At 60.2% G+C, this 112,262-nt stretch carries 99 protein-coding genes, 4 tRNA genes, 1 pseudogene and 1 riboswitch (1 of these 105 running past the window's edge); of the genes and pseudogenes, 61 read left to right on the forward strand and 43 right to left on the reverse strand.

Going from position 1 to position 112,262, the window contains the following annotated elements:
- Positions 1-53, forward strand: the end of a protein-coding gene (locus BLU39_RS12730) for a type II secretion system F family protein (RefSeq protein ID WP_092713461.1). The gene continues 886 nt to the left of window position 1, outside the view; the window shows 53 of its 939 coding nt (coding positions 887-939); the start codon falls outside the window, past its left edge; the stop codon is at positions 51-53.
- 11 nt (positions 54-64) lie between these two features.
- A complete protein-coding gene (locus BLU39_RS12735) occupies positions 65-1,138 on the forward strand; it encodes a LytR C-terminal domain-containing protein (RefSeq protein ID WP_092713463.1) in 1,074 nt (357 codons plus the stop codon).
- 67 nt (positions 1,139-1,205) lie between these two features.
- Here the strand turns inward: BLU39_RS12735 and BLU39_RS12740 are convergent, their stop codons facing one another.
- From BLU39_RS12740 to BLU39_RS12750, 3 genes are all read right to left on the reverse strand, one after another.
- Positions 1,206-2,198: an EDSAP-1 family PEP-CTERM protein gene (locus BLU39_RS12740; RefSeq protein ID WP_092713466.1), complete on the reverse strand. Its 993-nt coding sequence runs from the start codon at positions 2,196-2,198 to the stop codon at positions 1,206-1,208.
- 223 nt (positions 2,199-2,421) lie between these two features.
- Positions 2,422-3,420: an SDR family oxidoreductase gene (locus BLU39_RS12745; RefSeq protein ID WP_092713468.1), complete on the reverse strand. Its 999-nt coding sequence runs from the start codon at positions 3,418-3,420 to the stop codon at positions 2,422-2,424.
- Between the two features lie 35 nt (positions 3,421-3,455).
- Positions 3,456-3,830: a hypothetical protein gene (locus tag BLU39_RS12750; protein WP_092713470.1), complete on the reverse strand. Its 375-nt coding sequence runs from the start codon at positions 3,828-3,830 to the stop codon at positions 3,456-3,458.
- A 160-nt stretch (positions 3,831-3,990) separates the two neighbouring features.
- Here BLU39_RS12750 and BLU39_RS12755 point away from each other — a divergent pair, with 160 nt between their 5' ends.
- A complete protein-coding gene (locus BLU39_RS12755) occupies positions 3,991-4,302 on the forward strand; it encodes a hypothetical protein (protein WP_070304507.1) in 312 nt (103 codons plus the stop codon).
- Positions 4,303-4,329: 27 nt separating this feature from the next.
- Here the strand turns inward: BLU39_RS12755 and BLU39_RS12760 are convergent, their stop codons facing one another.
- Positions 4,330-4,536 (reverse strand): dodecin, encoded by a 207-nt coding sequence (locus tag BLU39_RS12760; protein WP_034753599.1) that lies wholly within the window; start codon positions 4,534-4,536, stop codon positions 4,330-4,332.
- 461 nt (positions 4,537-4,997) lie between these two features.
- Between BLU39_RS12760 and BLU39_RS12765 the strand changes: the two genes are divergently transcribed.
- Positions 4,998-6,335, forward strand: a complete 1,338-nt coding sequence (locus BLU39_RS12765; protein ID WP_092713472.1) for a tyrosine-type recombinase/integrase — start codon at positions 4,998-5,000, stop codon at positions 6,333-6,335.
- Positions 6,336-6,893: 558 nt separating this feature from the next.
- Here the strand turns inward: BLU39_RS12765 and BLU39_RS28165 are convergent.
- Positions 6,894-7,094: a hypothetical protein gene (locus BLU39_RS28165; RefSeq protein WP_139178249.1), complete on the reverse strand. Its 201-nt coding sequence runs from the start codon at positions 7,092-7,094 to the stop codon at positions 6,894-6,896.
- Positions 7,095-7,239: 145 nt separating this feature from the next.
- Here BLU39_RS28165 and BLU39_RS12770 point away from each other — a divergent pair, with 145 nt between their 5' ends.
- From BLU39_RS12770 to BLU39_RS28170, 3 genes are read left to right on the forward strand one after another with little or no spacing between them, the layout of a single operon-like run.
- Positions 7,240-8,523, forward strand: a complete 1,284-nt coding sequence (locus BLU39_RS12770) for a DNA cytosine methyltransferase (protein WP_254788963.1) — start codon at positions 7,240-7,242, stop codon at positions 8,521-8,523.
- Complete coding sequence (locus tag BLU39_RS12775) at positions 8,516-11,491, forward strand: ATP-binding protein (RefSeq protein ID WP_092713476.1); 2,976 nt, start codon at positions 8,516-8,518, stop codon at positions 11,489-11,491. The genes BLU39_RS12770 and BLU39_RS12775 overlap by 8 nt, the downstream gene beginning before the upstream one ends.
- Positions 11,484-13,334, forward strand: a complete 1,851-nt coding sequence (locus BLU39_RS28170; RefSeq protein WP_217635072.1) for a response regulator receiver domain — start codon at positions 11,484-11,486, stop codon at positions 13,332-13,334. The genes BLU39_RS12775 and BLU39_RS28170 overlap by 8 nt, the downstream gene beginning before the upstream one ends.
- Positions 13,335-13,838: 504 nt before the next feature.
- Here the strand turns inward: BLU39_RS28170 and BLU39_RS12785 are convergent.
- Entirely contained in the window at positions 13,839-14,846 is a 1,008-nt protein-coding gene (locus tag BLU39_RS12785; RefSeq protein ID WP_092713480.1) for a ParM/StbA family protein, read from the reverse strand.
- A 919-nt stretch (positions 14,847-15,765) separates the two neighbouring features.
- Between BLU39_RS12785 and BLU39_RS12790 the strand changes: the two genes are divergently transcribed.
- Both BLU39_RS12790 and BLU39_RS12795 read left to right on the forward strand, forming a co-directional pair.
- The gene (locus BLU39_RS12790; protein ID WP_092713482.1) at positions 15,766-17,007 is read left to right on the forward strand and encodes a site-specific integrase; all 1,242 of its coding nucleotides are present in this window, start codon (positions 15,766-15,768) and stop codon (positions 17,005-17,007) included.
- A gap of 13 nt (positions 17,008-17,020) precedes the next feature.
- Positions 17,021-17,701 carry a hypothetical protein gene (locus BLU39_RS12795; protein WP_139178253.1) on the forward strand — a complete coding sequence of 227 codons (681 nt, stop codon included), beginning with the start codon at positions 17,021-17,023 and terminating at the stop codon, positions 17,699-17,701.
- A 122-nt stretch (positions 17,702-17,823) separates the two neighbouring features.
- On the opposite strand, the gene BLU39_RS12800 is transcribed toward BLU39_RS12795, so the two are convergent.
- Both BLU39_RS12800 and BLU39_RS12805 read right to left on the reverse strand, forming a co-directional pair.
- Positions 17,824-19,170 (reverse strand): type II toxin-antitoxin system HipA family toxin, encoded by a 1,347-nt coding sequence (locus BLU39_RS12800; protein ID WP_092713486.1) that lies wholly within the window; start codon positions 19,168-19,170, stop codon positions 17,824-17,826.
- A 2-nt stretch (positions 19,171-19,172) separates the two neighbouring features.
- Positions 19,173-19,436 (reverse strand): helix-turn-helix domain-containing protein, encoded by a 264-nt coding sequence (locus tag BLU39_RS12805; protein WP_010394120.1) that lies wholly within the window; start codon positions 19,434-19,436, stop codon positions 19,173-19,175.
- A gap of 294 nt (positions 19,437-19,730) precedes the next feature.
- On the opposite strand from BLU39_RS12805, the gene BLU39_RS12810 reads away from it, so the two are divergent.
- Together BLU39_RS12810 and BLU39_RS12815 are read left to right on the forward strand one after the other, a co-directional pair.
- On the forward strand, positions 19,731-21,809 hold the full coding sequence (locus BLU39_RS12810) for an AAA family ATPase (protein WP_217635073.1): 2,079 nt from the start codon (positions 19,731-19,733) through the stop codon (positions 21,807-21,809).
- A complete protein-coding gene (locus BLU39_RS12815; RefSeq protein ID WP_092713490.1) occupies positions 21,806-23,107 on the forward strand; it encodes an McrC family protein in 1,302 nt (433 codons plus the stop codon). The genes BLU39_RS12810 and BLU39_RS12815 overlap by 4 nt, the downstream gene beginning before the upstream one ends.
- A gap of 119 nt (positions 23,108-23,226) precedes the next feature.
- Here BLU39_RS12815 and BLU39_RS28935 read toward each other — a convergent pair.
- From BLU39_RS28935 to BLU39_RS12830, 3 genes and pseudogenes are all read right to left on the reverse strand, one after another.
- A pseudogene (locus tag BLU39_RS28935) lies at positions 23,227-23,479 on the reverse strand (transcriptional regulator); the annotation flags it as partial.
- A 477-nt stretch (positions 23,480-23,956) separates the two neighbouring features.
- On the reverse strand, positions 23,957-24,121 hold the full coding sequence (locus BLU39_RS28605) for a hypothetical protein (protein ID WP_175539279.1): 165 nt from the start codon (positions 24,119-24,121) through the stop codon (positions 23,957-23,959).
- 58 nt (positions 24,122-24,179) lie between these two features.
- Positions 24,180-24,557, reverse strand: coding sequence for a hypothetical protein (locus BLU39_RS12830; RefSeq protein ID WP_092713494.1), 378 nt, complete (start codon positions 24,555-24,557; stop codon positions 24,180-24,182).
- 452 nt (positions 24,558-25,009) lie between these two features.
- Between BLU39_RS12830 and BLU39_RS12835 the strand changes: the two genes are divergently transcribed.
- A complete protein-coding gene (locus tag BLU39_RS12835) occupies positions 25,010-25,879 on the forward strand; it encodes an HNH endonuclease (protein ID WP_175539280.1) in 870 nt (289 codons plus the stop codon).
- Positions 25,880-26,104: 225 nt separating this feature from the next.
- On the opposite strand, the gene BLU39_RS12840 is transcribed toward BLU39_RS12835, so the two are convergent.
- The gene (locus BLU39_RS12840) at positions 26,105-28,642 is read right to left on the reverse strand and encodes an ankyrin repeat domain-containing protein (RefSeq protein ID WP_092713498.1); all 2,538 of its coding nucleotides are present in this window, start codon (positions 28,640-28,642) and stop codon (positions 26,105-26,107) included.
- A gap of 146 nt (positions 28,643-28,788) precedes the next feature.
- Between BLU39_RS12840 and BLU39_RS12845 the strand changes: the two genes are divergently transcribed.
- A complete protein-coding gene (locus BLU39_RS12845) occupies positions 28,789-29,727 on the forward strand; it encodes a viperin family antiviral radical SAM protein (protein ID WP_092713500.1) in 939 nt (312 codons plus the stop codon).
- A gap of 38 nt (positions 29,728-29,765) precedes the next feature.
- On the opposite strand, the gene BLU39_RS12850 is transcribed toward BLU39_RS12845, so the two are convergent.
- Positions 29,766-30,776 carry a hypothetical protein gene (locus BLU39_RS12850; RefSeq protein WP_139178255.1) on the reverse strand — a complete coding sequence of 337 codons (1,011 nt, stop codon included), beginning with the start codon at positions 30,774-30,776 and terminating at the stop codon, positions 29,766-29,768.
- Positions 30,773-31,300, reverse strand: coding sequence for a sigma-70 RNA polymerase sigma factor region 4 domain-containing protein (locus tag BLU39_RS12855; protein WP_139178257.1), 528 nt, complete (start codon positions 31,298-31,300; stop codon positions 30,773-30,775). Before BLU39_RS12855 ends, BLU39_RS12850 begins: the two co-directional genes overlap by 4 nt.
- Positions 31,301-31,702: 402 nt before the next feature.
- On the opposite strand from BLU39_RS12855, the gene BLU39_RS28610 reads away from it, so the two are divergent.
- Positions 31,703-31,840: a hypothetical protein gene (locus BLU39_RS28610; RefSeq protein WP_175539281.1), complete on the forward strand. Its 138-nt coding sequence runs from the start codon at positions 31,703-31,705 to the stop codon at positions 31,838-31,840.
- A gap of 1,211 nt (positions 31,841-33,051) precedes the next feature.
- Here the strand turns inward: BLU39_RS28610 and BLU39_RS12865 are convergent.
- The 6 genes from BLU39_RS12865 to petA all read right to left on the reverse strand — a co-directional run bounded on the left by BLU39_RS12865 (position 33,052) and on the right by petA (position 37,355).
- Positions 33,052-33,127 (reverse strand) — tRNA-Thr (locus BLU39_RS12865).
- Positions 33,128-33,153: 26 nt separating this feature from the next.
- Positions 33,154-33,666 carry a ClpXP protease specificity-enhancing factor gene (locus BLU39_RS12870; RefSeq protein ID WP_092713507.1) on the reverse strand — a complete coding sequence of 171 codons (513 nt, stop codon included), beginning with the start codon at positions 33,664-33,666 and terminating at the stop codon, positions 33,154-33,156.
- A gap of 132 nt (positions 33,667-33,798) precedes the next feature.
- Entirely contained in the window at positions 33,799-34,410 is a 612-nt protein-coding gene (locus tag BLU39_RS12875) for a glutathione S-transferase N-terminal domain-containing protein (protein WP_010394154.1), read from the reverse strand.
- Positions 34,411-34,530: 120 nt separating this feature from the next.
- Positions 34,531-35,295, reverse strand: a complete 765-nt coding sequence (locus BLU39_RS12880; protein ID WP_092713509.1) for a cytochrome c1 — start codon at positions 35,293-35,295, stop codon at positions 34,531-34,533.
- Positions 35,296-35,331: 36 nt separating this feature from the next.
- Positions 35,332-36,744 (reverse strand): cytochrome b, encoded by a 1,413-nt coding sequence (locus tag BLU39_RS12885; protein ID WP_092713511.1) that lies wholly within the window; start codon positions 36,742-36,744, stop codon positions 35,332-35,334.
- Positions 36,745-36,746: 2 nt separating this feature from the next.
- Entirely contained in the window at positions 36,747-37,355 is a 609-nt protein-coding gene (gene petA, locus BLU39_RS12890; RefSeq protein WP_086139939.1) for a ubiquinol-cytochrome c reductase iron-sulfur subunit, read from the reverse strand.
- 413 nt (positions 37,356-37,768) lie between these two features.
- On the opposite strand from petA, the gene mscL reads away from it, so the two are divergent.
- From mscL to BLU39_RS12910, 4 genes are read left to right on the forward strand one after another with little or no spacing between them, the layout of a single operon-like run.
- Positions 37,769-38,218 carry a large conductance mechanosensitive channel protein MscL gene (mscL, locus tag BLU39_RS12895; protein WP_092713514.1) on the forward strand — a complete coding sequence of 150 codons (450 nt, stop codon included), beginning with the start codon at positions 37,769-37,771 and terminating at the stop codon, positions 38,216-38,218.
- Positions 38,219-38,259: 41 nt separating this feature from the next.
- Complete coding sequence (locus BLU39_RS12900; protein WP_072455825.1) at positions 38,260-39,420, forward strand: Do family serine endopeptidase; 1,161 nt, start codon at positions 38,260-38,262, stop codon at positions 39,418-39,420.
- Positions 39,421-39,441: 21 nt separating this feature from the next.
- A complete protein-coding gene (locus tag BLU39_RS12905; RefSeq protein WP_092713516.1) occupies positions 39,442-40,134 on the forward strand; it encodes a DUF2461 domain-containing protein in 693 nt (230 codons plus the stop codon).
- Positions 40,135-40,149: 15 nt separating this feature from the next.
- Positions 40,150-40,494, forward strand: a complete 345-nt coding sequence (locus BLU39_RS12910) for a cupin domain-containing protein (RefSeq protein WP_232731273.1) — start codon at positions 40,150-40,152, stop codon at positions 40,492-40,494.
- A 35-nt stretch (positions 40,495-40,529) separates the two neighbouring features.
- On the opposite strand, the gene BLU39_RS12915 is transcribed toward BLU39_RS12910, so the two are convergent.
- The 5 genes from BLU39_RS12915 to BLU39_RS12935 all read right to left on the reverse strand — a co-directional run bounded on the left by BLU39_RS12915 (position 40,530) and on the right by BLU39_RS12935 (position 43,620).
- Positions 40,530-41,570, reverse strand: a complete 1,041-nt coding sequence (locus tag BLU39_RS12915; protein ID WP_092713518.1) for an NAD(P)H-dependent glycerol-3-phosphate dehydrogenase — start codon at positions 41,568-41,570, stop codon at positions 40,530-40,532.
- Between the two features lie 36 nt (positions 41,571-41,606).
- Complete coding sequence (locus BLU39_RS12920) at positions 41,607-42,068, reverse strand: SH3 domain-containing protein (RefSeq protein WP_092713520.1); 462 nt, start codon at positions 42,066-42,068, stop codon at positions 41,607-41,609.
- An 83-nt stretch (positions 42,069-42,151) separates the two neighbouring features.
- A complete protein-coding gene (gene secB, locus BLU39_RS12925) occupies positions 42,152-42,625 on the reverse strand; it encodes a protein-export chaperone SecB (RefSeq protein WP_010394167.1) in 474 nt (157 codons plus the stop codon).
- Positions 42,626-42,786: 161 nt separating this feature from the next.
- Positions 42,787-43,053: a glutaredoxin 3 gene (grxC, locus tag BLU39_RS12930; protein WP_034753025.1), complete on the reverse strand. Its 267-nt coding sequence runs from the start codon at positions 43,051-43,053 to the stop codon at positions 42,787-42,789.
- A 150-nt stretch (positions 43,054-43,203) separates the two neighbouring features.
- On the reverse strand, positions 43,204-43,620 hold the full coding sequence (locus BLU39_RS12935; protein ID WP_092713522.1) for a rhodanese-like domain-containing protein: 417 nt from the start codon (positions 43,618-43,620) through the stop codon (positions 43,204-43,206).
- Between the two features lie 106 nt (positions 43,621-43,726).
- Between BLU39_RS12935 and gpmA the strand changes: the two genes are divergently transcribed.
- The 17 genes from gpmA (at position 43,727) to BLU39_RS13020 (ending at position 61,788) form a co-directional block, all read left to right on the forward strand.
- Positions 43,727-44,473 carry a 2,3-diphosphoglycerate-dependent phosphoglycerate mutase gene (gpmA, locus tag BLU39_RS12940; protein WP_092713524.1) on the forward strand — a complete coding sequence of 249 codons (747 nt, stop codon included), beginning with the start codon at positions 43,727-43,729 and terminating at the stop codon, positions 44,471-44,473.
- A gap of 76 nt (positions 44,474-44,549) precedes the next feature.
- The gene (locus BLU39_RS12945; RefSeq protein ID WP_092713526.1) at positions 44,550-46,001 is read left to right on the forward strand and encodes a murein hydrolase activator EnvC family protein; all 1,452 of its coding nucleotides are present in this window, start codon (positions 44,550-44,552) and stop codon (positions 45,999-46,001) included.
- A gap of 47 nt (positions 46,002-46,048) precedes the next feature.
- On the forward strand, positions 46,049-47,542 hold the full coding sequence (locus BLU39_RS12950) for a S41 family peptidase (protein ID WP_092713528.1): 1,494 nt from the start codon (positions 46,049-46,051) through the stop codon (positions 47,540-47,542).
- Positions 47,543-47,626: 84 nt separating this feature from the next.
- The gene (locus BLU39_RS12955; RefSeq protein WP_092713530.1) at positions 47,627-48,388 is read left to right on the forward strand and encodes a HesA/MoeB/ThiF family protein; all 762 of its coding nucleotides are present in this window, start codon (positions 47,627-47,629) and stop codon (positions 48,386-48,388) included.
- Between the two features lie 94 nt (positions 48,389-48,482).
- Positions 48,483-48,935, forward strand: coding sequence for a type II secretion system major pseudopilin GspG (gene gspG, locus BLU39_RS12960; RefSeq protein ID WP_092713532.1), 453 nt, complete (start codon positions 48,483-48,485; stop codon positions 48,933-48,935).
- A gap of 12 nt (positions 48,936-48,947) precedes the next feature.
- Complete coding sequence (locus tag BLU39_RS12965; RefSeq protein ID WP_092713534.1) at positions 48,948-49,442, forward strand: GspH/FimT family pseudopilin; 495 nt, start codon at positions 48,948-48,950, stop codon at positions 49,440-49,442.
- A complete protein-coding gene (gspI, locus tag BLU39_RS12970) occupies positions 49,439-49,822 on the forward strand; it encodes a type II secretion system minor pseudopilin GspI (RefSeq protein WP_223278962.1) in 384 nt (127 codons plus the stop codon). Before BLU39_RS12965 ends, gspI begins: the two co-directional genes overlap by 4 nt.
- The gene (locus BLU39_RS12975; protein WP_092713536.1) at positions 49,822-50,445 is read left to right on the forward strand and encodes a PulJ/GspJ family protein; all 624 of its coding nucleotides are present in this window, start codon (positions 49,822-49,824) and stop codon (positions 50,443-50,445) included. Before gspI ends, BLU39_RS12975 begins: the two co-directional genes overlap by 1 nt.
- Entirely contained in the window at positions 50,442-51,419 is a 978-nt protein-coding gene (gene gspK / locus BLU39_RS12980) for a type II secretion system minor pseudopilin GspK (protein ID WP_092713538.1), read from the forward strand. The genes BLU39_RS12975 and gspK overlap by 4 nt, the downstream gene beginning before the upstream one ends.
- 19 nt (positions 51,420-51,438) lie before the next feature.
- Positions 51,439-52,668 (forward strand): type II secretion system protein GspL, encoded by a 1,230-nt coding sequence (gene gspL / locus BLU39_RS12985; protein ID WP_232731274.1) that lies wholly within the window; start codon positions 51,439-51,441, stop codon positions 52,666-52,668.
- A complete protein-coding gene (gene gspM / locus BLU39_RS12990; protein WP_092713542.1) occupies positions 52,665-53,198 on the forward strand; it encodes a type II secretion system protein GspM in 534 nt (177 codons plus the stop codon). Before gspL ends, gspM begins: the two co-directional genes overlap by 4 nt.
- Positions 53,195-53,971, forward strand: coding sequence for a type II secretion system protein N (locus BLU39_RS12995; RefSeq protein WP_092713544.1), 777 nt, complete (start codon positions 53,195-53,197; stop codon positions 53,969-53,971). The genes gspM and BLU39_RS12995 overlap by 4 nt, the downstream gene beginning before the upstream one ends.
- Complete coding sequence (gene gspD / locus BLU39_RS13000) at positions 53,968-56,205, forward strand: type II secretion system secretin GspD (protein ID WP_092713546.1); 2,238 nt, start codon at positions 53,968-53,970, stop codon at positions 56,203-56,205. Before BLU39_RS12995 ends, gspD begins: the two co-directional genes overlap by 4 nt.
- A 10-nt stretch (positions 56,206-56,215) precedes the next feature.
- Positions 56,216-57,637 (forward strand): type II secretion system ATPase GspE, encoded by a 1,422-nt coding sequence (gene gspE / locus BLU39_RS13005; RefSeq protein ID WP_092713548.1) that lies wholly within the window; start codon positions 56,216-56,218, stop codon positions 57,635-57,637.
- A 10-nt stretch (positions 57,638-57,647) separates the two neighbouring features.
- On the forward strand, positions 57,648-58,868 hold the full coding sequence (gspF, locus tag BLU39_RS13010; RefSeq protein ID WP_046682006.1) for a type II secretion system inner membrane protein GspF: 1,221 nt from the start codon (positions 57,648-57,650) through the stop codon (positions 58,866-58,868).
- 16 nt (positions 58,869-58,884) lie between these two features.
- The gene (locus tag BLU39_RS13015) at positions 58,885-59,451 is read left to right on the forward strand and encodes a type II secretion system protein N (protein WP_092713550.1); all 567 of its coding nucleotides are present in this window, start codon (positions 58,885-58,887) and stop codon (positions 59,449-59,451) included.
- 78 nt (positions 59,452-59,529) lie between these two features.
- Entirely contained in the window at positions 59,530-61,788 is a 2,259-nt protein-coding gene (locus tag BLU39_RS13020; RefSeq protein ID WP_092713552.1) for a patatin-like phospholipase family protein, read from the forward strand.
- On the opposite strand, the gene BLU39_RS13025 is transcribed toward BLU39_RS13020, so the two are convergent.
- Positions 61,761-62,546, reverse strand: a complete 786-nt coding sequence (locus BLU39_RS13025) for a helix-turn-helix domain-containing protein (protein WP_232731275.1) — start codon at positions 62,544-62,546, stop codon at positions 61,761-61,763. The two genes, BLU39_RS13020 and BLU39_RS13025, sit on opposite strands and share 28 nt — an antisense overlap.
- 168 nt (positions 62,547-62,714) lie before the next feature.
- Between BLU39_RS13025 and BLU39_RS13030 the strand changes: the two genes are divergently transcribed.
- Complete coding sequence (locus BLU39_RS13030; protein ID WP_092713554.1) at positions 62,715-63,329, forward strand: outer membrane protein; 615 nt, start codon at positions 62,715-62,717, stop codon at positions 63,327-63,329.
- 152 nt (positions 63,330-63,481) lie between these two features.
- Here the strand turns inward: BLU39_RS13030 and BLU39_RS13035 are convergent, their stop codons facing one another.
- The 8 genes from BLU39_RS13035 to BLU39_RS13070 form a co-directional block, all read right to left on the reverse strand.
- Positions 63,482-63,676, reverse strand: a complete 195-nt coding sequence (locus BLU39_RS13035; RefSeq protein WP_077398720.1) for a hypothetical protein — start codon at positions 63,674-63,676, stop codon at positions 63,482-63,484.
- 18 nt (positions 63,677-63,694) lie between these two features.
- A complete protein-coding gene (gene hslU / locus BLU39_RS13040) occupies positions 63,695-65,047 on the reverse strand; it encodes an ATP-dependent protease ATPase subunit HslU (RefSeq protein WP_092713663.1) in 1,353 nt (450 codons plus the stop codon).
- A gap of 39 nt (positions 65,048-65,086) precedes the next feature.
- On the reverse strand, positions 65,087-65,623 hold the full coding sequence (gene hslV, locus BLU39_RS13045) for an ATP-dependent protease subunit HslV (RefSeq protein WP_034753065.1): 537 nt from the start codon (positions 65,621-65,623) through the stop codon (positions 65,087-65,089).
- Positions 65,624-65,845: 222 nt separating this feature from the next.
- Positions 65,846-66,298 (reverse strand): RNA polymerase-binding protein DksA, encoded by a 453-nt coding sequence (dksA, locus tag BLU39_RS13050; RefSeq protein WP_076565074.1) that lies wholly within the window; start codon positions 66,296-66,298, stop codon positions 65,846-65,848.
- 481 nt (positions 66,299-66,779) lie between these two features.
- Positions 66,780-67,856 (reverse strand): CobW family GTP-binding protein, encoded by a 1,077-nt coding sequence (locus tag BLU39_RS13055; protein WP_092713665.1) that lies wholly within the window; start codon positions 67,854-67,856, stop codon positions 66,780-66,782.
- Between the two features lie 138 nt (positions 67,857-67,994).
- A complete protein-coding gene (locus BLU39_RS13060; RefSeq protein WP_092713556.1) occupies positions 67,995-68,942 on the reverse strand; it encodes a tyrosine recombinase XerC in 948 nt (315 codons plus the stop codon).
- A gap of 7 nt (positions 68,943-68,949) precedes the next feature.
- Positions 68,950-69,627, reverse strand: a complete 678-nt coding sequence (locus BLU39_RS13065) for a DUF484 family protein (RefSeq protein WP_035823876.1) — start codon at positions 69,625-69,627, stop codon at positions 68,950-68,952.
- A 178-nt stretch (positions 69,628-69,805) separates the two neighbouring features.
- Positions 69,806-70,825: a porin gene (locus tag BLU39_RS13070; RefSeq protein WP_092713558.1), complete on the reverse strand. Its 1,020-nt coding sequence runs from the start codon at positions 70,823-70,825 to the stop codon at positions 69,806-69,808.
- A 416-nt stretch (positions 70,826-71,241) separates the two neighbouring features.
- Between BLU39_RS13070 and BLU39_RS13075 the strand changes: the two genes are divergently transcribed.
- Positions 71,242-72,744 (forward strand): tetratricopeptide repeat protein, encoded by a 1,503-nt coding sequence (locus BLU39_RS13075; protein WP_092713560.1) that lies wholly within the window; start codon positions 71,242-71,244, stop codon positions 72,742-72,744.
- Positions 72,745-72,755: 11 nt separating this feature from the next.
- Here BLU39_RS13075 and dapF read toward each other — a convergent pair whose 3' ends face one another.
- From dapF to BLU39_RS13090, 3 genes are read right to left on the reverse strand one after another with little or no spacing between them, the layout of a single operon-like run.
- The gene (gene dapF / locus BLU39_RS13080; protein WP_092713562.1) at positions 72,756-73,619 is read right to left on the reverse strand and encodes a diaminopimelate epimerase; all 864 of its coding nucleotides are present in this window, start codon (positions 73,617-73,619) and stop codon (positions 72,756-72,758) included.
- Between the two features lie 11 nt (positions 73,620-73,630).
- Complete coding sequence (locus BLU39_RS13085) at positions 73,631-74,506, reverse strand: LpxL/LpxP family acyltransferase (RefSeq protein ID WP_092713564.1); 876 nt, start codon at positions 74,504-74,506, stop codon at positions 73,631-73,633.
- Positions 74,503-75,372 (reverse strand): lysophospholipid acyltransferase family protein, encoded by an 870-nt coding sequence (locus BLU39_RS13090; protein ID WP_092713566.1) that lies wholly within the window; start codon positions 75,370-75,372, stop codon positions 74,503-74,505. The genes BLU39_RS13085 and BLU39_RS13090 overlap by 4 nt, the downstream gene beginning before the upstream one ends.
- A gap of 188 nt (positions 75,373-75,560) precedes the next feature.
- Here BLU39_RS13090 and metK point away from each other — a divergent pair, with 188 nt between their 5' ends.
- From metK to metF, 4 genes are all read left to right on the forward strand, one after another.
- Positions 75,561-76,727 (forward strand): methionine adenosyltransferase, encoded by a 1,167-nt coding sequence (gene metK, locus BLU39_RS13095; protein ID WP_092713568.1) that lies wholly within the window; start codon positions 75,561-75,563, stop codon positions 76,725-76,727.
- Between the two features lie 123 nt (positions 76,728-76,850).
- A riboswitch (S-adenosyl-L-homocysteine riboswitch) is annotated at positions 76,851-76,919 on the forward strand.
- A gap of 24 nt (positions 76,920-76,943) precedes the next feature.
- Entirely contained in the window at positions 76,944-78,368 is a 1,425-nt protein-coding gene (gene ahcY / locus BLU39_RS13100; protein ID WP_092713571.1) for an adenosylhomocysteinase, read from the forward strand.
- Between the two features lie 188 nt (positions 78,369-78,556).
- Complete coding sequence (locus BLU39_RS13105) at positions 78,557-78,913, forward strand: phage holin family protein (RefSeq protein ID WP_092713573.1); 357 nt, start codon at positions 78,557-78,559, stop codon at positions 78,911-78,913.
- The gene (gene metF, locus BLU39_RS13110; RefSeq protein ID WP_092713575.1) at positions 78,900-79,730 is read left to right on the forward strand and encodes a methylenetetrahydrofolate reductase [NAD(P)H]; all 831 of its coding nucleotides are present in this window, start codon (positions 78,900-78,902) and stop codon (positions 79,728-79,730) included. Before BLU39_RS13105 ends, metF begins: the two co-directional genes overlap by 14 nt.
- 14 nt (positions 79,731-79,744) lie before the next feature.
- On the opposite strand, the gene BLU39_RS13115 is transcribed toward metF, so the two are convergent.
- A complete protein-coding gene (locus BLU39_RS13115; protein ID WP_092713577.1) occupies positions 79,745-80,272 on the reverse strand; it encodes a 5-formyltetrahydrofolate cyclo-ligase in 528 nt (175 codons plus the stop codon).
- A gap of 137 nt (positions 80,273-80,409) precedes the next feature.
- Between BLU39_RS13115 and BLU39_RS13120 the strand changes: the two genes are divergently transcribed.
- The 4 genes from BLU39_RS13120 to BLU39_RS13135 are packed head-to-tail and all read left to right on the forward strand — an operon-like array spanning position 80,410 to position 84,926.
- Positions 80,410-82,365, forward strand: coding sequence for a lytic transglycosylase domain-containing protein (locus BLU39_RS13120; RefSeq protein WP_254788965.1), 1,956 nt, complete (start codon positions 80,410-80,412; stop codon positions 82,363-82,365).
- Positions 82,366-82,377: 12 nt separating this feature from the next.
- Positions 82,378-83,094: a glutathione S-transferase family protein gene (locus BLU39_RS13125; RefSeq protein ID WP_092713581.1), complete on the forward strand. Its 717-nt coding sequence runs from the start codon at positions 82,378-82,380 to the stop codon at positions 83,092-83,094.
- 12 nt (positions 83,095-83,106) lie between these two features.
- Positions 83,107-84,219, forward strand: a complete 1,113-nt coding sequence (locus BLU39_RS13130; RefSeq protein WP_092713583.1) for a tRNA nucleotidyltransferase/poly(A) polymerase-related protein — start codon at positions 83,107-83,109, stop codon at positions 84,217-84,219.
- The gene (locus tag BLU39_RS13135) at positions 84,216-84,926 is read left to right on the forward strand and encodes a GNAT family N-acetyltransferase (RefSeq protein WP_092713585.1); all 711 of its coding nucleotides are present in this window, start codon (positions 84,216-84,218) and stop codon (positions 84,924-84,926) included. Before BLU39_RS13130 ends, BLU39_RS13135 begins: the two co-directional genes overlap by 4 nt.
- Here the strand turns inward: BLU39_RS13135 and BLU39_RS13140 are convergent.
- On the reverse strand, positions 84,918-85,448 hold the full coding sequence (locus tag BLU39_RS13140) for an Lrp/AsnC family transcriptional regulator (RefSeq protein WP_092713587.1): 531 nt from the start codon (positions 85,446-85,448) through the stop codon (positions 84,918-84,920). The genes BLU39_RS13135 and BLU39_RS13140 overlap by 9 nt on opposite strands.
- 125 nt (positions 85,449-85,573) lie before the next feature.
- Here BLU39_RS13140 and hppD point away from each other — a divergent pair, with 125 nt between their 5' ends.
- The 8 genes from hppD to kefC all read left to right on the forward strand — a co-directional run bounded on the left by hppD (position 85,574) and on the right by kefC (position 100,742).
- Positions 85,574-86,701: a 4-hydroxyphenylpyruvate dioxygenase gene (gene hppD, locus BLU39_RS13145; RefSeq protein ID WP_070313026.1), complete on the forward strand. Its 1,128-nt coding sequence runs from the start codon at positions 85,574-85,576 to the stop codon at positions 86,699-86,701.
- Positions 86,702-87,001: 300 nt separating this feature from the next.
- Positions 87,002-90,598 carry an indolepyruvate ferredoxin oxidoreductase family protein gene (locus tag BLU39_RS13150; protein WP_092713589.1) on the forward strand — a complete coding sequence of 1,199 codons (3,597 nt, stop codon included), beginning with the start codon at positions 87,002-87,004 and terminating at the stop codon, positions 90,596-90,598.
- A 124-nt stretch (positions 90,599-90,722) separates the two neighbouring features.
- Complete coding sequence (locus BLU39_RS13155; protein ID WP_092713591.1) at positions 90,723-92,231, forward strand: S41 family peptidase; 1,509 nt, start codon at positions 90,723-90,725, stop codon at positions 92,229-92,231.
- A gap of 163 nt (positions 92,232-92,394) precedes the next feature.
- Positions 92,395-95,118, forward strand: coding sequence for a TonB-dependent receptor plug domain-containing protein (locus BLU39_RS13160; RefSeq protein ID WP_092713593.1), 2,724 nt, complete (start codon positions 92,395-92,397; stop codon positions 95,116-95,118).
- A gap of 126 nt (positions 95,119-95,244) precedes the next feature.
- Entirely contained in the window at positions 95,245-97,020 is a 1,776-nt protein-coding gene (locus BLU39_RS13165) for a M14 family metallopeptidase (RefSeq protein ID WP_092713595.1), read from the forward strand.
- 98 nt (positions 97,021-97,118) lie between these two features.
- Positions 97,119-98,276, forward strand: coding sequence for an MGDG synthase family glycosyltransferase (locus BLU39_RS13170; RefSeq protein ID WP_175539284.1), 1,158 nt, complete (start codon positions 97,119-97,121; stop codon positions 98,274-98,276).
- A gap of 10 nt (positions 98,277-98,286) precedes the next feature.
- Complete coding sequence (locus BLU39_RS13175) at positions 98,287-98,865, forward strand: tyrosine-protein phosphatase (protein ID WP_254788964.1); 579 nt, start codon at positions 98,287-98,289, stop codon at positions 98,863-98,865.
- Positions 98,866-98,927: 62 nt separating this feature from the next.
- Positions 98,928-100,742, forward strand: coding sequence for a glutathione-regulated potassium-efflux system protein KefC (kefC, locus tag BLU39_RS13180; protein WP_092713597.1), 1,815 nt, complete (start codon positions 98,928-98,930; stop codon positions 100,740-100,742).
- Positions 100,743-100,835: 93 nt separating this feature from the next.
- On the opposite strand, the gene pepF is transcribed toward kefC, so the two are convergent.
- The 4 genes from pepF to BLU39_RS13200 all read right to left on the reverse strand — a co-directional run bounded on the left by pepF (position 100,836) and on the right by BLU39_RS13200 (position 105,083).
- Positions 100,836-102,704 carry an oligoendopeptidase F gene (pepF, locus tag BLU39_RS13185; RefSeq protein ID WP_092713599.1) on the reverse strand — a complete coding sequence of 623 codons (1,869 nt, stop codon included), beginning with the start codon at positions 102,702-102,704 and terminating at the stop codon, positions 100,836-100,838.
- A gap of 179 nt (positions 102,705-102,883) precedes the next feature.
- Positions 102,884-103,819 (reverse strand): tRNA 2-thiocytidine(32) synthetase TtcA, encoded by a 936-nt coding sequence (ttcA, locus tag BLU39_RS13190; RefSeq protein ID WP_092713671.1) that lies wholly within the window; start codon positions 103,817-103,819, stop codon positions 102,884-102,886.
- A 23-nt stretch (positions 103,820-103,842) separates the two neighbouring features.
- Positions 103,843-104,241: a dihydroneopterin aldolase gene (locus BLU39_RS13195; RefSeq protein ID WP_092713601.1), complete on the reverse strand. Its 399-nt coding sequence runs from the start codon at positions 104,239-104,241 to the stop codon at positions 103,843-103,845.
- A gap of 53 nt (positions 104,242-104,294) precedes the next feature.
- Positions 104,295-105,083: an SDR family oxidoreductase gene (locus BLU39_RS13200; RefSeq protein WP_092713603.1), complete on the reverse strand. Its 789-nt coding sequence runs from the start codon at positions 105,081-105,083 to the stop codon at positions 104,295-104,297.
- A gap of 74 nt (positions 105,084-105,157) precedes the next feature.
- Here BLU39_RS13200 and BLU39_RS13205 point away from each other — a divergent pair, with 74 nt between their 5' ends.
- The 8 genes from BLU39_RS13205 to BLU39_RS13240 form a co-directional block, all read left to right on the forward strand.
- A complete protein-coding gene (locus BLU39_RS13205; RefSeq protein ID WP_092713605.1) occupies positions 105,158-106,309 on the forward strand; it encodes a class I SAM-dependent methyltransferase in 1,152 nt (383 codons plus the stop codon).
- A gap of 149 nt (positions 106,310-106,458) precedes the next feature.
- A complete protein-coding gene (locus tag BLU39_RS13210; RefSeq protein WP_092713609.1) occupies positions 106,459-107,535 on the forward strand; it encodes a J domain-containing protein in 1,077 nt (358 codons plus the stop codon).
- Positions 107,536-107,598: 63 nt separating this feature from the next.
- Positions 107,599-109,194 carry a DUF3369 domain-containing protein gene (locus BLU39_RS13215; RefSeq protein WP_092713611.1) on the forward strand — a complete coding sequence of 532 codons (1,596 nt, stop codon included), beginning with the start codon at positions 107,599-107,601 and terminating at the stop codon, positions 109,192-109,194.
- Between the two features lie 133 nt (positions 109,195-109,327).
- Positions 109,328-110,974, forward strand: a complete 1,647-nt coding sequence (locus tag BLU39_RS13220; protein ID WP_092713613.1) for a tetratricopeptide repeat-containing response regulator — start codon at positions 109,328-109,330, stop codon at positions 110,972-110,974.
- Positions 110,975-111,205: 231 nt separating this feature from the next.
- A tRNA-Tyr gene (locus BLU39_RS13225) sits at positions 111,206-111,290 on the forward strand.
- A gap of 62 nt (positions 111,291-111,352) precedes the next feature.
- Positions 111,353-111,426: transfer RNA gene (locus tag BLU39_RS13230), tRNA-Gly, on the forward strand.
- Between the two features lie 43 nt (positions 111,427-111,469).
- A tRNA-Thr gene (locus BLU39_RS13235) sits at positions 111,470-111,544 on the forward strand.
- 88 nt (positions 111,545-111,632) lie between these two features.
- A partial coding sequence (locus BLU39_RS13240) for a GTP-binding protein (protein WP_139178259.1) occupies positions 111,633-112,262 on the forward strand: 630 nt, incomplete at its 3' end.

Consider the following 112,262-nt stretch of genomic DNA (forward strand, 5'->3'; position numbering starts at 1 on the left):
CGGCCGTGATCGAAGTCTATCGCGTGCTCGTGCCGGCCATGGCCAGCCGCTGAAAGGAGCTACCATGCGCTTGATGATTTCCCGCCTGGCCGCCGCCTGCGCCTGCCTGGGCCTGGCCGCCTGTACCACCCAGCTGGCCCACGCGCTGTTGCCAGCGTGGCCCGACGCCGATGCCGCCTATGCGGCGGGGCGCCAGCATTTCGAGCGGGGCGATTTGCCGGCGGCGCAAGCGGCCTATGAACAAGCCTTGCGCGCCGCACCGCGCCACGTGAACGCGCGCAACGGCCTGGCCGTGCTGCATGCGCAGCGGGGCGACCACGACGCGGCGATCGCCCATTGGCTGGCCTTGACGCAGGAGGCGGGCACGCCGCAGCCACGGCAGGCCTATCTGTTCAGCAATCTCGGTCATGCCTATTATTTAAGCGGGCGCGATGCGCAGGCGTTGACTGCGCTGGAACAGGCCTGTCTGCTCGACCCGCTCAATGCGCTGGCCTGGCGGCATCTGGCGCAGGTGCTGGAACGGCTGGGGCAGCACGAGCGCGCCGCCGTCATGCGGCGCCAGGCGAGCAGCTTGCAGGAACACGATGTGCGGCGCGACATGGCGTTATTGCACGGCGAGCAGTCGCCACAGCCCGTGCCGGCGGAGGCGCAGACACGGGATGTGCCCGCCATGGCGCGCGTGGAGATCACGCAGAGCGATGGTCTGGCCCGCCTGCGGCGCGTGCCGCCGGCCGTCGTGCGCAGCGTGCCCGCTGCCGCGTCGCAGTCTGTGGCGCTTGCACCGGCAGCCAGCGTGCCGCATCCGCGCCTGGAAATCGTGAATGGCAACGGCGTGCCCGGTCTGGCCGCCGCGCTGGCGCGCAGCCTGGCTGGCGCGCCCGTGCAGGTGGTGCGCCTGGCCAATGAAACCCGCTTCCAGGTGGCGCGCACGCGCGTCGAATACCGGCCCGCGCAAGAACAGGCGGCGCGCCAGCTGGCCCGCCAGCTGGGCGCTCAAGTACAGACCCAGGCCGCCGACTGCCCTGCCAGCGAACTGCGCCTGGTATTGGGGCGCGACCTCACCGATCCCGCCATGCTGCACCGCTATTATCTGCAGCAATTGCAGATGGCGCGCCGGGCGCTGGCACGGCTCGGTTAACACGTTTTGAGCGGCACAAAAAAAACGCGGCGCCTTGACGGGCGCCGCGTTTTTTTCATGCTGCTGATTATGTCGGCTGCCGGCGGCGCGTAAAGGCCAGGGCCGCCAATCCCGTGCCCAGCAGGAACAGGGTGCCTGGCTCCGGTACCTGCAGGGGGTCGATGACGACGATATCGGTGCGCGTGGACTTCGAAAAGTTCATGGTGTAGCTGCCGGCGGGCAGGGCGAAATTCGACGTCAGCGAAAACATCGCAAAGCCATTCGTGAAGGCGCGCCCGGTGGCCGGGTCGTTGGTGCCGGCCGTCATGTTCAGGCTGAAGGGATCGAGGCTGCCGACCGTATGGTTGCCGTTGATGTCGCTGCCATTGCTGGCGTCGCCATCGGGCGCGAACTGGAAGATCACGCCATCGGCGTTCGCGCGCGACAGGCAGCCCACGGGACTGGAAGTATTGCACGAGATATTGAAGATATCCATGATCGACACGTTCGACTTGTCGCCCATCGTCGTCACGCTGGTGCGCAGGTCGCGCCGCGCCATGAAGTTGAAGGTGATGAAGCCGGCGCTCGACAGGGTCAGGTTGACGGAGCCGGTGAGCGTGTCACCCGCCGTGGCCGTGGCGGCGCCGACCGTGTCGCGCTGTGCTTCCGCAACGGCGCGCACGGTGGAGCCGGCGGCCGTGAGCATATTGCCAAAGGCATGCGCGTCGCCGCGGGCGAACTCCAGGGTGGAACTGGGGCTGGGTGCGTAGTTATTTTGCGGCAAGCCGCTGCAGCCGCCGCCCGAACATACTTGCAGCACGTCCGCGTTGGCGGCCGGGCCCGTATTGACGGCGCGCGGATTGACGGCCACGCCGCCCTCGAAGAAGGCGCTGTCGCTGGCATTGCGGTTGGCGCCGGCCAGCGACAGCGCGCCGGCGCTGGTGGTGATGCGGAAAGTGTTCAACTCGTTGACGGCCAGGCCGTACGCACCGGCCTGCGCCTGGCCGCTGGCAAGCAAGCTTGCCGCCGCCAGTGCGCCCAGCCAGCCCAGGGTCTTGCTTCGTGTGTGATCGATGTTCATCGCAGCCTCTTATCGTAGTCAGTCTCGGAAAATCCGGGGGATGAAAAATCCAGAATGACCTGCCTGGATTCATCTCGTAGACAGTGATAAGCAGCTTGCGTGCCACACAAAAAAATCACATGGAATCAAGTACTTGTGCAAAGCGAACTGAGCCGGTTGAAGCAAAGTGTAAGAAAGGCCGACGGCGCCTGGCGGGTGGTGCCGGCACCGGCGTCACTGCGTGCTAGGGACCGCCGCGCCCGCCGACGGCGCCATACACCTGGCCAGTGGCGTAACTCGATTCCGGGGATGCCAGCAACACATACACGGCCGCCAGTTCCGCCGGCTGCCCCGGGCGTCCCATGGGCGTGTCCTGGCCGAACGCGGGAATCTTGTCCGGTGATTGCCCGCCCGTCACTTGCAATGCCGTCCAGAAGGGGCCGGGCGCGACGGCATTGACGCGGATGTTCTGTTTCGCCAGCTGCTTGGCCAGCCCTTTGGTAAAGATCATGATCGCGCCCTTGGTGGCGGCGTAATCGATGATGTTCTCGCCGGGATCGTAGGCATTCACGGAGGCGGTATTGATGATGCTGGCGCCGGCTGGCAGCAGGGGCACGGCCGCTTTCGTGATCCAGAACATGGCGTAGACATTGGTCTTGAAGGTGTCGTCAAACTGCGCCGTGCTGATGTCGAGGATGGAGTCGCGCGAGAATTGCCGTCCCGCATTGTTGACCAGAATATCCAGGCCACCCAGCTGGCGGGCCGCTTCGCTGACCAGGCGCTGGCAAAACGCCTCGCTTTTGATGTCGCCAGGGATGGCCACGGCCTTGCGCCCGGCCGCGCGGATCAGCTGCAACACTTCCTGCGCATCGGACTCTTCGGCCGGCAGGTAGTTGATGGCCACGTCGGCGCCTTCGCGCGCAAAGGCGATGGCCGCCGCCCGCCCGATGCCGGAATCGCCGCCCGTGATCAAGGCCTTGCGCCCCAGCAGGCGCCCCGATCCCTTGTAACTGGTTTCGCCATGGTCGGGCCGGGGCTGCATGCGGCTGGCCAGGCCCGGCCACGGCTGCTGCTGGACGGGAAAAGGCGGGCGCGGATAGCCGGGTGCCAGCGGCCTGGGTCCGGCGGGCACCGGCGCCTCCGCCGGCTGTGCCGCCGTGGGCACGGCGAAGGCGGCCAGTGCGCCGCCGGCCATGCCTTCGACAAAGCTGCGGCGTGACTTGCTGAGTTTGGGATCATCCATGGCAGGACCTTTCAAGGGCGCGGCAATTGGCAGGTTCAGGTACCGCGGTGATAGCCGAGGTGGCCACCCGAATTGCGCGCGCAGCCGCAACCGATGCGCGCCACTTCCTCGTCTTCCGTCAATTTCCAGTTGGTAATCGTCGTGTGCTGCCAGTCGATGTCGCTTTTCTTGACAGGCTTTACCGTCAGGGTGCGTGCTTCCGCATCCGTGTACTCCATCAATTCCTCGTCGTCGGCGATGTCGAAATGGCGGTGGATCAGGGAAATGCCAAAGCGGTCGAGCGCGCCATAACGTTGCAGCACGTCGCGCAGTTCGCGAAAGCAGGCGAGATCGTCGGGCAGCAGCGGATTGACGGCGGAAATATCGGCGACGGGCTGCCATTGCATGGCTTGGATGTTCAGGCTGTGCATGATAGGCTCCTGTGCCCCTTGATGACAGGTCCAGGCTGCCAGAGGGGCACTGGCAGCCTGTCGAAACGTCCATCGTGGCCGCAAAGCCGATGCGGCGTTTGCGCCAGATCAAAGGTGCGGCACATCGCCTCTCGCCGATCATTGCCCGGTAAAATAGGCCATGGCAAACAAAACCCCCACCTTCCCCGGCGCACGCACGGGCCGCGGCCAGGTCCTGGCCGTGCTACTGTCGAACCGCGACCAGTCCGGCGCCGAACCGCTGCAAGGCCGCGTCTCGCTGGCCGCCATCGTGAAAGCGCTGAAACGCAAATACCACTGGCCGATCGAGACGCACAGCTTTCCCGCCAACACGCAGGACGGCCGCGCCAGCTGGGCGACCGTCTACAGCTTGCCGGAAAAGGTCATTGAGACCGCGCTGGACAGCGGCGGCCGGGAGTGGCTGGAGAGCCGGGGAGTACCTGGGCGGCGCTGAGCGCGCCGCCTGCCTTGCTCGGTCCCTTTATTCGAGCCGGAAGCCGACCTTGAGCGTGACCTGGAAGTGCGCCACCTTGCCATCGACGATATGGCCGCGCGACTCCGTCACTTCATACCAGTCCATATGCTTGACCGTCAGCGCCGCCTTGGCAATGGCATCGCGTATCGCCTGATCGCTGCTCTCGGTCGAAGTTCCCACCAGTTCGATCAGCTTGTAAGTGTGTGCGGACATGATATTTCCCCAGGTAGGCAAGCCAGACATCGGGAGCCTGCTTTGCGCAAGCACGTGCTCATCTTGCGCCTAAACGTGCAGATAGTCATTGCGCGGTGCAGCAATGCGCTACGTCAGTGGTTTGCTTCGACGGCGATGGGTTGCAATGGTTGCGGTAGTGTCCCGCAGGCAGAGGAAAAGAAAAAAGGGCTACCTGCCGAAGCGGGTAACCCTTTGATTTTCCTGCTGAATTCTGGTGCCGACTGCCGGTTTCGAACTGGCCACCTGATGATTACAAATCATCGCAAGTCGGTATTCAGGGCTGTTGAAGGGTGTTGAGATTTTCAAGGATATCCTTATAAATCAAAAACTTACATGATTTTGATTTTTATTTCATGCAGATGGGTGTTGATCGTTATGCTACCATTTGGGTTACATGGCGGTTACATGGCGCTTACACAGCACGTCTTCTTGAGGTAATAGTGAAAAAAATAAAGTTCGCGGCGGGTAGGGTAGAAGAGTTCGCCTGTGAGGGTGGAAAAAGTCAGTCATTCCTCTGGGACACCGCTTCACCAGGCCTCGGTTTGCGGGTGACTTCGAAGGGCGCAAAGTCCTATATTTTTCAGGGTAAGCTGGACGGCGCCACCATACGGCTGACGATCGGTGATCCTCGTACATGGGACATTGCCAAGGCCCAGGCCGAAGCGCGGCGCCTCAAGGTCCTGCTCGATAACGGGCAGGATCCAAGAAAGGTACGGGAAGATGCACTCGCTGCAGAGCGCGACGCGCGCGCGTTGCAGGAAGCTGCCGTTGTGGCGGAACAGGAAAAGCAGCTGCGGGAGTCCGTGACCCTGGGCCGTGTCTGGCCTGAATACATTGCCGACCGCATTGCCACGCGAGAAGCAGGCTGGTCAGAACATCATATTGCCGCGCATCGCAAGATCATTCAGGATGGTGGCCAGCCTCGTAAACGCAGTCCGGCACTGACGAAAGCCGGTCCACTCTGGTCCTTGTCTTCGCTCCGCCTCATCGACCTGACAAACGAGCGCGTGGAAGCCTGGGCGCGAGAGGAAGCAAAGACCCGTCCATCCAGCGCGCGCCTGGCATGGCGACTGCTCAAGGCCTTCATGAACTGGTGCGCTTCGCACAAGACGTATTCAAGCATGGTCACTAGCAATCCGACAAAGAGCGCGCGAGTGCGCGAGAGCCTCGGTAAAGAGAAGCGGCGCCATGACGTTCTCCAACGCGAGATGCTGCAGTCATGGTTCAGCGCAGTGCGCAAGATCGGAAACCCGGTCATTGCCGCCTACCTGCAAGTTCTGCTGCTCACCGGCGCCAGGCGCGAGGAGCTCGCCGCACTGAAGTGGACGGACGTGAATTTCCAGTGGGGCAGTATCAAGCTGTCCGACAAGGTCGAAGACTTTCGAATGGTCCCGCTGACGCCATTTGTTGCTCAGCTCCTAGGCAACCTGCCGCGCAGGAATGCCTTTGTCTTCTCCAGTCCCGCTTCCGCATCGGGGCATATCGCAGAGCCGAGAATCGCGCATAACGAGGCCGTCGCGGTGGCGAATTTGCCGCAGCTTACGCTGCATGGCCTGCGACGCTCATTTGCCACATTAAGCGAGTGGATCGAAATGCCGAATGGTATCGCCGCGCAGATTCAAGGGCACGCGCCGCAAGGGGTGCGCGAGCAAAATTACATTCGCCGGCCGCTGGACTTGCTTCGTGTCTGGCACGCGAAGATTGAAGTTTGGATTCTTGAGCAGGCGGGTGTGAGGCTTGTATCTTTGCCAGCAATATTGCGCGTTGTGGGTGCTTAGCCGGACAGTGGTTGGCGTTTGGAGCGGTATGCATGCCCATCCAGCCTTCACTGGTGGATGTAGCAGCGAGTTGACTGCGCATCAATGTGACTGTTTGAAATTGCTGCTGAGGGCTTCTTCTCGAATGCCGCACGCCGTCTTGATTGCAGGTTTGATATCAGAGTGTGTGGATATCTATAATTGAAACCACCGTTTAATTTGTCGCTTATGCTACAGCCACTTGAAATCATTATGACTATTGATAAGATACTTAGGTTAGCCGCTTGCAATTTCAATATTTTAGTTAATAAAGTAAAGATCGCCCCGGAGCCTACTTAAATTTTTCACTTCGAAAACTTCAACATATTTTTCATTTGGATACGATTCTCCACCCCGACGAAATTTTCATTTTGGTGACCGTCGTCTCAATTTGCCAGCTGGCGAATGAATTGCGGACTTTAACAAAAATTCTCTTCCCATACTTCCAATATTTCATCTATCTCAGATAGCACCTGACAAGCGTTAGTTCTGGATGATATCGCCTCGGTTATCATCGGCGCCCCACGAATCGCAGGCTATTCAGTCAGGCAAAATATCGGTTAAATCCGGAGTATGCAAATCTTTCACTTTCCACAGTAGCTGCGCCTCGACCTGGCTCACGGTTTTCACCGCGGACAATTCAGGCAGCACGGGCGCAACCACTTGTAAGGCTCGACCTCGTTCGCCTTTGCCGTTTCCAACACCGAGTAGAAGATGATGCTGGTCGTCGAGCGCGACCACTAGTATGCCGATTACACCTCGCGCCTGCTTGCACAGCAAACCCGTAGCGCGTCGCGCTGGCGGCGCTGTGCACCTGGCTCGACCAAACGCAGCCAGGCTTAATGCTTAAGAGCTCGCTAGACATGTCTCAGGTTGGAGCACCGAAATGGGCGGCAATATAACAATAAATCGGCGTTTCCTTGGGCCATATTTCAGCGTAGAATGGAGTATTTTCCCAACTGTGGAAAGCGTCTTTCCGCGCTTAAAAAACCTTGTCTCTATGCGTGATGTAAAAAGGAATTCTAATATTATTGAAACTAAACTCGCTTTCTGCGATGAAGATTCTTCGTTACCAAGTACGAAGAATTTGCATCGTCAGTTAACTGCTATCGACCTTTTTGCAGGGGCTGGGGGATTTTCACAAGCGGCAAAAAATGTCGGAATTAAGATTCTTGCCGCGGTAGAAATGAATAAAAAGGCGTGCGAAACCTATGAGGCAAACCTTGTTGAAAATAGTTCTCCTCGTATCTATAATGAAGATATAAACAAGTTAGATCCGATTGAAATAAAAAATAACCATTTTCCCGATGAATTAGAATGCGATATTTTGCTTGGTGGACCGCCGTGTCAAGGATTCTCGGTTCATCGCATCAATAATTCTGGGGTGGATGATCCGCGCAATCAACTAGTTTTGAGATACTTTCAATATGTTAAACATTTGAAGCCCAAGATTTTTTTGATGGAAAATGTACCTGGCATACTCTGGGCAAGACACCGTCCGTTTCTTGATGCGCTGTATGAGGAAGGGCAAAAATCTGGCTATCGACTTCTAGATCCAGTTGTCATAGATGCGAGAGATTTTGGAGTTCCACAACGCCGCAAACGAGTATTCGTACTTGGCATAAGGGAAGATACGGAGTTATCGATAGTATGGCCAGCAATTCCAACTCATGGCAACGAAGATGCACGATCTGAAAATCCACAATTATTGCCTTGGCTCTCAGCTGCAACAATATTTTCGGACCCCATTCCTGTGGGCGATGTGAATAACATTCACATGAATCATACTCCAGAAATAATCCGTGCATTTCAGCAAACGCCATTGAACGGCGGTAGCCGAAGGCAATCTGGCCGTGTTTTACCTTGCCATACAGAGCATAATGGTCATAGCGACGTGTACGGCCGTATCGATCCGTCTCAGCCCGGGCCAACAATGACCACCGCGTGTATCAATCCTTCTAAAGGTCGCTTTGTGCATCCTACGGAACATCACGGCATAACGCTCCGACAAGCCGCCCGCTTCCAAACATTTCCGGATAGTTTCGTTTTTAAAGGGGGTTTAATGGCAGGGGGGGCGCAAGTAGGTAATGCAGTACCAGTACGTTTGGGACAAGTACTTCTAAAGACAATAGCTGACGGAATAATTGCAGGAGAAAATAGCAATGGTTGACGCAATTGCATTCCAAACACGTGCAAGGACAATCGATCATCTTGGTAGAGAACAGATTGCCGATTGCCCAACTGCGGTTTCAGAATTATGGAAGAATTCTTACGACGCATATGCTCGGAACGTATCTTTAAATATATACGGTGGAGATACGCCGATTGCTACTATTGGGGACAATGGTCACGGAATGAATCGTGAAGAATTCACAAATCGGTGGCTTGTTGTTGGTACTGAGTCAAAAGCGACTCAAGCTGAGACGTCTGAAGAAGATCGTGATGGCTTGGAAGTTCGTACTAAGCAAGGCCAGAAAGGAATCGGTAGACTTTCATCAGCAAATCTTGGGTCATTATTATTAATAGTGTCGAAACGTAGAGATGACAGATTTGTCGCAGCTTTAATAGATTGGCGTCTATTTGAAAATCCATATCTATTCCTTATAGATGTTGAAATTCCAGTCGTTGAATTTGACGAGAAATACGAATTGCTACCTTTAATTCCAAAGCTGTTTGATAAGCTTATGGGGAATTTGTGGGGCAATAGTATTTCTGAAAAAAGAAGCGAGCGAGATATTAGAATAGAAAATTCTTGGAAACAATTCGATTTGCAAGAAAAACTGGCCGGAAAATTAATAACAACCAAGGCGGCCATTGAATCTACTTTAATCGACACCATTTTTGATGAGCGCCATTTTTCTGAGTGGCCACTTTGGCGAGGAACCGCAGATAAAGGAACGATACTCGCGATATCGAACATCCAATTTGATTTGCAAGCTCAGCTGACGAAAGAGGATCCTAAGAAAGATAGCGCTGTGACACAGGCTCGTGAACAGCTATTTCAGACATTATCTAATTTTTCTGATCCGTTCCTTAATGAAGAGGAGCGTTTATTAGGCTATGCAGCCGACGACTTTGCCACCCAGACATCTGTATGGGATGGCAATTTAGAGCGAAGAATTATCGAAGAAGGCGCTCCATTCGATTATCAGGAGTTGCAAAACCTAGAACATGTAGTTGATGGATGGGTAGACGAGAATGGGTATTTTCATGGACGGATTAAAGCATTCGGAAATTGGGTTGAAGACGTCCTGACTATTCCGCCAGCGATTGATGTCCCTGTCCGTAAAGATTCACTTGTAGGTCCATTTCGTATAAGAATCGGAACTTTTGAACAAGACTTAAGCAGCACCTCATTAAGCGATGAAGCTTTTCGAAAGGCAGAAGCTCAATCAGAAAAATACTCCGGCTTCTTGATGTATCGAAACGGACTACGAGTTATGCCATATGGGCGCGAAGGGAGTGATTTTTTCCGCATAGAGTATAGAAGGTCTAAACACGCGGGGCGGGAATTTTGGTCCTTACGGCAATTGTTTGGTCGAATAGCTTTACGTATTGAAACCAATCCCAATCTGCGAGATAAAGCTGGACGAGAGGGATTGATTGATAACAGAGCTGCCAAAAGCCTTCGAGATTTGGTGGAAAATATTCTAAAATTCACAGCCAGAAATTATTTTGGAAGTGATGCTAAATTGCGAAAAAGAACAATCCCGGATAAAAAATTAGATTACAAAAAAAAGAAAGCTGAAGAAGCTAGAAATAAACAAAAAGCGTTAAGCAGGAAAAATTTTATCTCTAAATTGGATAAAAGCGAACCTATTTTGTTGAAGTTGCTGGAGGAAATATCGCGTCTTGTGGAAATAATACGGGACTCCGAACTTGATAACGAAAATGAGATTGTTTCGTTGAGATTAAACTTACAGGGCCTTCGCGAACTACAAAGTGAATTGGCCTTAGGTGAGGCTCCAAGAAAACTTGGCATTCTAGAAGATCGTTATTTGACTTATCGTAAATATTACAGAAGTGTCAAGGAAAAAATTGAGTTAGCAGGTAATTCACTAGATTCTGCATTGGAACGGATAAAACCTCGTTCCTTGAGGGATCTAGCCTTGTCTGAATTAAGTTCCAATGCTGCTTATTTGCATCGAAGAATTCGGAATTGGGCTCAGGAGGCAAAAAATATATTGTCGTTGGAGTTGGAACGGATTTCTGAACTTCAAACGGAACGAAATAAAACTTACCATGCAAAGATGCTCCCGTTCCTCGATCATATCGACCACGGCACTATGACGTTGACGAGAATGACTCGACTTTTAGAATCAGAGCGCATAGCACAAGATGAGGAAAATTTCGATTTATTTGAACCCTATATTTCGGCGCTTAATAGTTTGAGAGAAAGTGTAGATTTAGCGGGGTTAGCTAGTTTTAGTCAAGATAAAGCCGATGAACTTCGAGAAGAAGTAGACCGACTTCATAGTTTAGCGCAATTGGGCATAACTGTTGAAATTATTGGTCATGAAATTGAGGGTTTGGAGCAATCTGTAACAACCAATCTCAAGTTATTTCCAAGCGAGGTGAGAAATTCCAATGCTTATATTGCTGTTCGAGATGGGCATGAGGCTTTGGTAGAAAGATTGCGTTTTCTTTCGCCTCTTAAACTTTCCGGCCCTAAAACGCGGGTGAGAATGACCGGTGAAATGATATTTCAATATGTTCAGCGGTTTTTTAAGAGCGAATTTTCTAATGAAAATATAGTATTTAGTGCATCGAAAGATTTTCTAGATTTTTCCTTATTCGAATATCCTGCCAGAATATATCCTGTTTTCATAAATTTAGTAAATAATGCGACATATTGGGCTAGCCATTCGAACAGCTCGCAAAAGGAGGTTTTGCTTGATATTATGGATGAAAAGATTGTTGTGGCTGATTCTGGACCCGGTGTGGATGAAGAGGATCTCAAGCATTTATTCAACCTGTTTTTCACGCGAAAGGTGCGTGGAGGCCGAGGAGTTGGACTCTATCTCTGCAAAACTAATCTTGCCGCAGGTGGTCACTCCATCACATATGCTACTGACAGCCAAAAAAGACTTTCAGGAGCAAATTTCATTCTCGAATTCAAAGGTGCCAAATATGCTTGAAGTCGCTACTATGCCTCCACAGCCAACATATCGTGAATTTATTAAAGAAGCTTTTATAGACCCTATTCGTACAGCAGTAATTATCGATGACGAGTATCCTACTCTTGATGAGTTATTAATAAATGTTGAGCCGGCAGCGAAAAAAAATGCGCAGGATGCGGCTCGCGAAGTAAAGAAAAATGAAAACAAATCACGTGTACAGAAAATAGTTAAGTTTTGCCGCGCTCAGCAACCTACTCCTTGGCTTGTAGACGTTCATGATGGTAGGACTCCTACACCCGAAGGTGAAGTAGCCAGCGTATCTCATTTAGAAAGCTCAGATCTTCTGGTTTTGGATTACCACTTAGATGGGAATGTTGGAAGTGATAAAGCTATTAATATTTTGCGGAGACTGGCCGGTAATGGTCACTTTAATTTGGTTGTTGTTTACACCAAAGATCGTGATGCCACTGGAACTGGCATTGATCGTACAATAAATGAAATAGCTATCAGCTTAGCATCTCCGGCTACTAAATTTAACATACCATCTCCCAGAGAACGCGCTTATGAAAAAAAGATAGAGGCGTGGGAAGAGGTCGAAGAGGACATTTTCGTCAAATTATTAGACAGTTTAGATGAGGTCGCATATTTAAAGGTCTTACATCAGAATGATTGCGTATGGGAAAACGTTAAAAAAATACCTGAACTTGCAAACCTAGGGGAGTATTTGGTTGCTATTCCAGAAGGCATAAAAATAACTCCAGATCAGGTCTTGGAGTTACTTATGCATAAACGTCAATCTCTACTCAAAGAAAAGATGTCTTCCGACTATTTTGGGAAAGTAACTATTGGCAAGCAAAGCGACGACGTCAATTGGATTCGTGCAGATAGTCTATTTGTTACTGTGGTTTCCAAGGAGCATGAACCTGAAACAATTCCTTCAAAGTTATTGGATGCTCTGGAGGCATGGGATCCAGTTCCACATCGTTTAATTATGTCCAAGATGCGAAATTCTTTAGTATCCAGCGGGGGAATGGCCGAATCACATATTTTGATGAATCGGCACCTGCAAGCTAGTTGGCTTGCAGAGCTACTTGAGGAAGATGATGCAAAACGGCGGACTAGTGTACGCCAAAGTGTTGCGCGACACTGGGAAAGTTTGGGGGGTAAAATTGAGCCAGGAGTACTCGATTTCGCCGGTAAGATCGCGAATCATTTATCGAAATCAGCTGATAAAAATACGTTATTCAGTCGATTCGATAAGTATGCTGCATTTGATCAGAAAATCGATCTTCATATGCATATGAACATTCATGCTTGTAGTAAGCCTGTTGATGGGCATCACCTGTCCACAGGGCAAGTGCTTCGTGTAGGTCCAGAGGGCCATCGCCAGTATTGGCTCTGCTTGACGCCTCTTTGCGACCTTGAACCGGCCCAGAGCGAAATGAAGGGTTGGAGTAAACGTCTCGGCGATTGGCTTCCTTTCAAAGCAGTTAGATTGTATCCAGCCGATAAAGAAATTGCCTTGGGTATGGCGAGTAGGGGTTATCATTTATTCCTAAATGAGGACTGTGATCAGAAAGTATTCACTTTTAGTGAAACCAATCAAAATAGTATTAGTCCAACATTGGGCTGGGAGCAATTTTTTGCAAAAAATCAGGGGAGATTTGACTCCGATAATTCCTTTGATATTGCTAGTATTGGAAAAAATGGTGATTTGTCTTTTGAACAAAAAACCGCTGTTGTGGTTGCCCAAATTCGCTATGAATATGCATTAAATCTAATGCAAAAACTTGGCTCTCATTTATCCAGAGTGGGATTGGATTTCGTCTCTTATTCGGTGCGTGAGAAAAGTACCGAATAGAAAACCTCGACGTTGTTGTACAAATATAATGAGGCTAAGGCCGGGTGGAGTTAGGCCATGGGCACCGTTGTCAGGGTAGCTAAGTATGGAGCCATCTCGCTATGGAAGAAGGTGAACTAGGTGCTTCTTTCGAATCTAGTTCACCTGGTGTGAGCACAGTCTTTGCCGTTTCGCGAACTTGGGTTGCGCTCACAGCCGCGACCAGGCTAGCCGCTTCCGGACTGCGTACGGTAGCCACCGTCTGTTCTTCCCGCCCACTTCGGGACCTCAGCCATGTCGAGATGGCATGGATCTGCTGTTCGACGTCACCTGCTGGATGACCTATCTCAGCGATGTATCGCTCCAAGGCCAGCCGCACTAGCTTGCCTCGTTCGCGCACTGGCGTCATCGCCAACAGCGTGTGGACGTCCGGAGCCTCCTGAAAAGTCAGGCTGATTCGAACCGTGATCTCGGTACCGATTTTCGGCGGCTTATCCATTGGTGTCGACATGGCAGATCCCTGTATCAGGACTGGAGCAGTGACAGCAGGCCGAGCCGGCAGAAGCCTTCCGCGACCATCATCCGCGGTTCGTCGCTGGTGACAGCATTGGGATATCGTTGTTTGAGTCCATCAAGAAGCATTTCCGCACCTCCACCGCCAATGATGATGCCGTCCAATACGGCCGCTTTTTGGCCAAATACGCGGTTGGCTTCATCCATGACGATGGCTTCGAAGCCTGCTTTCGCCTGATTGAGCAAGGGAGCGACGTCGATGCGCTGCCCGAAGTGTTTGATGCTTCCGCTGCGTACTGCCGCATCGACCACGTCCAGTGATGTTGGCAGCTTGGCTTGCGCCAGCGCGCTGGACATGCCGTCGTAGACCAGATGCATGCCTGCGCACGATATGGCTGCGTACTCCATCATTGAGCCGCGATCACACAGCGCGAAGTCGGTTGTGTAGTGGCCGATTTCGATGACGCCCCAGGCCTCGCTGTCGAGATCCCGTTGCGGGTGGAGACAACCGTTATTCTGGATCGAGAGCCACTGCAGCGGTGCATCCGCCTGGCTCTGCACCATCACCCTGAGCGTCTGGCCGGGAAGGAGGCGTGGGGTCAGCAAAGCCACGATGCGGTTGCGGAGCGTGTCGCGCTGCGACCCGACGAACTTGGCCGGTAATCCCATCACCAGATGCACCCTGGCCGAGGGATTGCCGAACGCCTGCATGGCCTTTCGCCATGCTCCCAGCACCAGTGCATCGTGCTGGGGACTCTCGATCCAATCCGCGTTTTGTCCTGTGTACACTTCTGAGCGGCCTTGCCGCAACGCGGTATCACCGAAGAAGTACATGCGCCCATCCACCTCGACAGTATCGAGTTCAGCTTTTTGTCGCGTCTGCTCGTTCGTCAGCGTGATCGCGGGGATAACGACAGTGGGGATCTGAAACGAATGACGCTCGTCTGGCGATGCCAGCGAGGCTGCGAGTATTTTGAACATTGAGTGGCCGCCATCGATTGCGATTGAGATGTTTTCCATTTAGAACTCCAAGTGTCGGTGAAAGATTTAATGTAAAGCGCAAGCCGGCGTGCGCAAGTCAGGTTTTGATCGTGACCATGAGCCGCGACAGGGGCCAGGAAGCAGTCCGTGTCGAATATCGAGGTTCGAAAATGCGCCGTCATTAGCTATCACCAGGTGCGGAAATCCAGACAGGCGGCACTGCAAACAATGTTTCTTGACACGCTAGTCATGCTTGGATAAAGTACCCAGCGTCGGCCTCCGGCATTTTTATAAATTAATTTTTAAGTTGTTCTGTCCAATGAGAGAGAACAGCTTTCCGCAACGCCAGGCTTTTGGCATCGTTCGCTTTCATCCGATCGCAAGCACTCATCACCATCAAAAAATCAGCTCTTATCTGGTCTAGTCTTGTCTGCAAGGTTCTACAGGCAGGTACAGAGTGATCCCCAAAACGTGTCGTCATCGGCTTTTCAGCGCAATGGCAGGGAAAACTCGATCACAGATCGGCATTCCTGCTTGAGTCGTTAGGGCGGACGGCCACGCTATAGCTATATCTCCATTCGCTCTTCGCTCCGAAGAGCACCAGCCTCCAATACTTCAACTGCAAACATCGTGATCGGGCTAGTCACCCCTCAGGCCGCATGTGCGTCAAGCACGGCGCTTAAGAACGTCACGCCAGCTCTCACTGGTCTTTCCATAACTGGAGGCGCGCACCCTCAAAGCCCGGACCTGGTCCGGGAGTGCGTAGCGAGAAACTGCTCAATGTTCAGTTCTCTTCCCGGGAAGAGGAACCGAGTACCGGAAGGGCTCGGCGCATCGGTGGTTGGCAGTAAGGCCCGCTGATGCGAAACCGGTTTATTTAAGACGGGAGCCTTACCCCCGCCCCGCTGCGCTTCCGCATCTGGTGATAAGAGGTATCGATGGTTCTTGTGGAGGACATATGTGGCAGCAAAAAGTAAACGACATCATGAAATTGGCAGGTACACGCCGCGTCAATGGCAAGGTGGCGTCCGAACGCACTCAGACACTGACGAAAGACGTTTTATATGCATCAATTCGGCGGCTGCATGAACTCGGCTACAAGATTCAGGACCCGAAGAATCTCGGTGAACGGCACATCGAAGTGCTCGTCAAGCACTGGTGGTATTGCCAGCACAAGAAAGCCAAGACTATCCAGAACGACCTTTCCCGATTACGGGTTTTCTGCGCAATGCTCGGCAAGCCAGGCATGGTTGGCGCTGTCCAGAAATATCTGCCGGATGTAGATCCTGAATTGTTGAAAGTGCGTTCGGCCGCACGAACCACGAAGTCCTGGTCCGGACATGGCATTGATTTGGTCGAGACGTTCCGCAAGGTTGACGAGCACGACCCGTGCCTCGGTCTGATGTTACGTCTCGAGTTGGGCTTTGGACTGCGGCGCGAAGAGGTCTTGAAATGCAATCCACACGTTCAGGATTACGGCCATTACCTACAGGTTTTTCCGGGGATGGGTAAAGGCGGTCGTTGGCGAAATATTCCCATCGTTTCAAACGCGCAGCGCGATTTGCTCGACTACGTCAAAGCACGCGTGTCGAAAAATAAAGCGCTTGGGTGGGAGTATTCCCGTTCGGGCCAGATAGCCAGTCTGGAGCAGAACATCCGCCGCTACGAGAACTTGATGACGTCGTTCGGCTTCACCAAAGCCGATGCCGGCATAACAGGACATGGATTGCGCGCGCAATTTGCCGAGAACCATGCGTTGCTGCTCGGGATGATCCCAGCCACGATGGGGGGAGGTGCAGGGCAGCTGGATGGCGCCGATAGCGGTGTCGTGAAGGCGAAGGTGGCGCAAGCATTGGGACACAACCGGCAGTCCGTGACAAGCGCGTACATCGGTTCCTTCGATCCGTCCTCAGCACTTTTTCCGGACAGCGATCAAGGGATCGTGACGATTCAGAAAGCACTTCGGATTCTTGACGCTGTTGCACTTCCCGAAGTTCCCGCCGCGCGGTTGGAGGACTGTCGGGTTATTCAGGAAATGATGGCTCGCACTGGCCTGGTCGTGACTGTAGACCAGGCACATATGTTGTTTGCGAAGCATGCCCGGCGTCACGGGGTGGAATGGATGTCTCCAGGGCTGGAGACTCCTCTGGCGCTGCGCATCAGCGCTGAAGCAATGTTGAACGATTTTTTGTTCTGTTAATAGGAGAAGTAGAGTGAATACCAATCGAGATATGGTAGTGAACGACGCGGCGATGAACTTGTTGATCAGCGCGTGTCCTGTACAGCTTGGGATGCCAGCAAAGCTCATACGAGAGCTTGTGCACGGCAAATATTCTATTTTTACTGCCAAGCAGGTATGCAGTTTATCCAAAGATGGATGGGGACTCAGCATGCTTGACGAGTACCTTGATAAGCAGGGGTATGTTTTTCCTTGGGGGACGCTGAGCGAGGAGTCGAACCCGAGTGATCCCGATGATGACAAGAGCCCCCCGATGTTGCGTTTTGAGTTCATGCCAACGGAACTCTTGTTGGCGTTCCCGCAAAGCGCGCAACTGGAAGACCTTTTCATGTGGCTGTACCACAACCATCCGTACTATGATGCCAGGTTCCCCTGTGATGAGGGAAATGAGCACTGGTCAGTCATTTCGTTTTACAGTGAAGATGGCTGTGGAGAAGCCCTCAGGTCCTGGCTTGCCAATGTATTCATTCCACTCATCTGGCATGATCTGCTGGGTGAGGCAACACGGATTGTTCAAGAGAAGATCAAGGCAGCTGTCGCACAGTCCCCGGATGGCTCGTTTTATGACCTCCTTGTCGAACACGATCGGTACCAGTTGTGCATTGATCCGGCTGAGCTGCAGTTCGAGGCGTGTGCGATTTTAGAGGAGGAATAACGGAATAGCTGGCCAGAAGATGCTGCTGATTTTCCTCATGTTTAACCGAGGTTAAAATACTGGCCATTTTCGTGTTAGTGCCCGGTGCCCGGTGCGCGGCCGTGCCGTCTGCGAGGCACTGGTCAGGCTGGCGGCATCCGTTGAAGGGCGGCTGCGGCATCAAGCAGGCCGCCCAGAATTTTGTCGGCCACCTTTTCCGAAAACCCTACAGGCAGTTCGCCGCGGACCTTATCTACAATTGCGGGTGTGCGGGCAATGAAATTGAGCAGGAGCGGTTCGGCGTCCGCGCCATAGCCGACCGCTTTTGCAGTGCTGTTGAAGTGTCGCCGCTGTATGCCATGCGCGAGGTAATGCCGGTTGCTTCCGAGTAGCGCCATCGCCATCTTGAGTTTGCGTTCGGACCACTGGTTGGGGCCAGGGCCGATCACAGGATAGCCGGACATCACATCATAGATGGGCGTCAGCTTGAACCGGCCGGCGCCCGCCAGTAGCTGGATACTGAAGTTCTTGGCGTGGCCATCGGGTGCGCGCAGCATCCAGAACAGAAGTTGGGAGGCCATCAGCGTGTGCATGTCGGCAGCGCTCTGCTGCGATTGCTGTAGCAGCGTAAACATCTGTTTTAACCCCGGTCCACCGTCATTTTCGTATTTCAGCAGCGGTGATGTTCCCGTCGCCTGGCAAAAATCCTCCTGAACCAGCCGGAACAGCTGCTTGCCATCGTTTGATCGCACGCGGTCAAAACGCTCGACGACGAGCACCCGTTGCTCGCCGAACGTCGCAATCTCGGCATTTGCCGTAGGCAGCCCGTACTCCTTGAACAGCCGCAGGCATAGCCACTCGTTATCGACCGAGGTGGTGAAATTGGCTTTTTTTCCGCCTACCATCCCGATCGGAAGCTTGAAGATGTGCGTTGTGGGCGTCGCGCCACGCGGCTTCATCCATTTCCCATCCCACCACAAGAAGGCGTCTTTTTCTTGCGCGCCAGCCAGCGAAATGCGGAAATCATCGTCCGCGTCATCTGCGGCGCCGTGCCGCTCCGAGCTGACCACTTCGAGCAAGTGCCGCTCGATGTCTTCCTCGTCAAGGGCGATGCCATCGACCTGGGCCAGCCCTTCCGGTTTGCCGCCTTCGGGCAGCAGCTGCAAGGCGCCGACGCAGTCCCGGCCGATAGCCGCGAGCAGGTCGAACGGTTCGAGAGAGCCTGTCTTGAACCGGGTCGCAACGCGTTTGCGAATGATGTCACTGTCCGGCAGCAAGCCCTCAAAGTAGTTTGCAACACTGGCACCCTTGAGCGGTTCATTGCGCAGATTGAACGGCAGCGACAGCGAGATCGGGCGCCCGAGCCTTGAACTTTGCCAGGACGCATCGTACTGGAGTTCGGAGTCGCCGTTGGCCTTGACCGTCCAGCGTCCTACATAGTCGCCATTTGCCCAAAGATGGAGCGTCTGGCTGTGTGAGCGGCGGCCCATGATTACCACTCGGCCGAATTGCTTGTGGCGGACGTATCGCGCTCGCCCAACTGCAGCTCCAGCTCGAGTGCGGAACACCAGCTGAGTAACTGCTTGACGCTGATTTCGTCAGGATGGCTCTCCAGGTATGAGATGCGGTTCTGGCTCAAGCCGACACGCGTGCCTACAGTCGCCTGGGTGATCTTATGCCGTTTGCGGGTCGATGCGAGTAACTGGCCGAGCTGCGACGCCGTGAGGAGACGGTGGGTGGTAGGCGAGAAGGACATGTGCGGTATCCGTTATTCAGATATCTCAATACTATCTGAATTTCAGATAAAGTAAAGATATCTGAATGGCGGACATATCACAGATGGCTGGAAAGCAGATAAAGCAGATTTGATCAAGATGGGTGACACAGCGCTTGTCCGGGATTCAGAATGCAAAAAGCCCAACCTGAAACCGCATTCTTCTTGTTAATATACCGTGGGATTCAATAACTATAATCGCTTCACATGTTGTGGAGAGTACGGCTGATTGACCGGGAGAGTGCAGTGCAGGCAAGGGACAAATTTCAGAAATTCTTGATTGAATCTGGCAAAAAACCGAAGACGGCGGGCGAATACGCGCGCTTCATCGAGGATTTATCCCAACACTGTGGCAAGGATATTTACGGTATTCAGGACGTTGGAGAGATCGGTGCGCTGGTAAAGCGTTACAGCTCAGATGGCGCCGATTACATCGAAGGCAATCAATACCACGGCGGGCCCCGCGCGGCAATAAAACAATATTTGGCTTTTCACGCCTTGGACCAGGTGCCGGAACCTCCTTCTGTGACCACTAACCAATCATCGCACACCATGACCGATACTACCGACTCGATTCCGCCCTTGAACCAGATCCTGTACGGCCCCCCTGGTACGGGGAAAACACATAGCACGATCGAGGAAACGCTGGCCATTCTTGATCCTGATTTTCTAGAAGCGCATAACGGGGAGAGGGACAAGTTGCGCACAAGATTCGGTGAACTTGAATTATCTAAGCATGTGCGCTTCGTCACTTTCCATCAAAGTTTCAGTTACGAAGACTTTGTGGAAGGCTTGCGCGCGGAAGCTGACGAGGCGAGCGGCCAACTACGGTTCTTACCGACCCCAGGTGTCTTCAAATCGATTTGCGACGACGCTGCCACCAAAGTCGTCGTGGATGAAGTGGTCGATCTGGACCTTAGTGGGAAAACGATCTGGAAGATGTCGCTTGGAAACCGTAGCGACGAGAATTATGTTTATGACGAGTGCATTGACCGAGACCGGATCCTATTGGGCTGGGGTTCGGGCATTGATTTCTCGAAAGTGAAAAATAAGGCTGACATCGTCGCCATTTTTCATGACAATGGAATCGAGTACTCGACGGGCGACTACCCGGTCACGGCGGTCAATGCTTTCGTGCTTGGGATGCAGGTCGGTGACATCGTTGTAGTCTCCGACGGCAACTCGAAGTTTCGTGCTATTGGTGTCCTCACGGGAAACTATGAGCATGTGCCGCGCGAGCAGGAAGATGATGAGTTCACGCAAAGCCGTGCGGTGCAGTGGCTTAAAGTATTCGATCCGTCGACCGCTTGCAGTGCCATTATGAACAAAAAATTCATGATGAAGGCGATCTATCGGCTTGGCTCTGATGTGATCGACCTCGACAAGTTGCGCCAGCTCCTGTCGACCAAGGCGTCCGACGCCCAAGTCCAACAAGGTCCGCATGCACGCGTGTTAATCATTGATGAGATCAACCGCGGTAATATCTCGCGCATCTTTGGTGAGCTCATCACCTTGGTCGAGCCAAGCAAACGCGCGGGCAATCGCGAAGCCTTGTCGGTCATGCTGCCGTATTCGAAAAAAACCTTCAGCATCCCCAATAACTTGTATTTGATCGGCACCATGAACACCTCCGATCGCTCGTTGACCGGTTTGGATATCGCGTTGCGTCGCCGTTTCGTGTTTAAAGAAATGCCGCCACGCCCGGAGCTTCTGGCCGATGTCGTCGTGCAGGGAGTTGCAATTGACAAGCTGCTAGAGCTGATGAATCGACGCATCGAAGCGCTGCTCGATAGGGAGCACTGCCTTGGACATGCTTACTTTTTGCCGTTGAAGGATGATCCTTCCGTCGAACGCCTAGCTCGCATTTTTGAGCAGCAGATATTACCGCTACTGAAGGAATATTTTTTTGAAGACTGGAATCGCATCCGCTGGGTCTTGAATGATCATCGCAAGGCGCCGGTCAACTGTTTCGTACTGCCGTCTGAGAGTAACGTCGCGACACTGTTCGGCGACGAGTTTGAAGGACGGGCACAAGAGCAGACATGGGCGATTAATGAAGATGCTTTCGATCGCATTGAGGCCTACTTGGGCATCCTCGATAGCGCAGCGGTGGCTAAGCATATGGTACCGATTGCTCAGGATGGCAGTGTTGAATATGGTGGCTATCGTTTGCAACGATTGACAGATTTCACCGTGAAAGTGTATGACAAAGATGTCGAGCAAGTTGCACTGCCGATTTTAAAAGAACTGGCAATCAAATTGGGCATTAGCCACTTGAACAGAAAAGGTGGCAAGCACAACACGCGCCAGCTGGGTGCGCAGGTGATCAAAGCGGCTAAACAGGCGACAACTTGAAAGAGCTCGTTGTCGTTCGCGAATACGCGAAATTAACCACGACACAGATAGCACCCACGTTGGACCGGGCAACCGTCTCCAAAAGTGCGTTCGAGTATTTATGCCGTTTGGCCGGACAGTTTCGTGCCAGCGGCGCTCATCTGCTCGAAGTGGAGGGCACGCAGTGGTTGCGACTAGATAATTTCGTTGGCATCCTGGAGACCCCGTGCGGCACCACCCTCGAAATCCTACCCAAGCATCATGATGCCGACTCGACCAAGGAGGCTTCGCGGGCGCTACTCACACGGATGATTCAAGCCGCGTTGGATTTACCGGCCCGCCACGTTGGTCCGGCCGATTTGGCCCTATTTGACGCGCCGCTGTCGGAATGGGTGCGCCGCCAGTTCTTGGTCGCGCTCGAACATCTTGTGAAACGCGGTATGAAATTCGATTACCTGCGCGTCGAAGAAGAGCAGCGTAATTTACGCGGGCAGTTGGACGTGATCCGCCAACTACGCCAAACGCCTGATCGCGCCCACTATTTTCATACGCGTCACGATGTGTTTTCACTAGATTTTCCGGAGAACAGGCTAATTCGATCTGCCCTGGCGCGCGTCGCCAACTCGACCCAGGATCCGATCAACTGGCGCCTGTCGCATGAGCTGCTGCAAGTGCTGGCGGAGGTGAGCGCATCGCGCGACTTCAAGTACGATTTCAAGGCCTGGCGTGGTGGCCGCCTCATGGCCCATTACGCGCCGATTCTCCCGTGGTGCCAGCTAGTACTTGGCCAACATTGTCCGTTAGCGGTGCAAGGGAGCTGGCATGGCATGAGTATGCTGTTTCCGATGGAAAAGCTGTTCGAATGTTTTGTAGAAGCAGCGTTGCGCCGGACTTTGCCGAAGTCGGTGTTGATAAAGCGACAGTCGCGCGAGATGTACCTGTGCCAGCACCAAGGTAAGGGATTTTTTCAGCTGCGTCCCGACCTTTTGCTTGAACACAGCGGCTACCGGACCGTGCTGGATGCGAAATGGAAGCGGCTGAATGAAATGGCTCGTAACAAGAAGTATGGCATCGCACAAAGCGACTTCTATCAACTCTTCGCTTACGGACACAAGTATATCGGCGTGGAGCAGATCTACAAAGAGCTGGTGCTGATTTACCCTAAGACTGCCATGTTCTCCGCTCCATTGCCGCCGTTTGCATTCGCTCCAGGTATGACACTGTGGGTGCTCCCGTTCGAACTGGGCGATAAGGCCGGCGAAGAGCATATCATGTGGCACCCGGAAATGTGGCTAGAGCACGCGCTGGCGATTCCGTGAGCTGAGCTGAGAGAAATACAGCCAATACCAAGCACCCTAATGCCCGCAGCTGCGAGCAAGGCCGGCCACGACACAGCACCAGATGATGAGAGCATCATGCTATGTGATGAATACCACTCGGCCGAGCTGGTTGCAGTGGATGACTCGCGCTTGCCCAACTGTAGCTCCAGCTCGAGTGCGGAGCACCAGCAGAGTAACTGTTTGACGCTGATTTCGTCAGGATGGCTCTCTTTAGGATATGCGAATCTGGCTCAAGCCGACACGCGTGCCTGCAGTCGCCTGGGTGATCTTATTCCGTTTGCGGGTCGATGCGAGCAACTGGCCGAGCTGCGACGCCGTGAGGAGACGATGGGTGGTGGGCGAGAAGGACATGTGTGGTATCCGTTATTCAGATATATTGATATTATCTGAAATGCAGATATAGTCAAAGTATCTGAATAACGGATGTGTCAGAAATGGCTGAGTAACAGATAAAACAGAGAAGAGATAACGAACAGTTGGCCAAAAGATGCTACGGATTCTCCTCGTGTTTCACCGATGTACGGGAGGTACCAAGGCCGACTATCAGGTGACGGTCGGCCTTGCTGTTCAATCAGTCGTAGAAAATATATTCAGTCTCATCAGGTTGGAGTTTCAGCAGAAGCCTGGTGTACCTTGTCTGAAGAATCGAGGCGCTGATCGACACCACAAAGAATAGTGTAGTAATCGCGAGAATGTCCACCCAGGAGTCGTTGAAGAATATCGCGATCAGCATGATGACCGAGAGGAAGCCGAAAACCCGACACACAATTGTGAGGAGCATTTTCACTAACGGATGGAAATAAAGTAACAAATAGAAAGCGCTACTTCTCATTGATCACCTTCCTTCTCGTCCTTTGTTTTCGATCGTCTGAAACGAGAAATCACGGCTGTGGCCAGGCGACGAATCAGGCGTGTCACTATGGTGAACGGTTCGAAAAAAAGGCGGATGTCGTCGATCGCTACTCGTTTAATATGCTCAATAAGTTTGTTCATTTTTTGTCTTCATGATGTTCAGGGTGAAACCACTATGCCCGGCCTTCGCCAACCTCGTTCATGGCTTGGCGTCCTTATGGCAGGAGAGCTGCGAGTACGTGGATCCTTCAGACAAACGCGTCTTACAGGCTGAGGAACTCGCGAATCGAATTCCTGCCACAACTCCCTCGGACTGGATTTTCTTTGCCACCTCTTGGACGTCGGCTCGATATTCCAGGTTGAGCAAGGTGAGCGTTTGGTGGCGCGAGTGGAAGCAAAACATAATCTTCTCGAGCGAAGCTTTGGGCCTGAAATGCTGGTGAAGCCAACGATTGATGTTCCACCACAGGACCCGGCCGTCGCTTTTGCCATTGAGGTAGGCCTTAACGGAACGGCGATCTTCTTTCGCCCAGTCGGTAGTAAAAATGGTCAGGTTTGTGACTTTATCGGTACTCATCAAATAACTCCCTTAATGGGGATGGTTGAGCGGTATATGTGACCGCGACAAGAGTAATCGTAAGTCCCGTTCTTCCTTGTGCAAGTCAAGTTAAGTTCTGAGGAAGGGTGCCGACTCTGACAAATTTTTCCCCTAATTAGGCTATTTTTTGATGATCCACGTCCATAGTCAGTAAAATCGTGTGCAGCAATGTTTCTAGAAGTGTTGAATTAGTTGGAATAGGTGGCCTGAGTAAAAATGACGTGGACATTACCAATTAAGATCAAAGAGAAGTTCGTCGATCCAAAGGCACTGTTGCGGTTAACCGAAATTTTCGCAAACCATTTTCCTCCCCGAATCATCATAGGACGAAGAATTTGAACCTTTTCTCAAGATGAGGACACGAATGCATCGTTTGTGCGTAAAATTTTGAAAAATAACTTGTATGAGACGAAGGAATTTTCAAGATGCGAATGATTCAACAAGCACAAAAGCATGCCGAGCGGCTTGAAATTTGCGCTAGCAAGGCCGGTACAACCGAGCTGTATTACTCTTGCCTTGGCACTGTCATTGATATGGCAGTTGCGCTGGGTTGTGATCAAGCGCGGAATACTTCCGACCCTGGCTATGGCGTTTTGTTCGAGATAAAGGGGCGCAATACCACTGGGCGAAATAGTGGTGGTCAGTTCTCGTTTTTTGCGAGCCGGCCAAATTTCGCAAGGGGGACCGTCGCGCTATCGATCAGTGTCGATGCGGTAGGCGATCGCGCCGCTGCGTTGCGTGCCAAGGTTAGCGAAATCTCCCGCAAGCATGGCGTGGCTGTCCAAGAGGATGGACGTTACCCATGGCCGGCAATTGGCTTCACATCGGTTGCTGCCGGGGAAAAAATTGTGCAGCAGATAACCGAATTCCTCATTGGCAAAGCACCATCCGCGCCTGATCCGGAATCTACTGCAGACGAGATCGTCCTACGCGCTATCAAGGAACGCCGGGGCCAAGACGAGTTCCGCCAGCGGCTGATGTTGGTCTATTGCGGCCGTTGCATTATCTCTAGATGCGGAATAGTCGAAGCGCTGGAGGCTGCACATATCGTTCCGCATTCAGTCGGTGGCGGCTACGAAAGTTCGAATGGCTTGCTGATGCGTTCGGACGTCCATACGCTATTCGACTTGCACATGCTATCGATTTGTCCCGACACCTTAGTCGTTAAGGTCAATCCCCGATTAAAGCCGGAGTACTACCAGTTCGAAAACCAGACTGTTCCTTTGCCCGCGATGTTGACCGACCGGCCTGACAGGGCAGGCCTTGTCCGTCACTATGCAATTTACCAGTCCTTGCTATAGGCAAAGTACCCCTTCGCTGACCGTCCGATAAACAGCAAACCAGCTCCTCCAGACGTTGATTTGGACAGTCTTAGTGCAAGTTTCCTTGCTATTGAACTTTTTGCAGAGTCATTTCTAAGTTGTGCTTTGTTCAGGAGTACTGTCGGTATAACGCAGAACCTGAAGTTTTATATTTCAGCCTTCCGGTGGTGTAATGTGACAGCGGACCATGCATGTGAGCTATCATTAGGCTGCTTGAAATTGCTTGCCCTTGCCCTTGCTCAACGCTTCTACGCAAAGCGCAACGCCCGAGGCCAGCGCGAGATCCATCGCTGATTTTCCCTCCCAATCCCGCCAATCGGCATCGGCTCCACCCTGTAGAAGTAGATCTACCATAGCGGCGTCACCGTGTCGGGCGGCGAGCAACAACGGCGTCTGCTTCTTGAAGTCGGCAAGGTTGATCAACTTCGGCCATTTCCTGATCAAGCGCTGGATGGCTTCTCGTAGGTTGCGCACAAGCGTGTTGGCAATAGGTGCCACTTCCTCGATCGGCCCGATCCTTGCGATTTGTGACTTTTGCGTTCGGAATCGATACAGTCCTCCTAACCAGATCGTGAGGACGGTCTCGCCCTGCACTTGACGCAGTCGCTTGTCGCGTAGTTCTGAATTCTTGCACATCCAGGCATCAAGGCCATCCCAGTCCTCGTGCAAAACGAGCTCCATGGTTTCAGTCCCGATGATCGCTTCAGTGTGTCTGAGCGCGAGCGGCTCTTCAGTGTTCTCGCCAGGGTATGGCGCGTACAGGTTCTCCCAGAAGTACTCTGACACCGCGCACGCCGTGTCCTCGAGCGTGGGTAGCTTCTCATTGTCGTCCAGGGAAAGGGTATCGAAGGCCAGCATGTTGCGCATGTAGCCCTCGTAGTTCTGCAGACAGAAGCCTACAGGGGGGCGCTCGATTACAACCGCAAAGGCGTCCCGCGCAATCTCGCCGCGGATCGGACCAAAATTCCGTGCTTTGCACGCGTCGAGTGCGGCATTGAACAACTTGCGGGCCGCCTCGAAGTCGTTGACTGCCAAGTGGTGCTTTGCCTTGTATTGCAATAGCACCGCATCCCATTCGCCATAGGCAGAGCTGTTCTCGGCCAGTGCTAGCAGTCGTTCGACCTGCTGTCGCATGTTCTTGGGTCGGTCCGCCCGGTCGCGATTAAACAGCGCATACAGTTGCAGGATGATCGCGCCCAGCTCTTCGCTCGGTGTTCGCGCCAGCTCCTGTGCACGAACGCACGCCATCTCCCTGAGGCGTATCGAAAGCTCTGAAGATTGCGCCACTTGGTTCACTACCCAGTAGTCTGTTTGCCTTTGCAGTTTTCGGAAAGGTGCACCCCGTGCCATGGAATCGATGCATGAGCGGATCGCTACCCTTTCCGCGTCGTGCGCGACCAAGCGCCGACATTCGCGTTCGGCGATCGCACTGGCCAGCGCTTCGTCTTGCCCGATCAGGTCATCGAGTGGGCTGTCTGGATGCAGGTTGGCGAATGTACGCGTGAGCAATTCGGACAATTCAATGGCACTGGTGGCGTGCCGGGATGGCGTAATCGCCATGAATATCCCTTCCTTGCCCCAAGGCGAGAGCTGGCTATCGAACCAGGCGTCTTGCTCTCGCGGATCGCGACTTTCCTTAGAGGCCTGGATCGTCAGGTTGTACCCCACCTGAAACAGCGCAAAGAGCTGCAGTATTTTGTTACGTGCCGGATCGGCACACTGTTCATCGAAGTCCTCGCCCAACATGAAGCGGCCGAGTCGTCGATATCCATCTTGAACCATGCGCGCGATCAATAGCCGGCGGCGGACGGTCGCTATCGACGGGGCCGACCAGCGCTCTTCGACCAGCTCGATGAACCTCTGGGCAGCATCGTCTGATGCTTGGTACGCCAGGACGGCTTCCAGGCTGCCAGGTTCCGTCATCGGAATTTCATCACGCAACGAGACGGCATCGAGTCCCTTCGCAGTCACGAAGTCAATGGACTCCCGCAGCCGTTCTGCTAGCGGTAAGTCCGGTGTTTGACGCAGCGCCCCTTTGAAGTCCAGACGCGCGTCGTCCGGAAAGTATTTCTCGATCGTCGATACATGTGGCAACCGTCCTTGGCGCCAGTTGTCGAGCTCGCGCGCCATGGATGCGTAAACATCAGTTTCCATCTTGGCGTCGTCGAGCTGTTGCTGGCGCGCTTGCGCTGCCTGGCCACCGAGTCCTACCCGTGCCTGCTCCATCGGCGCCCCCAAGAGGTCGTGCAACCAATCGACTACCTGAGCGACAGGCATGATAAGTCGGTGCACGCCATTGCGCTCGCGCTCGGTGGGCAGGAACCAGAAACGACCACCAGGCATCCCTGTGTCGAGTCGCTCATGTAATGTCCAGAATGCGAGCCTGCGGCCTGCGGCGTGGGCATACGAGTAGCCAAGTAAGTGCCACAGAATCTGGCGTCGGTCGGCGTTAAAGGTCCAGGTATTGAGCTCGATCGTCTTGTCGAAGTTCGCCCATTCGAGGATGTTGGACATGGCGTCAGTTCGCCCTACGTCGTCCATCCCGAACGCGTCGAATATGTCGCTTAGCAAGCCCTCAACGCGCTTACGATGGTCCACGAGCGGTTTCTCAAGCTTGGTCAGCTTGCCTTTGTCTTTTTGATCGAATTTCAAGCCTAAGCTTTGGTGTATTTCAAGCAATAACTCTTCAAATGTTGGGATCGTGGCCATATAGATAAGCAGAATTTTTGTAAGGACTGCCATGATTGCGCAGTCCCGGTTGCCTGTCACTGAAACTTCGCAGCCCCCCCCCTCACCCCACCTTAAAGGGAGGGGGGGCCACGAACTTTCTTTTTGTTTTGTTTAGAGCGTTGGCAAGATACACCTTCTTTTCGAATAAGGAGTATCCCATGGACTTTGACCTACCATTTGCATCGCGCTCCGCTGATCAGCTTGTCATCAATTGGCATATCACCGAGGCCTGCAATTACAGCTGCCAATACTGCTACGCCAAGTGGGAGACGCCTGATCGTCAACGAGAACTCGTCCACAATCCTGTCCGCACACGGGAACTGCTGAGCCGCCTCTACGAGTTTTTTCATCCCGATAATTATGCCAATCCATTGCGGCGGCATATGAACTGGGGTTCAGTACGATTGAACCTCGCGGGTGGAGAGCCGTTGCTCTATACAAGGCGGGTACTCGAGATGTTGCCAATCGCCCGCGACATCGGGTTCGACATCTCCTTGATCACGAATGGTAGCCGGTTGGATTCCGGCCTCATGGCGTCCCTGGTGCCCTACATCAGCTTGCTGGGCCTGAGCATCGATTCGCAGATCGCACAGAGTAACAAGGAGATTGGCAGGGTCGACCACCGTGGCCAGCAACTCGATATCGCCAAGCTCGTCGATACCGTGAGTGAAGGCCAACGCCGACATCCCTCGCTGAAGGTGAAGGTCAACACCGTTGTTAACAAGGTCAACCAGTTCGACGACATGACCAGCGTGATCCAGTGCCTGCGTCCGGAGAAGTGGAAAGTCTTGCGCATGCTTCCGATAGTAGACGACCGCCTGGCGGTTTCCCAGCAGGGATTCGATGACTTCGTTAGGCGACACGCGCACCTCGCGGCTATTCGCCACGTGGAAGATAACCAGGACATGACGGAGTCCTACCTGATGGTGGACCCGACGGGAAGGTTCTTTCAAAACACCACAGGAGCCTCCGTCAGGGGATACCGCTACAGCCAGCCGATCTTGGAAGCAGGTGCATCGGTTGCGTTCGCCGGTATGCGCTTCGCCGCACCGAAGTTTCTCTTCCGATACATGGCATCGGTCGGAGTGAGCGAGTGATTCGACCGTCGGCGATCCGACCGCATAGTTTGTCGGCATCAAAATTTACCCATAAACTGCGCCTCCAGCCAGCGTTTGCAATGCAATTTTTCATCCAATTTGCGAAACTCACCTTTGATAGGTTCGAATGATGTCGCGTCCCCGCCGATGTTTTCATCAATGAATTTTTTGATGAGCTTGCGGCGTTCGTTTGGCGATAACATGTCCACTGCGTCACGTGCTGCTGTTCGCCTCTTTCGGTCGATTTCGCTGATGTCATAGCTGTCCAGCCGCTGGCGCGTTTCTTCGACCATATTCTTGGCGCTTGAGCGTGACAATATTTTTTCGACGACTGATGGCAATGGCTTTGCGCCCTCGTTTTCAAGTTGTGATACGGCGTCGCAAACCGCCTTCTCGCCATATTTTTTCACTATAGAATTGGCAAGTTTCTGGTCGAGATCGTTCCAGCAATGGACGCCAGCGATCTTGGCCCTTGGTTGTCGCTTCTTGCTACTGTTCTCATGCTTGGCTGATGAACCTGACGGCGCAGTTCTACTTTTTTTAATCTGTATACTCTCTGTACTAGAAAGCGAAATTTCGCTTTCCAGGGCGCCAGATTCGCCGTTGCCGAATGTGATTTCCGACGCTTCTGAACGTTGGAAATTGCGCTCTTCATCGGCCCACTTGGACACGATCTTAGCCAAGAGATCCAGATCGATCCGGTATTCAAGACGGCCTCCATTGCGCGAGCGCCGCTCCTGAAGCACGCCAAGTTTTTTCGCTGCTTTTCGGGCTTTCCCCTGGTGTGACCGAGTCAGGCCCGTTTCATACTCAAAACTTTGGTCGATTTCCCATCGGGGTGAAATCATCTGATTATTATCATCCCTATCTGCGAGAATTTTTTTGAACCACCAGCAACCGTTCCCAGCTTTTCTTTGAGTGTATTCAGCCTGACGCAACCATACGGCCGTCGTTGTCCCCAGTTTTCGCGCGTAGAGAGAGTCAAGCGCGATGATTATGCGAGATGGGCCGCGAGAGTCCGCATGTTTTTGATAATTACCTGACGTCATTGGCACACCTCATCAAAGAAAAGCTCAGACTGGTTCGATGTCGCGTACTGCTCACGAAATTGCTGCAAAATTTGTCGTACTCGCCGCGGGGTGACGCCAAGGGCCCGTGCAAGATCCGCAGTCGACTTTCCGCTCACAAAACTGGCGATTGACAAGGCCTTAGAACTTTTGGATTGATCTGAAGGTGGAGGGAAATCGTCCTCGTACACTGCTGGCGCCTCCAGATTGACGATGATGCTGCGTGTACTGTCACCAAAATGTTCGTCGCTGTCGATGGAAACAGCAAACGTGTGTGCGCCTAGCTGACGGAGCATTCTTTTCTCGAGGTGGCCAAATACGAACTGGCACAGGGTGCCTTTGGCCGGGTCGAATACCTGAGCTTTTTCCAGGATTATTTCGCGTCCTTCCTGGATGATGTCGTCCGGTGCCACGCCGTGTTTTGCGGCCTTGACTTTGACTTGGGCCGTGTGTCCCCAGGGGAACGTAATAGCAAGCTGCGCTATTTCGTTGGTGCTAAAAAACATGCCATCCTCCTTGATCCAATATGCATACAGGTATGAGTAAAACGTACCCACGGTTGTGTGCGAATAGACGAGGAACTGCTCTCATCTGCCCGGTCGCACCCGGGTACTGCATTGCATGCGGATCGACCTGATGGCTCGAGTCGTGAAGCTGATCACGAAAGGTCCAGGCAGACGCAGAAGAGTTGAGGAGGGAATGGGGCGGAATAGGAATTGCCCAAGATGGCGATGCTGGGCGCGCCAGCGTTGGTGGAGCACAGGCGTATAGGTTCCTGCCCTGGTTGGCGTTGGGATTACGTTGCAGATGGTCGACCGAGATGACACATCGTGAAGATCACGAAACGTCAGGCGTATACACGAGAAGATTCAGGGATACGGTAATTACTGATATGCCAAGAGTTGCTGATGTTGAGCGTGTTCAGCCGAGCAATCGCCAAGCGTTTGCTGGAAGAAGCGTCAGAAGCTGACGATTTTGTGAACTGCTTTGTTGCTTACTTTTTACAGAAAATTGCATTTACAATAAGGCCGCATGGCGACACTTAAATCATATCACTCCAATTTCTCTGTGGCAACGTCATTTTGATCGCAGCGTCTGCCGGGGGCAGGGACGGGTATCAGTGCCTCAAGTTCATGATTGGAAACTTGTTGACAGGCAATATATGTTGCTTCATGATGCTGATTCGCTCTGCGGAATGGCCTGGGATTTACTTCCTGAAAACTGAAATATCTACCTCAACACACAATGCCCGCTATGGTGGGAATTGCTCTTCAAGTAACGCCAGTTTGAATGGCGCACCATTTCTATTTCGTCTCTTGACTGACCAACGAACTGCTTTCTACCTCGGTCCAGCAGAACAATGAGCGACGCATAGCGGACGCCATCGACGTGTCACAAGCGGAGCATCGCCTCCAGCACCCGGCAAGCCTGTTTTTCTCATCCTGACGCTTCTCCTCATCAGCTTTAACTGGTTGTGTGTCGATCCAACACATGAGCCAGGCCATTGGCCGGACGACGTTTGCCGTCCCCATCTCTGAATCTGAAAAACCGGTGTAGCGCCACCAATGACCTGTCTCTTTTGCAGGTAGCGCGACGCGGGAGACCGCATGGCAGTTGCGCCCGGTGCCTGAAGCCGGGTGGGGGACAAGCGCCGAAAGGCGCTTGCGTATTGACTGCGCGTCAGGGGCGACGTCGATACGGAACAGTATTCTTGGGCTGGGGCCGTGCCCCGGCGTTGTCGGACATGTGCCGGACGATGTGGCGATGACCATTGAGGTTGGCCTGTTGTTCGGCGCTCAAATTTCGAGGCGATGGATGGATCAGCAACAACCGCAAGCAGTACAACACCTGATGGCAGGTGCTCAATCTTGGCTGGGCTTCATGCCGCTTGACCTGGAACGGCGGACACATGTCGATACCGCATGTGCTGCTTACCACTTGGGGAGAAAACCGCAGACATTGCGGGTATGGGCGTCCGCCGAAAATGGACCTCTGCGACCGGTTCGGGTGAACGGCCGGCTGGCCTGGCCGGTAGAGGCTATCCGGCGCATTCTTGGTGCTTGAGAGAAGGGCGTCGCACCTGTGCATGCGATGTATTCGATAAGAGCCCTTTTGGGCTCTTTGATCGCCTGTGCATGGTGCGACAGGCCGCTGGCCCTTCCGGCTTGATTGATCAAGCCGGGTTACACAGGGGTTACATGGCATCCAGAAAGCAAAAAGCCCAATCCTGAGGATTGGGCTAAGTGCTTGAATTTATTGGTGCCGACTGCCGGTTTCGAACTGGCCACCTGATGATTACAAATCAACTGCTCTACCAAATGAGCTAAGTCGGCAAAAACTGCGCGTTGCGAATTATACGCTATTTAATGCGTGTCAGGGTCGGGCGGCCGCCTTTTTTTGGTGGCTCGTCGTCGCCTGGCGTGGCGTTGTCGCGTTGTTCGGGGGAGCTGGCCGGCACGGACGACAGGGTCGGGGCGCTGGCGGTCGGGGCGAGCACTGGCGGCGGGACGTCGGCGGAGGCGGGGCTGTCCGTTGGTTGCGCGTCGGGGTCATCGTTGCCCAGCACGGGCTCGAAGGCCATGCCCTGGCCGTTTTCGTTGGCGTAGATGGCCATCACATTGTCGACCGGCACGTAGATTTCGCGCGAGACGCCGCCGAAGCGGGCGTGGAAGCGGATGGCGTCGTTGTCCATCTTCAGGCCGCTGGTGGCGCCGAAGCTGATGTTGAGCACGATTTCGCCCTTTTTCACGTATTCCATCGGTACCGTGGTGCGCGAATCGACTTTGACCGCGAGGTAAGGCGTGTAGCCGCTGTCGGTGCACCACTCGTAGATGGCGCGCAGCATATAAGGTTTGGTTGAGATTTCAGACATGGTAGGCACTGTGAGGCGGGAGCGCCCCCGCAAGGCGGGCGCACCGGTATTTCAAAAGACTTGGCTCGCGCAAAAAACGGCTTTAACACGTGGCCCAAGATGTCCCGGCAAGCGTGGCTTGCCGGGAATATCTTAACGACGCATGACCTTCTCCGATGGCGTCAGCGCTTCGATATACGCTGGACGCGAGAAGATGCGTTCGGCGTATTTCATCAGCGGTGCAGCCGTCTTCGACAGTTCGATGCCGTAGTGGTCCAGGCGCCACAGCAGCGGCGCGACAGCCACGTCGAGCATCGAGAATTCGTCGCCCAGCATGTACTTGTTTTTCAGGAACAGCGGCGCCAGGGTCGTCAGGCGGTCGCGGATTTCCGCGCGTGCCTTATCGTGGGCCTTGTCGTTGCTCTTGGCGCGTTCGCTTTCCAGCACGTGCACGTGCACGAACAGTTCTTTTTCGAAATTGAACAGCATCAGGCGCGCGCGGGCACGCATCAGCGGATCGGCCGGCATCAGTTGCGGATGCGGGAAGCGCTCATCGATGTACTCGTTGATGATGTTCGATTCATACAGGATCAGTTCGCGTTCGACCAGGATAGGCACCTGGCCGTACGGGTTCATGGTCGAAATGTCTTCCGGTTTGTTGAACAGGTCGACGTCGCGCACTTCGAAGTCCATGCCTTTTTCAAACAGAACCAGGCGGCAGCGTTGCGAAAATGGGCAGGTTGTACCCGAATAGAGAACCATCATTTTTTATAGTTCCTTAGAAACAAAGGGGGTGAAGCCGCGAACGGCTCACCCCAGGTCGCTTGTCCACTCATGCGGACAACGCAGAAACAGGCATAAACCGGCCTAAGGCCGGCGCCTCACTTATTTGACTTCCTTCCAGAACGACGCGTTAAGGCGCCATGCCAGCAGAGCGAAGACCGACAGGAACAGCAGCACCCAGACGCCCAGGCGCTTGCGTGTCTGCTGTGCCGGTTCGGCCATCCACTCCATGTAGCCGACCAGGTCGGCTACCGCATTGTCATACTCGATCTTGTTCAACGTACCTGGCTTGACCTGCTCGAAGCCGGTAAATTTGTGGATCTTCTTGCCAGCTTCGTGCGGATCATTCTCTTCCACGAACTTGGCAGTCTGGACACCTTGCAATTCCCATAATACATGCGGCATGGCAACATTCGGCACGACCATGTTGTTCCAGCCGGTCGGACGAGTGTCGTCTTTATAGAACGTACGCAGGTAAGTATACAGGTAGTCGCCGCCTGTGCCAGCGGAAGATGATTTCGCGCGCGAAATTACCGACAAATCGGGCGGTACGACGCCAAAGAAGGCCTTGGCGTCCTGCGCTGCCAGGCTAGTCGTCATCAGGTCGCCGACTTTATCACCCGAGAACAACAGATTCTGCTTGATCTGGTCTTCCGTCAAGCCCAGGTCGCGCAGGCGGTTGTAGCGCATCGACACGGCGGCGTGGCAATTCAAGCAATAGTTGACGAACAATTTGGCGCCATGCTGCAGCGCTGCCATGTTGGTCTGACGGTCGGGCGCCTTGTCGAGCGGAAAGCCGCCTTCGCTGGCGAGAGCCATGGCGGGCACGAGTGCCAGGATGGCGAGCAGTTTTTTTGCAATCTTCATATGATGTATGTCCTTTGAGCGTGGCGTGAGAGCGGCTTAGTGCGGGTGGAACGTCACACGCGACGGCACGGTCTTGAACTTGCCCATGGCACTCCACCATGGCATCAGCAGGAAGAAGCTGAAGTAAATCAGGGTGCACACTTGCGACACGATGGTTTTCGTATCCGTTGGTGCCTGGGTGCCGAGGTAGCCCAGCACCAGGAACGACAGGCCGAAGATGGCATAGATGTATTTGTGCCAGGTCGGACGGTAGCGGATCGATTTCACAGGCGAATGGTCGAGCCATGGCAGGAAGGCCAGGATCACGACGGAACCGCCGAAGAACACCACGCCCCAGAATTTCGCGTCCAGCACCTGCGGCAGCATGCCGATGATGGCGACGATGGCGATGCCGGCGATGGCCGACTTGATGGTCGTCGACAGGCGCGACTTGAGCCAGATGAACACGACATAGGCGGCCACGGCACCCATCAGCACGTACATGAAGTCGGCCGTGGTGGCGCGCAGCACCGAGTAGAACGGCGTGAAGTACCAGGTTGGCGCGATGTGCAGCGGGGTCTTCAGCGAATCGCCCGGCAGGAAGTTGTTGTATTCCAGGAAATAACCGCCCATTTCCGGCGCAAAGAACACGACGGCGCTGAAAATGACGAGGAAGATCGATACGCCGAACAGGTCATGCACGGTGTAGTACGGGTGCGAAGGAATCGAATCGACCGGGTGGCCATCGGCGCCCAGGTTTTCCTTCACTTCGATGCCGTCCGGATTGCTCGAGCCGACTTCATGCAGGGCGATCAGGTGCGCTGCAACCAGACCCAGCAGGACCAGCGGGATGGCGATCACGTGGAAGGCGAAGAAGCGGTTCAGGGTCGCGTCGGAGACGACGTAGTCGCCGCGGATCCACAGCGACAGGTCTGGGCCGATGAAGGGAATCGCGCCAAACAGGTTGACGATCACTTGTGCGCCCCAGTACGACATCTGGCCCCATGGCAGCAGGTAGCCGAAGAACGCTTCGGCCATCAGGCACAGGAAGATGGCGAAACCGAACAGCCAGATCAGTTCACGTGGCTTGCGGTACGAGCCGTACAGCAGGCCGCGCGTCATGTGCAGGTAGACGATGATGAAGAAGGCCGAGGCGCCCGTCGAGTGCATGTAGCGCACCAGCCAGCCCCACGGTACTTCGCGCATGATGTACTCGACGGAATTGAAGGCCAGGGCCGCATCCGGTTTGTAGTGCATGGTCAGGAAGATGCCGGTGACGATCTGCAGCACCAGTACCAGCATGGCCAGCGAGCCGAAGATGTACCAGAAATTGAAGTTTTTCGGGGCGTAGTACTTGCCCCATTGGTCGTTCCACAGCTTGGTCAGGGGAAAGCGGTCATCGACCCAGCCCAGCGCTTTTTCGGCGACGGGGGCGTCTGCCGGGAATTTCGTCTCTTTGAAAGCAGCCATGATCAAGCCTCGCCTTTCTCGTCTTTACCTATCAGCAATTTGGTGTCGCTCAGATACATATGACGCGGCACTTGCAGGTTGTCCGGCGCCGGCTTGTTCTTGAACACGCGGCCTGCCATGTCGAAGGTGGAGCCGTGGCAAGGGCACAGGAAGCCGCCTTCCCAGTCATCGGGCAGCGACGGTTGCGGGCCGGGGGCAAATTTCGAGGAAGGGGAGCAGCCCAGGTGGGTGCAGATGCCGACGGCGACGAGAATTTCAGGCTTGATCGAGCGTGCCTCGTTCATGCAGTACGGTGGCGTGAATTCGGCGGGGTTGCGTTGGGAATTGGCATCGGCGACTTTGCCATCGGTCTTTTTCAGGGACGCGATCATTTCCGGCGTGCGCTTCAGGATCCAGACCGGCTTGCCGCGCCATTCGACGGTGCGCATTTCGCCGGGTTGCAAGGTGGTGATGTCTACTTCGACCGGCGCGCCAGCCGCTTTCGCGCGCTCCGACGGCTGGAAGGTGCTTACCAAGGCTCCCGCGGTTGCCAATCCAACTACACTGCCCGCCGCGCACGTGGCGACGAGCAAGCCGCGACGGCCTGAATCGACCTGCTTTTCGTTACTCATGCAAACCCCAATCAGTCAAAATGCGAATCTTTATTATGAGTGGCAGCCGCGAAAAACCCGTCGCCGAAGCTCTATCCCTCTGATTGCCGCGATCCGCATCTTTGTACGGTAACGTGGCAACATCCCTGCGGAACTTCGGCCAATGGCGCAGCCCGTGCCAGTTTCTTGTTGATTATCCGGAAGTGAAAAAGCCACTTCTGGCAACCGCAAATTATAAGTGAAGCAAACAACGAATAAAACAAAAACGTTGCTTGTACCATAATTTATATACTTTTGCAGGAGGTGGCTAGTTCTTTCGAACTAGATGCGCATGGCTGTACCGGAATTGGTCCTGCCAACAACCACAAGTTGGTGTCCTCGGGAATCAATAGTATGATCGGCATGTTTTTTATACATATCCGAAGGAGAAATTCATGGCAATGATGCAAGAATTTAAAGAATTTGCAATGAAGGGTAACGTCGTCGATCTGGCGGTCGGTGTCATTATCGGTGGCGCCTTCGGCAGGATTGTCGATTCCCTGGTGCAAGACGTGATCATGCCGCCCATCGGCCGCATTTTCGGCGGCCTCGATTTCGCCAATTACTACCTGCCCCTGAACGGGCAAGCCACGACGCTGACCCTGGTCGAAGCGAAAAAGGCGGGCGCCGTACTGGCCTACGGTAACTTCCTCACCATTTTGCTCAACTTCATCATTTTGGCTTTCATCATCTTCCAGATGGTACGCCTGATGAACAAGGCACGCCGCAGCGAACCTGTCGCGCCGGCACCGGCACCGGCGACGCCGGAAGACATCGTCCTGCTGCGTGAAATCCGCGACTCCCTGCAGCAGAACGCACGCAACGGCGGCGATCTGGCAAAATAAGCCGTTCCGGCACCGGCCGGCTGACCTGGGCAGAGAACTGTATGCGACGATTCTGGTTGTTGTTTGCGCAAACCGTGACCATCGCGTTGGCGCTGTATTTTGTGTACGGCGCGCTGCGCCCGGCCAGCCGGGTACAGCAACTGGGTTCTCCCGCCAAGCCGGTGCCCGTGGTGGAAACGGCGTCGAGCAGCCTGGCGCCCGGTTCCTACCGCGACGCGGCGGCGCGCGCCATGCCCGCCGTCGTCAACATCCTCACCCTGCAAGTGCCCAAGCGCGGCGCCCATCCGCTGGCGCGCGATCCCTTCTTCAAACGTTTCTTCGGCGACCGCGATCCGGACGACGGGGATGACGACGACTTGAAAAACAGTCTCGGCTCCGGTGTCATCGTCAGCCATGAAGGCTATGTGCTGACCAACAACCACGTGGTCGAAGGCGCCGACGAAATCGAAGTGGTGCTCACCGATGGCCGCAAGGCACCGGCCAAGGTGGTGGGCCTGGACCCGGAAACGGACCTGGCCGTCATCAAGATCGACCTCGACAAGCTGCCCGTCATCGTGCTGGGCCAGTCGGAACTGGCGCGCGTGGGCGACGTGGTGCTGGCCATCGGCAACCCCTTCGGCGTGGGCCAGACGGTGACCATGGGCATCATCTCCGCCCTGGGCCGCAACAACCTGCACATCAACAGCTTTGAAAACTTCATCCAGACGGATGCGGCCATCAACTTCGGCAACTCGGGCGGCGCCCTGGTCGACACGCGCGGCAATCTGATCGGCATCAATACGGCGATCTACTCGCAAAGCGGCGGCTCCGTCGGCATCGGCTTCGCCATTCCCGTCTCGACGGCCAAGACGGTGATGGAAGCCATCATCAAGGATGGCCACGTGGTGCGCGGCTGGATCGGCGTGGAGACGCAGGACATCACGCCCGAGCTGGCGCAAAGCTTCAACTTGCAGCGCACCAGCGGCGCCATCATCGCCGGCGTCGTGCGCAACGGCCCGGCCGACAAGGCGGGCATCGTGCCCGGCGACATCCTGCTGACGGTGCAAGGCAAGCCCGTGGGCGACACGACGGAAATGCTGAACCTGATCGCCCAACTGCCGCCCGGCGAAAAAGCTAAAATGACGGTGCTGCGCAAGAATCGCGAAGCGGCACTCGACGTGATGGTGGGCAAGCGCCCCATCCCGAAAGAGCTTTCCAAATAGTTGCTGATCGGAATTTGACACATGCATGTGCGTGATTTGACCCAATTTTTACGTGAACTGAGCGACAACAACAACCGTCCCTGGTTTGTGATGAACAAGCCCCGCTACGACATCCTGCGCGAGGAATTTCTCGCCCTGGTCACGAGCCTGATCGGTGAACTGGGCAAGTTCGACCCGGCCGTGAAATACTGCAATCCGAAGAAGGCGATGTTCCGCATCAACCGCGACGTGCGCTTTGCCCATGATAAAAGCCCGTATAAGACGCGTTTTTCGGCCGCCATCGCGCCGAACGACATGCGCCGTCCCAGCAAGGCGGGCGGTCCCACGTATTATCTGCAGATCGATGGCCAGGGCAACTTGCTGTTTGGCGCCGGCGAATACATGCCGCCGCCGGGCCGCCTGAAGGCGCTGCGCGAGCACATGGTCAACGATGCGCCAGGTTTTTCCAAAGTGCTGAAAAATAAGCGTTTGAAGGCCCGCTTCGGCACCATCCAGAACGAGGGCAAGCTGCAGCGCCCGCCCAAGGGTTTCGAGGCGGACGCCGAACATATCGAATTCATCAAGCTGAAAAGCTTTTTCGTCTGGACCGAAGTGCCGCTGCCCGTCAACGAGCCCGAGAAACTGTTGCCGACCCTGGCGGAAGGCTTGAAGGATGCGTGGCCGCTGGTCGAGTGGATGCGCGGCGCGAAAGAGCCGGAGGAAGTCGCCGAGTAATTGCCGAAGGAGCAGATGATGGCACTGGAGCACGCAAGTTCAGGACAGGTGATCGAGGTGCTGCGCAGGGACGGCGACGACCTGTCGCAGTTTTCCGCCATCGCGCTGGCCAAGACGGATGAGCTGGAATTGATCCGCATGTGCATGCCCAAGGGCAAGACCATGCCCGAGCATCATGTGCTCGGCGAGATCACCTTGCTGTGCCTGCAAGGCCAGGTGGCGGTGGAGGCGCATGGCGGCGTGCACCTGCTGGGGCCGGGGCAGATGCTGTACCTGCTCGGCGGCCAGGCGCACGCCCTGGAAGCGCGCGAAGACAGTCTGGTGCTGCTGACGATCTTGATGGCCAAGGCGGGGCGCTAGGTTTCCCTGGCGGGTCACACGTCGCCTTGGTCGCCTTAGGCCGCCTCGGCGCGCGGATCGCGCGACAGCAACTGCTGCACCATCACGTGCGGCAAATCCCCATCGAACAGCACGCCGGCCACCGCGTTGGTGATCGGCATGTCGACGCCCATGCGGCGCGCCAGTTCGCGCACGGCCTTGGCGCAGGGCACGCCTTCGGCCACGTGACCGAGTTCGGCCACGATGGTGTCGAGCGCCTTGCCTTGCGCCAGGCCCAGGCCGACCCTGCGGTTGCGCGACAGGTCGCCCGTGCACGTCAAAATCAAGTCGCCCATACCCGTCAGACCCATGAACGTTTCCGTCTGGCCACCCAGTGCCGTGCCCAGGCGCGTGATTTCCGCCAGGCCGCGCGTGATCAGCGCGGCGCGCGCATTCAAGCCCAGGCCCAGGCCGTCGGCCACGCCCGTGGCGATGGCCAGCACGTTCTTGACGGCGCCGCCCACTTCCACGCCCACCAGGTCGTCGCTCGCATACACGCGGATGGTGCCGCCATGCAAGGCCGAGACGACCTTGGCGCGCAAGGCGGGGCAGTGCGAGGCGATGGTCAGCGCGCACGGCAAGCCGCGCGCCACTTCCTGCGCGAACGAAGGGCCGGACAGGGCGCCGCCGGGGATAGTGTCACCCAGCACTTCCTGCACGATCTGGTGCGGCAGCATGCCCGTGCCGCCTTCAAAACCCTTGCAGAGCCAAACGAGGTTGCCGATGGCCTTGTCTTTCAGCTGATGCAGCATGGGCCGCAAGCCCGCCACGGGGCAGGCGGCGATCAGGAGGCCCTGTTCGCCAGCGGCGTGCGCGACGGCGGCGTCGAAATCGGCACCGATGCGCAGTTGCGGCGGCAAAGGGAAGCCCGGCAAATAACTGTTTTCGCCGCTGGCGGCCATGGCGGCCATGGCCTCGCCGTTGCGGCCCCACAGCAGCACATCGTGGCGGCCGGCCAGAGCCATGGCCACGGCCGTGCCCCAAGCGCCGGCGCCCAGGATGGTGATCTTGCGGGCGGCGGGAATGCTATCGGGAGTGACTTCGGGAGAAACTTGCATGCAACCTCAACGGGGCAGGGGGAAGGGACGCGGTGCTTACAGGCCCCACACTTCGCTGGTCTTGACGTAGCCGCTCTGGCCATCCTTGTGGCGCACCTTGACCCAGCCGGAGCTCGGCTGTTCGCTCATTTCCAGCAGCACGCCCTTGTCGACGAGGATGATGGGCGAGGCGGTGTCGTCGGGGCTGGCGCGAACCTTGAGGTTCGCGGCGCGCGCCACGACGTTGCGCTTGGCCGACAGGCCCTTGGCTTCCGTCCAGGCCATTTCGCCGCTGGCGTCGCGTACCTTGACCCATTCGCCGTAGCTGAGCACGACTTCCAGCGGCATGCCGCGTGGCGCCACGTACAGTTTGCCGCCCTTGGCGGACGGCGCGTCGTACAGGATCACGGGGGCGGCGCCCACCGTTTTGAAATCGACGGCGTGGCTGGCGGCGGTCGCCAGCAGCAGCACGGCGCCGGCCATCCAGCGGAACTTGCTCAAGAGCGCACTTTTCAACATGATATTTTTGAACCTTAACGAAACACGGCGGCCAGGCCGCCGTGTCAGGCCAGCCTTGACGGCCAGCGGGGTCTTGCAAAAGCTTAGTGCGTTTCGCTGGCTGCTGGTGCTGCTGCAGCGGCGTCAGCAATAGCTTGCAGACGTTGTTGGTAGAACACTTCGAAGTTGATCTCGGCCAGGTGCACTGGCGGGAAGCCGGCACGGGTGATCACGTCGGCGATGTTGGCGCGCAGGTAAGGGTAGATGATGTTCGGGCAGCCGATTCCCAGCAGCGGATCGAGTTGATCGGCAGGAATGTTGCGTGCTTCGAAGATACCGGCTTGCTTGCCTTCAACCAGGAAAGCAACTTTGTCGCCCACTTTGGCGGTGACGGTGATGGTCACGGTGGCTTCGAAAATGCCATCGGCCAGAGGCGCAGCGCCCACGTCCAGAGCCACTTCGATCGCTGGTGCTTCTTGTTCCAGGAAAATAGCTGGGGAATTTGGTTGTTCCAGCGACATGTCTTTCAGGTAGACGCGTTGGATTTGGAAGACTGGTTGCAGATTTTCGTCAGACATGGAACGCTTTCGTTGTAAGGGACAAGAACGGCACACCGTTCAAATATGGTGCTTGCGGTATTCAAAACCGCGCCGGGTAGGCGCGGCCAGATCAGGTGCGAGGGCAATTGTATCAAAACAATACGACAAAAAACCAAGCAATTTCTCGAACCCGCTTTATATCAGGCTGCCGTGCCGTTTAACAAGGGGTCGAGCTTGCCGGCTTGATCGAGCGCATACAAATCGTCGAATCCGCCCACGTGGGTGTCGCCCACATAGATTTGCGGGACCGTGCGGCGGCCCGTGCGTTCCATCATCTTGATGCGCTCTTCCGGGTCGAGGTCGACGCGGATCTTTTGCACGGCGACGCCCTTCGATTCCAGCAGGCGCTCGGCGCGCACGCAATACGGACACACGGCGGTGCTATAAACAATAACGGGTACGGTCATGATCATTCCTTCAGTTAAAAACACCGAACCAAACCTACTGCGCGTCGTGATTTGCGGTCTGCGATGCTCACTGTGCCTTCGCACAGTTGCGCTTCTCAACCACAACTCCCATCCGCTCGCTACGGTTTTGTCGGGTGTTGCAATACGGACTTATTTGGCCAGCGACAAGGTTTTCAATGGCAAACCTTGCTTTTTCCATTCGTCGAGGCCGCCTTCCAGACTCGTTGCCTCAGCGAAACCGGCGTTTGTCAGCAGGCCGACGGCGGTTGCCGAACGCGAACCTTTCTGGCAAACCACTACAATGGGGCGCGTTTTGAATTTTTCCAGCTCGCCCAGGCGTTTTGCCAGTTCCGGCAGCGGAATATTTTTTGCTTCAGGCAAGTGGCCCGTGGCGAATTCTTCCGCGCTGCGCACGTCGACGATGATGGTTTTGCCACGGTTGATCAGTTGCGTGACTTCCAGCACGGTCGCGCGCTTGCCGCGCATCGACAGCAGTGGCCAGAGGAGGGCGCCGCCGGAAATAATGACGATGGCAAACAGAAAAATGTGGTCGATAATGAATTTCACGTAGGGTCCAATGGTTTAAGTCAATCCGCGCATTATAAAATAGAAGCTGGACGAGGTCTTTTTACGTTTTGCTTTTTTGATTTGAACCCCTTGAGAAGATAGAACTATGTACAAAATCGTTTTCATGCGTCACGGCGAGTCCACCTGGAACCTCGATAACCGCTTCACCGGCTGGACCGACGTCGATCTGACGGAAAAGGGCGTCAACGAAGCCAAGGCCGCCGGCCAGATCCTCAAGCAGGAAGGTTTTACGTTCGACGTGGCCTACACTTCCGTTCTGAAGCGCGCCATCCGCACCCTGTGGCTGGCGCTCGACGAGATGGACATGATGTATTTGCCGATCAAGAACGACTGGCGCCTGAACGAGCGCCACTACGGCGCCCTGCAAGGCCTGGACAAGGGCGAGACGGCCGCCAAGTACGGCGACGAGCAAGTGCTCGTATGGCGCCGCAGCTACGACACGCCGCCGCCACCGCTGGCGGAAGACGACGACCGCGCCTCGTTCAACGATCCGCGCTACGCCGGCTTGCCGAAAGCGGCCATCCCGCTGACCGAATGCCTGAAAGATACCGTGGCGCGCGTGATGCCGGCCTGGGATGAAGAAATCGCCCCGGCCATCCGCGCTGGCAAGAAGATCATCATTTCAGCCCACGGCAACAGCCTGCGCGCGCTGATCAAGATGCTCGACGGCATCAGCGACAGCGACATCGTCGGCCTGAACATCCCGAACGGCCAGCCGCTCGTGTATGAACTGGACGCCGACCTGAAACCGATCCGTCATTACTACCTGGGCGACCCGGCAGCGATTGCGGCAGCCCAGGCTGCCGTGGCGAACCAAGGGAAGGCCAAGTAACTTGTCGTCTTTCTTCCGCGGCACAGCCATCGCCCCCTCTGCTGAACGACCCCTGCCGGCGTGGCGCGCCGGTGCCATGCTGTGCCTGGCGCTGCTGCTTTCCAGCGGTGCCGCGCAGGGCGCCAAGCCCACCGAACGCAGCAAGCAGAAGGCGGCCGCGGAAGCACAACGTGCTGGATTGCAACAAAAACTGACGGCGCTCAAGCGCGACATCAGCCTGACGGAAAGCGCCAAGGATGACGCGGCCGATACCCTGGCCGAGTCGGAAGAAGCCATTTCCAACGCCAACCGCGCCTTGCGCGACCTGGCGCGGGAGCAAAGCGAGACGGGCGTGAAACTCAATGCGCTGGGGCAAGAGCACCAGCAGTTGACGGCTACCGTCGAGAAACAAAAGACGCAGCTGTCGAAGTTGCTGCGTGAACAATATGTCGCCGGCAACGAAGACCGCATCAAGCTGCTCTTGTCGGGAGATAACCCCAACCGCATCAACCGCGACCTGCAATTGATGGCGTATGTGTCGCAGGCGCAGGCACGCCTGCTGGAAGCCTTGCGCGCCAACTTGCTGGCCGTGGAGAAAAACCAGGCGGACGTGCAAAACGCCAAGGATGAACTGGAAGAAATCGCGCAGGAAGAGCGCGACCAGAAAGCCCTGCTGGTGCAGGAGAAGGCGCGCCGCGCCGCCTTGCTGACGAGCTTGTCGCAACGCCTGGTGGCGCAGCGCAAGGAAGTGGGCAATGTCGAGCGCGACGAACAGCGCATGGGCAACCTGGTCGACAAGCTGGCGAAACTGATCGAAGAGCAGGCCGCCGCCGCCGCGGCCGAAAAGAAACGCCAGCAATTGCTGGCCGAGCAACGGGCCGCCGCGAAAGCGGCTGCTGACGCCAAGGCCGCGGCGGAAAAACGCGAACGCTTGCTGGCCGCGCGCGCCAAGGCGCAGGCGGAACGGGAGCGCATTGCCAAAGAGCAGCAGAATAAATCGGGCAAGATCAAGCCGCAAACGCCTGTGCCGCCCGTCAAGCTCGATCCTATCGACGACGACGAGCCGCCGCAAGTGGCCAAGGTGACACCGAAACCGGAACCGAAGCCGGAACCGGAGCCGGAACGCCCGAGCCTGGGCCCGGCCGCGCCGGCCGGCGCCTTTGCCAGCCTGAAAGGGCAGCTGCGCGCGCCCGTGGCCGGCAAGATCGCCGCCCGCTTTGGCAGCAAGCGCGGTGACGGCCCCAGCTGGAAGGGCGTGTTCATCCGCACGGGCGAGGGCAGCGAGATCCACGCCATCGCCGGCGGCCGTGTCGTGTTTTCCGACTGGCTGCGCGGTTTCGGCAATTTGATCATCGTCGACCATGGCGGCCAGTACATGAGTATTTATGGCAATAACCAATCCTTGCTGAAACGGGTGGGCGACGCCGTCAAGGGCGGCGAGACCATCGCCAGCGCGGGCAACAGCGGCGGCAACGAGGAATCAGGGCTATACTTTGAATTGCGTCATCAGGGCCGCGCCTTCGATCCAGCCACCTGGGTGAAGTTTTAAGTTCCCACCATTGCTGCGGCAGCGAATTTGTAGATTGCGAAGAATACATGGGTATCAAAGTCAAAAGTATCGGCCTGATCGGTCTGGGCGTACTGGCCGGCATCGGCATGTCGCTGCAGTTCCCGGCCGTGGCGCAGAAGATCACGAATGCCCCGCTGCCGCTCGACGAGCTGCGCCAGCTGTCCGACGTCTTTGGCCTGATCAAGTCCGATTACGTCGAGAAGGTGGAAGACAAGAAACTCTTGACGGAAGCCATTTCCGGCATGGTGTCGTCGCTGGACCCGCACTCCGTCTACCTCGATAAAAATGCCTTCAAGGAAATGCGCGAAAGCGTGCAGGGCAAGTTCGTCGGCATCGGCATCGAAGTGAGCATGGAAGACGGCTACGTGAAAGTCGTCTCGCCCATCGAGGACAGCCCGGCCGCCAAGGCCGGCATCCTGGCGGGCGACCTGATCACCCGCCTCGACAACATCCCGCTGAAAGGCTTGCAGCTGGAAGAAGTCATCAAGAAGATGCGCGGCCAGCCTGGCAGCAAGCTGGTGCTGACGATGTCGCGCAAGGGCGAAAGCAAGCCGCTGGTCTTCCCCATCGTGCGCGAGGAAATCCGCGTGCAAAGCGTGAAGGCCAAGATGGTCGCGCCCGGCTATGCCTGGCTGCGCATCGCCCAGTTCCAGGAACCGACCGTCGATGACATGGTCAAAAAGATCAACGCGCTGTATGCGCAAGACCCCAAGCTCAAGGGCCTGGTGCTGGATTTGCGCAACGATCCCGGTGGCGTCGTGCCGGGCGCCATCGGCGTGGCGACAGCATTCCTTCCGGGTAACTCCGTGATCGTCTCGACCAAGGGCCAGTTGCCCGAGTCGAAACAGGTGTTTTATGGCCGTCGCGAATTCTATGCGCCGCCGGGCGCCAAGGCCGACCCGCTGGCCAAGCTGCCGGCCGCGCTGAAAACCGTGCCGCTGGTGGTACTGGTCAATGCCGGTTCCGCGTCCGCCTCGGAAATCGTCGCCGGCGCCTTGCAGGATTACCAGCGCGCCACCGTCATCGGCACGCAGACCTTCGGCAAGGGTTCCGTGCAAACCTTGCGCCAGATCACGGCCGACACGGCCGTCAAGCTGACGACGGCCCGCTACTACACGCCGAAAGGCCGGGCCATCCAGGCGCGCGGCATCGTGCCCGACTTGCTGGTCGATGAAACGGCCGAAGGCGATGGCTGGAACAGCCTGCGCATCCGCGAGGCGGACCTGGAAAAGCACTTGAGCAGCAACGACGGCAAGCCGGAAGCGGCCAAGCCGACGATGGAAGGCATGCAGGATCAATTGGAAGAAGAGCAGCGCCTGATCGCCACGGCGAAAAAGCGCAAGCCGCTCGAATACGGGGCCAAGGACGATTTCCAGCTGCAACAAGCCTTGAACCATTTCCAGGGCTTGCCGGTGCAGCTGGCCAAGGTGGACGCCAAGGTCGACAAGATCGGCGCCAAGCCGGAAATCGCTTCCGACATCAAGGCCGATGACAAGAAGATTCCTGTGCGGAAGCCTTGATGCTTAACCCAATGCAAGTGCCGGGGCCGGACCCTGAGGGTCCGACCCCAGGGTGTGATCTGGGTTTGCGGTAGACGTAAAACCATGAACGACAATCAACTGCTGCGCTACTCGCGCCACATCCTGCTTGATCAGATCGGCATCGAAGGCCAGCAAGCCTTGCTCGATGCGCACGTGCTGGTGATCGGCGCGGGCGGGCTCGGCTCGCCGGCCGCCATGTACCTGGCCGCCAGCGGCGTCGGCAAGCTGACCCTCGTCGATGACGACACGGTCGATCTCACCAATCTGCAGCGCCAGATCGCCCACACGACGGCCCGCGTGGGCCAGCCGAAAGTGCTGTCGGCGCGCGAAACCCTGACCGGTATCAATCCCGAGATTGAAATAGTGGCCTTGCAGGAGCGCCTCGACGACGCGCGCCTGGCCGAACTGGTCTTGTCCGCCACGGTGGTGCTCGACTGCACCGACAACTTCGCCACGCGCCACGCCGTCAACCGCGCCTGCGTGGCGCACAGGGTGCCGCTGGTGTCGGGCGCCGTGATTCGTTTCGATGGGCAAGTGAGCGTGTTCGACCCGCGCACGGGCACGCAACCGTGCTATTCCTGCCTGTTTCCGCAGGAGCAGCAGTTCACGGACGAGGCCTGCTCGACCATGGGCGTGTTCGCGCCGCTGGTCGGCGTGGTCGGCGCCATGCAGGCGGCCGAAGCGCTGAAACTGATCATGGGTGCGGGCGAATCGCTGGCCGGGCGGCTGCTGCTGCTCGACGGCTTGCATATGGAATGGAACAGCATGCGCGTCGCGCGCGACCCCGGCTGCGCCGTTTGCGGCAAAGTGGTCTTGCCGGGCTGACAGCCCCCCGTACAAATTTTTCCCTATATGACAGGCTTTGTCATATTTCCGCTTTATACTCTGCTCTCATTACTCACCTTCTTCTCTCTTTCTTATGCAAAACGCAGCAAACCATCCGACACGCCAGCGCCGCGCGCGCGGCTTCACTTTGATCGAAATCATGGTCGTGGTGGTGATCATGGGCATCCTCGCGTCGCTGGTGGTGCCCAAGCTGATCGCCCGCACGGGCGAGTCGAAAGTGGCGGCGGCGAAAGTCGACATCGCCACCGTGATGCAAGCGCTGAAACTGTATCGCCTGGATAACCAGCGCTACCCGACCACCGAGCAGGGCTTGCAGGCGCTGATCGAAAAACCGACCACGGGACCGGCCGCGAATGGCTGGAAAGCGGGCGGCTACCTGGAAAAGATGCCGAAGGACCCATGGGGCAACCCGTACCAGTTCCTGTCGCCGGGCGTGAAGGGTGAAGTCGATATCATCTCGCTGGGCGCCGACGGCCAGCCTGGCGGTAGCGGCGACGACGCCGATATCGGTTCCTGGGAACTGTAAGTTTTCCATTGCATGCCTGTCATGAGCACCGGTCGCGCACTGCCCCGGCCACGCGCCAGCGGCTTCACGCTGATCGAATTGCTGGTGGTGATGGTCATCATCGGCGTCACCCTGGGCCTGGTCTCGCTGAACGCCATGCCGAATGGCCAGCAAGCGCTGCAGAAGGAAGCCGAGCGCATCGCGCTGCTGCTGCAGCTGGCGCGCGATGAAGCCATCGTGCGCAGCCGGCAGGTGGCGTTCGAGGCGGACGAAAATCAATACCGTTTCCTGGTCCTCAATGAAAAGCTGTGGCAACCCGTGACGCAGGACGATTTGCTGCGCGAGCGGGCGTTTGCCAACACGCCCATGCTGCTCAGCGTGCAGCCATCGAACAGCGTGGCCCAGCCGCTGCGCATCGTCTTCGGCCGCGAACCGGTCGACAAGCCTTTCGTGCTGACCCTGGCCAGCGGCGAGCGCAGCGTGGCCATCCGCGCCGACGGCATCGGCCACTTCACGGTCGAGCAATGATGCGGTTCTCATTGCGCCGCCATCAGCGCGGCTTCACTTTGCTGGAAGTCCTGGTCGCCCTCGTCATCGTCGGCACGGCCCTGGGCGCCTCCCTGCGCGCCGTGGGCAGCCTGACGCAAAACAGCGATGGCTTGCGCAGCGCCATGATGGCCACCTGGTCGGCGGAAAACCACCTGGTGCGATTACGCCTGGCCAAGACCTTCCCGCAGACGGGCAAGCGCACGGTCGACTGCCCCCAGGGCGACTTGAAACTGATCTGTGAAGAGGAAGTGGTGGCCACGCCGAATCCCCGCATCCGGCAAGTGCGCGTGAACGTGTATGACGCGCAATATCCGGCCCGGCGCATCGTGCGCCTGGTGTTATTGGCGTTCAACGACTGATGGCGCGCCGCACTGTCCCTGCCGGCGGTTTCACCCTGATCGAGCTGCTCGTGGCGATCGGCATCCTGGCCATGGTCGCCGTGCTGGGCTGGCGCGGCCTGGACAGCATCATGCGTTCGCGCGAAGTGCTGACCAGCCAGCTGGAGCAGGCGCGCGGCATGCAGCTGGCGTTTGCCCAGATGCAGAGCGATTGCGACCACCTGGCCGGCGCCGGCCTGAATACCAGCCTGCTCAATGGCCGCACCAATCTGACGGCCGAGACCGACCGCCTGACCCTGGTGCGCCTGGCCGCGTCGGAACAGGAGCCGCAGCAGTTGCAAGTGGTCACTTACCGCCTGCGCGGCGGCGTGCTGACGCGGCGCGAGTCGAACGGCACGCGCGACCTGGCCGTGCTCGACACGCTGTGGCAGGCGGCGCGCGACGATACCGATACCTCGAGCGCCGACGTGACCCTGATGCGCGGCGTCGACAGCATGGTCATGCGCGGCTGGAGCAATGGCGCCTGGAACGTGCTGACGGCGGGCGCCACCATCTCCACGCAAGTGCCGGGCCTGGAAGTGACCCTGCAGATGCCGGGCCAGGACGCGGGCTTGTCCAAAGTCTTTTTGCTGGGGCCGGGATGAAGCGTTTTTCCTCTCCCGTCCGCCAGCGCGGCGTGGCCGTCATCACGGCCTTGCTGCTGACGGCGTTGGCGATTACCGTCGTTGCCAGCCTGTTCTGGCAGCAGCAGGTGCAGGTGCGCTCGATGGAAAACCAGCGTTTGCGCCTGCAGACGCAGTGGGCCATGCGCGGCATGGTCGACTTCGCCCGCTTCTGGCTGCGCCAGGACAATGTCATGCTGACGGCGCTTGACGGCGTCTGGGCCACGCCCATCGAGGAAGCGCGGCTTGACGATTATGTGGACCGCGAAAAGGTCGACACGGAAAAATTCGACGCCACGGTGTCGGGCCGCGCGCTCGATGCGCAGGCGCGGTTTAACATTACCAACCTGGCCACCGCCACGGGCATCGTCAGCCAGCCCTATGTGCAGGCCTACCAGCGGCTGCTGTCCAACTTGCAGCTCGATAGTTCTTTGGCGCAGGCGACGGCCGATGCCGTGCTGCGCGCGCGGCCGAAACCACGCGCCGCCGACAGCGGCGCCGACGGCAAGACGCCCGCCGCCAAGCCCGCCACGGGCGGCAGCAGCGAACCGGTGGCGTTCACGCAGGTCGAGGATTTGCTGGCCGTCCCCGGCTATACGCCGCAGATGATCGAGAAACTGCGCGACTTCATCATCGTGCTGCCGAAAACGACCGCGGTGAACGTGAATACGGCGCCGGCCGAGGTGCTGTCCGCCGTTACCGACATGTCCGTGTCCGAGGCCAGCGCCCTGACCTTGAGCAACCCGCGTAAAAAGTTTGTCGATAGGCTAAATTTCCAGAATAATATCAACGGCAAGAAACCGATCGACGGCGTGGAGATCGATGTGAAAAGTCAGTACTTCCTCACCGTGATCCGCGTGCGCCTGGACCGCGCCGCGCTCGATGCGCAGGCACTGGTGTGGCGCGAGCCGAATCCGCAGCGCACCACCAGCCTGGTCTGGTTGCGGGAAAATTAACAGCTGAAAGCGAGTCACTTTGACAATATTGTATATCCGTCACCCGGCCAAGGCATCCACCGACAGCGCGCCTGCCTGCTCCTTCGTGCTGGCCGGCGACGGCGGCGCCCTGTTGCAGCAGGGCAGCGCGCCGCTGGGTAGCCTGGGCCAGCTGATCGCCGGCGCGAAGCAGGTGGTGCTGCTGCTGGCGGCGGCCGACGTGACCCTGCTGCGCCTGAAAACCCCGCCGCTGGCCGGCGCCCGCTTGCGTGCGGCCCTGCCGGGCCTGGTGGAAGAGCACATTTTGGGCGACGCCCAGGATTGCCTGCTGGCCGCCGGCGCGCCTGATGCAAACGGCATGCGCACGGTGGCCGTGGCGCAGCGTGCCTGGGCCGAGGTCCTCGTGAAAGCCTTGCTGGCGCAGGGCGCACGCAAGGTGGTCTTGCTGCCATCGCAGCTGTGCCTGCCCTTGCAGCCGGGCAGCGTGACGGCCGCCCTGCAGGCTAGCGGCGATGGCCTGGAACTGGCCTTGCGCCAGGCGCCGCAAGAGGGCCTGGGCCTCGTGCTGCCGCCCCAGCCGCAGCAGGCGCTGCTGACGACGCGCGCGTTTGCCGGCGATGTGCCGCTGACGGTCTACGTGGCGCAGGCCGAGCTGGCGCAATATCAACAGCTGGCTGCCGGCATGGATGGCGTGACGGTGGAGCCCGACCATTGGGCGCACTGGATCGCCGGCGCCAAGGGCGCTGGGCTGGACCTGGCCGGTGCCCTGGGCACGGCGACGGGATCGGCCACCGAATGGCGCCGCTGGCGCTGGCCGCTGCGCCTGGCGCTGCTGGCCGTGGTCGTCAACCTGGCCGGCATGAATATCGAATGGATGCGCCTGAAGCGCGAAGCGGCCACCGTGCGTACCTCGATGCAGCAAACCTTCAAGGCCGCGTATCCGAACGAAGCGCCCGTGTATGGACTGGAAGCGGAACAGATGCGGCGCAATATCACTGCCGCCCGCCTGCAAAGCGGGCAGGCCAGCATGGATGATTTCACGAGCATGAGCGCGGCCTTGGGCGAGGCGCTGGGCGGCCTGGCCGGGCGCGGCGTGGTGGCCTCGCTGGAATACCGCGAGCGCAGCCTGATCGTCAAGCTGAAACCTGACATGGTCGACGCCAGCGCCCAGGCGCAGGTGCGCGACGGCCTGGCCGCGCGCAAGCTGACCTTGAATGAAACGGCGCCGGGCGTGTGGAAGATCACGCCGGCCACGGGAGCAAAAGCATGAGTGCAGCAGTCAACAAGGCACGCGCCGCGCTGGCGGGACAACAGCAAAATGTGCAGGCCTTCTGGGCCGAGCGCACGCCACAGGAACGCAAGCTCTTGACCATCGGCGGCGTCGTGGCGGGGCTGGCCCTCGTCTATGCCGTCTTCTTCGAGCCTGCCTGGACGGGCCGCATCGCCTTGCAAAAGAGCTTGCCCGAGCTGCGCCAGAACGCGGCCCAGCTGCAGGCGCTGGCCCGTGAAGCGGGCGAGCTGGCGCGCCAGGCGCCCGTGCAGGTGGCCCCCATGAGCCGTGACAGCCTCGACGCCTCGCTGAAAGCGCGCGGCCTGACGCCGCAATCGCTGTCGCTGACGGGGGAATATGCGCGCGTGCAGCTGAACGGCGTGCCGTTCGCCAGCGTCATGCTGTGGCTGGACGGCTTGCGCCGCGAAGGCCGCGTGGCCGTACAGGAAGCGAAGATCACGGCGCAGGGCAAGGCGGGGCTGGTCGACGCCAGCCTGACCCTGCACCAGAGCCCTGGCGCGGCACGATGATGCGCCTGCTTGGCTGGCTGCTGGCCATCATCGTCAGCGTGTGCGTCACCCTGCTGGTGTTTTTCCCGGCCGGCTGGGTGGCCAGTATCGTGGAAAAACAGACGGGCGGACGTTTGACCTTGGGCGACGCGCAAGGTACCCTGTGGCGCGGCTCGGCCTTTATCGGCGGAGCATCCAGCGCGAATGGCGCCGTGACGCCGCTGCTGCCGGGGCGTTTCAGCTGGCGCATTTCGCCCTCGGTGCTGTGGGGATCGGCGGACGTGGAACTGCAAAACCCGCAGGCCCTGTCGCAGCCGGTGAACCTGCGCGGCTCGTGGTCGCACTGGCAAGTGAGCCCGGCGGCCCTGCTGCTGCCGGCCGATGGCCTCGGCGGCCTGGGCGCGCCTTTGAATACCGTGGCGCCGACGGGCAGCATGCGCCTGTCGTGGAGCACCCTGGAGCTGGCCCTGGAGAAGCAGCAGTTTTCCGCCGTTGGCCGCACCACCTTGCAGATGACGGACATGGCGTCGCGCCTGTCGTCCCTGCGTCCGCTGGGCAGCTACGAGCTCGATTTCGATTGGCAGGGGCAGCAGGCGACGTTGACACTGCGCTCCATCAAGGGACCGCTGCTGCTCGATGGCAGCGGCAGCCTGCAACAGGGGCGCATGCAGTTTTCCGGCCAGGCCCAGGCCGCAGCAGGATATGAAGAGACCTTGGCGAGTTTGTTGAATTTGCTGGGACAGCGCCGTAGCAATAGCGAAAAAAACATCATCGCCTTAGAGTTCAGACAATGAAAAAACCATCCGTGAGCCCCATTACCTCCTCCTTCTCGCTGCGCCGCCTGTCGGCCGCCGCCTTGCTGTGCTGTTCCGTGGCCGGCATGCCGGCGCCCGTCTGGGCCGCGCCCGGCGATGAAGCGGCGCTCAATTTCGTCGGCGCCGACATCGAATCGGTGATCAAGGCGGTGGGCCATTACACCAACATCAATTTCGTCATCGATCCGCGCGTCAAGGGCACGATCACCCTGGTGTCGGAAAAGTCGATCAGCAAGACGCAGGCCTTCGGGCTGCTTGCTTCCGCGCTGCGCCTGCAGGGCTATGCGGTGGTCTCCGGCGACGGCTATGCGAAAGTGGTGCCGGAGGCGGACGCCAAGCTGCAATCCGTGCCGACCCAGGTGGGCAATGGCAGCAGCCAGGTGAAGGGCGACCAGATCGCCACCCAGGTGTTTTACCTGAACTACGAATCGTCGGCCAACCTGCTGGCCGTGCTGCGGCCCCTGATTTCGCCGAACAACACGATCAACGCCAACCCGGGCAACAACTCGCTGGTGATCACCGATTATGCGGATAACCTCAAGCGTCTGGCGAAGATCATCGCCGCGCTCGACGTGCCCGCGTCGACGGACCTGGACGTGATCCCCGTGCGCTATGCCATCGCTTCCGACCTGGCCTCGATGGTGAACAAGTTGATGGAAGGCGGGAATGCGGGCGGCGCCGCAGGGGCCGATGCGGGCAAGGTGTCCGTGCTGGCCGACCCGCGCACCAATTCGCTGGTGCTGCGCGCGCCATCGGCCGCGCGCGCCAATTTGGCCAAGTCGCTGATCTCGAAGCTGGACCAGCCCACCACGCAACTGGGCAACGTGCACGTGGTGTACCTGAAAAATGCGGACGCCACCAAGCTGGCGCAGACCCTGCGCTCGGTCGTGACGTCGGACGGCACGGCCGCGTCGGCGCAGCAGGGCACGAGCAACCTCGCCACGAACAACCAGATCAGCCAGAACAACAGCGGCATGAACAGCACTGGCCTGGGCGGCAATACGCAAAGCGGCACCACGGGCGGCGCGTCGCTGAACAACGGGCCGCAACAGCTTTCGTCGGGCGGCGCGGCCGGTTTCATCCAGGCCGATGCATCGACGAATACCCTGATCCTGACCTGCAACGAAGCCGTCTACCGCAACCTGCGCGCCGTGATCGACCAGCTCGACGTGCGCCGCGCCCAGGTCTACATCGAGGCGCTGATCGTCGAAGTGACGTCGGCCAAGGCCTCGGAATTCGGCGTGCAGTGGCTGGGCCTTTCCGGCGACAGCACCAGCAACTATCGCGTGGGCGCGCTGCAGTCGTTCGCTTCGGGCACCAGCAACAACATCGCCGCCATCGCCACGGGCGGCGGCAAGGTCTTGCCGACGGGCGGCCTGACGGTGGGCATCTTCAAGCAGATCAACGGCGCGCTGGGCCTGGGCGCCGTGGCGCATGCGCTGGAATCGGACGGCAACGCCAACATCCTGTCGACGCCGAACCTGATCACCCTGGACAACGAACTGGCGACCATCAAGGTGGGCCAGAACGTGCCTATCCTGACGGGCCAGTACACGAGCACGGCCGGTACCAACACGAACCCGTTCCAGACCATCGACCGCAAGGAAGTGGGCCTGACCCTGAAGGTGCGTCCGCAGATTTCCGAAGGCGGCACCATCAAGCTGGGCATCTATCACGAGACGTCGAGCGTGGACAAATCCACGGCGTCGGCCGTCAGCGGCATCACCATCAACAACCGCGTCATCGAAAACAATGTGCTGGCCGACGATGGCCAGATCATCGTGCTCGGCGGCCTGATCGAGGACAGCACGGGCGACAACGCGGAAAAAGTGCGCGGCCTGGGCGACATCCCGCTGATCGGCAACCTGTTCAAGTACCAGACGCGCGAGCGCAAGAAAACCAATCTGATGATCTTCCTGCGCCCCGTCATCGTGCGCAACAAGGAGCAGAGCGGCAGCCTGGCGGCCGACCGCTACGACTACATGCGTTCGGCCGAGACGGCCGCCGTGCCGGCCACGGGCAACCTGATGCTGAAAGATCTGGGCACGCCGGTGCTGCCGGCCCTGCAGGATGGCCAGCCGGTGGGCGGCAGCATGGTGACGCGTCCCGTGCCGCCGGCGCCGACGCCGCCGCCAGGCGCGCCGGCCAACGCGGCCACGCCGCCGCAGTCGATGCTGCAGCAATACCAGCAGCAGCAACAGCCACAGAAGTGATCGGGTCGCCATGAGTAATCTGCTTCCCTACGCCTACGCGCGCGATTTCGGTCTGCTGGCCCGGCCCGGCGCCATCGACGGCGCCCCCGTCGAAGTGCTGGTGGCCGCATCGACGGCGCCGGCGGCGATTGCCGAAGTGTCGCGCCGTTTCGGCCAGATCCAGCTGACGGTCTTGCCGCGCGGCGAACTCGATGCGGCCATCGCCAGCGCCTATGCGGGCGGTGGCGGCGACGCCTCGCAGATGGCCGATGAATTCGACGCCGACCTCGATCTGACCAAGCTGCTGCAGGACGTGCCGGCCATCGAGGACTTGCTCGAATCGTCCGACGACGCGCCCGTCATCCGCATGATCAACGCGCTGCTCACGCAGGCGCTGCGCGAAGGCGCGTCCGATATCCACATCGAGCCGTTCGAGCAGACGTCCGTCGTGCGCTTTCGCATCGACGGCAGCCTGCGCGACGTCGTGCGCCCCCGCAAGGCCATCCACGGTTCGCTGATTTCGCGTATCAAGATCATGGCGCAGCTCGACATCGCCGAGAAACGCTTGCCGCAGGACGGCCGCATCACCCTGCGCGTGGGCGGCAAACCCGTCGACGTGCGCGTCTCGACCCTGCCCACGGGGCATGGCGAACGGGCCGTGTTGCGTTTGCTGGACAAGGAAGCGGGCCGCCTCGACCTGCAGCACCTGGGCATGAGCGCGCCCATGCTGGCGCAGTTCGATGGCCTGATCACGCAGCCGCACGGCATCGTGCTCGTCACGGGCCCCACCGGCTCGGGCAAGACGACCACCTTGTACGCGGCGCTGTCGATGCTCAACGCCACGACCACGAACATCCTGACGGTGGAAGACCCGATCGAGTACGACCTGGCCGGCGTGGGCCAGACGCAAGTCAATCCGCGCATCGACATGACGTTTGCCAAGGCGTTGCGAGCGATTCTGCGGCAGGATCCGGACGTGATCATGATCGGCGAGATCCGCGACCTGGAAACGGCGCAGATCGCCGTGCAGGCGTCGCTGACGGGCCACCTGGTGCTGGCGACCCTGCACACGAACGACGCCTCGGCGGCTGTCACGCGCTTGCTCGACATGGGCATCGAACCGTTCCTGCTGTCGTCGTCCCTGCTCGGCGTGCTGGCGCAGCGCCTGGTGCGCAAATTGTGCGGTTCCTGCAAGACCTTCGATGGCCAGTACTGGCAGGCCGTCGGCTGCGAGCATTGCGGCCAGACGGGCTACCAGGGCCGCGTGGGCGTGTACGAGCTGCTGCGCACGACGGAGCAGATCCGCGCGCAGATCCACAACCGCGCGTCGGAAGCGGAAGTGCGCACGGTGGCCCTGCAGGACGGCATGCTGAGCATGCGCGACGACGGCGAACGCTGGCTGCGCGACGGCACCACCACGCAAGCTGAATTGCTGCGCGTGACCAAAGACTAGGCCCGCCACCATGCCCGCATTCCGCTATGAAGCCGTCGACGCGCAAGGCGCCACCCGCAAGGGCGTGCTCAATGCCGACAGTCCCCGTTCCGCGCGCGCCGAGCTGCGCGTGCAAGGCCTGGTGCCGCTGGCCGTCGAACCGATCGCCGCGCAGGTGGACGCCGCCGGCGTGACCAAACGGCGCGGCTTCGGCGAGCGCCTGTCGAGCACCGAACTGGCCCTGTTTACGCGCCAGCTGGCCAGCTTGCTGGAAGCGGGCCTGCCGCTGGAGCAGGCGTTTTCCGCGCTGCTGGAACAGGCCGAGCGGCCATATCTGCGCGACCTGATCGCCTCGATCCGCTCGGAAGTGATCGGCGGCGCCGCGTTTTCCGACGTGCTGGCGCGCCATCCGCGCGACTTCGCCGAAATTTACCGCGCCTTGGTGGCGTCGGGCGAGCAGATCGGCCATCTGTCGCGCGTGCTCTCGCGCCTGGCCGACTATATCGAACGGCGCAATGCGCTGGTGCAGAAGGTCAAGCTGGCGTTTACCTATCCGGCCATCGTCACGGTGGTGGCGTTTTCCATCGTGATTTTCCTGCTCACCTACGTGGTGCCGCAGATCGTCTCCGTGTTCGCCAACACCAAGCAGAAGCTGCCCATGCTCACCGTGATCATGCTGGCGTTGTCGGACTTCGTGCGCAACTATGGCCTCATCGTGGCCGTGATCCTGGCCGGCGCCTGGTTCGCCTGGCGCCGCGCGCTGCAGCAGCCGGCCCTGAAGCGGCGCTGGCATACCTGGCTGCTGACGGCGCCCTTGTACGGCAAATTCGAACGCAGCCTGAATACGGCGCGCTTTGCCAGCACCCTGGCCATTACCACGGGGTCCGGCGTGCCGATTTTGCGCGCGCTCGACACGAGCCGCGATACGCTCACCAACGTGGCGATGCAGGAACTGGTGACTGACGCCAGCGGCGCCGTGCGCGAAGGCGTCAGCCTGGCGCGCGCGCTGTCGGCGCAAAAGCATTTTCCGCCCATGCTGATCCACATGATACGCGCGGGCGAAATCACGGGCGAGCTGCCGGCCATGCTGGAACGCGCGGCCAGCGCGCAGGAGCAGGACCTGGAACGCCGCACGCTCACCATCGCCGGCCTGCTGGAGCCGGCCCTGATCCTGGCCATGGGCGTGGTGGTGCTGCTGATCGTGCTGGCCGTGCTGATGCCGATTATCGAAATCAATCAGCTCGTCAGATAAGAAACCCAAGGAAGCCATGAAGCGTTTGCCTCAATTTACAAGTTTGCTCGCCGTCGTGGCGCTGTCCGTGTCGCTGGCCTACTGGGCCATGCAGCTGTTCAAGGCGCCGCAGCGCCCCATCAATCCACCCGCCGTACCGGTGGTGCAGGATGCCAGCGTGGAGGCGGGCGCCTCGCTGTTCGGCGGCCAGGTCAGCGTGGCCACGGCCAGCAACTACCAGCTCAAGGGCGTGGTCGCCGCCGGCAATGGCCGCGGCAGCGTGGCCATCATCTCGACCGATGGCAAGCCGTCCGTGGCCTTGCCGGAAGGCGCCGAGGTGGTGCCTGGCGTGACGGTGCTGGAAGTGCATGCGCGCCACGTGCTGCTGCGCGATGGCGGCGTGAGCAAGCGCATCGACCTGGTGGCCGACGACAAGGCGCTGGCCTTGCCGGGACCCGTGTCCGCCACCCCCACGCCGGTGCCGGCCCCGGCGCCGGCAACGAACCTGGTACCGCCGCCGCTGCCGATGGAGCAGCAGCGTCCGGCGACCGTGATGCCGGCGCCGCCGCAGGTGACCACCACCAGCACGCCGCCGTCGAATTAACGCTCATTAACGCTGATTAACGCCGTTCTTATCGTATTTTGCCGATGGCGCCATGCCGTCATCGCGACAGGAGTCTTCATGTTCTCGATCCGTGCCGTCCTGGCGGGCTGCGTGGCGGCGCTGTGCGTCTTGCCGCAAGCCGCCGCAGCCGCCGACGCTCCCGCCGTCACGCCTTCCCCCGTTTCTACCGTTGCCGTCCCCGCGCCCGTGCCGGCGCGCCCGCGCATCGCCCTCGTCCTGTCGGGTGGCGGCGCGCGCGGCCTCGCGCATATCGGCGTATTGAAAGTGCTGCAGGAGTTGCACGTGCCCATCGACATGGTGGTCGGCACCAGCATGGGCGGCGTGGTGGGCGGCGCGTATGCGGCCGGCGCTTCCGTGGCGGACCTGGAAAAGATGGCGCGCGAGACCAACTGGGCGCGCGTGGTGGCCGACCGTCCGCCGCGCGACGAGCTGACGTTCCGCCGCCGCGAGGAAGATTTATTGCTGCCGTCGCGCATCGAGTTCGGCACCAGCCGCAACGGCATTTCCACGCCGCCGGCGGCGGCCAGCAATGCGGCGCTGGAAACGGCCTTGAACCGCCTGCTGCCGGCCGGTATGCGCGACCGTCCCGCCAGCCAGTTGCCCCTGCCTTTCCGTTCGGTGGCGTCGGACCTGGTCAACGGCGAACTGGTGGAGCTGGTCGATACGCCCCTGTTCCTGTCGATGCGCGCCTCGCTGGCCGTGCCCGGCGTGTTCGCCCCCGTGCGCGTGAACAACCGCCTGGTGGTCGACGGGGGGCTGGTGCGCAACCTGCCCGTCGACATGGCACGCGCCATGGGTGCCGACATCATCATCGCCGTCAACGTGGGCACGCCGCTGGCGCCGGAAAAAGAGCTGGGCAGCGCCATCGGCGTGGCGCAGCAGATGCTGCAAATTCTCACGGAGCAGAACGTGCAGCGCTCGCTCAAGGAGCTGCAGCCGCAGGATATCCTGGTGGCGCCGGACCTGACGGGCGTCAGTTTCCTCGACTTTGAAAACTATGCGCGCGCCATGCGCGCCGGCGAACAGGCGGCGCAGGCGCTGGCCGCCCGCCTGGCGCCGCTGGCCCTGCCGCCGGAACAGTATGCGGCGCGCGAGCAGCTGCGCCTGGCGGCGCCGGCCCTGCTGGACGTGGCCCTGCCGCTCACGCGCCTGGCCGTCGAGAGCGAAGGCGCGATCAACCCGCGCATCCTGCAGGCGCAATCGGGCCTGGTGGAAGGGCAGTCGGTCAGCCAGGAGGATGTGCTCAAGGCGGCTGCAAAACTGTATGGCCGCGGCGACGTGGCGCGCGTGGAGACTGAAGTGGTCGATGCGGGCGACCAGCGCACGGTGAACATCAAGGCGGTCGAAGCGCCATGGGCCAGCAACCGCCTGCGCGTGGGCCTGGAACTGGCCAGCGATTTCAGGGACAGCAATAATTTCGCCCTGAAGCTGCTGCATGCGCGCTCGAACCTGAACAGCTGGGGCGGCGAGTTGCGCAGCACGGCGCAGATCGGTAATGCGCGCGGCTATGGCCTGCAGTTCTGGCAGCCGCTGGGGGCCGGCAACCCGTGGTATATCGCGCCGCAGCTGCAATACACATCGTCGGCGATAGATTTGTTCGACAATGGCCGGCGCAGCGCCCGCCTGGCATATAACGGCCAGACAGCCGCACTGGTGCTGGGACGCCAGTTCGGTAACTGGGGCGATCTGCAGTTCGGCGTCGCGCGTACGGAACTCAAGGGCAAGCTGGCGATTCCGGCCGATCCTACGCAGCCGGAGTCGCGCGCGCTGGGCAGCACGCAGTTCGTGCGGTTCCGTGCCGATACGCTCGATTCGCCGGGTTTTCCCACGCGTGGCGTGCTGCTTGAGGCCACCTGGGCGCGCGATACGACCACGGGCTCGGGCGAGGCGGCCTTGGGCCAATCCTCGATCACGGGCTTGAAGGCTTTTAACCACGGCAACTGGGCCGGTCACGTGTATGGCGAATGGGCGCGCTCGCAGCGTGACGAAGCGCCGCTCAACCTCGGTGGTTTCCTGCGCTTGTCCGGCACGGAATTTGAATCGGTGAGAGGACGCAGTATCGCCTTTGCGCGCTTCGTGATGGCGCGCCGCATCGGTTCCCTGCCCAGCACCCTGGGTGGCGTCGTGCGGGCTGGCTTTTCGCTGGAGATGGGCGGCGGCTTCGACCAGAGCGAGCGCTGGAAAAGCAGCAAATTCACTCAGGCGAGCAGCGCCTTTGTCTCCGTCGACACGCGCTTCGGTCCCGTGTATGTGGCGGCGGGCGCGACCAAGGGAGGCGAGAGCACCCTTTATCTGTTCCTGGGACCGGTCTGGTAGGACGCCGCCGGGGCGGTGGACGCCGTGCTGCGGCGCAGGGCCGTGAAGGCGGCAAATTCCCATGAGCGAAAGCCCAGCAGCAGGGTAAAACCATCGCGCTCGGCGGGGGCCAGGCGCCGGTCGTTCTGGTGCAGGCGCGCCAGTTCCTCGGCCAGTTGGCGGATCTTCTGCACCAGCTCTTGCGCGCTCGACAGCGACAGGCGCGCCGGGATGCACATCAGCGTTTCGCCGGCGCCATCGAAATGCCCGCTGAAATAATCGGCCACCACGTGTTCGCGGAAGTATTGCTGCACCGGGCCGTCGGCCAGCCAGTGGAAGGCGTTCGAGACGCGCAGGCTGTAGCGGTTCAGCGGCTTGAGTTCGATCAAGCCCAGGCGGTCCAGTTCGGCCAGGCAGCCGATGCATTCGGCCTGCGTCAGCGCATACGTTTCCACCACCTGCTCCAGGCTCCAGTGACCGAGACAGCAGATGGCCACCAGCAGCAGGCGCGGATGCGCGACCAGCGACTTTTCCTGCACCAGGGTGAGCGTGTCGGCATGCGGCGTGATGTCGGCGGCGCCGCGCAGCACGTCTTCCATGGCGATGCCCGATGCCTTGCAGATCAGGGCCAGGCGCGACAGCGACATGTCGTGCTGGCCAAACATGCGCTTGACGCTCGATTCGCTCATGCCGATGCGTTCGGCCAGCACTTTATAGGTGATGCCGGCGGCGCGCAGTTGCGTGCGCAGCACGCGCAAAACCAGTTCAGGTGAACTCACGAGATATCCTTTTTTACAAGTTTGGTAGCGGGTAACGGTACCGAATGTAGCCGTTAATGGCACTTTGCACAAGGTGATAGTACTTTTCCGCAAAAGCGATGACACTCCCGCTTGTGGCCCGCACAGCGCGCTACAACCAGGCAATCCATTCACTTGTAGAGGTTATCCATGTTCCCATCTTTCCGTTTCTCCGCAGCGTTGCTGGCGCTGGCCGCCATCGCTCCCTTGCACGCCTTCGCAGCCGAGCCTGCACCAGGTCCCTTCTATGCGGGCGCCAGCTATGGCTTTCGCGCCAGCACCGGTCTCGATTGCACCACCGGCCAAAGCAATTGCGACAAAAGCAGCAAGCGCAACGGCAAGGCCTACGTGGGTTACAGTTTCGACGCGCTGCCGTTTCAGGGCGGCGTGGCCGTGCCTTCGATTGAGCTGGTGGGGTACATGGGCGGCGAGGTCAAGTCCGGCTTCGACACGGACGCGGGCAAGCGCGCTGGCCGCGGCAAGTTCACGGGCCTCGGCATGCAAGGCGTGCTCGGCTACAAGCTCGACGCATTTACCCTGAGCGGTCGCGCCGGCGCAGCCTATACGCGGGGCAAGGTCGATTATCTGGATGGCGGTTCGGACAGGAAGGACAAGATCGGCCTGACCTACGGCATCGGCGCGGCGTATGCGCTGAACAATAACTGGTCGCTGCACCTCGACTGGGACCGCGTGCCCGTCAAGTACAACAGCAAGCAAACGACCAAGGTCGACATGTTTTCGCTGGGCGCGTCCTACCATTTCTAAGGGATGATGCCGCGGCACAGAGTGGCCTGATGGCGGACGCCCCAGAACGGGGTGTCCGCGGGCGGCCAAAAATGACCATGGCGGCGTTGCATGTCCTCGCCGTATTATTCATACTGTCTTCGTCCATGCGCCTTGCCATGGACATTTTGAGATCAGTCTTTGACGTCCACTTTCAACAGCAGTTTCGCCAGCAGGCGTTTTTCCTGCTGGCGCTGGCCCGACACGGTTTTCACGTGCGCCCCGGCGGCGCGCTGCAGGGCGGCGGTGGCGACCGGATTGCGCGGTTTTTGCGAGGGCTCGACGCGGAACTGCATTTTCTGCCGCGTCGCCAAGGCCTTGTTTGCCATCAGTTTCCCCCTTCCTTCTTACAGCACGTAGCGCGACAGGTCCTCGTTGACCGACAGCGCTTCCAGGCGTTCATTGACGTAGGCCGCATCGATCACCAGCAGGTTTTCCGTGCTGCTGCTGCCTTCGCTGGCCGTAAACGACACTTCTTCCAGCAGTTTTTCCATCACCGTGTGCAGGCGGCGCGCGCCGATGTTTTCCGTGCGCTCGTTGACCGAATAGGCGATTTCCGCCAGGCGCGTGATGCCTTCCGGCGCGAATTGCAGTTTCAGGTTTTCCGTCGCCAGCAAGGCTTCGTACTGCATCGTCAGGCAGGCGTCGGTGCTCGTCAAGATACGCTCGAAGTCCGCAATCGACAGCGATTCCAGCTCCACGCGGATGGGGAAGCGCCCCTGCAGTTCCGGGATCAGGTCCGACGGCTTCGACAGGTGGAACGCGCCCGAGGCGATGAACAGGATGTGGTCCGTGCGTATCATGCCGTACTTGGTGTTGACGGTCGTGCCTTCGACCAGCGGCAGCAGGTCGCGCTGCACGCCCGCGCGCGAAACGTCGGCGCCGCCCGATTCCGAACGCGAGGCGATCTTGTCGATCTCGTCCAGGAAGACGATGCCGTTCTGCTCGACGTTCTGGATGGCCTTCTGTTTCAGCTCGTCTTCGTTGAGCAGCTTGGCCGCTTCTTCCTCGACCAGCAGTTTCAAGGCTTCGCGGATCTTGACCTTGCGCGCCTTCTTGCGCTGCCCGCCCACGCCCGAGAACATGGACTTGATCTGCTCCGTCATTTCTTCCATGCCCGGCGGCGCCATGATTTCCATCTGCGGGCCAGCCTCGGCCAGCTCGATCTCGATTTCCTTGTCATCGAGCTCGCCCTGGCGCAATCGCTTGCGGAAGGTCTGGCGCGTGCTGTCGCCGCTGCCCGTGTCCACGGCCGCCGCCGTATTCGGCGTGAAGCCGAAGTCGCGCGCCGGCGGCACGAGGATGTCGATGACGCGGTCTTCGGCCGCATCTTCGGCGCGAGCGCGCACTTTCTTCATTTCCAGCGCGCGCGTCTGCTTGATGCCGATGTCGATCAGGTCGCGGATGATGGTGTCGACGTCGCGGCCCACATAACCGACTTCCGTGAATTTGGTTGCTTCGATCTTGATGAATGGCGCCTCGGCCAGCTTGGCCAGGCGGCGCGCGATTTCCGTCTTGCCGACGCCCGTGGGGCCGATCATGAGGATATTTTTTGGCGTGATTTCATGGCGCAGGGGCTCGGCCACCTGCTGGCGGCGCCAGCGGTTGCGCAGGGCGATGGCGACGGCGCGCTTGGCCTTGGCCTGGCCCACCACGTGCTTGTCGAGTTCGGTAACGATTTCCGACGGGGTCATGTTCATGATCATAGTTGGCTTTCTGTATTCTGTGCTCGGGGACGCTTAGTCCAAGGTCTCGATGATGTGCGACATGTTCGTGTAGATGCAGAGTTCCGCGGCGATGGTCAGCGATTTCTTGACCACGTCGGCCGGCGACAAATCCGTGTTTTCCTGCAGCGCCTTGGCGGCGGACTGGGCGTAGGTGCCGCCCGAGCCGATGGCGCCGATGCCGTCTTCCGGTTCCAGCACGTCGCCATTGCCCGTGATGACGAGGGTCGACTCGCTGTCGGCCACCAGCAGCATCGCTTCCAGGCGGCGCAGCACACGGTCGGTGCGCCAGTCCTTGGCCAGTTCGACGGAGGCGCGCAGCAGATTGCCCTGGTGTTTTTCCAGCTTGCCTTCAAAGCGGTCGAGCAAGGTAAAAGCGTCGGCGGTGCCGCCGGCAAAGCCGACCAGGACTTTGCCCTGATACAACTTACGCACTTTGCGGGCCGTGCCCTTCATGACGATGTTGCCGAGCGTTACCTGGCCGTCGCCGCCCAGGGCGACTTGCTTGCCGCGCCGGACGCAGAGGATGGTGGTGCCGTGAAATTGTTCCATAGTGACCTCAAAAGATTCGTGCGTATGCGTGCAAGACCATGCGATTGCGCGCCCATGCTTCAAAAGTGGGGATGGAAAAGGCAATTGCAAGCGGCACTTGCCGCTGCCGTGCCTGCTTCAGTGTAGTCGGCGCGGGACGAAAAAAAAGCACGCAACCGAAGGTTGTGTGCTTTTTTATCGCCATCGCGCAGCCCCCGAAGCGGCCACGCAAGGGGAGGGCGATCAGTCGCCGTACAGCTTTTGCTTCAGTTCGCGCCGTTGCTGGGCTTCCAGCGACAGGGTGGCGGTAGGACGGGCGATCAGGCGCGGGATGCCGATAGGCTCGCCCGTTTCTTCGCACCAGCCATAGTCGCCGGCGTCGATGCTGGCGATCGATTGCTGCACTTTCTTCAGCAATTTGCGCTCGCGGTCGCGCGTGCGCAGTTCCAGCGCATGCTCTTCCTCGATGGTGGCGCGGTCGGCAGGGTCCGGTACGAGCACGGTTTCACGCAAGTGTTCCGTGGTTTCGCCGGCGTTTTTCAGCAGGTCTTTTTCGAGCTGCTGCAGGCGCGCCTTGAAGAATGCCAGTTGTGCCGGATTCATGTAGTCATCTTCGCTCATGGCGCGAATTTGCTCTTCGCTGATGAGAGGGATGTCTTGGTTGGCGGCCGGGGTCGATTTATTAGTTTTGGTCATAACTTCGCTTACCTTCGATACGACAGAGTTTTCAAATTGATCAGTTGATGCGGCGATACCGAGCAACTGTACAGGTTCCGCTTGGCATTGCTGTCCCGCTGTACTGCGTGCGACCTTGGCTTGCCGGCGTAAGTCAGGATTGCCGGCCGGCCATGGTGCCATGTTGATAACCTTTTACCGCTCTATGCCAGTCGCGCTATGCGCGCGTCAACGGGCGTGTTGGGTGGATCGGTTGCATGCCTGGCATGCGGCCAGCGGCAGTTTGCCAGCATTTCATGACAGGCGAACGACATGGGCCGTTTTCGTCGCTGATTTTGGCACGCTTTGCTTTATATTGCCATCCCGATTTGTTGACTAGCCGATCAGAGACGGCGACTTGTTGGTTTATACCAGCAAGATGGGTGTCGGACAGCGGGAAAGCGTGCTTAACTTTCCCTTTTGTTTCTGCTTTGCAACGGGTACTTTGCAAAACCCGGCTAGTTTATACCAAACATTGTTCGAGTCCGCGAATAAAAATGTCTTTTGGTAGATTTTTGCCAATAAAGACCATTTTGCTGCCGCGCACTTCGTTTTCGCCCCATTTGGCGCCCAAGTCGCTGCCCATCAGCTGGTGCACGCCCTGGAATACCACCTTGCGCTCGGCGCCCTGCATCAGCAGCACGCCCTTGTAGCGCAGCATGCGCGGACCATACACTTGCACCAGGCCGCCGAGGAACTCGTCGAGCTTGGCGCTGTCGAACGGTTGCGTGCTCTTGAAAACAAAGGCGGCGATATCGTCGCTGTGCTGCGCATGGTGGTGGTCGGCATGGCCGCAATCGGTGGCGCAGGCTTCAGTGTGCTCGTGCTTGTGCTCATGTGCGTGCTCATGTGCATGGTCATGATCGTGGACGTGCGCCGTTTCCGTGGCCAGGAAATCCGGGTCCAGTTCCAGCTTTTCGTTCAGGTTGAAGCCGCGGATGTCGAGTACTTCAGCCAGCGGGGCGCGGCCGAAATCGACCTTGGTGATCGGTGCGCGGGGATTGATGCGCTTCAGGCGGCGCGTCAGGACGGCCACGTCTTCTTCACTGACGAGGTCGGTTTTCGACAGCAGCAGCTTGTCGGCAAAGCCCACTTGCCGCTGGGCTTCTTCGTATTCATCAAGTTGCTTCATCGCATGGCGGGCGTCGACCACCGTGAGGATGGCGTCGAGCATGTAGTGGCTGCCCACTTCCTCGTCGACAAAGAAGGTTTGCGCCACGGGGCCGGGATTGGCCAGGCCCGTCGTTTCGATGACGACGCGGTCGAACGCCAGCAGGCCGGCGTCGCGCTTGCGCGCCAGTTCCGTCAAGCCCACGATCAGGTCGCCGCGCACGGTACAGCAGATGCAGCCGTTGTTCATTTCGATGATGTGCTCGTTGCTATCTTGCACCAGGATTTCATTGTCGATGTTTTCCTGGCCAAACTCGTTTTCGATCACGGCGATGCGCATGCCATGGTCTTCCTGCAGTATGCGGTTGAGCAAGGTGGTTTTGCCGGCGCCCAGGAAACCGGTGAGGATGGTGGTTGGAATCAGTGCCATGAAGGAGCCTATGCTGTAATCGGTGGTGCCGCCGCGCAAGCGGACGAATCCGGACGATTATGCCGGAATTTTGCAAAAGCTTGCAAATGCGCGCCGATCCGCTTGATATGGATCAGGCTAGCCCAGGGGCGCGGTTGTCTACTTGACCTTGGCGCGCGGGTGGGCCTGGTCGTAGACGTGCGCCAGGTGCTGGAAATCGAGCGCCGTGTAGACCTGGGTCGAGGTGATGCTGGAATGGCCCAGCATTTCCTGCACGGCGCGCAAGTCGCCCGACGACTGCAGCACGTGCGAAGCGAACGAGTGGCGCAGCACGTGCGGGTGCACATTCGCGGGAATCTCGGCGGCCAGACCATGCGCCTTCAGGCGCAGCTGCAGCACGCGGGGCGAGATGCGTGTGCCACGCGTGCTTAAAAACAAGGCAGCGCTGCCATCGGCCGCCGGCGGGCGCACGGCCAGCCAGGCAGTCAGGGCCACGAGGGCCGCCTTGCCGACCGGCACCTTGCGCATCTTGTTGCCCTTGCCCGTGACGATGACTTCGAAGCTGGCCATGTCGAGCCATCCCAGCGAGGCTGGCTGGCCGCCGTCGGCCTTGCAGTAATGGGTGTCCAGGCTGGTCAGTTCGGAGACGCGCAAGCCGCTCGAATACAGCAGCTCGAACATGGCGCGGTTGCACAGTTGCTCGGGCTCGGCGGCGCCTTGCTGGTGTTGCGCGGGCGCCACGAGGCGCACGGCATCGTCCACCGACAGCGCTTTCGGTAAAGTCTTGGCCCGCTTGGGCGCGCGGATGCCGTCGACGGGATTGGCGTCGAGCTGGGTCTCGCCGCTGAGCCAGTTGAAAAAGCCCCGCCACGACGACAGCTTGCGGGCGATCGAGCGCGGGTCGAGTCCACCGGCGTGCAGCTTGGCCGTGTAGCGGCGTACTTCGTTGTGCGCCAGCGCCGTCCATGGCGTGTTGCCGCTCAGTTCCAGCAAGGCGCGCAGGTCGCGCCCGTAGGCGTTCAGCGTATGCGGCGACAGCTTGCGCTGCGTGGCCAGCTGCGCCAGGTAGGCGTCGAGCCACTCGGCCTTGCCGCGCGCGTCACCCACGGCGTTCTCAGGCTGGCGAGCCGGCGCGCAGCGCGGCCAGGGCGGCGCTGGCCGTGGCGCCGATATGCACGAGGAAGTCCGTGCCCATGCTCGACGTAAAGCGTTCGCTGTCGGGCGAGCCGAGCACCAGCAAGCCGAAGGTGCCCGTGGTGTTCGGGGCGCGCAGGGCGATCATGACGGTCGATTCGATTTTATCCGCCTGCAACCAGTGCACGGCTTCGAAATCGCGGTTGCTGCCGCAATACGGCGTTTGCAGACTGTTGGCGAACATGCGCACGTCGGCCGTCACGTCTTCCGTGAACCAGCCGTCGGCGTGTTCCGGCAGCACTTGCCACAGGCGCAGGCTGACGTAGGGCACATCGAAATTGCTTTGCAGCGCGTCGACCAGCACGCGCGGCATGTCTGCATCGTTGCGCACTTGCAGCATGGCCTGGTTCCAGCCGTGGAATTTGCTGGCGATATCGCCATTTTCCTCGGCCACGCGGCTCAGCTTGGACATGCGCAGTTCCAGCGCCTTGTACTTGTCGCGCATCACTTCCATCTGCCGCTCCTGCAGCGAGATGGTGCGTCCCGTCAGCGGGCTGCTCAGCTTGACCTCGCCGAGCAGGGCGGTATGCTCTTCGAAGAAATTCGGATGCTCGCTCAGGTACTGGGCGACGGTGCTGGAATCGAGTGTGGCGGTCATTGAGAATATCTGTCAGTGAAAGTTGAACGCTTCATTCTAACCGAGAGTGCGGCGGCATAGGCGCAAAGGGCGAGGCGCCCGTGCATTTTCCGTTCGCCCATGAAAAAAGCGGCATGGTTGCCCATGCCGCTTTGCCTTCCTTGCTCAGCAATCACCCACGAAGGGTGATTGCGGGGCATTAGAAGTTGTGATGTAAGCCCAGGCCGATGTAGGTCCGCGAAACATCTGCCTTGCGGTTCGAAATGTCCGCGTACAGGTAGGTGCGCTTCGACAGGTTGTAGTCGTAGCCCAGCGATGCCTGCTTGGTTTTGGTCACGCCGTCTGGCGTTTTTTGACCGTAGCCAGCGCGGATTTTGCCCGGGCCGACGTCGTAGTTGGCGCCGACCAGCCATGCTTTGGTATCCGTATTGACGAGCTTGAAGTTGCTGTCATCCTGATGCTGGTACGACGCCATCAGTTTCAGTTCCGTGATCGGATTGAACGATGCGGCAACCGACCACAGCTTGGCTTCCAGCGCATTGCGCTCGTAGGCGGCCATGGCGGCGAATTGTGTGCTGTTGTACGTGGCCGAAACCGAGTACGGGTTCACTTCTGGCACGGCATTGAGCGGTACGGCGCGGTTGGCTGCTGTGGCAGTGATGGCGGCGTTGCCATTGGCTTCCTTGGCGGCGACGGTGGCATTGATCTGGAAGCCGCTAAATACTGGCGAGTTGTAGAACACGGCGTTCGAGAAGCGGTTACGCGAGTTGCCTGGTGCACTCAGCGGATCGCTGGTGTAGGCAGCCACCGTGATGTCGGTCTGGAAGCCGGCGGTCGTCGGCATGCCCGACCATGGTTCGAACGCAGTGCTCGCTTCCTGGAAAGCGGTCAGGCCACGGCCCAGACGCACGGTACCGAAGTCGCCTTGCAGACCGACGCGGCTTTGACCCTGGAACAGCGGACGGGAGTTGCTTTCCAGCGTACCCGTGTCGGATTCATAGCGAATTTCCAGTTGGAAAATGGCTTTCAAGCCATTGCCCAGATCTTCCGTACCCTTGAAACCCAGCTTGTTGTTGTCGCGTTTCGTCACGACAGTGCTCGAACCGGTCGTTTTGCCCAGGCCCGCATCGATCGTGCCGTAGATTTGGACGGACGACTGCGCTTGTGCGGTTGCGGCAAAGGCGCCGAAGAGTGCGAGGGCAACGAGTGATTTTTTCATGTCTTATTCCCTATTAAAAAGTGAGTTCCGTCCGAGATCCGAGCAGATTGAAATGCGCCAACTGCCGCGTTTCGATGAATGAACCTTAATTCGTCGGCGCGCAAGTCGTGTGGGATTGGTCAAATATGCGTGAAAAGATTGGTGAAAAGCGGCATAACTGCATGCCCCTGTTGTATTTTTGTAACGCGCGGTTTCTGTCGCTCCTGCGCCGATGGGCAACGTTCTCCCATCGCCACGCTCGCGGCGCCTTGCCATATTGACGTGTCCAGGCCACGACATTGTTGCGTTGAATCAAGTTCTTAAGCCGGCTTTGGCGGATTTATGACACAAGGACGTTACACTAAGGGACGGCCTGCATCGATGGGCCTGGAGACGACTCACCATTATTAGAATCATTGACTCAATATCGAGAATCGATGGCAAATCGCGAAACATTAGGATTGATCAAGGGCGCACGTGCTGGCGATGTGGCTTGCCAGCTGGCGTTGGGACGGGTGTATCTGTTTGGACAGGGTGTGCCGCAAAGCTTGCCGACCGCCTTGCACTGGCTGGCACGGGCGGCCCAGGAGGATAGCGAGGAAGCGTGCTTGCTGATCGGAACGCACGTGCCGTTCGAAGTGGCGCAACCGGCGGCCAAGGCGCTGATTCCCTATTACGCGCAGGCCTTCGATACCGGCCTCGTGCAGGCAGGGCTGGTGCTGGCGCAACTGGTGCTGGCCAATGCCGCCAGCAGCAGTGAAGCCTTGCGCGCCAAGGCGCGCGTGGCGCTGGACGCCGCCGTGCGCGCCGGCTTGCCCGATGCGCAATGGTTGCTCTCCATGCACGAAGGATCGCTTGCAGCGTCCGGGCCGGACAAGGGCCTTGCTGTCGAGCCCGTTTTCGATGGCGACGCGCCGCTGCACGCCTGGCTGGAGCAGGCCTGGAACCAGGGCAATCATGCGGGCTTTTTGTCGCAAGGCCTGCCGCTGGCGCGTGAGTTGCTTCAGCGCCCGGCGGCGGCTGGCGCGCGCACGATCGCCCTCGACGCGCAGCAGGTGCTGTTGCTGTCGCGTTGCGCCCAGGCATTGGCGCCCGGCGGCGATGCGGAAGGCTGGCAGTGCTGCGAGCTGGCCGCGCATGGCGGCGACCGCACGGCGCAGCTGGAGCTGGGGCTCGGCTATGCGCGCATGGATGCGCACGGCCAGCGCCAGGCCACGCGCAATGGCGCGGCCAATTTCAAGCGTGCCGTGCGCTGGCTGACGCAGGCGGGCGAGCAGGGACTGGCTGAAGCCTGGTTCGTGCTGTCGCGTATCTATACAAAACCGGAATTTTCCCAGCGCAATGTGGTGGAAGCCCATTTCTGCCTGGAGCGTGCCGCCGACCTGGGGCATGGCCCGGCCCAGCTCGAGTGCGGCATGCATGCGTGGCGTAACCGCCGCGACGGCGTCAACAACGATGTGCGGGCCGCGTACTGGCTGCTGCAGGCGCAGGCGCAAGGCAGCCGTGAAGCGGAAGCGGCGCTGGCGAAAATCGCGCCGCGAGGCGAGCCCGGCGACTGGGGCCAGGGTGCCGCCATGCACGCGGATGGGCATTTGCGCCAGCTGAGTCAGAGCCACCCTCTGCTGGCGGCGCGCCTGGAACTGGCGCGCTGCTTTCATCTGTCGCGTGCCGAGGCGCTGCTGCTCGACATCCATGCGGCCGACCAAGGGCATTGTTTGCTGATCGATATCAGCGCCACGCATGGACGCGGCAAGCGGCGCCTCGTGCTGATCCGCACGGCGCTGGAGCGTCAGTTGCTCGACCAGGTGGTGCGCCTGTTCGAGCGCGTCGATTGCGGCATCGATGGTCCGGAAGGCAATTACCGGCAGCGCCTGTACCGCCTGAAGTGCTATCTGGCCGAGCTCGATGCCGCGCAGGAACAGCAGTTCCTGGCGGCATGATGCAGCGTTGATTACAGCTCGATCGTGCCTTCGAACACGGTCACGGCCGGGCCCGTCATCAGGACGGGGTGGCCGGGGCCCTGCCAGGCGATCGACAGCTCGCCGCCGCGCGCGCTGATGTGCACCGGGGAATCGAGCAAGCCGCGACGGATGCCGGCCACGGCGGCCGCGCAGGCGCCCGTGCCGCACGCCAGGGTTTCGCCCGCGCCCCGTTCGAACACGCGCAGTTTCACGTGCTGGCGGTTGACGACCTGCATGTAGCCGGCGTTGACCCGGCGTGGGAAACGCGGATGGTGCTCGATCAGCGGGCCCGATCGTTCCAGGTCTTGCGCGTCGACATCGTCGACCACTTGCACGGCGTGCGGATTGCCCATCGACACGACGGACACCAGCACGGGAGCCGCGTGGCCCGGCAGTGCCAGGTCCAGCGGCCACAACAGATCGGTGCCTTGCTCCACACCGGCGAGGCCCGCCGCATCGAACGGCACCAGCGCCGGCTCGAGCACGGGCGCGCCCATGTCGACCGTGATGCTGCCGTCGAGTTCCAGGCGCGGCGCGATGACGCCGGCCATGGTTTCCACGCGGATGCTCGCCTTGCTTGACAATCCTTTTTCGCTGACGAACTTGACGAAGGCGCGCGCGCCGTTGCCACATTGCTCGACTTCGCCGCCATCGTTGTTATAGATGCGGTAGCGGAAGTCGCAGCCGGGCAGGCGCGGTTTTTCCACCACGAGGATCTGGTCGGCGCCGATGCCGAAACGGCGGTCGGCCAAACGCTGCCACTGGGCCGGCGTGAAATCGATATTCTGGTTGATGGCGTCGATGACGATGAAGTCATTGCCGGCGCCATGCATTTTCGTAAAGTGGAGTTTCATGTTCTGCCGTATCACTGGTGCTGGTTATAGAACGACGCTTCGCCTTCCGGACGCGTCTTGAAGCGTTTATGGGTCCAGAAATACTCGGCCGGCGCTTCGCGCACGCGCTCCTCGATGAACTCGTTCATGCGGCGCGTGGCGGCCGTGATGTCGTCGCCCGGATAATCGTCCCACGCCGGATAGTATGTCACTTGCCAGCCCTGGTAGTTGGGCAGGAAGGTGGCGATGACGGGAATCACCTGCGCCTTGGCGGCCAGCGCCAGGCGCGCCGTGGCCGTCAGGGTGGCGGCGGGCACGCCGAAGAAGGGCACGAATTCCGCATCCTTCTCGCCGAAATCCATGTCCGGCAGCATGAAGTACGGCAAGCCGTCGCGCAGCGCGCGCAAAATCGTCTTGATGCCGTCCTGGCGCGTAAACAGCTTGGGCGGCTTGAAGCGGGAACGGCCGTTGCGCAAGGCCTGGTCGAAGGCGGCATTCTTTTGCTGCACGTACATCGACGAAGCGGAAATTTCCATGGCCGTGGCGGCGCCCGCCACGTCGAGGCAGACGAAATGCGGACACAGCAAAATCGTGGGCTTGGCCGCGATCTGCTGGCCCGGGAAGGCCGGCACTTTTTTGATCAGGCGGTTCAGGCGCGCTTCCGACGACCACCACAGGATGCTGCGCTCCCACACGCTGCGTGAATACGCCTGGAAATGCTGGCGCGCCAGCGCCACGCGCTGGGCTTCCGTCAGTTCCGGCATGCACAGGCGCAGATTCGTCAGGGCGATTCTGCGCCGCGTGGGCATGGCGATGAACAGCACGCTGCCGACGGCCACGCCGAAGCGGCCGAGGATGGGTAAGGGCAGCCAGTGCAGCAGCCACATGAAGGCGATCAGCAGTCTCATGCCGGCTCCTTGGCGGCATCGGCGCCGGCGGATGTCGGCGGCGGTGCGCCGCGCGGCACTTTATAGCGGTTGTAGCTCCACAAATATTGCGCGGGGCTGCGCGCGATCAATTGCTCCATGGCCGCATTGATGGTGCGCGCCTGCTCGGCCGAAGTGCTGTCGAGCGACTCGGTAAACGGCACGAAATGCACGACGTAGCCGCGCCCGCCAGGCAGGCGTTCCGCGTAGGTGATGATGACTTCGGCGCCGCCCATCTGCGCCAGCTTGGCGGGCAGGGTCATGGTGTAGGCGGGACGGCCGAAGAAATCGGCCCACACGCCTTCACCCTCTTGCGGCACCTGGTCGGGCAGCAGGCCGATCGGTTGTCCCTTTTTCAGGCATTTGGCAAAGATGCGCACGCCCGACATGTTCGCTGGCGCCAGCATCAGGTTTTCGCGCGCGCGCGCTCCTTCGATCAGCGGTTTGAGGGCGGCGCGCTTGGGCGGGCGGTACATCACGGTGAGCGGCGTGCGCAGCGCGATCTGCTGGGCGACGATTTCAAAGCAGCCCAGGTGCGGTGTCAGGAAGACAATACCGCGGCCATGCTGCAGCGCTTTTTCCACCAGTTCCCAGTTTTCCACCGTTGCATGGCGCGCTACGCGCTCGGCCGGCGCGCACCAGATGAAGGGCAACTCCAGCACGCTCTTGCCCGCTTCGGCCACGGCCGTGTGCAAGTGTTGCGAAAACCCCGCACCTTGCATGTTCTCGCGCATGCGGCGGCGGTAGGACGGCGAAATGGCGTAAATCACCCAGCCGAGCACAGCGCCCAGGCCATGCAGGACGGGCAGGGGAAAGATCGATAAGAAGCGGAAAATTGGGACTAACATGTATAAGCGGTTTCCAGGAATGGCGTGTTGCCGTGCCAAAATTTTTTAAGAAGCGTAAAATACCACGTATGCAGTAACCGCTGAGTTAATAGACAACTTGCGATGCGGAATATAAATCTCGCTAAAGCGTCGCAGGCAAAATCCTCTTTACTGCGACAGAACATTCACATAGTAAACAGGAGCTTGCAATGTCAAACGACTATCTCTTCACTTCCGAATCCGTTTCGGAAGGCCATCCCGACAAGGTTGCCGATCAAATTTCCGACGCCATCCTTGACGCCATCCTGACCCAGGATCCAGCCGCCCGCGTGGCTGCCGAAACCCTGTGCAACACGGGTCTGGTGGTGCTGGCTGGCGAGATTACCACCCACGCCAATGTGGATTATATTCAAGTTGCGCGCGAAACCATCAAACGCATCGGCTACGACAACACGGAATACGGCATCGACTACAAGGGTTGCGCCGTGCTGGTGGCCTACGACAAGCAGTCGCCGGACATCGCGCAAGGCGTCGATGAAGGTGCGGGTATTGACCTGGATCAAGGCGCTGGCGACCAGGGCCTGATGTTCGGCTACGCTTGCGATGAAACGGCCGAGCTGATGCCTGCCGCCATCCACTACGCGCACCGCCTGGTCGAGCGCCAGTCGCAGCTGCGCAAGGATGGCCGTTTGCCATGGCTGCGTCCGGATGCGAAATCGCAAGTGACCCTGCGCTACGTCGATGGCCGCCCCGTCGGCGTGCACACGGTCGTGCTGTCGACCCAGCATGCGCCGGAAATCTCGCATTCGCAGATCGAAGAAGCCGTCATCGAAGAAATCATCAAGCCCATCCTGCCGCGCGAATGGCTGACCGAGACCAAATTCCTCGTCAACCCGACGGGCCGTTTCGTCATCGGCGGTCCGCAAGGCGATTGCGGCTTGACCGGCCGCAAGATCATCGTCGACACCTACGGCGGCGCAGCCCCGCACGGCGGCGGCGCGTTCTCGGGCAAGGACCCGTCGAAAGTCGACCGTTCGGCAGCCTATGCGGCCCGTTACGTGGCGAAAAACATCGTCGCGGCCGGTCTGGCGCGCCAATGCCAGGTGCAGGTCAGCTACGCCATCGGCGTGGCCAAGCCGATCAACATCACCGTCTACACGGAAGGCACGGGCGTGATTCCGGATACGGAAATCGCCAAGCTGGTGCTGGCGCACTTCGACTTGCGTCCAAAAGGCATCGTGCAAATGCTCGACCTGCTGCGCCCGATCTACCAGAAGAGCGCCGCCTACGGTCATTTCGGCCGCGAAGAGCCGGAATTCACGTGGGAGCGTACGGACAAGGTCGCCCTGCTGCGCGACGCCGCCGGCCTGAAGTAATCTAGTTCGACTTGCAAGAAAAGCGCCCCGGCCTGCTGGCTGCGGGCGCTTTTTTTATGTGTTGTTACATGGCAATGTATGGCGAACAAGCTGGCGCACCGGCCTTGACAATGTTAAAATCCCCCGTCCGAGGAGCGTTGCGACGAAGAAATTCGCCAGGCTCGGAATATCCTGCAACCGCGCTCACGTACCTTTTTCAACTGAAAGGAGGGCGTGATGAACGCCGTACTCAAATCGCAACACGACTACACCATCGCCGATATCACCTTGGCCGCATGGGGCGACAAAGAAATCAAGATTGCTGAAACGGAAATGCCTGGCCTGATGGCCATCCGCGAAGAATTCGCGGCAGCGCAGCCTCTGAAAGGCGCGCGCATCACCGGTTCCATCCACATGACCATCCAGACCGCCGTGCTGATCCAGACCCTGGAAGCACTGGGCGCGCAAGTGCGTTGGGCATCGTGCAACATTTACTCGACGCAAGACCACGCCGCCGCCGCCATCGCTGCGGCCGGTACGCCTGTGTTCGCCGTCAAGGGCGAGTCCTTGGACGACTACTGGGAATACACGCACCGCATCTTCGAATGGCCGAACGTGGACGGCAAGGCTGTCTACTCGAACATGATCCTCGACGATGGCGGCGACGCTACCCTGCTGCTGCACCTGGGCGTGCGCGCGGAAACCGACCTGTCGGTGCTGGCCAATCCGGGTTCGGACGAAGAAATCTGCCTGTTCAATTCGATCAAGAAACACTTGCTGGCCGATCCGACCTGGTATTCGAAGCGTCTGCCGGAAATCCTGGGCGTGACCGAAGAAACGACGACCGGCGTGCACCGTCTGTATCAGATGCACAAGGAAGGCAAGCTGGCTTTCCCTGCGATCAACGTGAACGATTCCGTCACGAAATCGAAGTTCGACAACCTGTATGGCTGCCGCGAATCCTTGGTCGACGGCATCAAGCGCGCCACCGACGTGATGATCGCCGGCAAAGTGGCCGTCATCGCCGGTTACGGTGATGTCGGCAAGGGTTCGGCCCAAGCCATGCGCGCCCTGTCGGCGCAAGTGTGGGTGACGGAAGTCGATCCGATCTGCGCACTGCAGGCGGCGATGGAAGGCTACCGCGTGGTGACCATGGATTACGCCTGCGAACACGGCGACATCTTTGTCACTTGCACGGGCAACTATCACATCCTCACGCACGATCACCTGACGCGCATGAAAGACCAGGCCATCGTCTGCAACATTGGTCACTTCGACAATGAAATCGACGTCGCTTCGCTGAAGCAATACGAGTGGGAAAACATCAAGCCGCAAGTCGACCACATCATCTTCCCGTCGGGCCGCCGCATCATCCTGCTGGCCGAAGGCCGCCTGGTCAACCTCGGTTGCGGCACGGGCCACCCGTCGTACGTGATGAGCTCGTCGTTCGCCAACCAGACGATCGCCCAGATCGAACTGTACGCAAACACGGCCAACTACCCGGTCGGCGTGTACACCCTGCCTAAACACCTGGACGAAAAAGTCGCCCGTTTGCAACTCAAAAAGTTGAATGCGCAGCTGACGGAACTGACGCAAGAGCAAGCCGACTACATCGGCGTGCGCACGGAAGGTCCATACAAGCCAGAGCACTACCGCTATTAAGATGGTTGCCTCATGAACCTACTGCGCGGCGCGGGGCGCAGCCGGCGATGCTCGCTGTACCTTCGTACAGCTGCGCTTCTCGGCCACGCCGCGCATCCGCTCGCTACGGTTCCTGAGGCAACAAGACTGATCGGTATATCTTTTGTGCCGGCTATTGCCGGCCTGACTTTCTTTGACAGGCTAGAGAAATGCGCTTGCTACTGATTTGGTTTATCAATGCGGCAGCCCTGTTTGCCGTCCCCTACCTGATGCATTCGGTGACGATGAGCAGCGGCTGGACCGCGCTGCTGGCCGCTGCCGTGCTGGGGCTGGTCAATGCGCTGATCCGTCCTTTGCTGATCTTGCTGACCCTGCCCGTGACGTTCTTGTCGCTGGGCCTGTTCATTCTGATCATCAACGGCTTCATGTTCTGGCTGGTGGCGCAAATAATCGATGGTTTCCATGTCGCCAGTTTCTGGTCGGCCGTGGGTGGTGCATTGCTGTACAGCGTCATTTCCTGGGCCCTGTCGACCTTACTTTTGAGTAATGACGATGGAAAAGCATAATTTCAGTATTGAGTTTTTCCCGCCGAAAACCCCGGAAGGGGCGGAAAAGCTGCGCGCCACGCGTGTCAAGTTGTCTGAGTTGCATCCAAAGTATTTCTCGGTGACCTTTGGCGCCGGCGGCACCACGCAGCAGGGTACCCTGGACACCGTACGCGAGATCCTGGCGGCCGGCGAACAGGCCGCACCGCATCTGTCTTGCGTCGGCGGTTCGCGCGAATCGATCCGCGCCGTGCTGGCCGACTTCAAGGCGGCCGGCGTGCAGCGTATCGTGGCTTTGCGCGGCGATTTGCCCAGCGGCTATGGCGCTTCGGGCGAGTTCCGTTACGCCAACGAGCTGGTGGAATTCATCCGCGCCGAGACGGGCGACCATTTCCATATCGAAGTGGCCGCCTATCCGGAAGTGCACCCGCAAGCCCGTTCGCCGCAGGACGACCTGAATGCGTTCGCGCGCAAGGTGCAGGCTGGCGCGAATGCCGCCATCACCCAGTACTTCTACAATGCCGACGCGTATTTCCAGTTTGTCGAGCAGACGCAGAAGATGGGCATCAACGTGCCCATCGTGGCCGGCATCATGCCGATCACGAACTACACGCAGCTGATGCGCTTTTCGGACATGTGCGGCGCGGAAATTCCACGCTGGGTGCGTCTGAAACTGGCCAGCTTCGGCGACGACAGCGCATCCATCAAGGCCTTCGGCCTCGACGTGGTGACGGGCTTGTGCGAACGCCTGCTGGAAGGCGGCGCGCCAGGTTTGCATTTCTATAGCATGAACCAGGCGGCCGCCACGACGGCCCTGTGGCAGCGCCTGGTGAAATAAACCGTCCTGACTCGTCAGTACAGATCGCCCTCGGTCACGACGTGATCGAGGGCGATGTCGTATTCGCCATTGGGAAAGCTGGCCGCCAGGCAGGCGTAGGCGATCCCGAGCGTGCGCGGACGCGGCGTGGCAGCCAGGGTACGGTCGTAATACCCGCCGCCATAGCCGAGCCGGAAGCGTTCTTCATTGAATCCCAGGCAGGGCACGAGCAGGGTGGCGGGCGCCGGACGCAGGCGCAAACGGGCCGGCACGGCCACGCCCATGCCATCCTTGACCATGGGCTCGCCGGGCGTCCAGGCGGAAAAGGCCAGCGGCGCATGTTTTTCCAGCACCACGGGCAAGCTTAATTGCACGCCGCGCGCGGCCAGCTGGGCATAGGCATCGTGCAAGTCCGGCTCGCCATGCAGGGGCCAGTACACGCCCAGTTCCTTGACGTTTTCCTGCGCGCACCAGTCCAGCAGGCGCTGCGCGATGGCCGCATCCCACCCCGCGCGCGTGGAGTCGGGCAGGGCGCGCCGGGCCGCCAGCAGGGCTTTGCGCAAGCCGGCTTTTTCCTGTGGCGCAATGGGTGGCCGTGTAGCCGGATCGCATGTTATTCTAGGGTCGCTATTCATATCACCATCAAGTTAAGATTGAGAGTCGTACATTGATTTCCCCACTGAAATGGATTGCCGGCACGATGCTGTGTGTTGCATCGGCCTTGTCTCCTCTGGCCGCCCTGGCCCAGGTTTCCACCACCATATCCCCAGCCGCTCCCGACACGCGCAGCGAGGACGATGCCTTCCTGCTGCTGCGCGACGCCGCGCGCAAGGATGACGTCGAAAAAGCCGACTTTTATGCGGGGCGCCTGACGAATTACCAGATTCCATCATATGTTGACTATTATCGGCTGAAACCGCGTATCAAACTGCTGACCGAGGCGCAATTTCGCGATTACCTGAACCGCTACAAGGGCAGCGCCATCGCCGACCGTTTCCGCAACGACTGGCTGCTGGAACTGGGCCGCAAGCGCGACTGGGTCGTGTTCGATGAGCAATATCCGCAATTCGCCCTCGACGACGATACCCAGCTCAAGTGCTACGCGCTGATGTCGCGCGCGGCCAAGGGCCAGAACGTGGCCGCCGAGGCGCGCAACCTGCTGGTGTCGCCGCCCGGCTATGGCGAAGCGTGTGGCAGCCTGATCGCGGCATTGGCGCAAAACGGCCAGTTCGACACGAACGACCTGTGGGCGCAGATCCGCCTGGCGGGCCAGACCAACGCCACGGGCCCGGCGCGCCGCATCGCGCTGCTGCTGGGCGCCTCCGACGCGAAGATGGCGCAAGCGATCGACTTGCCGGCGCTGGTGCTGGCCAAGGGCGCGGGCGCCAGCCGTGCCGACCACGAGATGTATCTGGTGGCCGTTGGCCGCATGGCGAAAAGCACCTTGAAACTGGGCGTCGTCGCCTTGCAAAAGGCCAGTGCGCAGCTGACGGCGCAGGAACAGGCCATCGGCTGGGCCAGCCTGGCGCTGCAAGCGTCGTATGCGCTGGCGCCGGAAGCGTTCGAATATTGGCAAAAGACTAATGGTGCGCCGCTGACCCTGGAACAGATGCAATGGAAGGCGCGTATCGCCTTGCGCGAAGGTAACTGGCCTGTGGTGAAGTCCAGCATCCAGGCCATGCCGGCCTCCCTGCGCACCGATCCTACCTGGGTGTACTGGCTGGCGCGCGCGCAGCAGGCGGAAACGCCGGGCCGTCCGAACGCGCAGGCGGACGCCCTGTACCGCACGATCAGCGATCAATCGAATTTCTATGGTTTGCTGGCCAATGAAGAACTGGGCAACCACCTGGTGCTGCCGCCGCCGGGCCAGCCCATCACGCCGGCGGAAATCGCCGCCATGGCCGCCAATCCGGGTCTGCAGCGGGCCTTGAAATTTTTTAACATGCGCTTGCGCTTCGAAGGCACGCGCGAATGGAACTGGGAATTGCGTTCGATGACGGACCGCCAGCATCTGGCGGCCGCGGAATTTGCGCGCCAGAACAATGTGCTCGACCGCATGGTCAACACCTCGGACCGCACGCGCCTGGAAGTGGACTATACGCAGCGCTACCCGACGCCGCACGACGACGTCATGCACCCGGCCACGCAAACCCTGGGTCTCGACAAAGCCTGGGTGTATGGCCTGATCCGCCAGGAATCGCGCTTCATCATGGATGCCCAGTCGCACGTGGGCGCGTCCGGCCTGATGCAGGTGATGCCGTCGACGGCCCGTTATGTCGCCAAGAAGATCGGCCTCACCGATTTCGTCACGGAAACCTTAAGCGACGTGCGCACCAACGTCTTGCTGGGCACGAACTACCTGAACATGGTGCTTGGCGGCCTTGACGGTTCGCAAGTGCTGGCCAGCGCCGCCTACAACGCGGGACCGGGGCGCTTGCGCATCTGGCGCGCCACCATGACCCGTCCGCTGGAAGGCGCCGTCTTCGCTGAAACGATTCCATATACGGAAACGCGCGGCTACGTGAAAAACGTGATGGCCAACGCCACGTATTACGCGGCCCTGTTCGAGAAGAGCCCGCAGTCGCTGAAGGCGCGCCTGGGTACCGTGGGACCGAAAAACAGCGCTGTTTCTGCCGATTTGCCATCATCCAACTAAAGCTACCCGACCATGCAAACGACCATCCTTGATCCCAGCCTGACGCAAACCCTGGCTGCCGCCCGCGAGCCGGGCCTGACCCTCATCATTGGCAACAAGAATTACTCGTCGTGGTCGATGCGTCCATGGGTGGCCATGACGGCCTTCGGTATCCCGTTCCAGGAAGTGCGCGTGCTGCTCGACCAGGGCGACACGGCCACCAAAATTGCCGCGTATTCGGCCAGCGGCCGCGTGCCCGTGCTGCTGGCGGGCGAGATCACGATCTGGGACAGCCTGGCCATCTGCGAATACCTGGCCGAGCAGTTTCCCGATAAGCACATGTGGCCGCAAGACGTGGCCGCGCGCGCCATGGCGCGCTGTGTCTGCGCGGAAATGCATTCCGGTTTCACGGGCTTGCGCACGGACATGTCGATGAATATCAAGGCGAAATTGCCGGGCCGGGGCCGCACGGCCGCCGCGCAGGCCGACATCGGCCGCATCAGCGAAATCTGGGAAGAGTGTTTATCGCGCTTTGGCCACCACCAGTTCCTGTTTGGCGACTTTTCCATCGCCGACGCGTATTTCACCCCCGTCGTCATGCGTTTCCGCACCTATGGCGTGAGCCTGGCGCCGGCGCTGAACGCGTATTGCGAGCGCGTGCAGGCGCACCCGGCCGTCGCCCGCTGGATCGCGGAAGCGCTGGCGGAAACGGAAACGGCGCCCAAGCACGACGCGGAACTGCCTGACTAAGAAAAGAGTGTTATGAAGATATACACGGTCGGTGGCGCGGTGCGCGACCAACTGCTGGGCCTGCCCGTGAAAGACCACGACCACGTCGTCGTCGGCGCCACGCCGGAAGACATGCTGCGCCGGGGCTTCCGGCCCGTCGGCAAGGATTTCCCCGTCTTCCTGCACCCGAAGACGCAGGAAGAGTACGCGCTGGCCCGTACGGAACGCAAGACGGCCCCCGGCTACCGGGGCTTTGTCTTCCACACGGCGCCCGACGTCACCCTCGAAGAAGACCTGGTGCGCCGCGATCTGACCATCAACGCCATCGCGCAAGCCGAGGACGGCAGCCTGACGGACCCGTTCGGCGGCATCGAGGATATCCAGAACAAAGTGTTTCGCCACGTTTCCGACGCGTTCGGCGAAGACCCCGTGCGCATCCTGCGCCTGGCCCGCTTTGCCGCCCGCTTCGATACTTTTACGGTGGCGCCCGCCACCATGGCCCTCATGCGTCAAATGGTGCTGGACGGCGAAGTCGACGCCCTGGTGGCCGAGCGCGTGTGGCAGGAAGTGGCCAAGGGGCTGATGGAGGCGCGTCCGTCGCGCATGCTGACGGTGCTGCAGGAATGCGGCGCGCTGGAACGCATCCTGCCGGAACTGACAATCAACGAACATTTGCTGCAGGTGATCGATCATGCCGCCAGTGCCGGCCACGACCTGTGCGTGCGCTTTGCCGTGCTGATGTTGGCCGTGCCGCTTGGGCAGATCAACGCGCTCAGCGAGCGCCTGCGCGTGCCCAACGATTGCCGCGAGCTGGCCGTGATGGCGGCGCGCGAGCAGGCTGCCGTTGCCGGTGCGCTGGCCTTGAGCGCCGAGGAACTGGTGCGCTTGTGCGAACGCTGCGATGGACTGCGCAAGCCGCAGCGCTTCGTGCAGATGCTGGACGCCATCGCCTGCGACGTGCATGCCCAGGATACTGCGTTCCCGCAGTCGGCCTGGCTGCAAGCGATGCTGGCCGCCGTGCGCGGCGTCGATGCGGGCGCGCTGGCACAAGCTTGCGCACACGAACCGAAGCACATTCCCGAGCTCATCCACGCGGCGCGGGTCGAGGCCGTCACAAATGCGATCAGCGGCACGGAGCTGCCATGACCCTGCCCAAATTATTCCAGAACCCGTTTCGCCGCTGGCTCAGCCGTAGCGGCGGGCGCCCGACCGTGCTCGTCAAGCAATTGCATGAGCGCGACCGGCGCCGCATGATGAAGCACTTCCTGTCGCTCGAGAAAAGCGACCGCCTGCTGCGCTTCGGCAGCGCCTTGCCCGATGAGCTCGTCGCCCAGTACGTGCACAAGATGGATTTTTCGCGCGACATGGTCTACGGCGTCTATAACAGCCTGTTCAAGCTGGTGGGCGTGGGGCATCTGGCGTTCGCGCCGAAGGACAAGTCGCCGGCGAAAAGCGTCGTGACGGACAAGGAGCAGGTGGCCGAGTTTGGCGTGTCCGTGTCGAAATCCATGCGCGGCATGGGCGTGGGCTCGAAATTGTTCGAGCGGGCGGCAATTCACTGCCGTAACAACGACGTCGATACCCTGTACATGCATTGCTTGTCGTCCAACAAGACGATGATGCATATCGCCAAGAAGGCGGGCATGGAAATCCAGCGCGACTATGGCGAAGCCGATGCTTACTTGAAATTGTTGCCGCCGAATCCGGGCAGCATGCTGCAGGAAGCCGTGCAGGAGCAGTTCGCCATGTTCGACTACACGTTCAAGGCGAATGCGCGCGCCGCCAGCAAGTTGTTCGAGCGCTTGCCGGGCCGCAAGAAGAAGCCCGGGCCGCCGTCACCGCCGTCACAATAAGGGCAGGGCCGTCGTATCCTTGATGCGCTGCAAGGCAAAGCTCGATTTCACGTCCAGCACGGCCGGGTGGCGCAGCAGGGTCGCCATCATGAAGCGTGAAAAGTGCTCCATGTCTTCCACGTGCACGCGCAGCAGATAATCCATCTCGCCCGTCATCGCATAACAGGCCACCACTTCCGGCCATTGCGCCACCGCCACGGCGAAGTCGGCGCGCGGCGACGTGTTCGTCACCAGATTCGGCGCCAGTACTCTTGCCGTGCTGTGGGCATGGGCGGTGGCGTCGCTGTGCTTTTCCAGCCGCACGTTGACGTAGGCGAGCAAGCCCAGGCCGATCTTTTCCGGGTCCAGCAGGGCCACGTACTGGCGGATCACGCCCGCTTCTTCCAGCCGTTTGACGCGGCGCAAGCATGGCGACGGCGACAGGCTGACCTGCTCGGCCACGTCCTGATTCGACAGGCGGCCATCGGCCTGCAGGACGGAGAGGATCTTGCGATCCGTTTTATCCAGCGTAATTTTGCTCATGCTTCCTCCGGTGGTTCGTGTTTCACGCAATATTATTGCGCAAATCATGATTGTTCGGGAGATCTTTGGCATTTAATGCCCGTGACCCGCGCCTATACTGTGCGCTACTTCTTGGAGGAGACATCATGCAATTTCAGCCTTGGGATAACCCGATGGGTACCGATGGTTTCGAGTTCGTCGAGTATGCAGCACCAGACCCAAAAGCATTGGGCAAGCTGTTCGAGAACATGGGATTCACGGCCATCGCGCGCCACCGCCACAAGGATGTGACCCTGTACCGTCAGGGCGACATCAATTTCATCATCAATGCCGAACAAGATTCGTTCGCGCAGCGTTTTGCCCGCCATCACGGCCCGTCCGTGTGCGCCATCGCCATCCGTGTCGATGACGCCGCCTTCGTCTACCGCCGCGCGCTGGAACTGGGCGCCTGGGGTTTCGACAATAAAACGGGCCCGATGGAGCTGAACATTCCCGCCATCAAGGGCGTGGGCGATTCCTTGCTGTACTTCGTCGACCGCTGGCGCGGCAAGGGCGCCGACAAGCCGGACGCGGCCGCACCCGGCGGCATCGGCGACATCAGCATCTATGACGTCGATTTCGTCGCCATTCCCGGCGCCGTCGCCAACCCCGTCGGCCATGGCCTGACCTATATCGACCACCTGACGCACAATGTGCACCGTGGCCGCATGAAGGAATGGGCAAGCTTCTATGAAAACCTGTTCAACTTCCGCGAAGTGCGCTACTTCGACATCGAAGGCAAGCTGACGGGCCTCAAGTCGAAGGCCATGACTTCGCCGTGCGGCAAGATCCGCATCCCGATCAATGAATCGTCGGACGACAAGTCGCAGATCGCCGAATACCTGGACCAGTACCATGGCGAAGGCATCCAGCACATCGCCCTGGGCACGGACAATATCTACGCGTCCGTGCAAGGCATGCGCGATACGGGTATCGATTTCCAGGATACGATTGAAACTTACTATGAGCTGGTCAACCGCCGCCTGCCGAACCATGGCGAGCAGCTGGAAGAACTGCGCCGCTTGCGCATCCTGATCGATGGCCACAGCACGGAAAACGAACGCGAACTGCTGCTGCAAATCTTCACGCAGACGGTGATCGGCCCGATCTTCTTCGAGATCATCCAGCGCAAGGGCGACCAGGGCTTCGGCGAAGGCAATTTCCGCGCCCTGTTCGAGTCGATCGAGCTGGACCAGATCAAGCGCGGCGTGCTGAAAGATACGAACGCGGCGTAAGGCGACTCATGCCCGGAATGTCGGATTACGCTGCGCTAATCCGACCTACAGCTGGGGCCAGTAATGTAGGTCGGGTTAGCCAGGATGGCGTAAGCCGACATGCCCGCAAAAAGAAGCACTAAAAAGCAGCAAAAAGCACAAACACGGGAGTGCAGTGCAGCAAAGAACTGTGCGCCTTCCTGTGGTAGTCTACGACAAACAAGTCATTTTTCCGCACCGGCATTGCTCACAAAGCGCGGCCGGTACGTGTGAGTTCAACCGACTTTGCACGCGTAGCACAGAGAATAATGGAGACAAGTAATGAATGCAGCTATCAAGGGCTCGAGTCTTGAGCCGGGCGCGCACGCGTCCGAGATTTCCCTGAACGACAAATACACGCTCGAGCGTGGCCGCGCCTTCATGACGGGCACGCAAGCGCTGATCCGCCTGCCCATGCTGCAGCGCGAGCGCGACCTGAAGGCGGGCCTGAATACGGCCGGCTACATCACCGGCTACCGCGGTTCGCCTGTGACGTCCGTCGACATGACGGCGATCAAGGCAAAAAAATATCTCGATGAACACCATGTCAAATTCCATCCGGGCCTGAACGAAGACCTGGCCGCCACGGCCGTCTGGGGCACGCAGCAAACGAACTTGTTCGAAGACGCGAAATACGACGGCGTGTTCGGCATGTGGTACGGCAAGGGCCCCGGCGTCGACCGTTGCGGCGACGTTTTCAAGCACGCCAATAACGCCGGTTCCGCCAAGCACGGCGGCGTGCTGGTGCTGGCCGGCGACGACCATGCGGCCAAATCCTCGTCCACGGCCCACCAGTCCGACCATATCCTGAACGCCTGCGGCATTCCCGTGCTGTATCCGTCGTCGGTGCAGGAATACATCGACTACGGCTTGCATGCGTGGGCCATGAGCCGCTACACGGGCCTGTGGGTGTCGATGAAATGCGTGACCGACATCATCGAGTCGGGCGCCGCCGTCGACTTCGACCCGGATCGCGTACAGATCGTGCTGCCGACCGACTTCGAGATGCCGGCCGGCGGCTTGAACATCCGCTGGCCCGACACGGTGCTGGAACAAGAAGTACGCATGAACAGCTACAAATGGTATGCGGCGCTGGCCTATGCGCGTGCCAACAAGCTCAATAAGATCATCTGGGATAGCCCGAAGGCGCGCATCGGCATCATCACGGCCGGCAAATCGTACCTGGACACGCGCCAGGCGCTGGCCGACCTGGGCATCGACGAGCAGACGGCGTCCGACATCGGCATCCGCCTGTACAAGATCGGCATGACCTGGCCGCTGGAAGCGGACGGCGTGCATGAATTTGCCAAGGGCCTCGACGAAATCCTCGTGGTGGAAGAAAAGCGCCAGATCCTCGAATACGCGCTGAAGGAAGAACTGTACAACCTGAAGGATGGCGAGCGTCCGCGCGTGGTCGGCAAGTTCGACGACACGGGCGAATGGAGCAACCAGAAGGGCACCGGACACGGCGACTGGCTGCTGCCGGCCACGTATGAGCTGAACCCGGCCATGATCGCGCGCGCCATTGCCAGCCGCATTTCGCGCTACTACGCGGGCCACCCGGTCGAGCAGCGCGTGAAGGAACGCATCGCCTACCTGGAAGCGAAGGAAAACGTCCTCAAGGCCATCAGCGTGAAGCCCGATCCGCAGAAAGACCGCACGCCGTTCTTCTGCTCCGGCTGCCCGCACAACAGTTCCACCAAAGTGCCGGAAGGCTCGCGCGCGCTGGCCGGCATCGGCTGCCACTACATGGTGCTGTGGATGGACCGCGAAACGTCGACGTTTACCCACATGGGCGCCGAAGGCGTCACCTGGGTGGGGCAGGCGCCGTTCACGAATGAAAAGCACGTGTTTACCAACCTGGGCGACGGCACGTATTTCCACTCGGGCATCCTGGCCATCCGCGCGGCCGTCTCGGCCAAGGTGAACATCACTTATAAAATCCTGTTCAACGATGCGGTGGCCATGACGGGCGGCCAGGAATTCGACGGTCCGCTATCGCCAGCCATTATCTCTCGCCAGATCGCCGCCGAAGGCGTCGGTCCCATCATCGTCGTCACCGACGAACCGGAAAAATACCCGGACGATTACGCCTGGGCGGAAGGCGTCACCGTGCGCCACCGTTCGGAACTGATGGACGTGCAGCGCGAACTGCGCGACATGCCGGGCGTGTCGGCCATGATCTACGACCAGACCTGCGCCTCGGAAAAACGCCGCCGCCGGAAACGCAATGAATACCCGGACCCGGCCAAGCGCGCCGTCATCAACGAAGCCGTCTGCGAAGGCTGCGGCGACTGCTCCGTGCAATCGAACTGCCTGTCCGTGGAACCGCTGGAAACGGAACTGGGACGCAAGCGCCAGATCAACCAGTCGTCCTGCAACAAGGATTTTTCGTGCACGACGGGCTTCTGCCCCAGTTTCGTGACGGTGGAAGGCGGCGGCTTGAAAAAGCCGAAAAAGGCTGCTGCCGCCGACAAGGATGCGCCAGCCGCGCCAGCCTTGCCGACGCCGCAGATTCCTTCGACGGCCGAGCCATTCGGCATCCTGGTCACCGGCATCGGCGGCACGGGTGTCGTCACCGTCGGCCAGATCCTGGCCATGGCGGCCCACGTGGAAGGCAAGGGCTGTTCCGTGCTGGACATGAGCGGCCTGGCGCAAAAGGGCGGCCCCGTGATGTCGCACGTGCGCCTGGCGGACCGCCAGGAAGATATCCACTCGACGCGCGTCGGCACGGGTGCGGCCGATCTCGTGATCGGCTGCGACCTGATCGTCACGGCCAGCCGCGACGCCCTCTCGCGCATGGGAGAAGGCCGCAGCTGGGCCATGATCAACTCGACCAGCTCGTCGACGGCGGCCTTCGTGAAAAACCCGGACTGGCAATTCCCAGGGGCTTCCGCGCGCATGGAAATCGAAAAGGCCTGCGGCAACGACCACGTGGACTTCATCGACGCGGGCCAGATCGCCACGGCGCTGATGGGCGACTCGATCGCGACGAACATGTTCATGCTCGGCTACGCCTGGCAAAAGGGCAAAGTGCCGCTGTCGGAAGCTGCCATCATGAAGGCCATCGACTTGAACAACGTCTCGGTGGCGTTCAACAAGGCGGCCTTCAACTGGGGCCGCGCCGGTGCGCATGACGCGGCCAGCCTGATACGCATGACGACACCGGCGAAAGTGGTGGAATTCAAGCGCATCGACACGCTCGACGACATCATCGAAAAACGGGTGGCCCTGCTGACGGCTTACCAGGACCGCGCGTATGCGCAGCAGTACATCGATTTCGTCGGCCAGGTGCGCGCCGCCGAAAGCGCCCTGAATGGCCCGCACCTGCGCCTGACGGAAGCCGTGGCCCGCTACTTCTACAAGCTGATGGCCTACAAGGATGAGTACGAAGTGGCGCGCCTGTACACGGACGGCGCCTTCCAGGCGAAGATCGCCGCCATGTTCGAAGGCGACATCAAGCTCAAGTTCCACCTGGCGCCGCCCATCATGGCAAAAACGGATGCCCAGGGCCATCTGATCAAGAAGGAATACGGCCCGTGGATGCTGAAGGCGTTCGGCGTGCTGGCCAAGTTCAAGGGCTTGCGCGGCACCGCGTTTGACGTGTTCGGCCATACGGCCGAGCGCAAGATGGAGCGCGCGCTGATTCTTGAGTACCGCGCGACGGTGGGGGGCTTGCTGCCGAAACTGACGACGGCCAAGCTGGCGCAAGCCGTGGCCATCGCCAGCATCCCGGAAGACATCCGCGGCTATGGCCACGTGAAGGAGCGGCATTTGAAGGCGGCGAAAGAGAAGGAAGCGAGTCTGCTGATCGCCTTCAACGCGCCGACGCCGCTGCCGCCCGTCGTGGCGGCGCCCGTGGCGGCCACCGTGGCGTGATGGGCTGAACTCCACGCTGTAGCAATGGCGCCTGCGGGCGCCATTTTTTTTGTGTCAAAGAAAACAACGCTTGCCTGCAAAACGCATTATAATTTTTCGATAATTTCTTTATGGAAAGTTTCTCATGCATTCCCTGCGCCTTTGTTCCCTCGCCGTTCCCCTCGTCTTGATGTTGAGTGCCTGCGGCGGAGGCGGCGGCAGCAGCGACAGCGCGCCCGTCGTGACGCCCGTGACGCCAACCGGGCCGGCCGGACCCACGACGCTGGTCGCTTCGTCCACGGTCGCGAACCGCTGCGAGGCGCCGCGCAGCGGCAGCAGCATCGACAAGCCGGGTACCCTGCTCGATGAGCAGACGTGGGTGCGCAGCTGGGTCGATGAAACGTATCTGTGGTACCGCGAAGTGCCGACCACCTACCTGCCGCAAAGCTTTGCCACGGCCAAGGCGTATTTCGATGTGCTCAAAACAACGGCCACGACGGCGTCCGGCAAGCCGAAGGACCAGTTTCATTTCACCTACACGACGGCCGAATGGGAAGCCTCGCTCAATGGCGTGGAGCTGGGCTACGGCATGCTGCTGGCGCTGACGCGCACCACGCCGCCGCGCAAGGCCGTGGTCACGATCGTCGAGCCGGGCTCGCCGGCGGCACTGGCGGGCTTGCGGCGCGGCGACGAGCTGCAAGCGGTCGATGGCGTCGATTTCGTCAATGCCCCTGACGCTGCCAGCGTGAATATCATCAACGATGGCTTGTTCCCGCAAGCGCAAGGCACGCACACGCTGGCGTTCAGCCGCAACGGGACACCCATCTCCGCGCGCCTGCAGGCGGTGGAAGTGAACACCAGCGCCGTGCAAAACGAGCGCATCATCGACACGCCCACGGGCAAGGTGGGCTACCTGACCTTCAACACGCACAACAATGTGGCCGAACGCCAGCTGGTCGAGACCATGCGCCGCTTCCAGGCGGCCGGCATCAGCGATCTGGTGCTCGACGTGCGCTACAACGGCGGCGGCTACCTCGACGTCGCCAGCGAGCTCGCCTACATGATTGCTGGTCCGCAAATTACTGCCGGCAAGACCTTCGAGCAGGTGCTGGCCAATGACAAGACGCGGCCGGAAGCGCCCGTGCCATTCCATGCGCAAAGCCAGGGCTTTGCCGGGCCGAATCCCCTGCCCAAGGGGACGCTGTTGCCCTCGCTGGGCCTCAAGCGCGTGACTTTGCTGACCACGGGTAATACCTGCTCGGCCAGCGAAGCCATCATCAACGGCTTGCGCGGCGTGGACGTGCAGGTCAACCTGATCGGCGGCACGACGTGCGGCAAGCCCTATGGTTTCTATCCCACGCCGAACTGCGGTACCACGTATTTCGCCGTGCAGTTCCAGGGCGTCAATGCCAAGGGCTACGGCGACTTTGCCGATGGCATGGCGCCGACCTGCGACGTGACGGACGATTACCAGCACCAGCTGGGCGATCCGGACGAAGGCATGCTGGCCGCGGCGCTGCGCTACCGCAGCAGCGGCAGCTGCACGCCGGCGACGGGGGCGATCAGGCTGTTGAGTTCGATGGAGAGTCCGGCCGACACGGCCGCGCGGCTGCTGCGCCCGGCCTACAAGGAAATTGCCATCATTCATCCGTAAAGCGCATGCTTCTGCCATGGGCCTGTCCATGGCCCATGGCGTTTTCCTGCTCAAAATCTTTCTATATAACAATTTTGGTATATAGAAAGATGAATCCATTCGTTCTGTAATTGCTGGCATCTTGATATCTTTCGCCTTCTCCCTAACCTTGAGAAGCGCAAAGATGCCTATACAATTCAAGTTACCACCGCTCACCATAGCCGTACTGGCCATCCTGGGCGGTTCCGCATGGCAGGCGCACGCGCAAACGCAAGCGCCCGCAGCGGATCAGCAGCCGGCGGCCACCCCGCCAGCCGTCGTGGTCACCGGTTCGCGGATTCCCCGCGCCAGCCTGGAGGGACCGTCGCCCGTCACCATCCTGACCGGCGATGAAATCACCAAGCAAGGCTATAAGAACGTCTATGATGCCCTGAGCAACCAGGTGCAGAACAGCGGTTTTACGCAAGGCGAAGACTTTGGCAACACGTTCACGCCATCGGCCAATACCATCAGCCTGCGCGGCCTGGGCCCGAACCACACCTTGATCCTGTTGAACGGCCGCCGCCTGGCCGACTTCCCCGTCGCCTATGAAGGCACGGTGAACTTCACCAACCTGGCGAATATCCCGTCGAGCATCGTCGACCGCATCGAAATCCTCAACGGCGGCGCTTCGGCCATCTATGGCTCCGACGCGATCGCCGGCGTGATCAACGTCATCCTGAAAAAACAGACGGAAGGCTTTGACGTCAACGTCAAGGCGGGCACCACCACGCGTGGTGGTGGCGGCAACCAGCGCGTGCAGCTGACGGGCGGCGGCAATTTCGACAAGCTGCATACCCTGTTCAGCGTGGAGCTGAGCCAGCGCGATCCGCTGTCGAGCCTGGAGCGTAACTTCATGTCCACCCGTTCGGGTACGCCGACGAACATCGCCTCGCGCCGCGCGGTGCAGGCGGGCACCTCCGGCACCTACGTGGACCTGGGCGACACTTGCAGCCAGTTCGGCGACCTGTTCGGCGGCAGCGTCGTCAAATACCAGGCGAAGAACGGCAGCTATTGCGCCAGCCCGAAAGTGGGCCCGACCTACTGGACCACGCAAACGAAGAACCGCAGCCAGAACGTGTTTGGCAGCGCCAATTACGAGCTGTCGCCGGAAACGACCCTGTTCGCCGACTTCCTGATCGGCAAGAACTCGACAGAGAACAATACGCGTGGCCCGACGTGGACGTCGTCATCGACGGGCAGCAGCTATTTCAAGAACCAGAACACGGGCAAGTATGAGGCATGGACGCGCTATATCTCGCCCGAGGAAATGGGCGGCGTATCGCGCTACAACCGCAAGTGGGACGACCTGGCCACGGCCATCTCGCTGGGCGCCAAGGGCCGCATTCCCGGCACGTCGTCGTGGCAGTATGAAGCGAACTACAACGCGTCGCTGTACAAGAGCGAAAGTCATACGCCGCGCGCGCTGGCCAATATCGACAGCTTCTTCCTGGGCCCGAAACTGGGCGCGGACGCGAGTGGCGTACCCATTTATGCACCGGACCCCGCGCGCCTGTCGCGCCGCTTGAGCGCCGCCGAGTTCGACAGCATCACGGGCAATTCGGACAGCGACGACAAGGCCTGGACGAATACCCTGAGCCTGGCCACCAACGGCGACCTGTTTCAGCTGCCGGCCGGCGTGGCGAAGATCGCCACCATCGCCGAGGCGGGTAAGCAGGGCTTCAGCAACGTGCCCGATGCGCGCCTGAACGACGGTTATTTCAACGTCGCCACCAGGTCCGACGTCACGGCCGGCACGCGCACGCGCTACGCGCTGGGCGCCGAGATCAACCTGCCGCTGCACGAGAAGCTGACCGGTACCCTGGCCGGCCGTTATGACCGCTATAACTTTGCCGGCCGCAGCGATGGCAAGTTCACCTACAACGGCGGCCTGGAACTGCGTCCGACGCGCGAACTGCTGTTCCGCGCCAATTACGCCACCAGCTTCCGCGCGCCGGACATGAACTACATCTACAAGGCGCGCGGCACGGGCTACTATTCGAGCACCACCGACTACTACCGCTGCGGCGTCGCCGGACAGGCCATCGAGGACTGCGACTACGCGAACAAATCGCCGGGCGCCGACTATGTGCAGAACGGCAGCAAGGATCTGCAGTCGGAGAAGGGCAAGTCGTTCGGCGTGGGCGCCGTCTGGTCGCCAAGTTCCAATTTCGACGTTTCCGTTGATTACTGGAACATCAAGATCGACGACCTGGTGACCAACCTGAGCGCCGACAAGATATTGCGCGACGAAGCCGATTGCCGTCTGGGCAAGACCGACATCAACTCGCCGACCTGCGTCGACACCCTGAACCGCGTGGAACGCTTTGCGGCCAATGCGCTGAACCGTGCCGGCGAAATCAAGACCATTACGGTCAACCCGATCAACGCGGCCAAGAAAAGCACCAGCGGCGTCGATGTCAGCCTGAAATATCTGCTGCGCACGACGGACTACGGCCGCTTCGCCTTCAAGGCCAACTACGCCAAGGTGCTGAGCAAGAAATCGCAGCAGTTCGCGGGCGACGAAGAGATCGACGAGCTGAAGGACCTGAGCAGCACGGACTGGCCCGACAAGCTGAACCTGAGCGTCAACTGGAGCGCAGGCGACTGGTCGAATACCCTGCTGGTGACCCGTTACGGCAAGATCCCGAACGCTGCCGGCACGGCCTACCTGACGCCGACGGCCCTGGCCAACATCAGTACCGTGTACCGCATCAACGACCGCGCCACCCTGTCGCTGATCATCAACAACGTCCTCGATACGGTCAAGCGCGACAACAGCGGTGGCTGGCCGTACTACCCGGTCGGTAATTACAGCCCGCAAGGCCGCCAGGGCTGGGTCGAATTTAACTACCATTTCGGCTCGTAATTCACGTTTGCCGAAGCACAGCCGGGACAGCCAACGCTGTCCCGGCTTTTTTATTTTCCGGTGCGGTTTTACGCGCGCCACCGCCCTATAATTGCCCGCTTGTTCTCTCTCGATGGAGTTTGACCCATGCTACGCCACGCCCTGCTGTCCGCCACCTTGTTGTCCACCATTGCCTTGCCTGCGTACGCCGCCTCGCCGTTGAGCACGGTGGCCGAACGCTCCGGCTTTTTGCAGACGGGCCGTTATGCGGAAGTGGAAGCCTTGTGCCGCCAGTTCCAATCGCGCTATCCGAAGCAGGTGCGCTGTATTGAATTCGGGCGCACGCCGGAAAACCGTCCCATGCTGGCGCTGGCCGTCTCCAATACGGGCGCCCTGACGCCGGCCGAAGCGGCGCGCCGCAAGCTGCCCGTGCTGCTGGTGCAGGGCGGCATCCATGCGGGCGAAATCGATGGCAAGGATGCGGGCTTCCTCGCGCTGCGCGAAGTATTGGAGGGCAAGGCGGCGCCCGGTGCGCTCGACAAGCAGGTGCTGCTGTTCGTGCCCGTGTTTAACGTCGACGGCCATGAACGCTTCGGCCAGTGGAACCGTCCGAACCAGCGCGGTCCCGTGGAAATGGGCTGGCGCAGCACGGCGCAAAACTACAATCTGAACCGTGAATACATGAAGGCCGATACGCCCGAGATGCAGCACATGCTGGCGCTGGTGAACGCCTGGGATCCGCTGGCCTATGTCGACCTGCACGTCACCGATGGCGCCCAGTTCGAACCCGATATCTCGATCCAGGTTGAACCCGTGCATGCGGGCGACGCGGCCTTGCGCGTGGCTGGCACGGCGCTGCGCGATCAGGTCCTGGCCGACCTGGCCAAGCAAGGTTCGGACCCGAAGCCGTTCTATATTTCGTTTGCCGAGAACGACAATCCGCAATCGGGCTTCGTCGATTCGGCGCCGAATCCGCGCTTCTCGCATGGCTATTTCCAGCTGCGCAACCGCTTCGGCATGCTGGTGGAAACCCATTCGTGGAAGGATTATCCGACCCGCGTGCGCATCACGCGCAACACCATCGTCTCGCTGCTGTCGCAGGTGGCGCAGCATGGCGCCCAGTGGCGGCAAACGGCGCTCGAGGCGGACGCGCGCGCCGCGCAGCTGGCCGGCACCACCTTGCCGCTCACGTATAAAACGACGGACAAGAGCCGCATGATCGCGTTTCGCGGCTATGCCTACACGCGCACGCCGTCCGAGGTGTCGGGCGCGCTGATGACGCGCTACGACGAAACCACCCCACAGATCTGGAACGTACCCCTGCGCGACGAGATCGTGCCCGACCTGCAGCAGGCCGCGCCCAAGGCCGGCTACCTGGTACCGGCCGCGCAGGCGCAGATGGTGGCGGCCAAGCTGCGCCAGCATGGCGTGTCCTACCAGGTATTAGCTACCGCGCCGGGCAGGCTGCCGGTCGAAACCTTCCGCGCCACGGCCGTGAAATTCGGCGCGCAGTCGTTCGAGGGACGCCAGACGGCGGCCGTGCAGGGCGACTGGCAGAAAGAGGAGCGCGTGGTCGCTGCGGGCGCGCTGTACGTGCCCGTCAACCAGGCCAAGGCGCGCCTCGTCGTGGCCCTGCTCGAGCCGCGCGCGCCCGATTCCCTGCTGGCCTGGGGCAGTTTCAATACGGCCTTCGAGCGCAAGGAGTACATGGAAGAATACGTGGCCGAAGACGTGGCGCGCGCACAGCTGGCGGCCGACCCGGCGCTGGCGGCGCAGTTCCACGAAAAGCTGGCCAGCGATCCCGCGTTCGCCAGAGACCCGGCCGCGCGCCTGGAATTCTTCGCCCGCCGCCACGCTTCCTGGGATGAGCGCCTGAACCTGTATCCGGTGCTGCGCACGGATGTCGCGCCGGTACTGAAGTAAGACAAGCCGCGCGGCCTTGTGCATTTGTAAAGTGCGCGGTGCGGCACAATGATATTGTGCCAGCTTCCCCAACCCGGCTTCCATTGGAGCACCAGCGCATGCCGCAGCAAACACCGAAAAAAATTCTCCTCCTGAGCGTCTCGGCCGGCGCCGGCCACATGCGTGCGGCGCAAGCCATCGAGGCGCATGCGGCGCGCGATGACGGCGCAGGTCCTGCGGCGCTGGCCCTGCATCTCGACGTGATGGATTTTGTGACGCCCGCCTTCCGCAAGCTGTACACGGATTTTTATATCAAGCTGGTCAACAAGGCGCCCGCGCTGTGGGGCTATCTGTACCATGCCACCCATGACGCGCCCAAGGATAGCTCGATGCAGCGATTGCGCCGCGGCGTCGAGCGCCTCAATACGCGCGCGCTGATGACGCGGATCGCCGCCTTCCAGCCGGATGCCATCATCTGCACGCATTTCCTGCCGGCCGAACTGCTGTCGCGCGCACTGCGCCAGCGGCAATTGGCTTGCCCCGTGTGGGTGCAGGTCACCGATTTCGACCTGCATCGCATGTGGGTGCACGAACACATGCAAGGCTATTTCGCCGCCACCGACGAAGTGGCATTCCGCATGCGCCACGAAGGCATCCCCGCCGAGCGTATCCACGTGACGGGCATTCCCATCATGCCCGCGTTCGCGCAAGCGCCCGGACGCGTGCAAAGCGCGCAGGCGTTTGGCCTCGACCCGCGGCGCACGACGATCTTGCTGATGGGCGGCGGAGCGGGCCTGGGCAGCCTCGAGACGGTGGCCGCGCGCCTGCTGGCGCTGCCAGGCGACTTCCAACTGATCGTGCTGGCGGGGAAAAACGCCGCCGCGCTGGCGGCGCTGCAGGCGCTGGCCGGCCAGTATCCGGGCCGCCTGCTGGCGCAAGGCTTTACCGGCGAAGTCGAGCGCCTGATGGCGTGCGCCGATCTGGTGATCACCAAGCCCGGTGGCCTGACCACGTCCGAATGCCTGGCCCTGGGCTTGCCGATGATCGTCAACTCGCCGATTCCCGGCCAGGAAGAGCGCAATGCCGACTACCTGCTGGAGCAGGGCGTGGCCCTGAAGGCATTCGATGCCGTCACCCTGGAATACCGCGTGCGCCTGTTGCTCGATCATCCCGGGCAGTTGCAAGCCATGCGCGCCAAGGCGCTGGCCCTGGGCCGCCCGCGCGCCGCCCTGGACGTACTGGGGCAGGTGCTGCGCACTGGTGCCGTTCTTCGTTAACAAGGAAGCCATGATGCTGCATGAAGTACTTTTGATTCTCGCCCTGGGGCTGGCCGCCGCGCCAGCCGGCGCGCAGACGGCGGCAACGCCGGAACGCCACGCGGACTGGGCCACGCCGCTGCCGCAGGTGTCGAACCTGCACCAGGTCACCCCCGTTCTGTACCGCAGCGCCAGGCTCGATAGTCGCGACGTGGCCCAGCTGCAGGCGCTGGGCGTGAGGACGGTGATCAGCCTGCGCTCCTTCCATTCCGACACGCAGGTACTCGAAGGCAGCGGCATCCGCGCCGTGCGCATCCCCATCAATACCTGGGCCATCCGCGACAAGCACGTGATCGACACCATGCGCAGCATCCGCGCGGCAGAGCAGCAGGGACCCGTGCTGCTGCATTGCCTGCACGGCGCCGACCGCACGGGCATGATGGCCGCCATGTACCGCATGCTGTACCAGGGCTGGCCGCGCGAGAAGGCGATCGACGAACTGAAAAATGGCGGATACGGCTATCACGCCGTGTGGAAAAATATCGAAAGCTACCTCAAACGCGTAAATGTCGACGAGATACGTGCGCGCATCGACGCTCCGCAGCCCTGATCCCCGCTGGCGCGCCACTTCAGGCATGATTGCGATTCCAATCACGTTTTTCCGGAATCCGCATGGAACACCACAGCTTTCTCATCAACATACTGTTTTACCTGGTCGCCGCCATCATCATGGTGCCGCTGGCCAAGCGCCTGGGCATGGGCGCCGTGCTGGGCTACCTGGTGGCCGGCGTCGTCATCGGACCGTGGGGCCTGGGCCTGATCAAGAATGTCGAGGTGATCCTCAGCTTTTCCGAATTCGGCGTGGTGCTGCTGCTGTTCCTGATCGGCCTGGAGCTCGAACCGAAGCGATTGTGGCTGCTGCGCCGGCCCATCTTCGGCTGGGGCGGGGCGCAGGTGGGCGTCGTCAGCGCGGGACTGTGCGCCGTGGCCATGGCCTTCGGCGTGGACTGGCGCACGGCGCTGGTGGGGGCGCTGGGGCTGTCGCTGTCGTCGACGGCCATCGTGCTGGCCACCCTGGGTGAACGAAAATTGATGAGCACGCCGGCCGGTTCCGCCGGCTTTTCGATTCTGCTGTTCCAGGATATCGCCGCCATTCCCATGATCGCGCTGGTGCCGCTGCTGGGCGGCCTCGTCACGCACAGCGGCGAGCCGGGCTGGCTGCGCGTGGCCAAGCTGGCCGCCGTGCTGGCGGCGCTGGTGATCGGCGGGCGTTTCCTCGTGAACCCCATCCTGCGTTTCATCGCCAGGACGGATTTGCGCGAAATCTTCACGGCCTTCGCCCTGCTGCTGGTGATCGCCATCTGCGTGCTGATGGAATCGGTGGGCCTGTCGATGGCGCTGGGTACCTTCATGGCGGGCGTGCTGCTGGCCGATTCCGAATACCGGCATGAGCTGATCAGCGATCTGGAACCGTTCAAGGGCCTGTTATTGGGCCTGTTCTTCATCGCCGTGGGCATGTCCGTCGATTTCGGCGTGCTGCGCGCCCAGCCCTTGCTGATCCTGGCCCTGGTGGCGGGGCTGCTGGTGGTGAAAATCGCCTTGCTGTACCTGCTGTCGAAGTTCGTCGACATTCCCCGCGGCCAGCAGCTGTTCTTTGCGCTGCTGCTGTCGCAGGGCGGCGAATTCGCCTTCGTCGTGTTTGCCGCCGCCGAGGCCGCGCACGTGTTTGCGCCGGAGACGGCCGCGCTGCTCGTCGTGGTGGTGACCCTGTCGATGGTGGCCACGCCCTTGCTGCTGCTGGCGCATGACAAATTTGTCGCGCCGCGCCTGCAAGGCGAAAAGAAGCGCCGTCCCGACGATCATATCGAGGCGCAGGACAATCCCATCGTCATCGCCGGCTTTGGGCGCTTCGGCCAGATCATCGGCCGCCTGCTGGCGGCCAACAAGATCGGCGTGACGGTGCTCGACCACGACCCGGATCAGATCGAGCTGCTGCGCAAGTTCGGTTTTAAAGTGTTTTATGGCGACGCCACGCGCGTGGATTTATTGGTGGCGGCCGGCATCGAAAAGGCGAAGGCGCTGGTGATCGCCATCGACAACGTGGACGACAGCCTGGCGCTGGTCGACGCCGTGCGCCTGCGCCTGCCCGAACTGACGATACTGGCGCGTGCGCGCAACGTCACGCATTACTATGAATTGATGAAGCGGGGCGTGACCCTGATCGAGCGCGAGACGTTTGCGGCGGCCCTGCTGCTGGGCGAACAGACCTTGCGCCAGGTGGGCTTCAGCGCGGAGCGGGCGCAGCGCGCGGCCGGCATCTTTGGCCGCCATAACCTGAAAACCTTGCTGGAAGTGGCGCCGCACTTCCAGGACCAGCAAAAAGTCATGTCCCTCACGCGCCAGGCGCGCGAGGAGCTGGAAGACATGTTCGAGAGCGATGCGGCGGCGTTTGCGGCGGCGGAAGTGGAAAACGGTAGGTCGGATTAGCGGTGAATCCGCGTAATCCGACACCTTGTTGGCGTTATTGGTGGTGTCGGCTTACGCGCTTTGCGCTAAGCCGACCTACGGTTGGCCTCAGCTTTATTTACCCCGGCGACTCTCAATCGCCTCGATCTGGTCCATGATGCCGTTCATGCGCGCCACCAGCGCCTGGTAGGGTTTCGGCGAAGCCAGGTCGACGCCGGCCGCCTTCACGAGATCGTACGGGTAGGCCGAGCCGCCCGAACCGAGCATCTTCAGGTAGGCGGCCAGCGCGCCCGGTTCCTTGTCGAGGATGCGCTGCGCGAAATCCTGCGCCGCCGCGATCGAGGTGGCGTACTGGAACACATAAAAGCCGTGATAGAAATGCGGCACGTAGGCCCATTCCAGCGCGTAGGCGGGATCGATGGTCATGACGCCTTGCGCTTCGCCGTGGTAGCGCTTGAGGATGCCGGCATAGATGGCCGTGATCTCTTCGCCCGTCAGCGATTCTCCCTGGTCCACCTTGCCGTGGATGGCCGCCTCGAATTCGGCGAACATGGCCTGGCGGAAGAAGGTGCCGCGCAGGTTTTCCAGCGCCGCGCCCAGGTACAGCAGGCGTTCGTCGTCATCCTTGGCCTGCTTCAGGCGCGCGTCGAGCAGCAGCGCCTCGTTCGTCGTCGAAGCGATTTCCGCGACGAAGATGCTGTATGGCGCATAGATCGACGGCTGCGCCTTGTTGGCCAGCACCGAGTGCATCGCGTGGCCCCATTCGTGCGTCAGGGTGCTGACGGCTTCGTAATTGTCCGTGTAATTGAGCAGCACGAACGGATGCACGTCGTACGCGTCGCCATTCATGTAGGCGCCCGCCACCTTGCGCGGGCGCGGATACACATCCATCCAGCGCGCGTCCACCGCGGCGCTCAATGCCTTGACGTAGTCGGGACCCAGCGGCGCGGCGGAGTCGAGCATCATCTGCTTGCCTTCGGCCAGCGGAAACGTGCGATCGCTTTTGAGCAGCGGCGCATAGATGTCGTAGTAGGCCAGGTCCTTGACGCCCAGCATGCGCGCGCGCAGCTTGAAGTAGCGGTGCAGGGTGGGCAGGTTGGCGTTGGTTTGCGCGATCAGGGTCTGGTAGACGGCCGGCGGCAAATGGTCGGCGTCGAGCGCGGCGCTTTGCGAGTCGGCATAGCGGCGCACTTTTGCATACGCGGCGTCCGTCTTCAGCTGGCCGTACAGGGTTTCGCCGAACGTGCGTTCATATTCCTTCCACTTGCCGAAGAAGGCGTCGAATACCAGCTTGCGGTCCGCGCGATTGTCGTCGTCGCGGTACTTGGTATAGGCCGCCTGGTCGAGGCGTACTTCCTTGCCGTCCGATAATTTGACTGTTGGCCACGGGATTTCCGCATTGGCCAGGGTGCGGTAGACGCTGGCGGCCGAGCCAGTCGCCAGGCCGAACTGCGCCACCAGCTGTTCGCCGGCCGCGTCGAGCGTATGCGGCGCGCTGCGCAGCATGTTACTCAGTTGAAAGCGGTACAGCTGCAAGCCCTTGTCCTTCGCCAGCATGGCGTCGATGCGCCTGCTGCCCAGGGCGAGGATTTCCGGCTGCAGAAAGGTCGTCGCCTGGCTGAAGTCGTTGCCCAGCAGGGCGGCGCGCTGGTTCAGCTGGTTGCCCTTGCTGTCGCCCGTATCCTGGTCGTAATACTGCGCCGCATAGGTGGTCAGCGTGTTGACGCGCTTGCGCGCATCGGCGTACAGGTCCAGGCAGCCTTTCAGGCGGGTGCCCAATTGCCCCTTGCAGGCGCCCAGTTGCTGCAGCTGGGCCGCCAGCTTTTTCGCGTCGGCGTCGAACGCGGCGTCGTTTTGATACAGCGCCGTCAAATCCCAGCGGTCGGCCTGGCGGTCGGTGGGCGCAGGGGCGGCAGAGGCGGTGGCAAGGCTGAAGGCCAGCAGTGAGAACAGCAGGGGGCGCTTGAGCGCGGATGGCGTCATGGTTCATTCCAGTGAGGTTGTCGGAAGAATGCGTGCTGACCGCCGGGCAGGAATGCGCGCGTGACACATCGCGTACCGGCAGAGCTGACTACGGTACATCAAATGGACGCTGGGGGAAAGAGAGGGATGCCGCCACCTGGGCGGTGGCGGCGAAACAACAGGAGCTTGCAACAGGAGGATTACAGCGGCTGCAGCGGAATCGTGCCGAACGTGGTCGGCGTCGAGCATGGCTCTTCGTCGAAGGCGATGTCGCCCATGGGGTTGGCCACGCCGTCCGCCTTCAAGTCCTTGAAACCGAACAGTTTGGGGTCCATCAAATGCGACGGCGCCACGTTCGACAGGGCCGAGAAGATGCTTTCCACGCGGCCGGGGAATTTCTTGTCCCATTCGCGCATCAGGCCCTTGATCTGCTTGCGCTGCAGGTTTTCCTGCGAACCGCACAGGTCGCACGGAATGATGGGGAAGCCCTTCACTTCCGCATAGCGCTGCGTGTCCTCTTCCTTCACGTAGGCCATCGGGCGGATGACGATGTGCTTGCCGTCGTCCGATTGCAGCTTGGCCGGCATGCCTTTCAGTTTGCCGCCGAAGAACATATTCAGGAAGAACGTTTCCAGGATGTCGTCGCGGTGGTGGCCCAGGGCGATCTTGTTGGCGCCCAGCTCGTCGGCCACGCGGTACAGGATGCCGCGGCGCAGGCGCGAGCACAGCGAACACGTCGTCTTGCCTTCCGGGATCAAACGCTTGACGATGCTGTAGGTATCCTGGTTTTCGATGTGGAAAGCCACGCCCAGTTCCGTCAGGTAGGCGGGCAGGATTTCCGGCGGAAAGTTCGGCTGCTTCTGGTCCAGGTTGACGGCGACGATATCGAAGTGAATCGGCGCGCGTTCGCGCAAGGTCATCAAAATGTCCAGCAGCGCATAGCTATCCTTGCCGCCGGACAGGCACACCATCACCTTGTCGCCCTCTTCGATCATGTTGAAGTCGCCGATGGCCTGGCCCACCAGGCGGCACAGGCGCTTGTGCAGCTTGTTGTTTTCCAGGGCGATCTTTTCCGCCTTCTTGCGCGCCAGTTTCTGCGCTTCCACGTTGGCCGGAATTTCCACGGCGGTTTCCATGACTGCGGTATCGTTCATATTGCTCATACTTCATCCTTGATCTTGAATACTTCCACGCCCACGCCTTCGCAGTCGGGATACACGTCCGGTTTCATCGACGACACGCGCGCGGCGCGCACGCGCGGGTGCGCCAGCATGGCGGCGAGCACGTCGTCGACGAGGCTTTCCTGCAGCTGCACATGGCCTTGGGCCATGCGCCTGGCGATGGTTTCGCGCATGAAGTCGTAGTCGACCACCTCTTCCAGCTGGTCATCCTTCGGCGTCGACAGGGCCAGGGGAATGTACAGGTCGACGTTGATGAGGACGCGCTGCTCGCCCTTTTTCTCGAAGTCGTAGACACCGATGTTGATGAGGACTTCGTAATTGCGCAGGAACAGCCGGCGGCAATCGGCCAGGCGAGGGTGGGACAGGGCGGACGACATAGTTTTACCTTTTAGGGGATGCTGGAATGCTGGTTGTTTGGTGTGGCTGCTGATTATTTGGTCAAAAACATGACGTCGCGCGGCAAACCGATCAGATGCTGGCCGCCATCGACCAGCAGGGTCGTGCCCGTCAGCGCGCGCGCGCCGGCCACGTAACAGACGCTGTCGGCCACATCCTCGGGCGTGCTGGAGCGGCCCAGCGGCGTGTTTTCATGCGCCTTGGCAAAGTTCGCTTCCGTCTGCTCGCCGGAAACCATGGTGATGCCGGGGGCGATGCCCACCACGCGCACTTTCGGCGCCAGCGCCTGGGCCAGCATGGTGGTCGCCGACAGCAGCGCCGCCTTGGACAGGGTGTACGACAAAAAATCAGGATTGAGATTGTACAGTTTTTGGTCCAGCAAGTTGATGACCACGGCCTGGCCGCCTGCCGGGGTGGCCTGGTACAGCGCTTGCGCCAGCAGGATGGGGGCGGCCAGGTTGGCGTGCATGTGGGCGTCGAGCGCGGCGACGGAAAAATCGCCGGCATTGTCGTATGCAAACAACGATGCGTTGTTGACCACGCAAGTCACTGGCCCCAGCGCCGCCTGCACCTGCGGCAATAGCTGGCGCACGGCGTCTTCCTGCGCCAGGTCGCAGGGGAATGCGTGCGCGTGGCGGCCCAGCGCGATGATTTCCGCCACCAGGCTCTGCGCTTCCTCGCGCGAGTCGCGGTAATGGACGGCGATATCCCAGCCGTCGCGCGCCAGGCCCAGCGCGATGGCGCGGCCGATGCGGCGCGCGGCGCCCGTGACGAGGGCGACGCGGGGAGTGCTGTCGAATGGCGTTGTCGTTGCTTCTGTCATGTCTTCGCTATGGTTGAGATATTCGGTGGACGCCACACTGGCGGCATGCGCCGCCGATTCGCTACAATGCGGGAATGTCTCTTCCCGCACCCGATAGCGACGCGCTGGCCGCGTCCCATGCCTTGCAGCACCAGATTGCCGCTGAAATCGCGCGCAATGACGGCGCCATTCCCTTTGTCCGCTTCATGGAGCTGGCGCTGTATGCGCCTGACCTCGGCTATTACAGCGGCGGCGCCGCCAAGCTGGGTAAAGATGGCGATTTTACAACCGCGCCGGAGATTTCGCCCCTGTTCGGCGCCACCCTGGCCCATGTGGCAGCCGCTATTATGGCGCAAACGGCCCCGCGCATCCTCGAATTCGGCGCCGGCACGGGCAAGCTGGCCTTCGATATCCTGACGGAAGCGGCGCAGGCCGGCATCGCGATCGAACAGTATGCGATCGTCGAATTGTCCGGCGAATTGCGCGCGCGCCAGGAGCGGGCGCTGGCCGCCTTCCCGCAGGTGGTGTGGCTCGACGGTTTTCCCGACAGTTTCGACGGCGCCGTGTTCGGCAATGAAGTGCTCGACGCCATGCCCGTCAACCTGATCAGCAAGACGCCGGCCGGCTGGTGCGAACTCGACGTCAGTATTGCCGACGGCCAGTTCGTGTTCATCGAGCGTCCGGCCGGCGCCGACGTGGCCGCGCAGATCGCCGCCCAGGTGCCCGGCGCGGACGACTTGCCGGTCGGCTATGTCAGCGAAATTCATGGCGTCGCCTGCGGCTTCATGCGCTCGCTGGCGCAGATGCTGACCAATGGCAAGGGCGGCGCGGCCGTGCTGTTCGATTACGGTTTTCCGGCGCACGAGTATTACCTGGACTTGCGCGCCACGGGCACCCTGATGTGCCATTACCGCCATCACGCCCACGCGGAACCGTTTTATCTGCCCGGCTTGCAGGACATCACGGCCCACGTGGATTTTACGGCCATGGCGGTGGCGGCGCAGGATGCGGGCCTCGACGTGCTCGCCTACATGAACCAGGCGTCCTTCCTGCTGGGTTCCGGTATCGGCGACTTGCTGCTGCGCACCGATCCGCAGCAGGTCAAGACTTACCTGCCGCAGGCCAGCGCCGTGCAAAAGCTGGTGTCGCCGGCCGAGATGGGGGAATTGTTCAAGGTGCTGGTGGTGGGGCATCAGGTGGCGTTGCCGCAAGCGTTGTTGTCGAGTGACCGCAGTCACCGCCTGTAAGCGCCGGCAATATCAAGGCAGGGCAGTTCCGCCCTGCAATTTCCTGTCCGCCGGTGGTTATTATCTTGTCATATCGTATATGATGACCGACACAGCACGGTTCCATCCTGCAAGAACCCGTCGCCGCGCACCGATTTCAAGATAGAACGATGGGAAAGATACATACACACTATGACAACCTGAAAGTGGCGCGCCTGGCGCCGCAGGAAGTCATACGTGCCGCGTATAAAGCCCTCAGCCAGAAATACCATCCAGACAAGAATCCCGGCGACGAAAAGGCGGCCCGCATCATGGCCATCCTCAACAGCGCCTACGGCACCTTGTCCGACCCGCAACGCCGCAAGGAGCACGACGAGTGGATCGCCGCCGAGGAATGGGAAATCGAATGGCTGGAAAGCACCCACCAGGAAGAAGGCAAGAGCCGCGATGGCCGCGCGAAAGGTCATGCCCAGCCGCATGAGCACACGTGGGCGCAGGATGTGCCGCCGCCGAAGGGCAAGCCGCGGCGCGGCATGCAGCCCATCTGGCGCAACTGGCGCTGGTGGCTGAGTCTGCTTGTCTGCCTGCTGCTGGGCTGGCTGGGCGCCTTGCTGATGCTCGATACCTCGCAGCCCATGCCTGCCGCGCTGGCCTCGGCCTGGAGCGGCCTGGCCCGCGATGGCGCTGCTCCCCCTGCGCCGGAGGCCGCGCCGGCGCCATCGAAAGGCGAGGCCGTGGCAGTCGATAGCTGGGCCGTGGGCAAGCCGTATGCGGCCGAACCCGCGCAAGCGAAGGCACCCGAGATCCGCGTGCTGGCCGTGGCGCAGTTGAGCCTGAAAGCGAGCCGGCCCGCCTGCGATGGCGTGGGCCAGGCCGATTCGGCGGCGCTGGTGGCGCCGAATGGCGAGCCATGGCCGGCGCGGTCCGGCTATGTCGATGGCTTCCCGATCGGTAACAAGGGCGATGAACTGGTGTTGACCATCGATAACAGCGGCAATGCCGCGCCCGTCTTCGTCAAGCTGTATGACCAGGAGCGGCGCTCGAATGTGCGCTACCTGTACATCCTGGCCAATGACAAGCTGACGGTGGAACAGCTCAGCGCGGGCAAATACGAAGTGCGCTACCAGGCCGTCGGGCCTGGCCAGGACAATTGCGGCGGCAACACGCGCAGCGGCGCCTCGATACCGGCGCCAGCGCCCGCCGCGGGAGAGGGCGGTACGCAGAATCCTGTTGTAAGCAGCATCTAATCTGATTATGCTTGATATGCGTCAACGCAGCGTCCACATCGAACTTATCCCTTAGGAGTATTCATGACCGACCTCAAAGCCGATGCAGATGATAACTGGCTGCTCGACGAAGATGAGCCGGTGGCCAGTCCCTCCGGGCTGGCCGCGCCCGACCAGCGCCTGTGGCGTGTCCTGATCGTCGATGACGACGTCGATGTGCATGCGGTCACGCGGCTGGCGTTGCGCAATGTCAGTTTCAAGGGCCGCGAACTGGAACTGTTTTCCGCCTACAGCGGCCGCGAAGGGTACGAGATCTTGCGCGACACGCCCGATATCGCGCTGGTGCTGCTCGACGTGGTGATGGAAACGGATGACGCGGGCCTGATCCTCGCCAAGCGCATTCGCGCCGACCTGAACAACTCCATCGTGCGCGTCGTGCTGCGCACGGGCCAGCCGGGCCAGGCGCCCGAGCAGCGCGTCATCATCGAATACGACATCAACGATTACAAGGCCAAGACGGAACTGACGACGCAAAAGCTGTTTACGACCGTCATTTCGGCCCTGCGCGCCTACGAGAGCCTGATGATGCTCGAGCGCAGCCGCATCGGCCTGGGCAAGATCCTCGCCGGCGCCACCAATCTGTACCAGATCCATTCGCTGCGCGAATTTGCTTCCGGCGTGCTCAACCAGGTCAGCGCCATCCTCGACGTGGGCGCCGATGGCGTGCTGTGCCTGATGCAGGGCGGCGCCGGGCGGCCCGAGGTGGTGGCGGCCACGGGCACGTATGCCGTGCTGGCCGAGTCCGAAGCGATGCCGGCCGATCACGCGCTCACGCCCACCATCGACAAGGCCTTCGCGGAAAAGCGCAGCCAGTTCGAGCATCCGGCCAACGTGCTGTTCATCCATACGGAAGGCAACCGCGAACTGGCCATCTCCGTCACGCCGCCGTGGCCGCTGGCGCAGATCCAGCGCGACTTGCTGGAAGTGTTTTGCCAGCGCATCGCCGCCGCCTTCGACAACCTGTACATGTTCGGCCAGCTGCGCAAGGCGCAGGAAGCGACCGTCGTGGCGCTGGCCGACCTGGCCGAGTTCCGCGACAGCGACACGGGCGGCCACGTGCGGCGCGTGCAGCAATTGTCCGACGCCATCGCCCAGCGCATGCAGCAGCGCGGCGCGTATGCCGACGAGCTCAGCCCGCAGCTGCTCGACATGATCGGCCTGGCCAGCATCCTGCACGACGTGGGCAAGGTGGCCACGCCGGACGCCGTGCTATTGAAACCGGGCAGGCATACGGACGAGGAACGCACGCAGATGCAGCTGCACGCCAGCGTCGGGCGCACCATCCTCGAGCGGGCCGCCAACATGGTCGACGGCGTCAGCTACCTGACGTACGGCGCGCAGATTGCCGGCGGCCACCACGAACACTTCGATGGCGCCGGCTATCCGAACGGCCTGAAGGGGCGCGACATTCCCGTGGCCGCGCGCATCGTGGCCGTGGTCGACGTCTTCGATGCCTTGCTGCACGAGCGGCCCTACAAGGAGCCGTGGCCGTATCCGCAGGTGCGCGAATACATCGAACAGCGCAGCGGCAGCCAGTTCGATCCGGAAGTGGTGGCGGCGCTGCTGGACCTGATCGACAACGAGCCGCAACTGTGGCATCCGGAGCGCGCCACCGCTTGAGCCGCAACCGCGTTGGCGCTTTTCGGCACGCCGCCATTCCCTTGCGCGCGGCGCCGTCATATACTCGGCAGCCTCATGCTGGCCGGCGCCACGCACCAGTGTGGCGCGCCGCGGAGTTTTCGGACATCACGACATGAAAGAACTCAAGGGCCTCAGCGCACTGATCATCGAACCGCATCCGGGCATGCGCGCCAGCCTGCACAATATGCTCAACCTGTGCGGCCTGGCGAAGATCGACGACGCGGCCAGCTCGGGCCAGGCGATCCGCATGCTGGGCAGCAAATCGTATGATCTGATCCTGTGCGAATACGACCTCGACGGCGGGCAGGATGGCCAGCAGATGCTGGAAGACTTGCGCCACCACAAATTGATGCACGCGTCGACCATGTTTTTCATGGTCACGGGCGAAGGCAGCTTCGCCAAGGTGGTCAGCGCCGTCGAGCTGTTGCCCACCGATTACATCCTCAAGCCATTCACTGCTGACAACATGCTCGAGCGCATCGGCCGCGCGCTCGACAAGCGCAATGCCTTCGTGCCCGTGTATGCATTGATCGACGTGGGCAATGAACGCGCGGCGATCGTCGCCTGCGCCGAGGGCGCGAGCCTGTATCCGCGCTACGCCACGGATTTCCTGCGCTTGCGCGCGGAACTGCATCTGCTGCTGGGCGAGGCGACCGACGCCGAGCCGATCTACGCAGCCCTGTACGAGAGCAAGTCCATCGGCTGGGCGCGCCTGGGACAGGCCAAGACACAGTTCCTGCTGGGCGAGTACGAAGCGGCGCAGGGCATGCTGGAAGGGCTGCTGGACAACAACAAGCGTTTTCTCGATGCGTATGACTGGCTGGCGCGCACGCATCTGGCGCAAGGTAAACCGGAACTGGCACAGGCCGCCCTGAGCGAAGCGGTGGCCCTGTCGCCGCACGCCGTGCGCCGCTTGCGCCGCCTGGGCGAGGCGGCCCTGGCGGCCGATGATATCGACATGGCGGAAAAAGCCCTCAAGCTGGTGGTCAGCAAGGCCAAGTATTCGGAATTCCGCGATCCGGAAGACCATGTGCGCCTGGTGCAGACCCTGGTGCGCAAGGGTGACCCGCTGCAGGCGGGCGCCGTGATCCGCGATCTCGACAAGTCGATGGGCGGGCAAAAGAATGCGGAACTGTGCAGCGCCCTGTGCAGCGCCATGCTGCATGCGCAGACGGGCAACGAGGAGCGTCTGCAGCAATCGTTGGACGCGGCCCTGGCCGCCAACCGCCACAGCGTGGGCGGCTCGAACATGCTGAAAACCGAGCTGGCGCGCCACTGCCTGGCGCACGGCCGCGAAGATGGCGCGGCCGAGGTGATGCGCGAAGTCATGCGCAACGCGCCCGACAGCGCCGCCATGACGCGCGCCATGGCCGTGTTCGAACAGGCCGGGCGCGAAGAGCTGGCCAAGGCATTAGCGCGGCAAAGCCGCCAGGAAGTGGCCGATATGGTGGCGGCCGGCGCCGCCAGGGCGGGCGAAGGCGATTTCCGCGGCGCCGTCGACCTGATGGGCGAGGCCGTCACGCGCCTGCCCGACAATCCGCAAGTGGTCTTCAATGCGGCCGTTGCCGTGCTGAAATGCCTGGAGCACGAGGGCTGGGATGAGCGCATGGGGCAGCAGGCGCTGACGTTTATCGCCGGTGTGCGCCGCCTGGACCCGCGCAACCCCAAATTGCCGGTGCTGTCGGGCCTGCATCAGCAGTTGTTGCGTAAATATAAGCCCTTGGGCAACACCTGGATGCATCCGCCTGACGCACGGTGAACGGGAGAAACGGCGCGAATGACGGGAAAATGCGGCTTGCGGGCAGGGAAGATAAAAAAAATGCGAAAAAAGCCGACTTTTTCGCGCCAACCCTTGCACATTCTCAAATCGGGAGCTTATAATCACGCCCCGAAGCAGCCAACTTCTTCTTTATACGCAAATGCAGCAGTCAGGCATCAGTAAATAAGGTTGACAGTTGTGAGTAGATGCTTCATACTCTGCGGTTCCCGCGGAGGGGTGGCCGAGTGGTTAAAGGCGACAGACTGTAAATCTGTTCTCTATGAGTACGCTGGTTCGAATCCAGCCCCCTCCACCAAGTTTTTGCAAGGAAAACTGGGTAGTAGCAAAAAGCAAGTGAAGAAAAGTGAACGATACCTCGCGGGTGTAGCTCAATGGTAGAGCAGAAGCCTTCCAAGCTTACGACGAGGGTTCGATTCCCTTCACCCGCTCCAGTTTCCGTTCAGATGCTTGATGCATCGCATGCAACAAATTACAGCCCTTGTAGCTCAGTGGTAGAGCACTCCCTTGGTAAGGGAGAGGCCACGTGTTCGATCCACGTCAAGGGCACCAGAATTCGCAGCAGGCAGCACAGAAGCAATTCAAACCAGACCGTCGGGCGTGTGCCTGAGCAATCTAATCAAATCATTAGGAGTTCAAAATGGCAAAAGGTAAATTCGAACGGACCAAGCCGCACGTCAACGTCGGCACCATCGGCCACGTCGACCACGGTAAAACCACGCTGACCGCTGCAATCGCAACGGTTCTGTCGAAGAAATTCGGCGGCGAAGCTAAAGCATACGACCAGATCGATGCGGCTCCAGAAGAAAAAGCGCGCGGTATCACGATCAACACCGCCCACGTCGAGTACGAAACGGAAACGCGTCACTACGCGCACGTTGACTGCCCAGGCCACGCCGATTACATCAAAAACATGATTACCGGTGCAGCCCAGATGGACGGCGCGATCCTGGTGTGCTCCGCAGCTGACGGCCCAATGCCACAGACCCGCGAACACATCCTGCTGGCCCGCCAAGTTGGCGTTCCATATATCATCGTGTTCCTGAACAAGTGCGACCTGGTCGACGACGCAGAGCTGCTGGAACTGGTTGAAATGGAAGTGCGCGAGCTGTTGTCGAAGTACGAATTCCCAGGCGACGACCTGCCTATCATCAAAGGTTCGGCACGTATGGCGCTGGAAGGCAAAGAAGGCGAAATGGGCGTTGACGCAGTGCTGCGTCTGGCCGATGCGCTGGATGCTTACATCCCAACGCCAGAGCGCGCTGTTGAC

This window comes from Janthinobacterium sp. OK676, assembly GCF_900103595.1.
Lineage (GTDB): Bacteria > Pseudomonadota > Gammaproteobacteria > Burkholderiales > Burkholderiaceae_D > Janthinobacterium.

What these genes read in the sequence shown, in the direction of transcription:
- BLU39_RS12735 (WP_092713463.1), top strand. Translation starts at nt 65, where the DNA reads ATGCGCTTGATGATTTCCCGCCTGGCCGCCGCCTGCGCCTGCCTGGGC.
- BLU39_RS12740 (WP_092713466.1), bottom strand. Translation starts at nt 2,198, where the DNA reads ATGAACATCGATCACACACGAAGCAAGACCCTGGGCTGGCTGGGCGCA.
- BLU39_RS12745 (WP_092713468.1), bottom strand. Translation starts at nt 3,420, where the DNA reads ATGGATGATCCCAAACTCAGCAAGTCACGCCGCAGCTTTGTCGAAGGC.
- BLU39_RS12750 (WP_092713470.1), bottom strand. Translation starts at nt 3,830, where the DNA reads ATGCACAGCCTGAACATCCAAGCCATGCAATGGCAGCCCGTCGCCGAT.
- BLU39_RS12755 (WP_070304507.1), top strand. Translation starts at nt 3,991, where the DNA reads ATGGCAAACAAAACCCCCACCTTCCCCGGCGCACGCACGGGCCGCGGC.
- BLU39_RS12760 (WP_034753599.1), bottom strand. Translation starts at nt 4,536, where the DNA reads ATGTCCGCACACACTTACAAGCTGATCGAACTGGTGGGAACTTCGACC.
- BLU39_RS12770 (WP_254788963.1), top strand. Translation starts at nt 7,240, where the DNA reads ATGGGCGGCAATATAACAATAAATCGGCGTTTCCTTGGGCCATATTTC.
- BLU39_RS12775 (WP_092713476.1), top strand. Translation starts at nt 8,516, where the DNA reads ATGGTTGACGCAATTGCATTCCAAACACGTGCAAGGACAATCGATCAT.
- BLU39_RS28170 (WP_217635072.1), top strand. Translation starts at nt 11,484, where the DNA reads ATGCTTGAAGTCGCTACTATGCCTCCACAGCCAACATATCGTGAATTT.
- BLU39_RS12785 (WP_092713480.1), bottom strand. Translation starts at nt 14,846, where the DNA reads ATGGAAAACATCTCAATCGCAATCGATGGCGGCCACTCAATGTTCAAA.
- BLU39_RS12790 (WP_092713482.1), top strand. Translation starts at nt 15,766, where the DNA reads ATGTGGCAGCAAAAAGTAAACGACATCATGAAATTGGCAGGTACACGC.
- BLU39_RS12800 (WP_092713486.1), bottom strand. Translation starts at nt 19,170, where the DNA reads ATGGGCCGCCGCTCACACAGCCAGACGCTCCATCTTTGGGCAAATGGC.
- BLU39_RS12805 (WP_010394120.1), bottom strand. Translation starts at nt 19,436, where the DNA reads ATGTCCTTCTCGCCTACCACCCACCGTCTCCTCACGGCGTCGCAGCTC.
- BLU39_RS28605 (WP_175539279.1), bottom strand. Translation starts at nt 24,121, where the DNA reads ATGAACAAACTTATTGAGCATATTAAACGAGTAGCGATCGACGACATC.
- BLU39_RS12830 (WP_092713494.1), bottom strand. Translation starts at nt 24,557, where the DNA reads ATGAGTACCGATAAAGTCACAAACCTGACCATTTTTACTACCGACTGG.
- BLU39_RS12835 (WP_175539280.1), top strand. Translation starts at nt 25,010, where the DNA reads ATGATTCAACAAGCACAAAAGCATGCCGAGCGGCTTGAAATTTGCGCT.
- BLU39_RS12840 (WP_092713498.1), bottom strand. Translation starts at nt 28,642, where the DNA reads ATGGCAGTCCTTACAAAAATTCTGCTTATCTATATGGCCACGATCCCA.
- BLU39_RS12845 (WP_092713500.1), top strand. Translation starts at nt 28,789, where the DNA reads ATGGACTTTGACCTACCATTTGCATCGCGCTCCGCTGATCAGCTTGTC.
- BLU39_RS12850 (WP_139178255.1), bottom strand. Translation starts at nt 30,776, where the DNA reads ATGACGTCAGGTAATTATCAAAAACATGCGGACTCTCGCGGCCCATCT.
- BLU39_RS12855 (WP_139178257.1), bottom strand. Translation starts at nt 31,300, where the DNA reads ATGTTTTTTAGCACCAACGAAATAGCGCAGCTTGCTATTACGTTCCCC.
- BLU39_RS28610 (WP_175539281.1), top strand. Translation starts at nt 31,703, where the DNA reads ATGTTGAGCGTGTTCAGCCGAGCAATCGCCAAGCGTTTGCTGGAAGAA.
- BLU39_RS12870 (WP_092713507.1), bottom strand. Translation starts at nt 33,666, where the DNA reads ATGTCTGAAATCTCAACCAAACCTTATATGCTGCGCGCCATCTACGAG.
- BLU39_RS12875 (WP_010394154.1), bottom strand. Translation starts at nt 34,410, where the DNA reads ATGATGGTTCTCTATTCGGGTACAACCTGCCCATTTTCGCAACGCTGC.
- BLU39_RS12880 (WP_092713509.1), bottom strand. Translation starts at nt 35,295, where the DNA reads ATGAAGATTGCAAAAAAACTGCTCGCCATCCTGGCACTCGTGCCCGCC.
- BLU39_RS12885 (WP_092713511.1), bottom strand. Translation starts at nt 36,744, where the DNA reads ATGGCTGCTTTCAAAGAGACGAAATTCCCGGCAGACGCCCCCGTCGCC.
- petA (WP_086139939.1), bottom strand. Translation starts at nt 37,355, where the DNA reads ATGAGTAACGAAAAGCAGGTCGATTCAGGCCGTCGCGGCTTGCTCGTC.
- mscL (WP_092713514.1), top strand. Translation starts at nt 37,769, where the DNA reads ATGGCAATGATGCAAGAATTTAAAGAATTTGCAATGAAGGGTAACGTC.
- BLU39_RS12900 (WP_072455825.1), top strand. Translation starts at nt 38,260, where the DNA reads ATGCGACGATTCTGGTTGTTGTTTGCGCAAACCGTGACCATCGCGTTG.
- BLU39_RS12905 (WP_092713516.1), top strand. Translation starts at nt 39,442, where the DNA reads ATGCATGTGCGTGATTTGACCCAATTTTTACGTGAACTGAGCGACAAC.
- BLU39_RS12910 (WP_232731273.1), top strand. Translation starts at nt 40,150, where the DNA reads ATGATGGCACTGGAGCACGCAAGTTCAGGACAGGTGATCGAGGTGCTG.
- BLU39_RS12915 (WP_092713518.1), bottom strand. Translation starts at nt 41,570, where the DNA reads ATGCAAGTTTCTCCCGAAGTCACTCCCGATAGCATTCCCGCCGCCCGC.
- BLU39_RS12920 (WP_092713520.1), bottom strand. Translation starts at nt 42,068, where the DNA reads ATGTTGAAAAGTGCGCTCTTGAGCAAGTTCCGCTGGATGGCCGGCGCC.
- secB (WP_010394167.1), bottom strand. Translation starts at nt 42,625, where the DNA reads ATGTCTGACGAAAATCTGCAACCAGTCTTCCAAATCCAACGCGTCTAC.
- grxC (WP_034753025.1), bottom strand. Translation starts at nt 43,053, where the DNA reads ATGACCGTACCCGTTATTGTTTATAGCACCGCCGTGTGTCCGTATTGC.
- gpmA (WP_092713524.1), top strand. Translation starts at nt 43,727, where the DNA reads ATGTACAAAATCGTTTTCATGCGTCACGGCGAGTCCACCTGGAACCTC.
- BLU39_RS12945 (WP_092713526.1), top strand. Translation starts at nt 44,550, where the DNA reads ATGCTGTGCCTGGCGCTGCTGCTTTCCAGCGGTGCCGCGCAGGGCGCC.
- BLU39_RS12950 (WP_092713528.1), top strand. Translation starts at nt 46,049, where the DNA reads ATGGGTATCAAAGTCAAAAGTATCGGCCTGATCGGTCTGGGCGTACTG.
- BLU39_RS12955 (WP_092713530.1), top strand. Translation starts at nt 47,627, where the DNA reads ATGAACGACAATCAACTGCTGCGCTACTCGCGCCACATCCTGCTTGAT.
- gspG (WP_092713532.1), top strand. Translation starts at nt 48,483, where the DNA reads ATGCAAAACGCAGCAAACCATCCGACACGCCAGCGCCGCGCGCGCGGC.
- BLU39_RS12965 (WP_092713534.1), top strand. Translation starts at nt 48,948, where the DNA reads ATGCCTGTCATGAGCACCGGTCGCGCACTGCCCCGGCCACGCGCCAGC.
- gspI (WP_223278962.1), top strand. Translation starts at nt 49,439, where the DNA reads ATGATGCGGTTCTCATTGCGCCGCCATCAGCGCGGCTTCACTTTGCTG.
- BLU39_RS12975 (WP_092713536.1), top strand. Translation starts at nt 49,822, where the DNA reads ATGGCGCGCCGCACTGTCCCTGCCGGCGGTTTCACCCTGATCGAGCTG.
- gspK (WP_092713538.1), top strand. Translation starts at nt 50,442, where the DNA reads ATGAAGCGTTTTTCCTCTCCCGTCCGCCAGCGCGGCGTGGCCGTCATC.
- gspM (WP_092713542.1), top strand. Translation starts at nt 52,665, where the DNA reads ATGAGTGCAGCAGTCAACAAGGCACGCGCCGCGCTGGCGGGACAACAG.
- BLU39_RS12995 (WP_092713544.1), top strand. Translation starts at nt 53,195, where the DNA reads ATGATGCGCCTGCTTGGCTGGCTGCTGGCCATCATCGTCAGCGTGTGC.
- gspD (WP_092713546.1), top strand. Translation starts at nt 53,968, where the DNA reads ATGAAAAAACCATCCGTGAGCCCCATTACCTCCTCCTTCTCGCTGCGC.
- gspE (WP_092713548.1), top strand. Translation starts at nt 56,216, where the DNA reads ATGAGTAATCTGCTTCCCTACGCCTACGCGCGCGATTTCGGTCTGCTG.
- gspF (WP_046682006.1), top strand. Translation starts at nt 57,648, where the DNA reads ATGCCCGCATTCCGCTATGAAGCCGTCGACGCGCAAGGCGCCACCCGC.
- BLU39_RS13015 (WP_092713550.1), top strand. Translation starts at nt 58,885, where the DNA reads ATGAAGCGTTTGCCTCAATTTACAAGTTTGCTCGCCGTCGTGGCGCTG.
- BLU39_RS13020 (WP_092713552.1), top strand. Translation starts at nt 59,530, where the DNA reads ATGTTCTCGATCCGTGCCGTCCTGGCGGGCTGCGTGGCGGCGCTGTGC.
- BLU39_RS13030 (WP_092713554.1), top strand. Translation starts at nt 62,715, where the DNA reads ATGTTCCCATCTTTCCGTTTCTCCGCAGCGTTGCTGGCGCTGGCCGCC.
- BLU39_RS13035 (WP_077398720.1), bottom strand. Translation starts at nt 63,676, where the DNA reads ATGGCAAACAAGGCCTTGGCGACGCGGCAGAAAATGCAGTTCCGCGTC.
- hslU (WP_092713663.1), bottom strand. Translation starts at nt 65,047, where the DNA reads ATGAACATGACCCCGTCGGAAATCGTTACCGAACTCGACAAGCACGTG.
- hslV (WP_034753065.1), bottom strand. Translation starts at nt 65,623, where the DNA reads ATGGAACAATTTCACGGCACCACCATCCTCTGCGTCCGGCGCGGCAAG.
- dksA (WP_076565074.1), bottom strand. Translation starts at nt 66,298, where the DNA reads ATGACCAAAACTAATAAATCGACCCCGGCCGCCAACCAAGACATCCCT.
- BLU39_RS13055 (WP_092713665.1), bottom strand. Translation starts at nt 67,856, where the DNA reads ATGGCACTGATTCCAACCACCATCCTCACCGGTTTCCTGGGCGCCGGC.
- BLU39_RS13065 (WP_035823876.1), bottom strand. Translation starts at nt 69,627, where the DNA reads ATGACCGCCACACTCGATTCCAGCACCGTCGCCCAGTACCTGAGCGAG.
- BLU39_RS13070 (WP_092713558.1), bottom strand. Translation starts at nt 70,825, where the DNA reads ATGAAAAAATCACTCGTTGCCCTCGCACTCTTCGGCGCCTTTGCCGCA.
- BLU39_RS13075 (WP_092713560.1), top strand. Translation starts at nt 71,242, where the DNA reads ATGGCAAATCGCGAAACATTAGGATTGATCAAGGGCGCACGTGCTGGC.
- dapF (WP_092713562.1), bottom strand. Translation starts at nt 73,619, where the DNA reads ATGAAACTCCACTTTACGAAAATGCATGGCGCCGGCAATGACTTCATC.
- BLU39_RS13085 (WP_092713564.1), bottom strand. Translation starts at nt 74,506, where the DNA reads ATGAGACTGCTGATCGCCTTCATGTGGCTGCTGCACTGGCTGCCCTTA.
- BLU39_RS13090 (WP_092713566.1), bottom strand. Translation starts at nt 75,372, where the DNA reads ATGTTAGTCCCAATTTTCCGCTTCTTATCGATCTTTCCCCTGCCCGTC.
- metK (WP_092713568.1), top strand. Translation starts at nt 75,561, where the DNA reads ATGTCAAACGACTATCTCTTCACTTCCGAATCCGTTTCGGAAGGCCAT.
- ahcY (WP_092713571.1), top strand. Translation starts at nt 76,944, where the DNA reads ATGAACGCCGTACTCAAATCGCAACACGACTACACCATCGCCGATATC.
- BLU39_RS13105 (WP_092713573.1), top strand. Translation starts at nt 78,557, where the DNA reads ATGCGCTTGCTACTGATTTGGTTTATCAATGCGGCAGCCCTGTTTGCC.
- metF (WP_092713575.1), top strand. Translation starts at nt 78,900, where the DNA reads ATGGAAAAGCATAATTTCAGTATTGAGTTTTTCCCGCCGAAAACCCCG.
- BLU39_RS13120 (WP_254788965.1), top strand. Translation starts at nt 80,410, where the DNA reads ATGCTGTGTGTTGCATCGGCCTTGTCTCCTCTGGCCGCCCTGGCCCAG.
- BLU39_RS13125 (WP_092713581.1), top strand. Translation starts at nt 82,378, where the DNA reads ATGCAAACGACCATCCTTGATCCCAGCCTGACGCAAACCCTGGCTGCC.
- BLU39_RS13130 (WP_092713583.1), top strand. Translation starts at nt 83,107, where the DNA reads ATGAAGATATACACGGTCGGTGGCGCGGTGCGCGACCAACTGCTGGGC.
- BLU39_RS13135 (WP_092713585.1), top strand. Translation starts at nt 84,216, where the DNA reads ATGACCCTGCCCAAATTATTCCAGAACCCGTTTCGCCGCTGGCTCAGC.
- BLU39_RS13140 (WP_092713587.1), bottom strand. Translation starts at nt 85,448, where the DNA reads ATGAGCAAAATTACGCTGGATAAAACGGATCGCAAGATCCTCTCCGTC.
- hppD (WP_070313026.1), top strand. Translation starts at nt 85,574, where the DNA reads ATGCAATTTCAGCCTTGGGATAACCCGATGGGTACCGATGGTTTCGAG.
- BLU39_RS13150 (WP_092713589.1), top strand. Translation starts at nt 87,002, where the DNA reads ATGAATGCAGCTATCAAGGGCTCGAGTCTTGAGCCGGGCGCGCACGCG.
- BLU39_RS13155 (WP_092713591.1), top strand. Translation starts at nt 90,723, where the DNA reads ATGCATTCCCTGCGCCTTTGTTCCCTCGCCGTTCCCCTCGTCTTGATG.
- BLU39_RS13160 (WP_092713593.1), top strand. Translation starts at nt 92,395, where the DNA reads ATGCCTATACAATTCAAGTTACCACCGCTCACCATAGCCGTACTGGCC.
- BLU39_RS13165 (WP_092713595.1), top strand. Translation starts at nt 95,245, where the DNA reads ATGCTACGCCACGCCCTGCTGTCCGCCACCTTGTTGTCCACCATTGCC.
- BLU39_RS13170 (WP_175539284.1), top strand. Translation starts at nt 97,119, where the DNA reads ATGCCGCAGCAAACACCGAAAAAAATTCTCCTCCTGAGCGTCTCGGCC.
- BLU39_RS13175 (WP_254788964.1), top strand. Translation starts at nt 98,287, where the DNA reads ATGATGCTGCATGAAGTACTTTTGATTCTCGCCCTGGGGCTGGCCGCC.
- kefC (WP_092713597.1), top strand. Translation starts at nt 98,928, where the DNA reads ATGGAACACCACAGCTTTCTCATCAACATACTGTTTTACCTGGTCGCC.
- pepF (WP_092713599.1), bottom strand. Translation starts at nt 102,704, where the DNA reads ATGACGCCATCCGCGCTCAAGCGCCCCCTGCTGTTCTCACTGCTGGCC.
- ttcA (WP_092713671.1), bottom strand. Translation starts at nt 103,819, where the DNA reads ATGGAAACCGCCGTGGAAATTCCGGCCAACGTGGAAGCGCAGAAACTG.
- BLU39_RS13195 (WP_092713601.1), bottom strand. Translation starts at nt 104,241, where the DNA reads ATGTCGTCCGCCCTGTCCCACCCTCGCCTGGCCGATTGCCGCCGGCTG.
- BLU39_RS13200 (WP_092713603.1), bottom strand. Translation starts at nt 105,083, where the DNA reads ATGACAGAAGCAACGACAACGCCATTCGACAGCACTCCCCGCGTCGCC.
- BLU39_RS13205 (WP_092713605.1), top strand. Translation starts at nt 105,158, where the DNA reads ATGTCTCTTCCCGCACCCGATAGCGACGCGCTGGCCGCGTCCCATGCC.
- BLU39_RS13210 (WP_092713609.1), top strand. Translation starts at nt 106,459, where the DNA reads ATGGGAAAGATACATACACACTATGACAACCTGAAAGTGGCGCGCCTG.
- BLU39_RS13215 (WP_092713611.1), top strand. Translation starts at nt 107,599, where the DNA reads ATGACCGACCTCAAAGCCGATGCAGATGATAACTGGCTGCTCGACGAA.
- BLU39_RS13220 (WP_092713613.1), top strand. Translation starts at nt 109,328, where the DNA reads ATGAAAGAACTCAAGGGCCTCAGCGCACTGATCATCGAACCGCATCCG.